The sequence below is a fragment of the Bradyrhizobium sp. 154 genome (assembly GCF_023073875.1).
In the GTDB taxonomy this organism is placed as follows: domain Bacteria; phylum Pseudomonadota; class Alphaproteobacteria; order Rhizobiales; family Xanthobacteraceae; genus Bradyrhizobium.
The window spans coordinates 1-111,286 of record NZ_JADPKG010000027.1; the positions used below are offsets into that span (position 1 = coordinate 1).

Below are 111,286 nucleotides of genomic sequence, written 5' to 3' on the forward strand. Positions count from 1 at the left end.
CGATTGAAAGTGGCCGGCCAGAATGTCGGCCTCACTGACCCGGTCGTTGGAGAAAAAACGATACGCAGCCTTGGTATTGGCCCAGTCCTGGCACACCAGTGGAATGCTTTCTCCCATGGCGCTCCCGATCTGCGCTAGCAGTTTGCGGAGCCGCTTATTCAGGCGCTCGTCGGCAAGGTTGCAGCCAGCGAGCTCGCGATCAAACCATGCGTCGGCTTCTTCGTCCATTGGCACCGCCCCCTGCGAATCGGTGCCAGACAAGGAATCACGGTCGATTCCCGCGATGCAATAGTTGGTGCGCTCCCTCAGCCCTCTCGGCTAAATGTGGGTAATTGAAAGTCGGACAACCTCAACGCTTACGAGCTGCTCATGAAGGCGATCGACTTCATGTACCGCATGAACTTCTTCGACTTCAGCCGGGCGGGCGAGCTGCTACAGGCCGCAATCGCTGCGGACCCAAACTACGCCACTCCCTACGCTTATGCAGCGCTATGGCACATTCACAATGTCGCACAAGGCTGGGGAGCCGAGCGCGGGCCCGATGCGGCGGAAGCGGCGCGCCTTGCCGCCGCTGCGGTAGACCGTGCGCCGGCCGACGGCTTCGCGTTAGCGGTTCTTGGACATGCCAAGGCGCTCTTATTCAAGGACTACGATGCAGCGCTCGACCTCTTCGATAGAGCGTTGAGCGCATCGCCTGGAAATGCCATGGCCTGGACCTTAAGCAGCGGCGTGTACGGCTACCTTGGCGACGGGCAGTCGGCGATCACGCGCGCTGAACAAGGATTGCGTCTATCACCTGCCGACACGCAGGCCTATTTCTACCTGATGTTCCTCGGTCAGGCGCATTACATCAACGGCAATTACGACGAGGCGGTCGTTTGGGCACGCAAGACCGCGGGACTGAACGGACGCCTATCCGCCAACCTGCGTATCCTGGCAGCTGCCTACATTGCAAAGGGCCAAGTCGAAGAGGCCCGCTCCGTCGCCAAAATGCTCTTGGACATACAGTCTCAATTCCAGCTTTCGGTCTACCGTGAGCGTTGTCCCTTCAAATCAGATTTGCGGGACCGCTTCATCGAACATTTGCGACAGGCAGGTCTGCCTGATTGAAGCCATGCTGCATTTGCAGCGAACCATAGGAGGATGCCGAAATGGGCGGTAATTGGTTCGGCGGCAACTGGTTTGGTGGCAACTGGTTTGGTGGCAACTGGGCGGGCGGTTCAAACGGGGCTAATGCAACGCGCGTGTTCGCCATGCGCGCAGATCGGCCACTTGCCGAGATCACCATCGCGCGGGCCTACAATGAGAAGTTCCGGGAAGCGGAATGGGATGCCGATTTGCGCGCCATGGCGATCATGTCGGAGTTCCCGATGCAGCAGCAAGGAGGCATGTACTGGCAGGCAGCCGTCGCGCTGCCGCCACCGACCTACCCGGTCACGGCGAAGATGATCGACGAGGTTTTGGTGCTCGCGGTTGCAGAACGGCCGGAGGCGCTCGGCGAAATCGTGGAGGAGGATCAGAATTTTCAGCTGCGGTGGTTGCAGCTTCTCAACATTACCGCGACGAGCCACCCGCAAACATTCCTGCTCATGAAAATCATAGCTCGGGTCGGCGAGTTCGCGATGGTCCAACTCAAGCTCCAATATGCGAACACGGCTAGCGCCGGCATGCCGCCTTGGTACCAGCCACGGCCGAGCCAGGTCTGCCCGACAATATACCCGCCCGTCCCGATTCCGGGGCATCCGGCCTATCCGGCAGGACACGCACTCATTGGCACGCTCACCTCCGAGTGCCTGGCCGACCTGCTGCCTCAATACGCCGACGCTTTGCGGGCTCTCGCCGCCCGGGTCGGGATGAACCGGATGATCGCCGGATTGCATTATCACGAGGACATCGACGCGGGCGCCAAGGCCGCTCTCGCCATCAAGCCCTACCTCTCGGCGTGCCAGTTCTACGCGGCGACGTTCGCACTCGCGCAGAAGGAATGGAAGTGAGGGAGCAAGGCTGGCCCAAGACCGGAGGCGACCATGAGACCTTGGGAACTGCAGTCCCGCTACATACGGGTGCTGGCGCAGCGCGATCAACACGACGTACTTGTCCAGGCTGCTGAAGACCTGATCGACGGCATTAGCCCCGTCGGCACGATGCGCCGTTACGTTCACGAGAACGCAGCGCCCGACTTTCTTATTGATGAGGCATTCGGCGCCGTGCCGATCTGGGACGGCGCCGATCACGTGCCGGTGGTCTCGGTCAAGGACAGGGGCGAGGCAGCGCGCTCCCGCCTTGCGCTCGAGAAATCGAAGAAATTCCTGATCCGTGCCTACGTGGATCCTGCGAGCCTTTCCAAGCCGAATTTCAATAATGGCGAGCCGGTCTGGTCGGATCCGGATTTGGGCGGCGCGAGTACGTTCCCCGCCGCCAACCAGGCCACGGGCGACGTGGACGCGGTCCGGCAGGACCTCGACACGGCGACGCTGCAGCACAACGGCCTTTCTGGCGCAGGCGTTGCGGTCGCAATTGTCGACACGGGGATCTACAGGCCACACCTTGCCAGGCGGCTTGGCTTCAACCCAGCCCTCGATATCGGCAATTCGTGGACGCCACCGACCGTGGCGACCAAGCCCGGTCTCAACCGCGTTGGGCACGGCACGATGTGCGCATACGGCGTGCTCGCGGTGGCCCCCAACGTGACGCTGCTCGATTACCCGTTGCTGCTGGGGCGACCGGCCGGAGAGCACACCGTCCGCGCAACGATCAGCGAGATGGTGCTCGGCTATTTTGTCCTGATCTGGCGCTGGGCGCTCCTCCGCACCATTCCCCAGGCTGCGCTCGTCGTCAACAACAGCTGGGGCATTTTTCATCCGAGTCTCGACGAGTTTTCGCCCGGCGATCCGCGGCGTTACATCGACAACCCCATGCATCCTTTCAGGCTATATGTCTCGCTGCTCACATCATTTGGGGCCGACGTGGTTTTCGCCGCGGGCAATTGCGGGAAGGGTTGCCCCAATGCCGTGTGCCTGCAGCGGACGGCGGGAATGATCATGGGCGCCAACACATATCATGAGGTGCTGACGCTCGGCGCATGCGATGTTCACGACGTACGACTCTGTTATTCGTCGCAAGGACCATCTATCGCGGGAATGTTTCCGCAGAAGCCGGATGTGACCGCCTACACGCAGTATCTCGGCTCGAAAGTTCAGCGCGGCCCGCGTGGCTTCGAGCCCGACACTGGGACATCAGCGGCATGCGCGGTCGCATCCGGCTGCGTCGCCGCGCTGCGAAGCCGTCGGCCACCGACGGCGACGGATCCGGCAACGATGATTGCGGTATTGCAAGCCACGGCGCAGCCGGTCGGCGGCGCAGTGCCAAACTATGATTACGGCTTTGGCATCCTCAGACCGGTAGCGGCCGGACACAGCCTCGGCATCATTCCGTGAACGCGCAAATCGCCAGCCCAGCCTGTAACGAACTGCCCTAACTCCGCAATCCCGGCGCCTCCTGCCCGGTGCGTGCGACGTATTCCGTGTAGCCACCGCCATATTGGTGGATGCCCTCCGGCGTCAGCTCCAGCACGCGGTTGGATAGCGTCGCCAGGAAATGCCGGTCATGCGAGACGAACAGCATGGTGCCCTCGAAATCCGACAGCGCATTGATCAGCATCTCCTTGGTCGCGAGGTCGAGATGGTTGGTCGGCTCGTCCAGCACCAAAAAGTTCGGCGGATCGAACAGCATCTTGGCCATCACCAGGCGCGCCTTCTCGCCGCCTGACAACACCCGGCAGCGCTTCTCGACATCATCGCCGGAGAAGCCGAAGCAGCCGGCGAGCGCGCGCAAGGAGCCCTGCCCCGCGGTTGGAAACGCGTCCTCCAGCGACTGGAACACGGTGCGCTCCCCGTCGAGCAAATCCATCGCATGCTGGGCGAAATAGCCCATCTTGACGCTGCCCCCGAGCGCCACCGTGCCTTCGTCCGGCTCGCTCGCGCCGGCAACCAGCTTGAGCAGCGTCGACTTGCCGGCGCCGTTGACGCCCATCACGCACCAGCGCTCGCGGCGGCGGATCATGAAGTCGAGACCATCATAGATGCACTTGTTGCCATAGCCCTTGTGCACGTTCTTGAGCGCCACGACATCCTCGCCCGAGCGCGGCGCCGGCGGGAAGTCGAACGCAACGCTCTGGCGGCGGCGCGGCGGCTCGACGCGTTCGATCTTGTCGAGCTTCTTGACCCGGCTCTGCACCTGGGCGGCATGCGAGGCACGCGCCTTGAAGCGCTCGATGAACTTGATCTCCTTGGCGAGCATGGCCTGCTGGCGCTCGAACTGCGCCTGCTGCCGCTTCTCGTTCTGCGCCCGCTGTTGCTCGTAGAATTCGTAATCGCCGGCGTAGGTGGTGAGCGAGCCGGAATCGATCTCGATCACCTTGGAGATCACGCGGTTGATGAACTCGCGGTCATGCGAGGTCATCAGCAGCGTGCCTTCGTAATCGTGCAGGAATTTTTCCAGCCAGATCAGGCTTTCCAGATCGAGATGGTTGCTCGGCTCGTCGAGCAGCATCACGTCGGGACGCATCAAAAGGATGCGCGCCAGCGCCACGCGCATCTTCCAACCACCGGAGAGCTTGCCGACGTCACCATCCATCATCTCCTGGCTAAAGCCGAGGCCGGAGAGCGCCTCGCGGGCGCGGCCGTCGAGCGCATAGCCGTCGAGCTCCTCGAACCGGTGCTGCACCTCGCCATAGCGGGCGATGATCTCGTCCATCGCGTCGGCCTTGTCAGGATCGGCCATCGCGGCCTCGAGCTCGCGCAGCTCGGCCGCGACCTCGCTGACGGGACCTGCGCCATTCATGACTTCGGCCACGGCACTGCGGCCGCTCATCTCGCCGACATCCTGGCTGAAATAGCCGATGCTGATGCCGCGATCGGTCGAGACCTGGCCCTCGTCGGGCAGTTCCTCTCCGGCAATCATGCGGAACAAGGTGGTCTTGCCGGCGCCGTTCGGACCAACGAGGCCGATCTTCTCGCCTTTGTTGAGAGCGGCGGAGGCTTCGATGAAGAGGATCTGGTGGCCGGCTTGCTTGCTGACGTTGTCGAGGCGGATCATGCTTGTCTTTGGGGGAATTTTTGCGTTGCAGCGTCATAGGCCATGCCGGCCATCAGGGGAAGCCCGGCGGGACCCGAATCCTGGCGCGTCGGCTAGGGCGCCTCCATCTCATTCGCCGCCGCTACAAATCGCTTGGCAATTCTGTCCACCTTGAAGACACCTCGGCACCTGAAATAATCGTCCTCGCAGCTGGTCGCATGAGCGTCAGAGCCCGGCCACACGTCGCGTCCGGCGCTGCTTCGACAGATCAGAGATTTTTCCTGTACTCTTATTCGCTTCCCCAACAACAGGAACATCGCTGGGTGAGCGCGTATTGAAGGACCATCAGAATAGGCTCGACGGAGGCCCTCATGATTGGGACAAAGCTGAACGAAACAAGGCTGACCAATTTGGCGACAGCGTGCGCGGCCCTGGCCCTCGTGCTCGCCACGGTTCCGGCAGCGGCGCAGGAGGCCGGACGACCGAGAGTCGGCACACTCACGTGCAACATATCGCCCGGGGTCGGCATGATTGTTGCTGGACAACGGCAGTTGAGCTGCATCTATGCATCGGCGAGAGGCAGGGCGCGCGAGGCTTATGAAGGCACCGTCAGCACGCTTGGTCTCGATATAGGGGCCACGTCCGGCGGTCAGCTCGTTTGGGCCGTTTATGCCCCGACCGCGGTTCGCCACGCCGCGTTGGCTGGAACCTATGCAGGCGCGACCGCCGGCGGCACTGTTGGCGCCGGAGTTGGTGCCAACCTTCTTGTGGGCGGGTCGGATCGCACGATCGCCTTGCAACCGGTATCCGTTCAGGCGCAAACGGGTGTGAACATCGCGGCAGGCATATCGAGAATGGAATTGCGGCCGGCTGCTGCGCCAGTGCGTCGCAGGGCGCAGTGACGGCCGTCACCGGCCAATTAAAGTAGAAATGGCGCTTGTTAGTGAGGCCGGGTCCGCCGTGGCCATCGGTGCTCTCAGCACGTCACTGCTGGTTCATCGCAAAGATGCCCGAAGGTTCGCTTTGCGCAAGCCGAGTGCTCTTCTTCCGGCGAGGTCCAAGCGATAGACAAGCCACCGGCCTCAGGAATTTGCTATTGAATTAACGGCTTGTACAATGGCGGCGGGATCTGCGTACGTGACCATATGCCCGGCATTCGGAACGAGATGAAGATCGGACCGGGGCAGTGCCTGATGTAAATCTCGCGCTTGGTTGTGTTCGACCACCTGGTCCTCTGTTCCGTGGAATATTTGCACTTGATGGGCCATGGTCGAATAATAGGATTGGAATTGTGCCGCAGTTGGAATGAGGAGTGCACTTTCCTCCGCAGCCGCCCTCAACTGTGTGGGTCTGAGAACGAGAGACGCTGGAAATTCATTCTTGAACGTCTGCGGGACAGAACGGGGCGCGAAGATCTTACGGAGAGCTCCCGGCAAGACGGCCCACGAAATGATCGGCGCGACAGTGTAACTGACCAAGTCGCCTAGCACCGGTATGGCTGGACCGGCCATCAGCCACACGTCCAATCGGACGGTCGGGAAGTAATACCCGGACGCAAGCACAAGACCCCGGATCGGATAATCCTTCCGCACGCCGAGAGCGATAGCGACAAAGGCGCCCCAAGAATGGCCCAGCACCACAGGATCGCGGATCCCGAGTTGATTGAGCGCCTTCACCAATAGAGCTGCTTGAGCTGCTGCGGTCCATATTCGGCGCCGCGGCCGCTGACTATAGCCAAAGCCCGGGCGGTCGAAGCACACCACGCGATTGCTACGAGCAAGAAGATCGACCAGGCCACTGATCGTGAAGTCCTGGATCATGGATCCGTTGCCATGGAGCAGCACAACACAAGGAGCCGCGGGATCGCCCCGATCGATATAGTGGAGTACCACGCCGTCGCACTCGAGGAACTTGCCGATTGGTGGATTCCTCCACGCGGCCAGTTTGGAGAAGCCGACGTTGCCGATGATGAGAAGTGCTAATAACAAGGCGGCGATGAGCAATACGGTTTCGGCGGCGGTCATGATCGAGCCTTGATGATCGAGGGGTCAGAACACGAGACCCGCGGTGCCGAGCAGATCAGCCAATCCATCGAATAATTGGAAGTTGAAGCGCTCGTTCCTGCGCGCAATGGCGGAGGATTGATTAAAAAATCGCTCGCCCCGGAACGGTCCAGAAATGCCCACGTTTGCTCGCGTAGGATCGCACCTGTGACGGAGAGCATAGGATCCGACCTCACCAACAACAACGATGGAGCAACAAATGGCCAATCCACGCCAGGAGGAAAAGTCTACGCAGAGCCCTGAGGACACAATCCGCCGCGCCGCCGAGAGGACCGCGGAGCAGACCAGACGGATCGGCTTAGCTACCGCTGAGGCCGGCGAGGAGGTGGCCCAAGCCAGCAGCCACCTGCTGCGACAAAATGCCGAGATGCTGCAAAACACTTGGCGCTTCGGCGTCGACATGGCCACCGCGATGATGGGCCGCTCGACTGATCAGCTTGGTCGCACGTTCGGTTTGACGGGCAATGAAGCGCAGCGGGCAACGGAACGCTCGGTCCGCAACGCCGAAGCAATCATGTACTCTACGACCGCAGTGGCCAAAGGAATGAATGGCATGTCACGCGAGTACTTTGATTTCGTTCGACAGCAGATCGAGAGGACCATGGACCGCATGAATGAACTCTGGCGCTGCCGAACTCCTCACGATTTGGCGGCCTTGCAGACTGATCTGATGCGCGACACGGTCAGTAGCGCCTTGGATACCAGCCGCCGGATGGCGGACATGTCTCTGAAGGTGGCTGACGACGCCGGAAACCATATAACCCAGAGTATCGAACGCATGCGGCAGGCTGCCTAGCACGCCGGCATAATCATGGGGTACGTGCGCGGCTGAACCTCAGCCGCTCATGTGCCTTGCTGGAGCTGCGGCCTCGCCGCTCCAGATTCCTCAGCGCACTGCATCAGCGCGGAGTAGACGACCACGTCAGCGGCTAAATCGCCGCTAGTCGCCTTTGAACCCGCTGCTCAGTCAAAGTGCCCTCCGAACGGCCAGACGAACCACGTTGCTGCGACAAGAAGGAGCCTAGCACTTAGCCGCGGACTTGTGAGCCGTAGTCTAGGAGGATGTCCGACTTGGGGTCACGTGCCGCTGTCCAGGCACCGCAGCCCGCATCCCGACCTCGGCGGCCTGCATCATTGGCGCCAAGTGCCGCGCCTTTTTATAATTATGCGCTGACTATTCCGCGGTGTACCTGGCCGTCAGGGAATGACCATGCAAGCTCGCGGAAAACACCACGATGGCCTTTGGTGACAGCTCGGCCTGCAGCTTTCCCGTCATCATGTTGGGATTGGCCGGCGCAAGCGGAACGGTGACGGTCTTGCCGCCGTCTTGAATCGTTGCGCGCCCCCGCATGTCCTTGGTCGACAGCGGAGAACCATCGTCGTCGCCCACATAAAAGACGATTTCCGTGCCCTTGCGGACAAACTCGATCGGATGTCCCTGCGATCTGACGACGGGACCGCCGTTGCTGCCCTTCGTCTGTGCCATGGCAAGGTCCGGCATTGTGGCGATCACAGCCATCACGGCCGGGAAGATGTATTTTCTCATTGGTGGCTCCTCGGTAGGTTGTGCGAAGTCAGTGAGCTTCCGCGGGGGTAAACCTTGCAGCATGCCCGGCCATCAGCCGCTCCAACGGCTGCTTGCCAAACGTCAGAAACAGAATTGGGGTCACGACGGTATCGAGGATCGTGGCGCTGAGCAGGCCGCCAAAGATCGTCACGGCCACGGGGTGCAGGATCTCCCGGCCCGGCTCGTCCGCGCCGATCAAGAGCGGCGTAAGCGCCAATCCGGCACAAAGCGCCGTCATCAGAACGGGGCTGAGACGCTCCATGCTACCGCGAACGACCAGCCCGATTCCGAAACGCTCGCCCTCGTGAATGGCGAGATTGATGTAATGGGAGATCTTCAGGATCCCGTTGCGCGCTGAGATGCCGGCAAGCGTGATGAAGCCGATCATCGACGCCACCGACAGCGGCTGGCCGGAGATCTTCAGCGCGCCGACGCTGCCGATCAGGGCGAGCGGTATGCCGCCCATGATGATCAGCGATAGCGCGGTTGATCGGTAACGGCCGTAGAGGACGATGAAGATCAGCGTCAGGGACGCCAGCGACAGAATGCCGATGCGCCACGACGCCTCCTGCTGGGCCTGAAAGGCGCCCTCAAGGTTGGTCGTGTAGCCTTGCGGAAATTCAAGTTCCCGAATCGCCTTCTGAATGTCGGCAGCGATATCGGCGATGTCGCGGCGTCCGTCCCCATTGCCATAGACAACGATCCTGCGCTGGGTCCCCTCGCGCTGAATCTGGTTCGGCCCGTCTGTCTCGACGACTTCAGCCAAAGCGCTGAGCGGAACGAATTCCAAGCCGGTCGGAATAAGCAGGTTTTGCAGGCCTGTTGTCGACCGGTCTTGCTCAGAAAGGCGCATGATGACGTCGAAGCGGCGATTGCCGTCGACGATCTGAGAGACCTTCCGGCCGTTGGACAGCGCGTCGAGTGCCTGGGTGATCGCGGCCGGCGTCAGGCCATGAAGTGCGGCGCGGGCATGGTCGACCTGAACCCGCACCTGCGGAATAAGCACCTGCTTTTCGACCTGGAGATCGACCAGACCGGGAATCGTCGATAGACGTTGGCGCACCGTTTCGGACAGGCGGCGCAACATCTCGATGTCGTGCCCAAAGATCTTGAGCACGATCTGGGCACGAATACCCGACTGGAGATGATCCAGGCGATGGCTGATCGGCTGTCCGATGGCAACTGACGCCGGCAGTGCGGATAGAGCTTCCCTGATGCTCGTATAGATGTCCGCCTTTTGGCGCTTGGACGGAACGAGATCGACATCGATCTCGCTGAAGTGCACGCCTTCGGCGTGCTCATCGAGCTCGGCGCGGCCGGTGCGGCGTCCGACCGATTTCACCTCGGGCACCTTTGCGAGCAACTGTTCCGCCAGCAGTCCAAGACGGTTCGATTCCGCGAGCGAAATGCCTGGATTGTACTGCAGCGACAGCACCAGCGTCCCTTCGTTGAAGGGTGGAAGAAAACTGCGAGGCATCTGGCTCGCGGCGTAGCCTGCCACCATGACCGCCGCCGCGACGGAGCTCAGCACGAGACCCCGCCGCTCGAAAGCCCAACCCAGCACCCGCCGATTGGCCTGCTTCAGCTTGGTGACGATCAGGCTCTCGCGGTCACCCGAACGCGCTCGTTTCGAAAGCAGATAGTAGGACAGAACAGGCGTCACCGTGATCGACGTCAGCAGCGAAGCGAGGATCGAGACCACATAGGCCACGCCAAGCGGCGTGAACAGCCGCCCTTCGATGCCCGGAAGGGCGAATAGCGGCACAAAGACGAGAACGATGATCATCGTTGCATAGACGATGCCGGAACGAACCTCCTGGCTCGCCCCGGAGATCACGTCCAGAACAGGACGCGGCGTGCTCGACGCGGCGTTCTCCCGCAAGCGCCGCAAAATGTTTTCGACGTCCACCACGGCATCGTCGACCAGTTCGCCGATCGCGATGGCGAGGCCGCCAAGGGTCATCGTGTTGATCGTGAGGCCGAAGGCGCGGAACACCAGGACTGTCACAAGGATCGATATCGGAATGGCCGTCAGCGAAACCAACGCGGCCCGTCCGTTCATCAGGAACACGAACAGGACCACGGCGACGACGATGGCGGCTTCGGCCAGAACGTGCTCGACATTGCTTATCGATGTCTCGATGAACGTGGCCTGACGGAATTGCATGTTAGTCACGTTAATTCCCGAACGTATGGTGCGCTGCAGCTCCTTCAGCCCGGCTTCGATATTGCGCGTCAATGCCACGGTATCAGCAGCCGGCTGCTTCATGACGCTGATGATGACGGCGGGCTTGCCATTGTACCCGGCGTCGCCCCGCTTGGTGCGCGCCGCGAAATCGACGGCGGCGACCTGCTTCAGCAGGATCGGCTGCTGGTCGCGGCTCGCAACGACGGTGTTGCCGAGGTCCTCGAGACGCCTGGTGAGCCCGACATTGCGGATCAGATATTCGCGGCCATGCTGGTCAACGAAGCCGCCGCCGCTGTTGGTGCCGAACTTGGCGACCGCCTGCTCGATCTGGTCGTGGGTGATGCTGAGTGCCTGCATGGTGGCAACGTTCGGCGTCACGCGGTATTGCCGGACCTCGCCGCCGATGGGTATCACCTGGGCGACGCCGGGAATGGCGAGGAGTTGCGGCCTGACGACGAAGTCGGCGATCTCGCGCACTTCCATGGGCGAACCTGTGCCATCGCTCGTCAACGCGAATAGCATGATCTCGCCCATGATCGATGTCACCGGCCCCATCTGGGGATTGACCGAAGAGGGCAATTGTTCGCGGATCAGCGCCAGCCGCTCCGAGACGAATTGCCGGGCGCGGTAGACGTCGATGCCCCAATCGAATTCGACGTAAACGACCGACAGACCGACGCCCGAGACCGAGCGTACCCGGATCACGCCGGGCATGCCGTTCATTGACGTCTCGATCGGAAACGTCACCAGTTGCTCGACCTCCTGGGGCGCCAGTCCCTCCGCCTCGGTCAGGATGTTGACGGTCGGGCGGTTGATATCCGGCAAGACGTCGACGGAGACGCTCGGCAGGACGACCAGCCCGTAGCCAACCAGCACGGCGGCTACTGCCAGAACGAACAGGCGATTGCGCAAACTTGTTTGCACGATGAGCTTGAACATGAGCGGTCTACCGGATCTGATTGATGAGGTCGGTGCCGCGAATGACAATGCGCTCGCCCTCCTTGACGCCGGCCGCCACTATCACGCGGGCCGCGTCGACCGGCAGCACGCGAACGGGTTTCGGCTCGAAGCGCTCGGGCCCGGCATGCAGCCAGACGATGTTCTCACCATTGCCGCTGCGAACGACCGCATTGCGCGGAAAGATCAGGCCGGCGACAGGGGCGCCGCTCTGGATCATCACGTTCAGCGGCTGGCCGATGTTGAGGCCCGTTGGCGGATCCGGCATCGCAAACTGAACCACGGTGGCATGCTGGCGCAGTGCCCGGCTCGTTCCGACGAAGGTCAGCGCAATCTGCTGCCCGTTCGGGGCCATCGCCGTTGCAGCTTCAGGCTGCTTCAATCCTATGTCATCATAGGCCAATGCTTCGACCCAGAGGCTGCTTGGGTCCGCGATCTGGAACAGGACGTCCTGCGGTTGAATGACTTGGCCGGGCACGACCTTGGCGGACGTGATGACGCCGTCGGTCGATGCCCGCAGCTCCTCGAACCCGGTGCGGGAATTTCGGACGGTTTCGCGGCGCGCCCGCAGGCCCTCCAATTCACTTTCCAGGTCGTTGACCTGCCCATGCGGCACCGCGCCGCGTTCGGCCAGCGGCCGCAGACGCCGCAGCTTGTTTTCCGTGACTGCCATCAACTGTTCGATCTCGCCCACCTTTTCGAGGATCGTCGTGCGGTCTGCGACCGGCAGATGCGGCTCGATCTGGATGAGCAGATCGCCCTTGCGAACGGTTTGGCCAATGCGAGGTATGCCGCCATCGATCGGAACGACGCGGCCCCCGTAGACGCTCTGCACGATGCTGCTGCGGTTGGGGTCGGCCATGACGCGGCCGATCAGCGTAACCGCGGGATGAATTGTCTGCAGCTCGGCTGCAGCGGTCCGGACATCAAGCAACCGCTGCGTCGGCTTGGCCGCGAAGACGGTGCCGTCTTGCAGGCGCCGCGGGGCATCGCTCAGTGCGGGAGCATCCGGCGGATTTGGTTGCGTTGCGTTCGTCCGCCCCTCGCCGAACATGATGGCGGCGAGAACGGCGAACACCGCTGCCATCACGGCGGAAATGGAGGCGGCCATGCTGCGGCCGCGTCGCCTCCAATAGGCGAAGAGAAGGCCGAGGCCCAAGGCAACTAGCGCGGAGGCAGCGATGGCGGTTCGGCTTGAGAAAAGCCAGCCATGCTCGTGCTTCTGTTCTGGTAGCCGGGCATCGCCGGCACGCGTCGGTATGAACGAGTCGACCAGCAGATCATTCCCCTTGCCGGCGCTGATTGAGAAGATGACTTCAACCGATCCAGCCGGCGTGCCGTTCGGGATCGCGGCGGTGTAGACTCCGTCCTCCTGGCTTGAAGCCTCGATCGGGGCGGAATCCCCGATCGTGACTTGCAGGGCAGCGTCCGAAACCGGGTCGTTCGAAACTGCATCATCAAGGAAGACCGAAAGCTTGCCGTCTTTTAGGATGCCGACGATCTCATAAAGCTCGGAGCGCGCGGCAACCCTTGGATAGGCTGAGGACACAAACGTCGGCTTGTCGGCATCGCTGTGATCGTGGCCTTCATGGGCAACGGTTCCGGACAGACCAAAGATCAGGCTCGCCAGCCAGATAAATCCGGCCAGCCCAAAGATTGCGAGCCGCCCTTTCGGGCAGCGCTGATTCATAAACATGGAAAATTCCCTCAGACATGCGAAAAGGCGGCGGCCGTAGGGCCGCCTGGGCTACGCGATGCTGAAGGTACTTGGTGGCCGGATGAGTGCCTCGGGGCTTACCCCGACGATGGCTCGCGCAAGCGGCAATTCGATAGCGCCGAGCACTTCGAAAGAGCCGAGCACGTGAATGAACTGCGGTGAAGCGATCGAGGTACCAAACATGTCCCAAGCCACGCTTGGAGCGCCATCGTCGTCGTGATCCGGTCCATCATGTACGTGGCCTTCGGCGTCGTCGCCAGCGTGGGAATGCACGTGCCCTGCCAACTGATCGTGAAAATGCAAGGAACCGCTGAGCGTGACGGCAGGCATCGGCATAGCGCCAACAGCCGCCTTCACCTGCGAGACCGAAATCAGGGACACCTGAAGCACAAAGGCCCATATCGCCACGAACATGGCCGTTCTGGCGAGTGGACGAAGATGTTGGACAAGACCGTGCTGCACGGCAAAGAACTAGGTCATCCCAGCGGCGATTTCAACGACGTTCGCAGCAGCATCGAACGGGAACTTGACTGAAGGTCGCCCACAATAGCGTGTCCGTTCTCAGCTGCGGGTCGACGGCTATGTTGCCACGGGGACGGCTCAGGACTGCTTCAGGAAACAGGTATCCAACACCTATATGTCCGCGCCCTACGCTCGCCGCATCAGCTTGAGCGAGGCGGCAAGGCGCAGGCTGCGCTTGCCGGCGAGCGCGATGCCTTCGAGCTCGCCGCTGTCTTCCGTGCAGGTCCCGGAGAAGCCGATCCCCACCTCCAGGCCGCCAAACACGGGATTGTCGTCTTTCGCCGGCGTATGCTCCTGGTTCAGCATCTCGCCCTTCCAGCGGCCATGCGCCGAGGAGTAGGAGCCGAGATAGTAGAAGAACGCATCGCCTCCGAGGATACGCCCGTCCATCAGCAGCATCACGCCGGAGAGGCCAGCCTCGACGCCGTCGAGCGCGCGAAGGTGAATGGAGTACAGCCCGTTGATGATACCGCCGGGACCGACGGTGCCGCGGGGCGGCAGCGCCTCATCATCGAGCGGCGCGAGGTTGGCCCAGAACACGCTGCCCGGCATCGGATCGGCCTTGCCCTCGAACAGGATCGTCGATCCCTCCGTCCTGCCGTGGACCTTGATCGTGGCGACATCAGCGCCCATCAGCGGCTTGTAGTTGGGATCGTCGTTGTGGCGCTCGGTGATGACATTGGCTTCGATCGCGCCATCCCTGACGTCATAGGTCCCAAGATGCGCAAAGGCGGAATTGCCGCCCAGCAGCTTGCCGTCATGCATGCACATGATGCTGCGGCCGAAGGCACCGTTGATGCCGTATTCAACCTTGTAGAGCCCGTTGAGCAACGTCTTGAACCTAAAATCCGGAAAAGATTTGCGGGCTAGCTAGCATCGTCGCCGCATCGAAGTCATCGGCTTTTCCGCGCAGCCCCGTCCGCGACCGACCGCCGTTATGATGCCATTATGCACCTGTTTTGCTCGACGGGTCAAACCAATTTCGCTTAATCCGTAATACGTGCGATTTCAATCCCTTGGCTACTGTGCATGGGGTTGTTTTCGCATGTTTTGTCTTGCCGGCTCCTGGACGGCATTCGCCGGCCTTCAATGCCGCTTGAAGTACTGCACCTCGCGCTCGTGCTTCTCGGCCGCCGCGCGGCTCTTGAACGTGCCGAGATTACGCCGCTTGCCGGTCTTCGGGTTCACCTTGCGCGAATAGAGGCGATATTCACCGGATGCCAGTTTGCGGATCACGGTTGCATCTCCCAGTCTGCCCATGGCAACGACCGGCGCATGGTCAAGTTCCCGGGCGCCCGGCTGTCTCGAGACCACCTATCACGACGCCCGCAACGATCTCGCCGACAACTTGAAGCGAGCCGAGCCCCCTAGTCACATCGCTGTCACCAGAGCGCTAGAACCACCTCTCGCGAAGAGAGAGGCGAATTAGAAGCACAGTGTGGTGACGAGCTTGCCCTGCTTGTCCTTGATCGCATAGGGACAGCGCAGCCGTTCCAGCGCCTTCTTGGCGTCATCGTCGCCGAGGGCTGCGGCGCGTTCGTAATAGGCCTTTGCGGCGTCCTTGTCCTTCGGCCCGCCGCGGCCTTCCTGGGCGAAGGCGCCCATTCGCTCCAGCGCGCCGGGATGATTTTGCGCGGCTGCCTTCTCGAACAGTGCGCGCGCAGCGACGTCGTCCCTCTCCCCGCCATTGCCGCTCGCCAGCATCAGACCGAGCTGGTACTGCGCCTCCGCATTGGTTTCGGCGGCCTTGCCCAGCAGCGCGCGCGCCTGCGCGGGATCGGCGGGCGCGCCGCCACTTGCGCTACCGAGCGCGGCGAGATTGCTGACGCCGCGGGGATTGCCGGCCTGCGCCGCCTTCTCGAACAGTTTTCGCGCTTGTGCTTCGTCCTTCGCGATCCCAGAGCCTGTCCCCTAGGCGACGCCGAGTTCGACCATCGCCGCGCTCGATCCCTTGTCGGCGGCCTTGCGCCAGGCAATGATCGCCTCGCTCGTCTGCCCGTTGGCCGCATAGGCGCGGCCGAGCGCGAACATGGCGCGGCGCGAGGAGGATGCGGCCTGCTTGCAGAACTTGATGGCCGTCCTGACGTCGGAGGAAGCGATCTCCGTCACGCCCTTCACGTCGGCCGGCTTGTCGGGATCACTGGGATCGGCCGCCACCCGGTCGCACAGCACGAGATCGGCCGACTGCGCCTGTGCCGCCAGCGGCACGGCGAGCGTCAGGAGAGTTGCGAGGAGATAAGCGCGCATGACCATTACGTTGCGTCCCCGCCCTGGCACATTCAAGGCTCGAGTCCCGATTGGCGGAGGACAGGAACGGCCTCCGGCGATGCCAGATAGCGCAGCAGCCTATCGGCAGCTTCGGCATGTGTCGCATTCGCCATGCGGCCGGCGGAGAACACCGCCGGCGTCTGCAAATCATGCGGGATCGGACCGACCACCTCGATGCCGCCGACCTGCTTCAGTTCGCTGATCTGCTGCACGGCGAGATCGGCCTCGCCATTGACGAGCCGCTCCGCCGTAAAGCCCTGCTGCACGATAATGGCTTTGGCGTTGATCTCCGGCGCGATGCCCAGCTGCTGGATCAACTGCGCAAAGTAGATTCCGCTGGCGCCAAGCCGCGAATAGGCGACGCACTGCGCGGCAAGCAGCGTCTTGCGCAGCGCGGCTTCGGTCGCGATATCGGGATGCCTCTGTCCTGCCCGGACGGCGATGCCGACATAGGAACGCGCGAGGTCAGCCGCGCTATCGGCGACCACGCGGCCCTCAGCGATCACTGCGTCGAGCCCCTCGCGGGTGAGGATGACGAGATCGGCGGCCTCGCCGTCGCGGAGCCGCTTCAGCAGCGCCTGGGTCGGCGCGAAATCGGCGTCGATGCGGACGCCCGTCGCAGTCTCATACGCAGACGACAGGCTGCGCATCGCGCCCATCAGGCCGAGCGTCGAGAGCATGCGAACGAAATTGTCCATGTGCTTATCCCGTGGCGCTCAGGCGCGGTGCATCAGCTTGAGCGCGGCGGTCAGGCGCAGGCTGCGCTTGCCGGCGAGTGCCGTGGCCTCCAGCACCGCCTCTTCCGCATGGTAGCGGCCGGAGAAACCGATGCCGACTTCGTGGCCGCCGAAGATCGGATCGTCCTTGGCCTGCGTGTGCTCCTGATTGAGGATCTGGCCCTTCCAGCGGCCGTTCGCGGCGGTGTAGCTGCCGAGATAATAGAACGCCGCATCGCCACCGAGGATGCGGCCCTGGTTGAGTAGCATCACGCCGGTGAGGCCGCCATCGAGACCGTCGAGCATGCGCAGATGAATCGAATAGAGACCATCAGTGATGCCGGCTTCGCCGACACCGCCAGCGACCGGCACCTCGTCTGCGGTGATCGGCGTCATGACCGACTGGAAGGGTACGCCTGGGAGCTCTTTCAGCTCGCCCTTGAAGCGATAGAGATTGCCGTCGGCCCAGCCCTTCGCGATCAGGGTCGCATCGTCGGTGCCGGCCATGGCGCGATAGTTCGGATCGGGGTTGTGGCGGACGGTCTTGATGACGACGTCGACGCCGCCATCAGTCTTGTCGTAGGTGCCGATATGGGCGAAGGCCGAATTGCCGCCCAGCATCTTGCCATTGCCGGCATGCATCACGCTCCGGCCGACCGCGTCGCCGAGCTGAAATCTCACCTTGTAGAAGCCTTCAAACACCAGCCGTGTCCCCGGCCCTGCGCATCCGGGCGCACTCTCCCGCATTCCAACGCAATCGACAAGCTTGACGCAGGAAGCGGCGGGCAGGCCACAGGAACAGCTGTCATCAGAATGCAGAAATCCGCCGGAGCCCTGCAGCTCCGGCGGATTTGAGACCAACCCGGGTCAGCCCCCAGCCCTGGGGCGGAACGATCTTACGCCGCGGCCTTCTTGCCGGTCGGCACGGATGAGATCGTCTTCAGGATCTGCGAAGCGATCTGGTAGGGGTCGCCTTGCGAATTCGGACGACGGTCTTCCAGATAGCCCTTGTAGCCGTTGTTGACGAAGGAGTGCGGAACGCGGATCGAGGCGCCGCGGTCGGCCACGCCGTAGCTGAACTTGTTCCAGGGCGCGGTCTCGTGCTTGCCGGTGAGACGCTTGTCGTTGTCCGGGCCGTAGACGGCGATGTGGTCCATCAGGTTCTTCTCGAACGCCGCCATCAGCGCTTCGAAATACTCCTTGCCGCCGACTTCGCGCATATAGGCGGTCGAGAAGTTGGCGTGCATGCCCGAGCCATTCCAGTCGGTGTCGCCGAGCGGCTTGCAGTGGAACTCGATGTCGATGCCGTACTTCTCGGTCAGACGCAGCATCAGGTAGCGGGCCATCCACATCTGGTCGGCAGCGGTCTTGGAGCCCTTGCCGAAGATCTGGAATTCCCACTGCCCCTTGGCGACTTCCGCGTTGATGCCTTCATGGTTGATTCCGGCAGCGAGGCAGAGGTCGAGATGCTCTTCGACGATCTTGCGGGCGACGTCGCCCACGTTCGAGTAGCCGACGCCGGTGTAATACGGACCCTGCGGGGCCGGATAGCCCGAGGACGGGAAGCCGAGCGGACGACCGTCCTTGTAGAAGAAGTACTCCTGCTCGAAGCCGAACCAGGCGCCGGGATCGTCGAGGATGGTGGCGCGCTTGTTCGACGGATGGGGGGTCTTGCCATCGGGCATCATGACTTCGCACATCACGAGCACGCCGTTGGTGCGCGCGGCGTCCGGGAAGACGGCGACCGGCTTCAGCACGCAATCGGAGCTATGACCTTCGGCCTGCTGGGTCGAGGAGCCATCGAAGCCCCAGAGCGGAAGCTGCTCGAGCGTCGGGAACGACGCGAATTCCTTGATCTGAGTTTTGCCGCGCAAATTCGGAGTCGGCGTATATCCGTCGAGCCAGATGTACTCGAGCTTGTACTTGGTCATTGAGCCTCTCTGTAGATGATGCGAAAGGTTGGGGGCCCTGGGGTCCCCGCACGTTTGTACCCGGCCACCATCGGCCGGCCCCCTACAAGCATTTTACGTGCCAAAAGGCTGCACTGCGGGAGGTTTTCCAGCGCGGTCGGCATCGGCCCGGAGCTGACCGGACAGCCCCAACAATATGCGTCATAGCCGCGCACCTTAGCGTGAAGCTGCACCGCAAAAATCCCGCCAAAAGCGCCCGATTCTGAAGCAGGCGCGACAATGCTGAACGCCGCCGATGAAACGCGCATCAATGCCCAGCAACTTTCGTAAAGTCCTAGAGCACTGCCTAGCAACCTTTGGAATAGCCCAGCCGTTGGTCAGCGAGCCCGTGCCTTAGGAGATGCAACAGAGCATCTGCCTACAAATTGGGCGGCAACTGATTTCCTTTTCAGCACTTTCCAATTCGGAGCGCGCCGCCGATATGGAGATTTCAGTAACCACAATCGAACGAGTCGGGCGCACCATGGAGGCCAAGGCGCTTTGACCAAGGAGAAATCGCAATGATGAACAATGGTCTAAGTCACGGAACTGCGAAGATCTACCAATTCCCTGCCGGGGGCCGCGCAGCTCTTGGGGGACGCCGCTATGGCGAGACCCGTCTTCCCGCCGATCATGCTTCGCCCCCCTCCAACGTCTCGATCTGCAGCGAGAGCTGGTATCACCAGGACGCGGTGGACGAAGCCAAGCCGAAATGGGATCGCTGATGATACCGTCGCGCTCCCGCAAACGCCGGCGGCAGTTCAAAAATGGGTCGAAGCCACGGTGTTTCGGCCCTTTTTGATTCCTGCAGATACAATGCCGTTCAGATCACCGCGCAGGCGTGAGCGGCCGCTTCAGATGTTGATCGTGGTGGCCCGGTCCTGCCGATCGCCAGCGTGATCCCAGCTTCGAATAGCGGGCGCCCGAGACCGTCATAGAGTCAGATGATGAACTGCGTACCATCGGTACAGCGATAGGTCTGCGCATCGGCCGGCCGGGTGTCGAAACTTCCGGCCGACAGCATGGTGATGGCCAAAACAATGGCCTTGTGCCGACCCATGATCGCCCTCTGTAATGGACGTTAAGGACGCCGCAGCGCGCCCGGTGGAACCATAACCCAAGCTGATCTCATGTCCGACTCCCCTGCCCGCCACCTCGCCCTGCAAGGCGCCAGCAATTTTCGCGATCTCGGCGGCTATCCGACCACCGACGGCCGCATCACGCGCTGGCGGCAGATCTTCCGCTCCAACCATCTCGGCCACCTCACCGCAGCCGACATCGAGATCGTCCGAGCGCTGGGGGTGCAAAGCGCCTTCGATTTCCGTGGGCTGGAGGAGCGCGCCGGCGGCGTCTGCATCGTGAACGAAATCACCGTGCACTCACTGCCGATCGAGCCGACCGTCGTCGCTGCGCTGCGCGCCGAGCTCGCTCGGGGCACGCTGACGGCACCGGTCGCGCTGGAGATCATGCGCGAATCCTATCGCAACTACGTTCGCCACAACACGCACAGCTTTCGCAACTTGTTCGGCCATCTCCTGGAAGATCGCGCGCCGCTCGTGATCCACTGCACGGCGGGCAAGGACCGCACCGGGTTTGCGAGCGCGCTGATCCTGCATGCCCTCGGTGTACCCGATGACGTCATTGCCGAGGACTACCTGCTCACCAATCAGCACTACAAGCGCGATGCGACAGCTGCGATCGATCTGCCAGAGGACGTACGCAATGCCATCGGCAGCGTCGAAGCCTCTTACCTTGCTGCGGCGTTCGAAGCCGTCGGACAGGAATATGGCGATATCGAAACCTATTTACGCGACGGGCTCAAGCTCGGCGCGGCCGAACGGACTGCACTGAAGGCGCGTTATCTGCAATCGTAGGCGGCGTGCCGGGAGATCGATGATGCAAGGCAAGGTTCTGATCGTGACCGGCGCGCGCGGCGTGCTCGGCAAGGTCGTTGCGGAGATTGCGCAGTCGCGCGGCGCGCGCACAGCCCGCATCGATCACGCGGCTTCACAAGGCTCCGCAACGCCTGAAAGCATCGAGATCGGCGGCGTCGACCTGTCCGACGCGACGCAGGCGAAGACGGCGATCGAGGCGGCGGCAAAGCACTTCGGCAAGCTCGATGCGCTGATCAACATCGCCGGCGGCTTCGCCTTCGAAACCGTCGGCGACGGCGATGTTGCGACCTGGCAACGCATGCATGCGCTGAATGTCCTGACCGCGCTCAACACCTCGCGCGCGGCGCTGCCGCATCTCGCCGCCTCCAAGGCCGGCCGCATCGTCAACATCGGCGCGATGGGCGCGCTCCAGGCAGGCTCCGGCATGGGCCCCTATGCGGCCTCGAAAGCAGGCGTGCATCGCCTCACCGAGGCACTCGCCAACGAGTTGAAAGGCAAGGTCACCGTGAATGCGGTGCTGCCGTCGATCATCGACACCAAGTCCAACCGTGCCGACATGCCGAAAGCCGACTTCTCCAAATGGGTGACGCCGCAGGAGCTCGCCGAAGTTATCCTGTTTCTCGCCAGCGATGCCGCGAGCGGCGTCACCGGCGCGCTGATTCCGGTGGGTGGGCGGGTGTAGGCGGATCGCGTTCCGAGTCTCTGCCAGACGGCAATGATTCAATCGGAGCCGAGAAGGCTCTAAACTGCCTGCACTGATTCTCCGATCGGACGTCACACACGGAACTTGTCTTTGGAAACCGCGCTCTATCTGCCCGTCAAACGCTTCCTCGAAGAGCTCGGCTTCACCGTGAAGGGGGAGATCGGCGGCTGCGATCTCGTGGGCCTCAGCGCCGGCGATCCACCTGTCGTGGTCATCGGCGAGCTCAAGCTCGCCTTCAATCTCGAGCTGATCCTTCAAGCGGTCGACCGCGCGCCGGCCGGCGACGAGATCTGGATCGCCGCCAGAATGTCGGCCCGCGGCAAAGGGCGTGAGAGCGATGCGCGCTATCGCAATCTGTGCCGCCGGCTCGGCTTCGGCATGCTCGGGGTCACCGATCGCGGCCAGGTCGAGGTGCTGGTGAAGCCGCCGACGGCGGCGCCGCGCCGCGAGCCGAAGATTCGCTCGCGGCTCGTCGCAGAACATCAGCGCCGGCAGGGCGATCCCGTGCTCGGCGGCAGCACTCGTGCCCCGATCATGACGGCCTACCGGCAGCAGGCGCTGGCCTGCGCCTCCGCCCTCGCCGAAGGCCCCCGGCGAGTGAGCGAGTTGCGCGAACGCTGTCCCGATGCCGGCAAGATCTTGCTTAACAATGTGTATGGCTGGTTCGCACGTGCTGAACGGGGAATCTACGGGCTCACCGAAGCGGGGCACGCGGCACTGAAACGCTGGCCACAGCAAGGGATTGAACTCGGTGCAGGTGTCGCGTCACCGCCCTGACACCCGACCGGTGCATAGCTGAGATGCCACACCGATTCCATATTGCAATGCAACATTAGCGGCACTAGGTATCCCGGCATCAAACGAGGCCGTTATGAGCGCAGACTGGAATACCAAATATGGCACGCGGCGCGTGCGTCACGATCCGCCCACCCTGGACGAGGCGATCTTCGCCGCCGTCGGCATCACCGACGACCAGGAGCAGCAGGCCGAGATCGCAGCAGCGCTGATGGGCATGCCGCTCGATGTCGTGCAGGCCGAGGTCAAGAAGCAGGCCCGCACCAACAGCCGCATCACCGCAACCCGCGTGATCGCCGGCGAACAGGGCGCGCAACGCTCCGTGGTGGTCGAGCGCCGCGTCGTCCGCCGTTTCGGCAACGACAAGCGCACCGGCACCTGAGCGCTCATTTCGTTGCCCAGACTACGAAAGCGGACCGGCCCTGCCGGTCCGCTTTCTGTCTTATGCGGCGCGACTGCCGTAGATGCTGGAGATGATCTTCCAGCAGGTCGAGTTGAAGCTGAGCAAGGCCCGGCCGGCTGTGAAGGGCGAAGCCGCGAGATCGGCAAGCTCGGCCTCGGTTGTCTTGGTGAGGTCGATCGTCCCGGTCGATTCGCCGTGGCGGAAAGCCAGATGCGCACCGAACTTCCTGGCGAGCGCCCGCATGGCGTGGTTCTCGGCGCCGGTGGTGATGCGCAGGCGCTTATAGCCCTTCCAGCGCGCTTCCGCGATCAGACGGCGGAACAGTACGGTGCCGACGCCCTGGCGGCGAGCGGAAGCCTCCACGCTGAAGGCGACCTCAGGCAGCGAATCATCCTCCGGCGGATGCAGCTCGGCCGCACCGCGGACCATGCCATCGACAATGTAGGCGACGATCACAGTGCCGTCATCGGCGCAGCGGGCGGCATAACGCTCGATGAAGCTGTCGTCGAGAAAACCGTTGAAACGGTCGTGCCGGCTTGCGGGATCCAGTCTCAGCAGATGGTCGCGCAGGAGCGGCAATTCTTCCTGCTGGATCAAGGTCCGTACATAGCCCGGAGCGGTGCGGACGGTCTCTTCAAGTACCACGTCAAAACTCCTCTTGGTGTCCCTCGAGGAGGCGTTCGAATCCCTAGGCCGCCTATATTGTGCATCGCAACAAGCTTTTCAAGATGCGAGCGTGCCCAAGTAAGTGGCACCGGACGCGACCATTTCGTTAACAAAATCAAGGACCCTCATTCATACGAGGATGAGCTGCGTCTGGGTCACAATGGCCACAAGCTTGCCGTCCTCGGTTTCCAGCCGGGTGGTCCAGACCTGGGTCCGCCGGCCTCGGTGGACCGGGGTGGCGGTCGCGATCACCGTGGTTCCCTCTTTGGCCCCACCGATGAAGTTGGTCTTGCTTTCCAGCGTCGTGGTGCCTTTGGCGTCGTCCGGCAGGTTGATCACGGTCGCAGCCGCACCGACGGAATCCGCCAGCGCCATCACCGCGCCGCCATGGATGGTGTGATGAAGCGTGCAGAGGTCGGGCCTGACCGTCATCCGCGCCACCACGCGGTCCTTCTCGGCCTCGACGAACTCGACGCCTTTGAGCTCGGCGAACGGCATCTTCATGACTTTAAGTTTCTCGAGCGGCGTCATCGGATCTCCTTCCAATTCCTTGTTGTCTCAACGTGAATTGCTTCGTGCGGCAAAGCAATGACATCCAAGGTAATGGGCGGGCTGACATCGGCGCCGACATTGTGCATAGGCTGCTCGCATGCGCCACTTCCCCCCGCACCGCATCGTCTGCCTGACCGAGGAGACGGTCGAAACACTCTACCTGCTCGGCGAGCAGGACCGCATCGTCGGCGTCTCCGGATATGCCGTGCGCCCGCCCCAGGTGCGACGGGAGAAGCCACGGGTGTCGGCGTTCGTCTCGGCCGAATCCCAAAGATCCTGGCGCTGGAGCCAGAGCTGGTGCTGGCCTTCTCCGATCTGCAGGCCGGCATCGTCGCAGATCTCGTCCGGGCCGGTGTCAACGTCCACGTCTTCAACCAGCGTGACGTCGCCGGAATCTTGGCGATGGTCCGCACGCTTGGTGCGCTTGTCGGTGCGGCCGAGCGCGCGGAGAACCTCGCGCAAGGTTTTGAGCGACGCCTCGCCGCGATCGCGGCAACGCCCCGGCCCTCGGTCCGGCCAAGAGTCTATTTCGAGGAGTGGGACGATCCGCTGATCTCGGGCATCGGTTGGGTCTCCGAGTTGATCGAAATCGCCGGCGGCGGGGATGTGTTCCCGGAGTTGCGATCGCGGCAGGCGGCGAAGGACCGCATCGTGTCGGCGGAGATGGTGCGCGAGGCAGCGCCCGATGTGATCCTCGCGTCGTGGTGCGGCAAGAAGGTTGTCCCTGCCCGTATCCGCACGCGCGAAGGCTGGGGTGAGATTCCGGCGGTGCGCAACAGCCGCATCGTGGAAATCAAGTCGCCGATCATCTTGCAGCCGGGACCGGCAGCGCTGACGGATGGGCTCGATGCGGTCGTGATGGCATTGTGGGGGACGTGATCCCTCCGCCGTCATTGCGAGCGAAGCGAAGCAATCCAGGCTGCCTCTGTGGAGGGATTCTGGATTGCTTCGTCGCACGGGCTTCTCGCAATGACGCCTGTGGAGGCGTCTTTCCTCACGTCACCGCATTGACGACCTGATACTCCGGCCGGCGCCACACCTCGCCTACGATCACCTCCTCGATGATCTCGGCGCCTCCGACGATCTCATCCTCACCGATATAAAGCGGCGTGATCCCGAACCTCATGATCTCAGGCGCGCGGAAATCACCGATGACGCCGCGGGCAATCAGCGCCTGCATGGCGGCGTAGCCGCCGTCGAAGGCAAAGGAGACTTGCGAGCCGCGGCGCTCATGCGCGCGCGGGGTCACCAGCTTCAGAGACGGGCAGCGACGCTCGACTTCGGCGATCAGGAGATCACCGAGCGCCAACGAACGCGCACGGACCTCACGGATGTCGATCCGATCCCAGATGTCGAGTGAGGCCTCCAGCGCCGCCATCGCCAGCACTGGCGGCGTTCCGACACGCATGCGCTCGACGCCGCCGGCCGCCGCATAGGCAAGCTCGAACGCAAACGGTTTGGCATGGCCCATCCATCCCGACAGAGCGGCGCGGGCATTGTCGGCGTGGCGCGGCGCAACGTAGAGAAAGGCCGGCGCACCGGGGCCGGCGTTGAGATATTTGTAAGTGCAGCCCGCAGCAAAATCGGCGCCGCAGCCGGAGAGATCGACGGGCAGCGCGCCGGCGGAATGGGCGAGATCCCAGACGGTGACGATGCCGAGCGCACGCGCTTTCGCGGTGAGCTTCGCCATGTCATGGCGGCGGCCGGTGCGGTAGTCGACCTCGGTGACATAGAGGACCACGACCTCCTCGGACAGCGCGGCCTCGATCTCTTCCGGCGCCACCAGACGCAATCGATGGCCGCGCCCAAGCGTTTCGATCAGGCCCTCGGCCATGTAGAGGTCGGTCGGGAAATTGCCGGTGTCCGACAGGATTACCTTGCGCGACGCGTTCATATCGAGCGCAGCCGCGAGTGCCTGGTAGACCTTGAGCGAGAGCGTGTCTCCGACCATCACGGAGCCGGCTTCGGCGCCGATCAGTCGCGCAATGCGATCGCCGACATGACGCGGTTGGGCATACCAGCCTGCGGTGTTCCAGGCACGGATCAGCTCATTGCCCCATTCGGCCGTGATGACGCGATTGACGCGCTCGGCAACGCCGAGCGGCAGCGCGCCGAGCGAATTGCCGTCGAGATAGATCACACCGTCGGGCAGATGGAACAAAGCCTTGGTGTCGTCGTAGACGCGTAGCTTGGTCATGGCCATTTCTACAAAATCGTACGCACGCGCCAGAGCTCGGGGAATAGCTCGATCTCCAGCATCCGTTTGAGATAGCTGACGCCGCCGGTACCACCTGTGCCGCGCTTGAAGCCGATCACGCGCTCGACCGTTGTCACGTGGTTGAAGCGCCAGCGGCGGAAATAGTCCTCGAAATCGACCAGCTTCTCGGCGAGCTCATAGAGCGTCCAGTGCGTCTCCGGCGCTTCGTAGACGATACGCCAGGCCTGGAGCACGCCTTCGTTGAAACTGTGGGTTTCGCGGACGTCGCGGGCCAGCACGGCCGCAGGCATCTTGAGCCCGTTGCGGTCAACAAGCCGCAGCACCTGGTCATATAGGCTTGGGGTCGCGAGCTCGGCTTCGAGCAGCTTCGTCGTCTCCGCATCGTGCGCGTGCGGCTTGAGCATGGCGTGGTTGCGGTTGCCGAGCAAGAATTCGATCAGCCTGTATTGTCGCGACTGGAAGCCCGAGGACTGCCCGAGCTGCGAGCGGAAGCGCGTATACTCGCTCGGCGTCATCGTCCGCAACACGTCCCAGGCGCCATTGAGCTGCTCGAAGATGCGCGACACCCGCGCCAGCATCTTCATCGCGGGCTGCACCTCGTCCCTGGCGATGGCGCGGCGGGCGGCGCTGAGCTCGTGGATGGCAAGGCGCATCCACAGCTCCGTGGTCTGATGCTGGATGATGAACAGCATCTCGTCATGCGCTTCCGAGAGCGGATGCTGCGCGCCGAGAATCGCGTCCAGCGCCAGGTAGTCGCCGTAGGACATGCGCCGGGCGAAATCCGTCTCGGCGCCTTCGCTTGCAGGATCGTAATCGCTGGACGTCATGATAGGTCCTCTCGATCCATCTTCCCTCGCCTCGTCAGTCGAGGCCGATCAGACGCGCGGTGATCGGCGACGACGGATCCTTAAGCCCGTCGATCACGGTAAAATGGTTGAGCCCGGGATCGATGACGAGGTGCGTCGGCACGTCGAAACCGGTCCAGACGTTGGCCATCAGGTCGGATTGGCGGATGAATTCAGGGCGCTCGTTGCCGCCGACCCAGGCCGTCACAGGCGACTGCCCCCGCGGCAGATGCAGCGCCGCGCTCTCGAGCGTCGCCTCCTGCATGGTCATGCGCAGGGTCTCGTTCATCCTTGTCTTCAAGAGCGGCCGCAGATCGTGCAGGCCGCTGATCGAGAGCGTGCCGGCAATACGGTCGTAGACGGCGGGCTCGAGCCGGCTGTCGTCGCACAGCATGCGCGTGACCAGATGGCCGCCGGCGGAATGGCCGGCGAGCCGGATCGGCCCTGCCACCAGCGAGGCCGCCTTAGCGACCGCGGCGGTGATCTCGGCAGTGATGTCGGAGATGCGCGCGGCCGGTGTCAGCGTGTAGCTCGGCAGCGCCACGGCCCAGCCATGATGCCTTGCGCCTTCGGCAAGATCGGTCCAGGCTGACTTGTCGAAGCGCATCCAGTAGCCGCCATGCACGAACACGACGAGGCCCTTGCTGTCGCCCTCGGGCAGGATCAGGTCGAGGCGCTGCCGCTCACCGGCGCCGTAGGCGACGTCGGGACGAAAATCCCTCAACCCCGCACGGTAAGCCGCCGCCCGCTCCGCCCACAGTGCCGGCATTTTGTCCGCGCCGGGGATACGGGCCGAATTGGCATAAGCATCATCCCAATCGCGCATCGTGATTTCCTCGGCGGACTTAAGGCCTCTGCGACGGAGGCCAGTCTGCCACTGGCAGGGCCGCCATCCTAGTCTTTGTTTTAAGCTTAAAGGATTGATCCGCGCCTGTGCCTCGGACAGCGGATCGCACCGGCAAGGTATGTCCTTTGCCCTGAGGAGCCGCCGTCACATTCCAGGACTGCGAGCGCCGTGAAGCGAATCCAGAATCTCTCGCGGCGGCAGTCTGGATTGCTTCGTCGCTTCGCTCCTCGCTGACGGCAGAGAGGGCAAGCGCGGTTGCTTACGCCTTCTCCACTCCGCACCACTCCGCGATGAACAGCGCCATTGCCTTGGTGGTCTTCTTCAGCGACTCCAGCTCGACAAACTCGTTGAAGCCGTGCATTTCGCCGCCGCTCGCGCCGAAGCACAGGCTCGGGATGCCATGATTGAGGCCGTAGAAGCGGGTATCGGTGAGTGCGGTGAAGACGAGGTCCTCGACTGCGCCACCGTAGACCTTATTGAAGGCCTTGCCGAACGCGGCCTCGGGTGCGGCGGCGTCAGTCAGTTCATACCCCTCCGACAGGAAGCCCGACCATTCGATCTCCGGCGGGTTGTTGGCGAGGAAGCGGTGGTTGCGCGCAGCGGCCGCGACGCATGCCAAAATCTCCTTCTGGTGCTCGGCGATCGACCAGCCCGGCAACACGGCAATCCGGCAGTCGACGTCGCACCAGGCCGGCACGCTGGAGGCCCAATCGCCGCCCTTGATGATGCCGGGATTGAAATTGATGGGATGGTTGAGCGTCCTGAAGTGACGATCGGCTTTGGCGCGCTCGTTCCATTCGATCTCGAGTTTTTGCAGGGCCTGGATCAAATGATAGGCCGCCATGATTGCGTTCGCGCCGGAACCGGCGAAGGCAACGTGGGTCGGATGGCCCTTCACGCGCAGGCGAAACCAGATCACGCCAACCTGAGAGCGCACCATCTTGCCGCCGGTCGGCTCCGGAATGAAACAGGCATCGGCGCGGTAGCCGCGCTGAAGCGTCGAGAGCGCGCCGACGCCCGTGCTCTCCTCCTCGATCACGGACTGGAAGTGGATCCGGGCCGTAGGCTTCAAGCCCGCGGCTTTGATCGCATCCAGCGCGTAGAGCGCACCGATCGTGCCCGACTTCATGTCGCAGGCACCCCGGCCAAACATCTTGCCGTCCTTGATGACGGGCGAGAACGGCGGCGTATCCCACAATTCCAGCGGACCTGCCGGCACCACGTCGCAATGCCCCTGGAGGATCAGCGATTTTCCAACGTTCGTTTGCGGACGGTAGGTGCCAACCACCGAACGCGCTTTCGAAAAATCATGCTCGATCGGGCCAAAACCGCGCAGATCCTTGAGGTCGTCGATATTGATGTGCCAGTCGTCGATCTCATAGCCGCGTTCGCGCAGGAGGTCGCCGATCATGTCCTGGCACGGTCCCTCCGCCCCGCGGGTCGAGGGGATCGCGACGAAATCGCGGGTGGTCGCAAGCTGGGCTTCGAAGCCGGCGTCGACGGCGTCAAGAATCCTCTGCTGCGTCTCGGCATTCATCAGGCAACTCCAATCGGGCGTTCAGATCATCGATGGAGCGCAAGCTAGCCGATTTCAGCCGTTCGGGTACTCTACAAAATAAGCATCCCGCAATGCATCTTCGAGCAGCCGGCCTTCGAAGTAGCCATTCAATGTCGCAGGCCGGGTGACGCCATCGAGCAGACGCGGACACGGCTCGGGCGCGCCGAGCACCGTGCGCACCGGGATGCGCTCGGCATAGATCGGGAGTTCGTAGTCCTCATCGTCATCGGCCACGCCCTTGGCACGGATCTTGGCCGAGGCCTCCTCGATCTCCATCGCGATGAAGGAGGTCGCCTTGGTCTCCTGCGCGGTGCTCTGACGCAGGCCCGCGGTGCGGCCCGGGAAGAAGCGGTCGACCATCGCGATCACCGCGCGCTCTTTCTCCTCGTGGTCGGTGACGAGGTAGGCGGTGCCGAACGCCATCACCGCCCGGTAATCGGCGGAGTGATTGAAGCCGCAGCGCGCCAGCACGAGACTGTCGAGATGAGCGACCGTCAGGCAGACGCGCTCGCCCCTGGTCTGGTTGCGCAGCATGCGGCTGGCGCTGCTCCCATGCCAGTACAGCTTCGTTCCTTCGCGCCAGAAGAAGGTCGGCGTGCAATAGGGCTGACCGTCGATCACATAGGACACGTGGCATAGCATCGAGGAGTCCAGGATGCGGTGAACGGTCGCGTGATCGTAGAAGCCGCGGTCGTGACGGCGCTTCACCTGGTTGCGCGCTGACGTCGGATAGGAGTCTGAGTTTTCAACCCGGCTCACGGCCGCACCTCCGAGATTGGAACAATTCGGAAGAGTTGTAGCCGTGGATTTGGTCTGCGATAGTGCCAATTCCATGCGAAAAATTCCGACCAATTCTCCCTCGCCGGCCAAGGCCGAGTTGCCGCTCGACCTCACCGGTCCGCACGTCACGGCCGGCGCCTCCGCGGCGCACCGGCTCTACCAGGCGCTGTGCGAGATGATCGTCTCCGGTCTCGTCAGGCCCGGCGAGCCATTGCCGCCCTCACGGACACTGGCGCAGCAGACCGGCTTCCGCCGCAACGCCGTCGTCACTGCCTATGAGCGGCTGATCGCCGACGGTTTTGCCGAGGCAGCCGTCGGCTCCGGCACCTTCGTCGCCGCGCGCATCCCTGCACGAGCAGCCGAGGCGAACAAACCCAAGGCGGTTGTCGAAGCGCCGCAGCATGGCGCGTTCGCGCTCGGCTGCACCCATATCGACGAGCGCGCCGTGCAGCGCTTCCGCGCCTTCGTGGGCCGTCGCATGCGCGCATTCGGATCCGAGCATCTGCATTATGGCGATCCCCGCGGCAGTCGCGAGCTGCGTGCGGCAATCGCCGATCACCTGCTCTCGGCGCGAGGGCTGCGCTGCGACCCCGATCAGATCATGCTCACGTCCGGCACGCTGCATGCGCTGCGCATCGTGCTGAGCGCGATCCTCAAGCCGGGCGACCAGGTCTGGTGCGAGGACCCCGGCTATCCGATCGCGCGCCAGACGATCGGACATTGCGGATATCGCACCGTACCCATTCCGGTCGACGCGTACGGGCTGCACGTGGCCAAAGGTCGTTCGGCGGCACCGTCTGCGCGCGCGGCCTATGTCACGCCGTCGCACCAGTTTCCGCTGGGCGTCCAGATGTCGATGCCACGGCGGCTCGAACTGCTGGACTGGGCAAAGCAGGCCGGTGCCTTCGTGTTGGAGGACGATTACGACAGCGAGTTCCGCTATGACGGCGCGCCGCTGATGTCGCTCGCCGGCATCGATCACCTCCAGCGCGTGATCTACCTGGGCACCTTCGCCAAGACCTTGTTTCCGGGCCTGCGCATCGGCTATTGCGCGCTGCCCGAGCGCCTGATCGCGGACGTGACGGCTGCACGGGCTGCGCTCGACCGCTTTCCCGGCACGCTGATGGAAGGCGCGGTGGCCGACATGCTCAATTCCGGCGCCTTCGCCGCGAACCTGAAGCGGGTGCGCAAGCTCTATCGCGAGGCGCGTGATGCGCTGGCGGAGACATTGGAAGCGAAATCGGACGGGGCGCTATCCGTGCCGGTGCCGTCGCAAGGGTTGCATCTTGTCGCACGGTTCAATCCCCCGGTCGATCCGTCGCGCGCGGCCGAGGCCAAGCGGGCGGCCGGCGCGGAAGGTTGGCTCCTGGCCGACACCTATTCACTCGCGCGTCCCCTGCCCGGTTTCGTGCTTGGATTTTCAGGGCATACGGTTCCGCAACTGATGGCCTCTGCCGAACGGCTGGCGCGCGAGTCGCGCGCTATCTTGTGCGCGAGGAGCTCAGCCCGGCAGGCGTAACGAAGCTTCACCTATCAGAATCGCCTCCGGCTCCCTAGATTGCGGCATCGACGCCGGACTTCAAATCATGCTGCTACACCGCGCGACCTGCCTTTCGCTCCTGATGTCCCTCGCGCTCGCCTCCACGGCGCGCGCAACAATGGTCGGCCGCGAACAGGACATCGTGGATCTCAAGCTCGGCCAGCGCGTGCAAGTGGATGACGGAACTTGCCCCGCCGGACAGGTCAAGGAAGTGCGCGGCGCGCGGATGACCGACAAAGGCGTTTCACGGACCAGCACCTGCGTGCCACGATACGGTCCGAAAACCAAATAATCTGAACGTCACTTCGCCGGATCGAACATGCACTGCAAGGTCGGCTTGGCGATTTTGGTGAAGGTCGGGCCGATTTCGCCTTGCTTGGACGTCGGCACCCAGTCGGTCTCGATCGTCGGCACGCCGGTCTCGCTGATGCCGCGCAGCAGCGCCTCACGCAAGTCGCGGTCCTCGACGACGGCAGCGGCATGGTCGTGCAGGCAACCGCAGACCTCCTCCGGGTGCTCCCAGCGCCCGAGCATGCGCGGCGCACACTGACGCACGAATTCGGCACGGGAATCCGGCAGCCTGGAGGGAGCACGCACCTGCGCCGCAGCGGCGCTGAGCGTCAGAACGGACATGAACGCTGCGGCGCAGAAACGAGCAATCATGATGGCCTTTTGCCGGCAATTTTTCTTGTTGGCGATCAGAAGCGCGTGGCGACCACGATCGGCTGCGGTGCCGTGATCGTCAGTGGCGAACCGGTGTACTGGAAGGTGCCGACACCGGGAAGACTGCCATCGGGCGAGCCCGCGAACGAGGAACCGGCAAGCACGAAGCCGAAGGCAAGGATGAAGCTGAGCGCGCGCATGGTCTTGTCTCCGAATCGGTGGCCGGCGGTGCCGTCGTTGTGAAGCTGATAACCATGGGTGGTTTCGTGCGTGATGCGCCAAAAGCGGAAAATGGTTTCATCTTTCGTGAGAATTGTTTCGTCGTGTCCGGCACGACGAAACATTCGCCGGAAAATGCCAATCTTTTCAGGGGGGCGCGCCACGGCCCAAAGTAGCCTGACAAATTCCCGCTCGAGCTCGGAACGCGCCTCCACGCGGTCGGGGACGCTTCAGCTGCGACCTCCATCGAAATCGCGACTCCGGGATCACCGGGCGCGTTCACGTGAGGGACGCCATCATGATGGCGGCAGATCGCGCTCGACGCGCGAGACGGACCAGCGGATGGGCCGCGGAGACAACGACCCGTTCGCAACAGCGCGACGTCAGCTGGCGAAATGGCGCTGCAAGCCAAGCGCGACCTTGAAGCCGCGCCGCAGACATTCGCGCCGCTGACTGGCTCGCATCTTGCAGGACCTCGCAGTCGTCAGTGAGTGAAGAACTCACCGCACTTCTGGACGCTTGCGTCCGCTGGTCCCCACGGCATGATCGGCACGGTCGACGTCGAGTTCTTTGGTGAGCCCTCGATCAGCTTGTCCGAATAGACCATGTAGACCAGCACGTTGCGCTTGGCGTCACAGCCGCGCACGATCTGCATCTTCTTGAAGAACAGTGAGCGGCGCTGGCGGAACATGTCGTCACCTTGCTCCATCTTGTTCTTGAACTTGATCGGGCCGACCTGGCGACAGGCCAGCGAGATGTCCGAGACCTCCTCGGCAAGGCCGAGCCAGCCCTTGAAGCCGCCCTTCTCCGGCACCGTGAAGTGACAGGCGACGCCCTCGACCTCGGGGTCGTCGAGGCCGTAAGTCGCGAGCTTGTCGTTCGGGCTCATCCATTTGAATACAGTCGAGCGGCGGAAGATCAGATCGGGCTCGTCGGCAGCAAGGGCGGGCGCCGCCCAAATCGTCAGAGCCAGGAGGAATAAAGCGAGGCCCTTCAAACGGATGCCGAAAAGACCGTGGAAACGAGATGACATGAAGTTCTCCGGTAACAAGTCCCCGCAATGTAGGCATCAGGCGGCCGGTCAGGAAGACGAGCGGCCAGTCGGCACGGCCGCCGTTTACCGCTCTGTGAGGCTTTTTTGCTACGCGTTGAACAAAAGTAACTGACGGCAGAACCACCTTGAGGGTGAACGCGTATCCCCTTTGCGAGACTAACGTCTGATTTGGATTATGGATTCGAGGATGAACAGCGTGAACGGGTCCGGTTTTGCTGCCAAGCCAACGCGAATTTGGCAAATCGCCATTTTGACGGCGGCGGGTGCGATCGGGACGGCAAGCCAGGCTGACGCAGCGTTTTATTATTGGACGGATTATTCCGACGGGTCCTATTACGCCCGGCAGGATCGGCCTCCCGAAATACCGCGCCAGAAGCCGCCGAAGCGCGGCACGGCGGGCAAGAAGGAGATCGTCGCCGAGAAAGAAGCCGGCACCAAGCCACAAGGACCGCTCGTCATCGTCGTCTCGATCGACCGGCAGAAGGTGACGGTCTACGACAGCAAGGGCGTGTTCGCGGAATCCCCGGTGTCGACAGGCATGAAGGGCCATTCGACGCCGATGGGTGTGTTCAGCGTCATCCAGAAGCACAAATTCCACCATTCCAACATCTACAGCGGCGCCCCGATGCCGTACATGCAGCGGATCACCTGGTCTGGCGTCGCCATGCATGCCGGCGTGCTGCCGGGCTATCCGGCCTCGCATGGCTGCATCCGCATGCCGATGGCGTTCGCGGTGAAGATGTGGAACTGGACCAGGATGGGCGCGCGCGTGATCGTCGCGCCCGGCCAGATGTCGCCGCAAAGCTTTTCGCATCCGCTGCTCGCCTCGGTGCGCGTAGCGCCGCAGCCCGCCGCCAGCCTCGCGCCGCAGATCAACACCAGCGACAATGCCGATAAGGGCGGGGCGCAAACCAAAGTCAACGAAGCCAGGCCGGCCGAGACGAAGACCGCGAGCGCAGACAGCGTGCTCGAGCTGCGCGCCTCCGTCGGCCACACCGTGATGTCGGATGTGACCACCGGCAATGCGCCCGCCCGCGAGGAAGCGGCTGCGCTCGCCGACAAGATCACGACCGAGATCGCCGAGGCATCTGACGCGGCCAAGCCGCAGTCCGAAAAAACCGCCAAGCCCGCGAACATGGACGCGAAGCCGATTGAGGCCGCGGAAGCGCCCAAGGCTTCGACAGTGACCGACGACAAGAGCGCTGCCAAGACCGAAGCTGCCGATTCCCGGAAGAAGCCTGATGCTCCGGCACTCGCCACCTCGGCCGACGTGGAGAAGGACGAGACCCGCGTTGCCGATCCGGCACCTGCGGCGAAGCCGGACGCGCCGCGGCGGGCCGGCCAGATCGCCGTCTTCATCAGCCGCAAGGATTCCAAGCTCTACGTGCGACAGAACTTTGCGCCGTTGTTCGAGGTGCCCGTCGCGATCGCCCCGAGCGACCGGCCCCTCGGTACACACGTCTTCACAGCCGAAGTCGATAAGACCGATTCCAACGCGCTGCGTTGGTCGGTGGTGTCGCTGCCGATCTCGGTCCGCGCCGCTGCGCGCGATGACGACGGACGCGTGTCACGCCGCCAGCGTGGCGCTGCCGTGGTTCCCGTTGCCGCAAAGCCGGTCGTCACACCGGACAGCCCGACTGAAGCCCTCGACCGCATCTCAATTCCGGCCGACACCATGGCGAAGATCAACGAGATGCTGACATCAGGTGGCTCGATCATCGTGTCCGACCAGGGCATCAACCAGGGGGAGACCGGCGAAGGCACGGACTTCATCGTCCGCCTTTACTAGCGCCTTCACTAGAGAGCGTTTTGAGCGAAGTGGATACCGCTTCGCGCAAAGCAAACGCGCCAAACGTCTAGCGCCTCGCCGCGACCGATAACGCGGTGTTGACGAGTGAGGTTGCAGCGGCGAAGTAACATGCACCCCGGATCATTTCGGGGACGGCGTCATGATGAACCGCAGGACCATGCTCGCCGCGCTTGCAGGCGCACTCGTGCCAATGAAGCGCGCGTTTGCCGACGGCGGCATGAGCCGGATCTCGGCCTATGCCTTCTCCTTCCCCGCGTTGTCCGGCGAGGACATCCGCCTTGCCGCGTACACCGGCAAGCCGCTGCTGGTGGTGAACACCGCTTCGCTCTGCGGCTACACCCCGCAATATGCAGGCCTCCAGGAGCTCTGGGACGAGTTTCGCGAGCGCGGGCTCACCGTGATCGGCGTGCCTTCCAACGATTTCGGTGGCCAGGAGCCCGGCGGCGCCAGCGAAATCTCCGAGACGGCGCACCACCAATACGGCGTTTCCTTCCCGATCACAGCCAAGTCCGTTGTGATCGGATCGAAAGCGCACCCCTTCTACAAATGGGCCGCCGACGCACGGCCGCGAGAGGTTCCGAAGTGGAACTTCCACAAATATCTGATCGGCCGTGACGGCTATATCGCCGAGGTCTTTGCGTCCGCCGTCGCGCCGACCGATACGCGGGTCAAAACGGCCATTGCCAAGGCGCTGGCCGACAGTTGACGCGAGTTGCGCCCCATCCGGTTGGGCACAATTGTGGCGGGGCATCAAACAGCCGTTGCAATGGCGAGGGCCCACCCTCTAGGCTAGGATGGTTTGGGGCAGGACGGTTTGCCGCAGAAAAAGCCGCGGCGGAACAACGGGATCAATCTCGAGGACAACACCATGCGTGTGGCGGCAGGACTGATTTTGGCAAGCGCGATGTCTCTGGGCATGACCGGCGCGGCATGGTCGCAGACCGCCGCAAAACCCGCGGCCACCACCCAAGGAGCACCGGCGATACCGGCAGCTTCCGCGCCGGCGGCTGCGCCGGCACCCGCTCCCGCAGTAGCTGCCGCGCCAGCGGGCTTCGTTAACCCGCCGCCACCGAAACAGGCGCCGCAGCCGGCGCGTGCAGCCTGCAGCACGCCGGGCGCGCTCGGTGTCGCCCGCACCGTCGAGATCGACACCACCGGCGGCCCCGGCTTCGGCTTCGAGCATTTCAAGGAGCTCGACTTCCTGCGCGACCACGAGGTGGTGCTGACCTTCGACGACGGCCCCTGGCCCAAGAACACGCCCGCCGTGCTGAAGGCACTCGCCGACGAGTGCACCACCGGCATCTTCTTCTCCATCGGCAAGCACGCGACCTACGAGCCGGAGATCCTGAAGCAGGTCTATGCGGCCGGCCATACCGTGGGCAGCCACACCTGGTCGCATGCCAACCTCAACAACAAGAAGCTCAACGAAGCGCAGCGCAAGGAAGAGATCGAGAAGGGCCTATCCGCGGTGAAATGGGCGCTCGGCGGCATCTCGCCTTCGCCTTTCTTCCGCTTCCCGGCGCTCCAGCATCCGCCGGAGATGGTCACCTATCTCGGCAACCGCAACATCGGAATTTTCTCCTGCGACATCGATTCGTTCGACTTCAAAGCCTCCAAGCCTGAGAAGGTGGTCGAGACCGTGATGAAGAAGCTCGACACCAAGGGCAAGGGCATCATCCTGATGCACGACTTCCAGAAGCACACGGCGGAGGCCCTGCCCGAGCTGCTCAAGCGCCTGAAGGCGGGCGGCTACAAGGTGGTAGCGATGCGCGCCAAATTCCCGGCATCGACGCTGCCCGAATACGACCAGGAGCTGCTCAAGGACGTCAAGCTGCCGACGGTGAGCCAGCGCCCGGTCAATTCCGTGGTGACGACCGTTTCCGAATAGACGGCCATTGTCTTTTCGCATCGAAGGCTACGTCATCGTCTCGGCGGACGGCATGCTCGCTGACGCCGCGCATGTGATGCCGGACAGTCTGAAGTTCGAAGGCGACAAGCTGTTCTTCGAGCAGGCGCTCGATCGCGCCGCGCTGATCGTGCACGGCCGCAACTCGCACGAGCAGCAGCCGAACTCGCCGAAGCGCAAGCGACTGATCCTGACCCGCAAGATCAGGGCGCTGACCGTCGACCCTGAAATGCCGAACGCGACATTGTGGAATCCGGGTCACGCCAGCTTCGCGGAAGCTTGCGCCTTCGCCAACGTCGCATCCGGCACGGTCGCGATCATCGGCGGCCCGATGGTGTTCGACATGTTCATGGACCGCTACGACACGTTCTGGCTGTCCGAGGCGCCGCATGTGCGACTGCCCGGCGGCGAAGGCTGTTTTGGCGGCGTGCCCCAGCGGACGCCGCACGAGGTGCTCGCCTCGCACGGAATGAAGCCCAGCGCGCCGTATCTGCTCGACGCGGCACATGATGTCGCCGTCACGCCGTGGCGGCGGGGATAGCGCAAGATCAAGGTGCGCATCGCCGCCAGTCCGCTGTGAGCCGCCGAAGCCAGCCGCCCGTCCTCAGGCAACGTCAATCGCCGCGGCCCGTGCCCCGTCGTCGCGCACGCTCCCGCGTCCCCGGCAGGTCCGGCGATGGCTCAATGTGCCGAGAGTTTCAACAATCCCGAAATCGGCCTGCGCGGCAGATTCTCGTGCGCCAGTTGGAGTCAGAGAGAGCAGTGCCGAAGGGCGACGGTGCGGCGGAGTTACGACGTTCCTCATCCCGAGCCTGTTTAATGCGGCGTGAACCGGCGAGGCCAAAACTCCTTCCCACACGAGCGAAAAATTAGAGCTTCTCTGTTATGCAGATCGCATGTGGCGACTTCATTCCGCTTTCTGGCATACGCCCGGCCCCTCATTAAGGACAAAGAGACCATGAGTTCGATTTTTGCCTCCCTCTCCTGCCGCAAGTTTCTCGGCGCTATCGCGGTCCTGGTCTCGCTGACCTTTCTGTCAGTGATGTCGCCGTCATCGGCCTACGCGATCGACCTGCCGACCGACGACGAGCAGGACGTGCTGGTCCGCACGACGCTGATGACCTTCAACGACGCCAACATCACCGGGAACTACTCGGTCCTGCTTGCCAAGGGCTCGAGGCAGTTCCAGGAACAAATGACGCCCGAGAAGCTGGCGGCCGCGTTCGAATCCTTCCGCAGCAAGAAGCTGTTCTTCGAAGGGATCGTCACCGACGATTACGAAGCACAGCAGAAACCCAAGCTCGATTCGGAAGGTGCGCTCGTTCTCGCCGGCGAGTTCAAGAACGACGAGGTCCGGGTCAAGTACAGGCTGCGTTTTGCCCAGAACGACAATGCCTGGAAGATCATCGGCATCGACGTCGATGCCAAGAAACCCTGACAAGAAACCCCGACAAGAAGCCGAGACGGGGAATCCTGAGCCAGCGAGCCGGCGCGGCTGCCAAGAGGAGGCTGCTTCCATGTCGACAAGCGATACTCCATCGACACCCAAACCCTTTTGGCGCCGTGGCCTCGCCGGCTTTCTCGACTTCCTGACGGTGTTCTTCGTCGGCGGCTATTCCATCGGCGCCGCCACCGGCGAGACGACGAAGGACGGTTTCAGCCTGCACGGCGCATCTGCTCTTGTGCTGTTTGCCCTGATCACCCTGTACTTCTATCTTGGCTGGAAGGTGCTGGGTGGCACGTTCTGGCAGCGCATCCTTGGGGCGCGTTAGAGCATGATCCGGAAAAGTGCGAAGCGGTTTTCCGAAAAAAATAATGCTTAAACGACAACCTAAGCGCGGCGATGACTCATCCCAATCTCATCACGCTTTTAGGTGCGGGTTGGCGTCAGCGTAATCCACCCTACAGCACCGCGCGGAGCGGCGGTCATACCCTGCCTACACGTCCCCGTAGGCCGCTTCGGCCGGACGTGTGGTTCGGCCGTAGCCGATGATCATGCACAGTGCGCCGATGATCGACAGGTTCTTCAGCGCGTCGATCACCACCTTGGCGTTGTCGGGCGGCGCCTGGTTCCAGAAGTCATCGAACAGCACGGTCGCGACCGCAATGTAGATGATCAGCAGCATCGCGAAGAATCGCGCGCCGAAATTCAACGCAATCATCAGCCCGGCGATGACCTCAAGTCCTCCGACCGCGATCGCCAGCAATTGCGGCGTCGTCATGGCGGTAGCGGTCTCGACCTGCTTGGCGTAAGGCGCAATCATATCGGGCACCATGATCTTGGTGGCGATGAAGTCCGCCGTCGCCTGAATGGCGAACAGCTTGGACGCGCCCGTGTAGATGAACAGTACGGCGAACAGGATCCGCCCGAAAGTCACGAACGCTGGCATGATCGGCCTCTTGGCAAGAGCGCTAAGCACGGGATGCGCGAGGATTATGCAGAGTCCGCTTGCGGTTTTCAAACAGGGAAATGGAGAGCTGCGAGGAATTCAAAATAAGCCGCGCGACCGGTGCCCCTTCTCCCCTTGTCGGAGAAAGATGTGCATCTTTCGCGCAGATCGACCCTTACGTAAACAACGTCGGCTGCTGCCTCGCGGCGCGCTCCTGCGCTTCGACCACCGCGACCGCCGTCATGTTAAGGATGCCACGTGCGGTCACCGAGGGCGTGAGGATATGCGCCGGCCGTGCCGGGCCGATCAGGATCGGGCCGACCGGGAGCGCGTCCGCCAGCGACTTGATCATCTGGTAGGCGACGTTGGCGGTATCCAGGCTTGGCATGATCAGGATGTTGGCCTCGCCCTCGAGCTTGGAGTGCGGCAGCACCATTTTCCGCGCAGCAGCTGAAAGCGCGGTGTCGCCCTGCATCTCGCCGTCGGCCTCGATCTCGGGATGCTTCTCCTTCAGAAGCTGGGTCGCCCGGCGCATCTTGCGCGAGGAGTCGGTATCGTAACTGCCGAAATCCGAATGCGAGACGAAGGCGATCTTCGGCTTGATGTTGAAACGCTGTACGTGGACCGCCGCGAGCGAAGCGATCTCGGCAAGCTCTTCCGCGCTCGGATTTGGGCGTACCTGCGTATCCGCGATAAAAAATGCGCCCTTGCTGGTGATCAGCAGTGCCAGCGCGGCGTAGTCGCTGACGCCGGCTGAGAAGCCGATGATCTCGCGGACATGGCGCAGATGACTCATATAGCGACCCTCGACGCCGCAGAGCATGGCGTCGGCCTCCCCGCGCACCACCGCAAGTGCCGCGATCACCGTGTTATTGGTGCGCACCACCGTGCGCGCTGCGTCGGGCGTCACACCGCGGCGGCCGGCGACCTCGACATAGGACTGCACATAGGAACGGTAGCGTGGATCGTCCTCAGGATTGATGAGGTCGAAATCCTTGCCGGCCTTGATCGACAGGCCGAACCGCTTGATGCGTGCCTCCACCACCGAGGGGCGGCCGACCAGGATCGGCCGCGCCAGCTTCTCCTCCAGCACCACCTGGGTGGCGCGCAGCACACGCTCGTCCTCGCCCTCGGCGTAGATCACGCGCACCGGCTGAGTCTTGGCCTTGGCGAACATCGGCTTCATGACGAGGCCGGAGCGGAAGGCGAAGCGCTCGAGCAACGCGGTGTATTCATCGAAATTGATGATGGGCCGCGTTGCGACGCCGGATTGCATCGCCGCCTTCGCCACCGCCGGCGCGATCCGCAAGATTAACCGCGGATCGAACGGGCTCGGGATCAGGGAGCCCGGGCCAAAACCCTGCGTCTCGCCGGTGTCAAAACCCTGCGCGACTGCATCCGACGGCGCCTCGCGCGCGAGCTGCGCGATCGCCTCGACTGCGGCGTGCTTCATCTCCTCGTTGATGGCGCTGGCGCCGACGTCGAGCGCGCCGCGGAAGATGAAGGGAAAGCACAGGACGTTGTTGACCTGGTTCGGATAGTCGGAGCGGCCGGTGCAGATCATGGCGTCGGGGCGCACCTTGCGCGCCTCCTCCGGCATGATCTCCGGCACGGGATTGGCGAGCGCCATGATCAACGGCTTGTCGGCCATCGCCTCGGCCATCTCCGGCTTGAGCACGCCGGGCGCGGACAGGCCGATGAAGATGTCCGCGCCGCCGATGACGTCGGCGAGCGTGCGCTTGTCGGTCTTCTGCGCATAGACCGCCTTCCAGCGGTCCATCGAGGTGTTGCGGCCCTCGTGCACGAGGCCGTCGATGTCGCAGACCCAGATGTTCTTGCGCTGCGCTCCCATCGACACCAGGAGATTCAGCGTCGCGATTGCCGCGGCCCCTGCTCCCGAGGCCACGATCTTGACGTCGGACAGTTTCTTGCCGTTCAACCTGAGGCCGTTGGTGATGGCGGCAGCGACGATGATGGCGGTGCCGTGCTGGTCGTCATGGAAGACCGGGATCTTCATGCGCTCCTTCAAGCGCGCTTCGATCTCGAAGCATTCCGGCCCGCGGATGTCTTCCAGATTGATGCCGCCGAAGGTTGGCTCGAGCGCCGCCACGGTCTCGACCACGCGGTCGATGGTGTCGGCGGCGATCTCGATGTCGAACACGTCGATGCCGGCGAATTTCTTGAACAGGACCGCCTTGCCCTCCATCACCGGCTTGGAGGCCAGCGGGCCGATATTGCCGAGGCCGAGCACGGCGGTGCCGTTCGAGACAACGGCGACCAGATTGGCGCGGGTGGTGAGCGAGGCGGCCTCGGCGGGATTCTTGGCGATCTCGGTGCAGGCGGCGGCGACGCCCGGAGAATAGGCCAGCGCGAGATCGCGCTGGTTGGCAAGCGGCTTGCTCGCCTGGATCTCAAGCTTTCCGGGCCGCGGCAGACGGTGATAGGCGAGCGCCGCCTGGTGGAGATCATCAGAATAGGACGACATGCGGTGTCTCGCCTCGCGTTACCGGCCTCAAAATGCATCACCGGGAGCGGCCGCCCAATGCGGACGTTATTTCCGGGTCATGGAAACGGGATGAAGCACGGCAGCCGCCCCGGTGGCAACATCCGATTGCGACCCCATCAACAGGACGCGTGGTCAAATGCTTGAAAACCATAGCTTTCCCTGGACCGCGCGGCGTTTCGCGAATATGGCAGGTTGCGCGGTGCAAAACCAGCAACTGGAGCAAGGAAATGAAGGGAATCCTGATCGGCCTGATCGCACTCGCCGTGCTCGGCGCGGGCGGATCGTTCGGCTTCAACCTCTATGCAAAATATCGCGCTACCACCGAGGTCGAGGCCGCCTTCGAGCAGATCCGCAAGCAAGGCGGCAAGGCGAGCTACGGCAAGATCGAATTCGACGTGATGAGCCGGACACTGAGGGTCGATGATATAGCGGTGACTCCCGGCAACGAGTCCCAGGCGCAGATCAAGATCGCCGGCATCAAGGGCACCGGCGTCCGCCTGCTCGACCAGAGCAGCTTTTCGGCCGACAACATCGACGTCACGGGTTTCGAAGTCGCGCTCAACCAGGTCGGCCCCGCGAAGCTGAACGCATCCTATAAGATCCCGCAACTCACCCTGCGTGACTATGCCGGCCCCCTTCACGCCGGGAATGTGCCGACGGGTGGCTCCGTGAGCGATATCTACCGCTATGTGCTCGGTCAATACGCACGCGTGACAGCATCGTCAGTCACGGCTCCGGCGCTGACGATGAGCTTCGATGCGAGCGGCAGCGCCGCCGGCAGCGGCGAGGTCGCCTATTCCGGCCTGGCCATCCAGAATCTCAAGCACGGCAAGTTCGATGCGATGAAGGCGGACCGCGCTGTTTTCACCATCGACGTGCCGCAGCCGGGCAAGCAGGACAAGCTGACCGGCGACCTCTCCAACATCATCGTCAACGAATTCGATGCGACCGCGATCGCCGCGGTACTCGACCCAGACAAGACCGGCGACGACGGCTACTACCGCGTCTACCGGCAAATCTCCGCCGGCCCTTATGTGCTCAAATCGACCCAGGGCATGCGGATGGACATCGACGGGATCACCTTCGAGGACGTCGCGGCGCAGCCGTCAAAATTCCGGCCGGCCGAGATCGTTGCGCTCATGCCGACAGACCGGTCGGTCCTCCCGACATCCGCGCAATCGCGCGAGATGATGGAGAAGCTCGCCGGGTTCTATGATGGCCTCCGTATCGGCAAAATCCAGGTCGGCAAGACGTCGATCAGCATGCCGCAAGGCACCGCGAGGATCAACGCCGTCAGATATCGGGGTGGCGAATTCGCGATCGAAGGCGTCGATACGCCGACCCCGCAGGGGCAGTTCAAGATGGAGCGCTTCGCGCTGAAATCCTTCAGCGCGGCAAACCTGATGCGCTGGGCGGCAGGCTTCAGCAATCACGGGCAGGCACCCTCGCCCGATCAGGTGCTGGGCCTGTTCCGCGTGCTGGAAGGCGCCGAGATCAAGGGCGTGGTGGCGCCCGACAAGAACACCAAAAGGCTGATCACGATCGATACGATGACACTGGAGTGGGGACAGCTGATTGGCTCGATCCCGAGCAAGGCGCACCTGATTGCGAAATTCGTCACGCCCACCGATCCATCCGACCCAAAACAACTTCCATTGGTTCTCAGCGGGATCGACAAGCTCGCGATCGATCTCGATCTCGGCGCCGCGTGGACAGAGTCGTCCAACAGCTTCAATTTGACGCCCGCGACGCTCGACATCGGAGGGATCGCCAGCGCGCAATTGCGCATCACGCTTAGCAATGTGCCACGCGAGCTGTTTTCGGCTGACCCCGCTCAGTTCATGGGTCGGGCCGCCCAGGTCGAGGCTGTCGCGCTCGAGTTCTCGGTCCGCGACAATGGTTTCGTCGATTCCGCGGTGACGCAGAATGCACGGGGACGAAATGTCAGCCGCGACGAGGCGCGCCGGACATTCGTCGACAGCGTCAGGGCGTACCGAGCGGATGTCGCCGCCGCCAATCCGGAGGCGGGCACGGCGGTGGACGCGATCGCGAGCTTTGTCGAGACGCCAGGCCAGACGCTCGTCATCAAGGTCACGCCGCGCACGAAGGTGCCGCTGATGCAATTGATGCAGCTCTTCAATGCCGACCCGGAGGGCACGCTGGCGCAGTTCAAGATCGAAGCGTCGACGGGGCTGTAGGGAGAGCTGGTTGGTCTCGTGTCCCGGACGCGCTGCGGCACGCAATGACGCTGTGCAGAGCCGGACCCAGAAAGCTATGTCTGCCGAGAGATGGGCCCCCAGCTCAGCCGCGCACCACTGCGTGCTGCGCTGCGTCCGGGCAAGAGACCAGCTCATTTCTGCGGCAGGTTCACCCGGATATGCAACTCGCGCAGCTGCTTGGTGGTGGCCTCCGACGGCGCGCCCATCAGGAGGTCCATGGCCTGCTGGTTCATCGGGAACAGCGAGATCTCGCGCAAGTTCGTGGTGCCACAGAGCAGCATCACGATGCGGTCGACGCCCGCGGCCATGCCGCCATGCGGCGGGGCGCCGTATTGGAAGGCGCGGTACATGCCGCCGAACCGTTCGACCACTTCCTGCTCGCCGTAACCGGCAATCTCGAACGCCTTCACCATTGCTTCCGGCACGTGGTTGCGGATGCCGCCCGAGGCGATCTCGTAGCCATTGCAGGTGATGTCGTACTGGAACGCCTTGATGGTCAGCGGGTCCTGGCCCTTCAGCGCGTCGAGGCCGCCCTGCGGCATCGAGAACGGGTTGTGCGAGAAGTCGACCTTCTTGTCGTCCTCGTTGTACTCGTACATCGGGAAGTCGACGATCCAGGCGAGCTCGAACCGCTCCTTGTCCGTGAGGTTCAGCTCCTCGCCAACCTTGTTGCGGGCAAGACCCGAAAACTTCCAGAACTTGTCGGGATCACCGGCGACGAAAAAGGCGGCATCGCCTTCCTTCACGCCGAGCTGCGCTCGGATCGCGGCGGTGCGTTCGGGACCGATGTTGTTCGCGAGAGGACCGGCGCCCTCGCCGCCCTCGCGCCACATGATGTAGCCGAGGCCGGGCTGGCCTTCGCCTTGCGCCCAGGAATTCATGCGATCGCAAAACGCACGGCTGCCGCCGCCCGGTGCCGGAATTGCCCAGACCTGGTTCTTGGGATCTTCGAGCATGCGCGCAAAGACTTTGAAGCCGGAGCCGCGGAAATGTCCGGAGACGTCCTGCATCTCGATGGGGTTGCGCAGGTCCGGCTTGTCGCTGCCGTATTTGCGCAAGGCTTCGGCGAACGGAATCCGGCGCCAGCCCTTTGTCACCGGCTTGCCCTTGGCAAATTCCTCGAAAACGCCGGTGATGACCGGCTCCATCGCGGCGAACACGTCGTCCTGCGTGACGAAGCTCATCTCGACGTCGAGCTGGTAGAACTCGCCGGGCAGACGGTCGGCACGCGGGTCCTCATCGCGGAAGCAGGGCGCAATCTGGAAGTAACGGTCGAAGCCGCTCATCATCAGCAGCTGCTTGTATTGCTGCGGCGCCTGCGGCAGCGCGTAGAATTTTCCCGGATGAATGCGCGAGGGCACCAGGAAGTCGCGCGCGCCCTCCGGTGAGGACGCGGTCAGGATCGGGGTGTTGAATTCGAAGAAACCCTGCTCCTTCATGCGACATCGCATGGAGTCAATGATCGACACGCGCGTCATGATGTTCTGGTGTAGCTTCTCGCGGCGCAGATCGAGGAAGCGGTACTTCAGGCGTATGTCTTCAGGATATTCCTGGTCGCCGAACACCGGCAGCGGCAGGTCGCCGGCCGGACCCAGCACCTCGATCTCGCTGACGTAAACTTCGATCTTGCCAGTCGGCAGATCGTCATTGTCGGTACCTTCGGGGCGGCGGCGGGCCTTGCCGTCCATCCGCACCACGAATTCCGAACGCAGCTTCTCGGCCAGCGAGAATGCCGGCGAATCCGGGTCGACCACACACTGGGTCAGACCGTAATGGTCGCGCAGATCGATGAACAGCACGCCGCCATGGTCGCGAACGCGATGGACCCAGCCCGAGAGGCGAACCGTTTCGCCGATGTTGCTCTCGCGGAGCGCGCCGCATGTATGTGACCGGTAGCGATGCATGGTCGTCCCAAATTCAATCTCGGAGGAAGCGAATCGAACGGCCTGTAACGGCCGGTCCGAAGTTGCGGCAGGGTTTACCCGACGAGGCCCAAAGCGGCAACCAAGGGAACGGCCTGATTCGGACCAGATGCGCCCATTTTTGGCTTATCTGGGGTCCAACCTTTGCCATCAGGCGTTCCAACCCTATCTTGAGCTCATGACGGTTCATTTCCCCTTCCAGAACTCCTATGCAGCGCTGCCGGACAGCTTCTTCGCCCGCGTCGCGCCGACCCCCGTGGCGGCGCCCCGGCTGATCAAGCTGAACCGGCCGCTGGCGGTCCAGCTCGGGCTCGACCCTGATATGCTGGAGACCCCGGAAGGCGCCGAAATCCTGGCCGGCAAGACGGTTCCCGTGGGCGCCGATCCCATCGCTATGGCCTATGCCGGCCACCAGTTCGGGCATTTCGTGCCCCAGCTCGGCGACGGCCGCGCTATCCTGCTCGGCGAGGTCATCGACAAAGACGGCATCCGCCGCGACATCCAGCTCAAGGGAAGCGGCCCAACCCCGTTCTCCCGCCGCGGCGACGGCCGTGCCGCGCTCGGGCCGGTCTTGCGCGAATACATCGTCAGCGAGGCGATGTTCGCGCTCGGCATTCCGACCACGCGCTCGCTCGCCGCGGTCGTCACCGGCGAGCATGTAATCCGCGAGACCGCCCTGCCCGGCGCGGTGCTGACGCGCGTCGCCTCCAGCCATATCCGCGTCGGCACCTTCCAGTTCTTTGCCGTCCGCCGCGACACCGAGGCCATCCGCCGGCTCGCCGACCACGTCATCACCCGTCATTACCCGGATTTGCTTCAAGCGGAGCGGCCCCATCACGCGCTGCTCGCAGCCGTCGTTGCGCGGCAGGCTGAGCTCATCGCGCGCTGGCTCCTGGTCGGCTTCATCCATGGCGTGATGAACACCGACAACACGTCCATTTCCGGCGAGACCATCGACTACGGCCCCTGCGCCTTCATGGATGCCTACAATCCCGCGCAGGTGTTTTCCTCGATCGACGAGATGGGCCGCTACGCCTACGCCAACCAGCCGCGCATTGGCTTGTGGAATCTGACCCGGCTCGCCGAATGCCTGCTGCCGCTGTTCTCAGACGAGCAGGAAAAGGCGGTCGCCGAAGCCCAGGACATTCTCGGCGCCTTCGCCGAGACGTTCAGTGCGGCCTATCAGGCCGGCCTGCGCAGGAAGATCGGCCTGTTCACGGAGTGCGACGGCGACGAGGCGCTGATCCAGGACCTGCTCGATGCCATGGCGAAGAACCAGGCGGACTTCACCCTCACCTTCCGCAAGCTCTGCGATGCCGCAGGCGACGGAGGCGCAGACGTGCGCGCGCAGTTCATGGAGCCCGCGGCGTTTGACGAATGGGCCGGACGCTGGCGCGAGCGCATCGCGCTCGAGCCGCAGAGCGCGGCCGAGCGGCAAGCCGCCATGCACGCCGTGAACCCGATGTTCATCCCGCGCAACCACCGCGTCGAAGCCGTGATCCAGGCCGCCGTCAACAACGACGATTACGCCCCGTTCGAAGAATTGGTGAAGGTGCTGGCCAAGCCCTACGAGGACCAGCCGGAGTATGCGGCTTATGCCGATCCGCCGCTGCCGGACCAGCGGGTGCTGCAGACTTTTTGTGGCACCTAACTCCCCCTGATCATCCGGACAAAGATTGTTCGTGGAGCTGAACTCGCCTGACGTAGCTGGGTAGGGTGGATTAGCCGGAGGCGTAATCCACCTCTTCTCTCAACCAGCGGAAAGTAGATTGGTGGATTACGCTTCGCTAATCCATCCTACCGGCTGCCGCTGCCGCGAGCATCACGCCCGCTCGCCGAACTCGCCCGCGATCTTGACGTCGCCGCCCCAATCCTCTGGAAACAAACCGGCGCGGACATCACGGTGAAGCGACGAGTACGGCCAGTCGCACACCTTCGAGACATGACCGTGCTTGATGGGATTGTAATAGCAATACTCGACATGACGCGCGTAGTCGGTCTCGTCACGGATGAGATGCTCCGGTACCGGCGTTGCCAGATGCCGCGCTCGTTCCGAGCGGCACGAAAAGCGCTCAGCGGCTCATTCGCAGGGAGTGCCTTGGCAAAACGTGTCTTGATCAACCGCCAGCGCGCCGAGAAATTGGCGTCGCCCCCGGCGGAAGCTTCCAGATCGCGTGCAGATGATCCGGCGGACCACAAACGCGTCGATCTCGAATGGATGGCTTTGGCGCGTTGCTGCCACGGCGCCGCGTAAGATGTTGATCTTGTCTATCAGAGTAAGATGTTGATCTTGTCTATCAGAAGAGCCTTCCGCCGATCGAGCAGGTTCACCGCGAAGAACCAGCATCCTCCCGAGACGAATGCGGCGATAGTTGGACATGGATCATCGATAGCACAACTTGAAGTTGGCTCACAGTGGTGGATTACACCTTCGGCTAATCCACCCTACCACGTCGCCACTTGTGGACGCGGGAACCGCTGTCATCAAACTGAAACACTGGCGCTCTAACCGCCTGTCAGGGCCGTCTTGCCGGAGGCGTCCATCCTCCAACAGTCCCGACACAGCGCGCCATGTCCTTCAAATTCATCCATCTCACTGACACGCATCTCGCGAATCCGGGGCAAAAGCTCTATGGCCTCGACCCGCGCGCCCGGCTGGATGCCGCGATTGTCGACATCAACAAGCATCAGTCGGACGCTGCGTTTGCTGTGGTGACCGGCGACCTCACCCATTGGGGCGAGCCGGAGTCCTACGCCAATTTCGCCGACGCCATGGCTGCGCTGAAAATCCCGTACGTTGCCATGGTCGGCAATCACGACCGCCGCGACGCTTGCCTCGACCGCCTTCGGTCCGCGCCGCGCGATCAGAACGGCTTCGTGCAGGGCACGCGGACGACCGAGCACGGCCTGTTCGTCTTCCTGGACACGCTGGACGAGACCAGCCATGCCGGCGAGATGTGCGGCAAGCGCCTCGGCTGGCTCGCAAGCACGCTGGCCGCCGCGCCGGCCGACATGCCGTTCGTGGTGTTCATGCATCATCCGCCCTTCCCGGTCGGCGTACTCGCAATGGACGAGATCGCGCTGAAGCAGAGCGCCGAATTCGCCGAGGTGATCGCGCCTTACCGTTCGCGCATCCGCCACCTCTTCTTCGGCCATGTGCACCGGCCGATCTTCGGCAGCTACGGCAAGACTCCCTTCTCCACGCTGCGCGGCACCAACCACCAGGTCTGGTTCGAGCTGAATGCCAACGCGCCGCATTTGGCGAGCCACGAGCCGCCGGCCTACGGCGTGGTGCTGATCGACGATGAGAACCTGGTCGTGCACAGCCACGACTTCCTCGACCAAAGCCCACGCTTCCCTTTCGCCGCGCCAGCGGGAATCGGTGACCGCGACTATGCGCTCAACTTCCTGGCCCGGTGAGATGAGCCTCGCTGAACCCGCGGCTCTCCCGCGCGCGACCTCGGCGGCACCGCGTCTGCATGTCCTGAAACGCTTCACCGCCGGCTTCACGGCGTCGCTGCCGGCCTATCTGCTGCTGCTCCCCTCGCTGGTCTTCCTGGCGCTGTTCACCTATGGCGCGATGGGCCGCGTGCTTATCGATGCGCTCTATCAGCGCACGACGCCGAAAGCGCCCGTGCGCTTCATCGGCCTCGACAATGTCAGCGCGGTGCTTGCCGACCCCGCCTTCACCGGCGCGGTCGTCAACAATCTCATTTACGCAGTCGGCACAGCGATCCCGAGCATCGGCCTCGCGCTCTTGTTTGCACTCGCGCTCTCGCGCACCAGCGCAGTGACCAGCGCGCTCCGCGCCGCGCTATTCCTGCCGGTGCTGATCCCGATGGTCGCAGCCTCCGCGCTGTTCCTGTTCATCTTCCTGCCCAATGTCGGCCTGCTCGATTCTTACATCGGCCGGCTACTTCCGGTGCTGCCGAACTGGCTGGGCGATCCCGACATCGCGCTATCAGCGATCATGGTGATCACGATCTGGAAGAACGCCGGCTATCACATGCTGTTCTTCCTCGCGGGCCTGCAGGCGGTGCCGGAGGACGTCATGGAGGCCGCCCATCTCGACGGCGCCGGTCCGTTCCAGCGCCTGCGCTACATCATCCTGCCGGAGCTCAAGCCCACCTTCCTGTTCGTCACCGTGATCGCGACGCTGAATGCGGTGACGCAAGTCGACCACGTCTTCGTCCTGACCCAGGGTGGCCCGTCCAACTCGACCAATCTCGTGCTGTTCTACATCTATCAGCAGGCCGTCGAGCATTATGACGTCGGCAAGGCGTCGGCGGCGACGCTGCTGACGCTGGCAGCGTTGATGGGCCTCACCGCGCTTTCGTTCCGGACGCTGGCGGACCGCGAGAGCGGCCCATGAATTTGATCGGCCGTCTGTTCAGGGATGCTCCGCTCGCCACCCGTCGCGAGATCACGCCAAAGCTCGGTTTCGTACTGACCGTGCTGCTCGCACTGGTCTGGCTGATCCCGTTCGTCTGGATGGGCGTGGCGACCCTGCGCCCGGCCTCCGATGGCATCAACCTCATGGCCGAGCTGATGCCGAGCCTGAAGCCGACGCTCGACAACGTCAGGGATGCCTGGGAGATCGGCGACTTCCCGCGCTACACCCTCAACACCACAATCATCTGCACCGGGATCCTGCTGGTGCAGTTCGTCACGATCACGCTGGCGGGCTTTGCTTTTGCCCGCCTCGCCTTCGCCGGCAAGACGCTGATCTTCTACCTGTTCCTGATGCAGCTGATGCTGGTGCCGGTGCTGCTGATCGTGCCCAATTTAAGCCTGATCGCGCAGCTCGGCCTCTACGACACGCTCACTGGCGTGATGATGCCTTTCTTTGCCTCTGCCTTCGGCACCTTCCTGATGCGGCAAGCCTTCGAGGCCATTCCAAGCGAGCTGGAGGATGCCGCCCTGATCGACGGCGCCGGCCTATTCCAGCGCATCCGCCACATCTACGTGCCGCTGTCGCTGCCGAGCTTCTCAGCCTTCGCCATCATCTCCGTGACCAGCCACTGGAACGACTTCCTGTGGCCGCTGATGGTGATCAACTCGCCGGACAAGCGGCCGCTCACGGTCGGGCTCTCCGTCTTCACCAAGACGGCCGAGGGCACGCAGGCCTGGGGCACCATCGCCGCGGGAACGCTGATGGTGATCGCACCGCTGTTCGTGACCTTCCTGATCTTCCAGAAGCGCTTCATCAGCTCTTTCGTCACCTCAGGCATCAAATAGGAGATTTTCCGATGCTGTTCCCCCGCAGGCTCATGCTCGGCCTTGCCATTGCAGGCACATTGGCTGGCGCCCTCGCCTTTCCAGCCCTTGCCGGCGAAGGCCCGACCGAGATCGATTTGTTCTTCCCCGTCCCGGTCGACGGCAAGCTCGCCCGCGACATGGGGACCTTGATGAAGGAGTTCAATGAGACCCACCCCGAGGTCAAGGCGACCGCGGTCTACACCGGTTCCTACGACGACACGCTGATCAAGACGCGCGCGGCGATCAAGGCCGGCAAGCCGCCGTCAGCCGTGATCATGTCGGCCAACTTCCTGCTCGACATGCAGATCGAGAACGAGCTTACCAATCTCGACCCCCTGATCGCCGCCGACGGCACCACCAAGGAAAAGTTCTTGGGCCAGTTCTTCCCGGCGCTGCAGGGCAACGCGGTGATCAACCGCTCGGTCTACGGCGTGCCCTTCCACAACTCGACGCCGCTGCTCTACATCAATGCCGATCAGGCCAAGGAGGCCGGCCTCGATCCGAACAAGCCGCCGCAGACCTGGGCCGAGCTTACCGAATGGGCCAAGACGCTCACCAAGCGCGAGGGTGACAAGGTCATGCGCTGGGGCATCGCCATTCCATGCGCCTATGATTATTGCGGCTGGATGATGGAAACGCTCACGATGTCCAACGGCGGGCGCTACTACAACGAGGAGTTTGGCGGCGAAGTCTATTACGACACGCCTTCGATGCTCGGTGCGCTCACCTGGTGGAACGACCTCATCTTTAAGCACAAGGTGCATGCGCCCGGCGCGACGCCCGGCCCGGCCGTCAGCACCTCCTTCATTTCCGGCAATGCCGCGATGATGATGCTCTCGACGGGGTCGCTGACCTATGTGCGCGACAACGCCAAGTTCAGCTACAAGGTCGCCTTCATTCCTCGCAACGTCCGCAATGCCGTGCCGATCGGCGGCGCATCGCTGATCATTCCGCCAGGGCTCGAAGCCGACAAGCAGAAGGCCGCCTGGACGCTGATCAAGTGGATGACCTCGCCCGAGAAGAGCGGTTGGTGGAGCCGCGCCACCGGCTATTTCGCGCCCAATATGGCTGCCTACAAGACGCCCGACATGGTCGACTTCCTGAACAAGAACCCGGACGCCAAGACCGCCGTCGAACAGCTCGACGTCGCAAAGCCGTGGTTTGCCACCTACAAGACCGTGCCGGTGCGCAAGAACCTCGAGGACGAGGTGATGCTGGTCCTCAACGGCAAGAAGCAGCCGAAGGACGCCCTCACCGCCGCTCAGAAAGCCGCCGACGAGACGCTCAAGCCGTACAACGCTGAGACGTCGCTGAAACTGCCGTAAGGCCGGCAACTCATCGCGCGAACAAGCTTCGGCGCGCCGTCATGCGGGGGCGCCGAATGCGTTTCGACGGGCCCCGCCCGTTAACGCCTTGTCCACCATCCGGCCCGCCCCGCGGCCGGTAACCACGAGAATTAACAGACCCTCAATTCGTCCCGGACAAGTTTAGCAATGTTTCTGAGGGGTTTTCACCGTGGACCTGTTGGTATTCGAGTTCCTGCGACTGGCTCTGGTCGGCATGTGCGTGCTTGTGGTGGCACTGCCATGCGTCCGGAAATCCTCGCAACGGGTCCGCTACGAATAGGATTTTTGTCGGAAAAGGCGATTCCGGCCCAAATGCAAGGCTCGAATTCGCATCGAGCCCCTTGACATCACTGCACTTTCGGCAGAACGGCTGATGGTCTCGTCATGGGCCGTTCATGGATTTGATTACCACCACCGCTGACCTTGCGGCTGCCTGCAGCCGGCTGGCCAAGCACCCCGTCATCACCGTCGATACCGAGTTCCTGCGCGAAACCACCTATTACCCGCTGTTGTGCGTGGTGCAGATGGCGAGCGCCGAGGAAGCTGTCGTCATCGACGCCCTGGCCGAGGGCATCGACCTCAAGCCGTTCTTCGAGCTGATGGGCAACGAGGCCGTGCTGAAGGTCTTCCACGCCGCTCGCCAGGACATCGAGATCATCTGGCACCAGGCCGGCATCATTCCCCACCCGGTGTTCGACACCCAGGTCGCGGCCATGGTGCTCGGCTATGGCGACAGCATTGCGTACGACCAACTGGTCGAGAAGGTTACCGGGCACCGCCCGGACAAGACCCATCGCTTCACCGACTGGTCACGCCGGCCGCTCTCCAAGGAGCAGATGCATTACGCGGTCTCCGACGTCACCCACTTGCGCGACGTGTTCGCGGCGCTCGATGCCGACCTGAAGAAGCGCCGCCGCAGCGAATGGGTCTCCATCGAGATGGAGGTTTTGACCTCGCCCAGAACCTACGACTTCCACCCCGAGCGCGCCTGGGAGCGGCTGAAGACCCGGGTGCGCAAGCCGAAGGACCTCGCGGTGCTGATGGAGGTGGCGGCCTGGCGCGAGCAGGAGGCGCAGAGCCGCGACGTGCCGCGCGGCCGCGTGCTGCGCGATGAAGCGGTCAGCGACATCGCAACGCATGCGCCGACTACGCTTGAGAAGCTCGCCCATCTGCGCTCGGTGCCGAAGGGGTTTGAGAAATCCAAATGGGGCGCGGACATCGTCGCGGCCGTCGAGCGCGGACTGGCGCGGGATTTCTCGACGCTGCCGAAGCTGGAGAAGCCGCGCAACAATTCCAATGGAGCGGCCATCGTCGAATTGTTGAAGGTGCTGCTGCGCATGACCGCCGAGCGCCATGCCGTCGCCAGCAAGGTGATCGCCACCGTCGACGATCTCGAAGAGATCGCAGCCAGTGACGAGGCCGACGTGCCGGCTTTGCGTGGCTGGCGCCGCGAGCTGTTCGGCGATGCCGCGCTGAAACTGAAGCGGGGCGAGCTGGCGCTCGCAATCGAAAAAGGCCGCGTGATCGGGGTGCAGCGGGCGTAGGCCCGCGAAGGCCTGTGGCTGGCGCTCTGCCAGCCGCGTCGTCAGTGCGAGCCAACGGGTCCGCGCGAAGCGCGGCCCGATGACAGGCTCCGCGAAGCAATCCAGAATCTTTCGTTGGAGGCAGGCTAGATTGCTTCGTCGCTTCGCTCCTCGCAATAATGAGGAGAGATTTTACGCCGGTGTCAGCTTCGCAACTTCCCCCTTCATGTCCTCCAGCACACCCGAGATCGCCGCGATCAGTTCGTCGATCTGCGCCCTGGTGGCGATCAGCGGCGGGCAGATGGCGATAGCATCGAGCATGTTGCGGGAGATAACGCCGCGCTCCTGCAGCATGCGGCTGGCGATGCCGCCGACGGCGCCCGGCGTAGCGGCTGCGGTCTTGCGCCCCTTGTCGAGCACGAGCTCGAGGGCAGCAATCATGCCGACGCCGCGGACCTCGCCGACCAGCGGACCACTGGCGAGCTCGCGCAGCTTGCCCTGCATGTAGCCGCCGAGTTCGGCAGCATGCGCGACCAGGCCGCGCTCCTCGATGATCTTCAAATTCTCAAGCGCAATCGCCGAGCCGACGGGATGACCGCCGGCGGTGAAGCCGTGGCCGAGCACGCCGATCTTGTTGCTCTCGTCGGCGATTGGCTCGAACATGCGGTCGTTCAGCAGGATCGCCGACAGCGGGAAATAGCTCGAAGTGATCTGCTTGGACACCACGATCGCATCCGGCTTGATGCCGTAGGTCTCGCAGCCGAACATCTTGCCGGTGCGGCCAAATCCGCAGATCACCTCGTCGGCGACCAGCAGGATGTCGTACTTCTTCAAGACCTTCTGGATCTTGTCCCAATAGGTCGCCGGCGGAACGATGACGCCGCCCGCACCCATCACCGGCTCGCCGAAGAAAGCCGCGATCGTATCCGGGCCCTCCTTCTGGATCAGCGCGTCCAGTTCCTCGGCCCGGCGCGTCGCGAACGCCTCCTCGCTCTCGCCGGGTGCGCCGTCCTTGTAGAAATGTGGCGAGCCCGTGTGCAGGATGTTCGGCAGCGGCAGGTCGAACGAGCGGTGATTGTTGGGCAGGCCCGTGAGGCTGGCCGAGGCGATAGTGACGCCGTGATAGGCGCGCAGGCGGCTGATCACCTTCTTCCGCTGCGGCTGGCCCAGCGCGTTGGAGCGGTAGGCAATCAGCTTCAGCACCGTGTCATTGGCTTCCGAGCCGGAATTGGTGAAGAACACCTTGCTCATCGGCACCGGCGCGAGCGCGACCAGCTTCTCGGCGAGATCGATCGAGGGCCCGTGCGATTTGGCCGAGAAGGTGTGATAGAACGGCAGCGCCTGCATCTGCTTGTGCGCGGCGTCGACCAGACGCTTCTCATTGAAGCCCAGCCCGACGCTCCACAGGCCGGCCATCGCCTCGAAATAGCGCTTGCCCGCGGCATCGAACACGTAGGGACCCTCGCCGCGCTCGATCACGAGAGGACCGGCCTGCTGATGGGTGCGCGCGTTGGTGTAGGGATGGAGCTGGTAGGCCACATCCCGGGCCTCTTGCGAATTCGGCAGCATGGACATTTGCAGGGATCCCTAAAGTCGTGACACCGCCGGCACAGCCAGCGTCATCACTTGATGATCAAGTTACTTGGCTATTTCGATGAGACAAAGCTTGCAACGCCAATTCGTCGGCAGCAAGCGCTCAGCAGCGTTGCACAAAGCCGCATATCGGGATTGGACGGCTTTTTAGGCCGCGTCGTCGTCATCCCCGTCTTCAGCGGCGGCGGCCTCCCTCACCTCGACGAGCGCCATCGAGAGCAGATAGACCGTCGTGGGCAAGCCGACGCGGCGCGCCGTTTCGACGGCACGCGACAAATCGCTTGCCAGCTCCTTGAGGTGTTCTCCCCGGGACAATGTCTCAACCCCACCCCGCCGATCGCGGCCGCCTACACCGCAACGGCGCCGCTGGTTCTGATCAGTTCGGCGCTGGAATGGATCGTAGCAAAATTCCCGATGACATTCACTACTGCACGCTTGTAGGCGGCGGCATCGCCCGTGCCCGGCTGCCGGCAGGCCACGGCGTCAGTGATCACCTCGTAACGATGGCTGCGGTGAAACCCGTCCACGGCGGTGGCCAGGATGGTCTCGTCCAGGGAAAAGCCGGCCAACACGCAGCGCACATTGTGGATATTGGACATATAGTCCACAAACCGCGACGAGCTGTAGGCCGAGGGCAGCGGATGCTCGAACGTCATTTCTCCCGGACGCGGCTTCGCCTCCGCGATCCAATCGGTCAGCCTGGATGCCGGATTGAACCAGGCCGCCTGCGCGATGCGCTTCAAATGCATCACCGGCCAGAGATTGCTGCGCCACAGCGTCAGCAGTTCCAGGCAGCGTGCGGTGGCGGCATCGCCGCCGAGGATGACGTGGCGGCGCCCAGGGGTCAGATATTCGACCTGCAGGTCCGCGCAGACCAGGATCGGAGGATCATCGTGGATGGAAACCGGCATTGTCTTGCGCGCAGTTGCACCTAGCTCAGTGATCGGCGGCCGCGAGGTGCCGCAGTGGCGAGGTCACCGCCCGCCCCGCCGAGGCGTCGAGCACGCCCGGCCGGTCCCAATCGCCTTCGGGCCGGATGATCACATAGGGATCGCTGTCCAGCGTGATGGCGTCCGGGCCGGGCTCGATCTCAAGCAGCATCTCGGTGTAGGAGAAATCGGAGAAAGTGATCTTGCGATTGTGGCCGAGCGGCTTGGCGCCGAAATGGGCCCAGAAATCCACCAGGCGGTCCTGCGCCTGGCCGTAAATCTTGCGGAAGCCCTTGCGCTTCACATAGTCGACACTCGCCTGCACCAGCTTGAACGAGACGCGCGAGCGCCGGTACTGGTGACGCACCGCAAGGCGCTCCACCTTGGCGAAGTCGCCGAAGAAGCGCACGCGCAGGCAGCCCGCGGGCTCGTTACCGACGAAGCCGATGAAATGCGCGGCGACCATGTCGTTGCCGTCGAACTCCTCCTCGAACGGACAATTCTGCTCGGCGAGATAGACCGCGGAACGGATCGCGGTGACCAGCATGAGATCGCTGGGATCGCGCGCAAGGCGAATGGTAACGGCGCGGGAGTCGGGCTTGGCGAAAGGAATTCTAGTACCGTGCATCTGCAAAACTCCTTGCTTGGATGATTGCACCCGGCATCGGCCGGCGATGCCAGGGGCGCTCGTAGCACCAGAGGTCGGGTTGGAAGCTCGGAACGGGCGCAAAGCCGGTCGCCCTCATGATATCGCGTCCGGCCACGGTTGACGGCTGCGCATAGCAATCGGCGCCGCGAAACCTTAGCTGTCGCAGATGAGCCGCGGCCTTGCCGAGACCGGCGATGCCGCGCCCCGTCGCCGCGATCGCCCAGATGTAGATGGCCGCAACGTCGTCCTTCGCTGAAGCGAGATGGCGCGTCTCCGGCGCAGTCAGGCAGATCTCGTCGAGCAGCAGCGCATCGTGCCCGCGATCATTGAGGAACAGGAAGGCCATGCCGCCGAGCAGAAGTCCCTTCCGGCTGAAAGTCAGGATGCTCTGAGGATCGAACGTGAGATATTTCGAAAGCTCCGCCGCCTCGATCCGCACACCCGGCACCAGCCGATGCGCCATCTCCGAAAGCGCCGCGATTTCGGAAGATTGCGCACAACGGACATCGACGTCCGGGCTCAGCGGCAGCGCATCGAAATCATGCCGTGCGTCAAACGAGCCCCTTTCCATACCGATATCGCCTCTCTATCGTTTGCCGCTTTCGTACCCCGCTATGAGGACGAGCTTAGCGGTTGGGGACCAACAGTATGCAGCAGTTATTGCACCGGGGTGCTGCGATGATGCAGCACCGTGAAGAAGCCCTGGGTGCGTCCTGGGACGATTTGAAGCTGTTTTTAGCGTGCGCAAAATATAAAAGTTTTCGCAATGCAGCCGAAGAGCTCGGGCTCACCTCCACCACCTTGATGCGCAGGATCGACCGGCTCGAAGAGAGCATCGGCTGCAAGCTGTTCCTGCGCGACCAGAGCGGGCTCACGCTCAGCGATGAAGGCACCGCGATGATCGCCGATGTCGCGCATATGGAGCGTCACGCCTTCAACGTCTTCCGTCGCGCCTCGCGTTCGTCGAACGACACTGCCGGCACCGTGCGCGTCGCGGTGACGGAGGGGCCCGGCAATTTCTGGATTTTGCCGCGGCTGATCGATTTCCAGAAGACTTATCGCAAGATCACCGTCGATCTGCGCTGTGCGATGGAGCAGGCCGACGTCGCTCGCTTGGAATCCGACATCGCGATCCAGCTCGAGCCACCCACCAATCCGGATCTGATCGTGGCCAAGCTGGGCCGGCTGCACATCTATCCGTTCGTCTCCAAGGAGTACGAGAGCCTTTACGGCGTCCCGGCAACGCTCGCCGAACTCAACAACCACCGCATCATCAAGCAGAGCGCGCCGCAAGTCGACGACGGCGCTTATGCCCGCGTGCTCGGGCTGACGTCGCTGGAGGGCATCGTCGGCATCAAGATCAACTCCTCGGTCGGCGCGCTCTATGCCGTCGAACGCGGCGCCGGCATCGGCTTCCTGCCGACGGTTTCGATCGCGCTTGGTGCGCCGCTCGTTGCCGTCGATCTCGGCGTCAGCCACCACGCCGATCTCTGGCTCACCTATCACAAGGAGTTCCGCACCTCCGAGCGGCACAAGATTGTGGTCGACTGGCTGAAGAAGATCTTCGATCCCAGGACCTATCCCTGCTTCCGCGACGAGTTCATCCATCCGAACGCGCTGGTGCCGATGATGACGGCCGCGCGCGACGGATTTGGGCTGACCGGCTACGTTGCGGCAACACCCGCATAGACTTCAGCTCACCATTTGTATTCGAAGCCGACCGTGCCCTGGTGCGACGTGAGCTCGTTGCGGAGCTTGCCGTCGTAATTGACGTAGAGCCGCGCGACGCTGGTCAGGCTGAGCGAGGCCGAGGCGCCGGCATCCATGCCGTAGCGACTCTCGCCGATGCCGGGGACGACGATGCTCTGGGTGCCCAGGCTGACCTGGATCGATCCGAGGTCCTGGTGGAAATTGTCGACGAACTTGCCGTAGGCGGACAGGTCTAGGATCTTCTGGTCGATGACGAAATAGCGGCCGATCTCGGCCCCGATCATGATGCGCGCACGCGACAGCGCTGTTGCGCCGACGTTGAGCGGATCAAGGCCGCCGACCTCCTGGAACGCCGCGCTGGTACCGCGCACGTATTCGACCGCGCCCTTCGGCACGATGCGCATCTGGTCCTTGGTCCAGTAATAGCTGATCTCGGTCAGCGCGCCGTCGACCGCGGCGCTGTAGCCGCCCGCGCAAGCCCAAGGCCGGTATTACGGCTGGAACGGACCTTGCCAAAGCCGTGCACCACCGCAAAGGCCCAGGTCCATGGCCCCTTGTCGACGGAGCCATTGAAGCCGATTTGGGTGAGGTCGAGTGTCGCGGACTGGAGCGCCAAGGGCACGTCGATGTCGGTGTGACTCTGGTCGACCGAAAAGCCGATACTGACACCCGGCGCGAGCCGTGCGCCGATGCCGGCGACGCCGCCAAAAGTCTTGCGCTTGTCGCCGACGAAGTCGCCTTGCGCATCGGTGCGGACCGAGATGCCATAGCCCTCGAACCAGGTGCGGTAGCGCGGATCTTCGGTGCTCGCCGATGCGCCGCCACCGCCGGGATTGGTCCGCAACGCCCGGTTAAAGCCGCTCGATGCCTGGTTGCCGAGGCGCTCCAGGAAACCTGAGCCGAGATTGAGCGTGCTGTTGCCGGCCGACTGGTCATAATTGGCCGAGGTCGGCATCGGGACCGGGGTCGGCGACGGCGTGGGTGTCGGGGTCGGGGTCGGCGTCGGCGTGGGACTTTGCGCGAGGACGGCCGTAGCCGCCGACATCGTCACGATGAGCGCAAACGCCATAAGGGTGAAGGTCGTGGCGATCGCTGCCGCGACCCGGCGGACGCGGTTCAGCCCGATCGTCTGCCGTGTCCCTGGTGGCTGCGCAGTGCAGCGCATGACGACAAAACCCGAAGCAAATGGCGGCGCGCAAAAATGCAACATGAGCGCCCATGAGCTGATTTGCGCCGAACTGTTACGGAGGGTCAACCACGGGACGCCTCCAGATAAGGGGGATTGCTCCTGATTGTGGTTCCCCGGCCACAGGTCGAAATTGGGCCCGGGCACATCCGGGGCGATTTTGAAATTCGTGCTCTGCTTGCTAACGCACGGTTTTCATGTTGCAATATTGGCCACAACGGAATTGGCCGCTGGCTGTGCGTTTCGCGACATTGAGACTCAAGACTCGACAGACTTTCGGAAGGCCGTTTGTGGCGTGGCACGCGAAAAACCGGCCGCGTCTTTTTGCTATCTAGTGGAGGAGACTAGCGATGCCACAAAAGGGCACCGTCAAATGGTTCAACCCGACCAAGGGCTATGGGTTCATCAAGCCGAACGGCGGCGACAAGGACGTGTTCGTCCACATCTCCGCCGTCGAGCGCGCCGGACTCTCGACCCTCAACGAGAACCAGGTGGTTGAATACGACCTCGTGGAGAACCGCGGCAAATCATCCGCGGAGAACCTCAAGGTCTCCTGATGCCTCTCACGACACGCGAGAGATCATGACGTTGCCCCCGGCTCTGCCGGGGGATTTTGTTTGGCAGCCATATGGCTCAGCAGTCCGACTATTATTCGGCCGCGAATGATACAAAATGGCGCGAGTTGCGGGAGGCGATGCTCGCCCTTGCCCCCTCCGATCAACCTCGATTTCGCTGCAAGAACCTGGAAACGGGAAATCTGAGCCAGTGGGATGGCGAATGGTTCTATCACTGGATGAGCGTTGGATGGGATTGGATGGAATGGGCTGAACTATCCACCGAGACCGCGCACCAACGTGAACTTGTCCGCGCAATCCTGCGCCGCATGCGGTTTGCCGGAGAGCAGACGACGGCCGGTCAGGATCTACGGATATGTTCGTAACGGCGAGGCAGCAGGCTACATCGAGTGAGCCCGAGGTGCCCGGCTCAGCCCACCACGGGCGCAATCAGAAAATTCTCCGACGCCGCGCTGCCCACCGTCCTGCACACATCACCCTCGATCCGGACCTTGCCGGTCGCGAGCAGCCGCAGCGCCTCGGGATAAATGCGGTGCTCGACTTCGAGGATACGCTCGGACAGCGTATCCACCGTGTCGTGATCGCTGACGGGGACGGCGCCCTGCATCACGATCGGGCCTGCGTCGGTCTCTGGAATGACAAAGTGCACCGTCGCACCGGATAGCTTGACGCCGGCACGCAGGGCCTGGCCGTGCGGATCGAGACCGGGGAAGGACGGCAGCAGCGACGGATGGATGTTGAGCATCCGCCCGTACCAGGCCTTGGTGAAATCCGCCGTGAACAGGCGCATGAAGCCGCCCAGGCAAATCAGCTCGATGCCGTGCCGGTCGAGCGCGGCTTGCAATACTTTCTCGAAGCCGGCGCGATCCTTGCCGAACGGCTTGCTCTCGATCACCTCGGTCGTCACGCCGCTCGCCCTGGCCCGTTCCAGCCCCGGCGCACCGGTCTTGTTCGAGATCACCAGCGAAATCTCCGCCGGAAAATCCGCCGAGCTTGCTGCCTTGATCAGCGCGGCCATGTTGGAGCCCCGGCCGGAGATCAGGATGGCGACGCGGCGCTTCATCACAGCGCCAGGTCGAGATGGCCGTTATAGACGACGCGGTGCTCGCCCTCGGCGGGAATCACGGTGCCGAGCTGCGCCACGGTCTCGCCGCCATCGGTGAAGACCTCAACCACCTGCTCGACCTTGTCAGGCTCGACGATCGCAATCATGCCGATACCGCAATTGAAGGTGCGCAGCATTTCGAGTTCGGCGATGCCAGCCTGCGCGGCCAGCCATTTGAACACCGGCAGCACCGGCAGGCGTGCGAGGTCAATGCCGACGCCGAGGTTCTTCGGCAGCACGCGCGGAATGTTGTCGGTGAAACCGCCGCCGGTGATGTGGGCCAGCCCCTTCACCGCGCCGGTCTCGCGGATCGCACGCAAGCAGGATTTGACGTAGAGCCGCGTTGGCGTCAGCAGCGCGCCGCCGAGCGTCATGACCGGCGCGAACGGCGCCTGCGCCTGAAAGCCGAGACCGGATTGTTCCACGATCTTGCGCACCAGCGAGAAGCCGTTGGAATGCACACCCGACGACGCGAGCCCGATCACGGCGTCGCCCGCCGCGATGTCCGGGCGCGGCAGCAGCGTACCGCGTTCGGCGGCGCCGACTGCAAATCCGCCGAGGTCGTAATCGCCGTCTTTGTAGAGGCCGGGCATCTCGGCCGTTTCGCCGCCGATCAAGGCGCAGCCGGATTCCCGGCAGCCCTCCGCAACACCCGCGACGATCGCGGCGGTGGCCTCCGGATCGAGCTTGCCGCAGGCGAAATAGTCCAGGAAGAACAGCGGCTCGGCGCCCTGGACCACGAGGTCGTTGACGCTCATCGCGACAAGATCGATCCCGATGCCGCCATGCAGGCCGGTCTCGATCGCGATCTTGACCTTGGTGCCGACGCCATCGGTGGCGGCGACCAGGACGGGGTCCTTGAAACCGGCCGCCTTGAGGTCGAACAGGCCGCCGAAACCGCCGATCTCGGCGTCGGCGCCGGGCCGCGCGGTGGCGCGCACCATCGGCTTGATCAGGTCGACGAGGCGGTTGCCCGCGTCGATATCGACGCCTGAATCGGCGTAAGTGAGGCCGTTTTTGCGGTCGGTCATGCCCGATTTCCAGTGGGTTTGCGGCTGGTTACGTCGAATTCCGGGGACACGCAATGGCAAGCGTGGCGCCCCGCCTTATAGTATGTAGATATCAACCGGTTCAGCCTCCCTAGGGGCCGGATCCGAAGTCAGGCCGGGTGCCGGGAAGCGCCGCGTGAGTATTCCGAATATCATTACCCTGGGCCGCATCATGCTGGTCCCGATCATCGTCTGGGCCATCGTGTCGAGCCAAATGGAGGTGGCGTTCGCGGTCTTCCTGATCGCCGGTATCAGCGACGCCGTGGACGGCTTCCTGGCTAAGCGGTTCAACATGGCGAGTGAGCTCGGCGCCCTGCTCGATCCGCTCGCGGACAAGGCGCTGCTGGTCTCGATCTACATGGCGCTCGGCATCTGGGGGGCGATTCCGCGCTGGATCGTCATCCTGGTGGTCTCGCGCGACATCATGATCGTCGCCGCCGTGATCGTATCCTGGCTGTTCGACCGGCCGGTCGAGATGAAGCCATCAAAGGTGTCCAAGCTCAATACTGTGGCACAAGTGGCATTCGCGGCGCTGGTGCTGGCGGCGCTTGCCTTCGGCTTCAAGCCGGCACCCTATGATACGATCCTGATGGGCCTCGTCACGGTGTTCACGCTCTCCTCGGTGTCGCTCTATCTCGTCGAGTGGCTGCGGCACATGAGCACGATCGAGGCCAAATGAGTGGATGTGGCCCCGCAAAAGGCCAACTCCCGCTCGAAAGTCGAATCCAAACGAGGCCGGGACGCCGGCATGGAGCAAGGCAAGCGTGGCAGGCCGCGTTCATCCCCGACAATTGGCGTTTTCGCTTCCGCATGCGGAAAGCCTCAGCCGGGACAATTTCCTCGAGGGCCCCGCCAACGCGGCCGGTCTCGGCCTGATCGACGCCTGGCCGGAATGGCCGAACCGGATCATGTGGCTGACCGGCCCCGAAGGCAGTGGCAAGAGCCATCTCGCCGCGATCTGGGCCGAGGTATCAGGCGCCCGCTCGACCACGGCCAATGCGCTGGCCGCCGCCGCGGTCCCGGGCGCGCTCGCGACCGGAGCGCTGGTCGTCGAAGATCTCAAGGCGAAAGAGTTTGACGAGCGCGCCCTCTTCCACCTGATGAACCTCGCCCGCGAGGATGGCGCCTACGTCCTCTTCACCGGGCGCGAGCTACCCGCATCGCTCGAGATCGAGCTTCGCGACCTGCGCTCGCGTCTGCGCGCCGTGCCGGTGGTCGCGTTGCTGTCGCCGGACGACCAGCTTTTCCGCGGCCTCATCGTCAAATTCTGCGCTGACCGCCAGCTCACGGTGGATGAGAACATCGTCAGCTACCTCGCTACCCGGCTGGAGCGATCCTCGGCCGCCGCCCGGCAGGCGGTAGAATTGCTCGACAGCGAGGCCCTGCGGCTTGGCCGCCCCGTCACCCGGGCGCTGGCGGCCGAGCTGCTTCGGGACGTCTGACCAGTTCGCTGGCACCAGCCGCTTGACGCGGCGGAGCGGCGGAACATCAATGTCATCGAAACGTCATCGCTCTAACACATGCTCCCACCGATTTTGCGCGTAAGTCGCAATTGGGGTGAACTGGATGGATCGACTTCTCATGGACTCTGCGCAAGCTGTTGAAATCAAAGAAAAAGCCCCGGAAACGGAGAGCCTGCCGGCGATCGCTTCGAGCCCCGAACGGTTCATCAACCGCGAGCTGTCCTGGCTGCATTTCAACCGCCGTGTCCTGGAAGAATCGGTCAATCCCAGCCATCCCATGCTGGAGCGGGTGCGATTCCTGTCGATCTCGGCAAACAATCTCGACGAGTTCTTCATGGTCCGCGTCGCCGGCATCAAGGCCCAGGTGCGCGAGGGCATTGCCGAGCGCAGCCCGGACGGCCTGACCCCGTCGGAGCAGCTTGCCTTGATCAATCGTACCGTCTCCCAACTTGCCTCCGACCAGCAGGCGATCTGGCGCGACCTGCGCGGCACGCTCGCCGAGGTCGGCATCGTCCTGGTCGACGGCAAGGACGTCACCAAGCCGGAACGGACCTGGATCGAGGACTACTTCCTCAATAACGTGTTCCCGCTGCTGACTCCCCTCGCAATTGATCCGGCCCACCCCTTCCCGTTCATTCCTAGCCTCGGCTTCACCATCGCGCTCCAGCTCACGCGCGCTGCCGACGGCAAGCAGATGAACGCCCTGATCCGCATGCCCGGCAAGATCGACCGCTTCATCCGCCTGCCGGCCGAAGGCAAGGCCGTCCGGCTGATTTCGCTGGAGCAGGCAACCGCCCTGTTCATCAACCGTCTCTTCCCCGGCTATAATCTGCATGGCCAGGGCGCTTTCCGCATCATCCGCGACTCCGAGCTCGAAATCGAGGAAGAGGCCGAAGACCTCGTTCGCCTGTTCGAGACCGCGCTGAAGCGGCGCCGCCGCGGGTCGGTGATCCGGCTCGAGATCGACGCCAAGATGCCGGAGCAGCTGCGCAGCTTCGTGCAGCATGCGCTGTCGACGGCTGACGACGAGGTGTTTCTCGTCGACGGCGTGCTCGCCATGAACGAGCTTTCGCAGCTCACTCGTCTCGACCGTCCCGACCTCGAATTCACCCCTTACGTGCCTCGCCATCCCGAGCGCGTGCGCGAGCATGCCGGCGACGTCTTCGCTGCGATCCGGCAGAAGGATCTCATCGTCCATCACCCCTACGAATCCTTCGACGTGGTGGTGCAGTTTCTGCAGCAGGCCGCGCGCGACCCAGATGTAGTCGCGATCAAGCAGACGCTCTACCGCACCTCCAACAACTCGCCGATCGTGCGTGCGCTCGCCGAAGCCGCCGAGGCCGGCAAGTCGGTCACGGCGCTGATCGAGCTGAAGGCGCGCTTCGACGAAGAGGCCAACATCCGCTGGGCGCGCGACCTCGAGCGCGCCGGCGTGCAGGTCGTCTACGGCTTTCTCGAACTGAAGACGCACGCAAAGCTCTCGATGGTGGTGCGCCGCGAGGGCGGCAGCCTCACGACTTACGTGCATACCGGCACCGGCAATTATCACTCGGTGACCGCGCGCATCTACACCGACCTCTCCTACTTCACGTCGGACCCGACCATCGGCCGCGACGCGGCTCGCGTGTTCAATTTCATCACCGGCTATGCCGCGCCGAGCGATCTGGAGAAGATGGCGGTGTCGCCATTGACCTTGCGCAAGCGCATCATCGAGCACATCCAGGGCGAGACCGCGCATGCACGGCACGGCCGGCACGGCGCGGTCTGGATGAAGATGAACGCGCTGGTCGACCCCGACATCATCGACGCGCTCTATGAGGCCTCGCAGGCCGGCGTCCAGGTCGAGCTCGTGGTGCGCGGCATCTGCTGTCTCAGGCCCGGGATCCCCGGTCTGTCGGAGAACATCCGTGTCAAGTCGATCATCGGACGTTTCCTGGAACACGGCCGAATCTACTGCTTCGGCATGGGCCAAGGCCTGCCGAGCGCAAAAGCGGCTGTGTATATCTCCTCGGCCGATATGATGCCGCGCAACCTCGACCGCCGCGTCGAGGTGCTGTGTCCGCTGCAAAATCCCACGGTGCATCAGCAGGTTCTCGAACAGATCATGGTCGCGAACCTGAAGGACAATGAGCAGAGCTGGCAATTGTTGCCGGACGGGTCCTCAACGCGTATGAAAGCCGCGAAGGGCGAGGAGCCTTTCAACGTCCACAACTACTTCATGACGAATCCGAGTCTGTCTGGCCGTGGAAAGTCGCTCAAGGAATCCTCGCCGCGCCGTCTCACGCGGCGTAATGAACGTCATCAATCCTGATCCCGGATTCTCAACGTGAAGCAGCCGCGCAAGCGCGGCTCGAGCGTCGCGGTCATCGACATCGGTTCGAACTCGGTCCGCCTCGTCGTCTACGAGGCGCTGGCGCGCAGCCTCATTCCGATCTTCAACGAGAAGACGCTGTGCGGCCTCGGGCGCGAAGTGCAGAGCACGGGCCTGCTCGCGCCCGACGCCGTCGACAAGGCGCTGACCTCGCTGAAGCGGTTCCGCGCCCTGTGCCGCGTGATGCAGGTCGGACGCGTGTTCGCAATTGCGACTGCCGCCTGCCGCGACGCCTCCAATGGTCCCGACTTCATCGCGAAGGCCGAGCGCATCTGCGCCGTGAAGATCGAGATCCTGTCGGGCCCGCGCGAAGCGCGGCTGTCGGCCCTCGGCGTGATCTCCGGCATCCATCATCCCGACGGCATCGTCGGCGATCTCGGCGGCGGCTCGCTCGAGCTGATCGACGTGCGCAGGAACAGCGTGCGCAGCGGCGTGACGCTGCCGCTCGGTGGCCTCGCGCTCCAGGACCTCGCACACAAATCGCTCAAGCGCGCCGACCGTATCGTGCGCGAGGCGCTCGACGAGGTGCCGCAGCTCGCCGCGGGCCGCGGCCGCACTTTTTACGCGGTCGGCGGCACCTGGCGTGCGCTCGCGCGTATCCACATCATCCAGAGCGGCTATCCGCTCCAGGTGATGCACGGCTATTCGATTTCGGCGGCCGAGGCGCTCGACTTCTCGCGGCGTTTGCGCCGGCTTGCGGCCGCCGACATGCTGGCCGATATCGAGATCGTCGCTGATGCACGCCGCCCGCTCCTCACCTATGCCGCCCTGGTGCTCGAGCACATCATCCGCGTGGCGAAGCCGAAAACCATCGTGTTCTCGACCTTCGGTGTGCGCGAGGGTTTGTTGCACGAGAAGCTCTCGGACTCCGAACGCAACAAGGACGGGCTGATCTGCGCAGCAGAGGAGCTCAACCAGCTGCTGTCGCGCTCGGCGAAGCATGCCCGCGAGCTGATCGCCTGGACCGACCGCCTTGCGCGCGTCGTGAAGCTGCGCGAGACCGAAGAGGACCGCCGCCTGCGCCACACCGCGTGCCTGCTCTCCGACATCGGCTGGCGCGTGCACCCCGATCATCGCGGCGAGCAGACGCTAAGCCTCGTCGTCAATGGCAATTTCGGCGCGATCACCCATACCGAGCGCGCCTTCGTCGGCTTGTCGGTGTTCTATCGCTATGCGGGCCTGAGCGAGGAAAACCAGCCGCCGGCTAACATGCAGGGCCTGCTGACGCCGGCGCAGCTCGAGCGCGCCCGCCTCCTGGGAGCAGCGTTCCGCGTCGCGCACTTGATTTCGGCGGCGCGGCCGGGCGTGCTACCCGCCACGCATTTCCGCAGCCAGAGCCGCAAGCTGATGCTGGTGTTCGAACACCGCCTCGGCGATCTCGTCGCCGACCGCGTCGGCAGCCGCTTCCGCCAGCTCGCCCGCCTGATTGGCCGCGCCGGCTCGATCGTCCGCCGTTAAAAACTATTCGACCGAGGCCTTGGCGTGGCGCTCCGAGGATTCGAGCGCGGCCGCGCCCAGGCTACGCCGACGCCAGATGGTGCCGACGACCAGCACGACGACGACGCCGAGAAGCGCGCAAAGATATTCGCCGCCTCCGCCGCCATGGGTGAATTGCGGCGGGATGCGAAGTGCGCCGAGCATGCTGTCCAGCGAGGCGCCGAGCGGGCCGTCGAACAGCGTGTGCAGCTTCGGCGCGACGCCGGGATCGGTCGCGATCACTTCTCCCGAGATCCAGCCGAGCAGCGCAGCACCAGCCCAGACCAGAACCGGCAGCTTTGCGAGCAGCGCCATGATCAGCGCGGCACCTGCGACGATCAGCGGCACGCTGATGGCGAGGCCGAGGATCAGCAGCGGCACGCTGCCGTTGGCTGCGGCAGCGACCGCAATGACGTTGTCCAGGCTCATGACGATGTCGGCGACCACGACGATCTGAATGGCCTGCAACAGATGCGAGGCCGACTCGACGTCATCCTCGTCCTCGTTTTCCGGCACCAAGAGCTTTGCCGCGATTACGATCAGCGCAAGGCCGCCGACGAGCTTGAGATACGGCAGCTCCATCAGCGTCGCGACGATGCCGGTGAAGATGATCCGCAGTATCACCGCCGCGCCGGCACCGAAGATCATCCCCCACAGCCGATGCCGCGGGCTGAGGCCGCGGCAAGCGAGCGCGATCACCAGCGCGTTGTCGCCGGAGAGCAGGATATTGATCCAGATGATCTTGCCAACCGCGATCCAGAAGGTCGGCGCAGCCATTTCGTTGCGGAACTGGGTGAAGAATGCCCCGATCGTAGCGGGATCGAAGATCTGCCAGAGCCAGTCCACAATGAGTCCTTTCGCCCGTCGTACCTAACCTATCGGCTGATAGATCAGCCGACGATCTCGTTGCCAGAGAAGAACTGCGCGATCTCGATCGCGGCCGTCTCCGGCGCATCCGAGCCGTGCACCGAATTCTCGCCAATCGACTTGGCGTAGAGCTTGCGGACGGTGCCCTCGGCAGCCTTGGCCGGATCGGTCGCGCCCATCACCTCGCGGTATTTGGCGATCGCGCCCTCGCCTTCCAGCACCTGCACCACGACCGGCCCCGAAGTCATGAAGTCAACGAGTTCGCCGAAGAACGGCCGCGCCTTGTGCACGGCATAGAAGGTTTCGGCCTGCTCCTTGGTCATGCGGATACGCTTCTGTGCGACGATGCGCAGGCCCGCCTTCTCGATCACGGCGTTGACTGCGCCGGTCAGGTTACGCTCGGTCGCGTCGGGCTTGATGATCGAGAAAGTGCGTTCGATGGCCATAAATCTTGTCCTCGGGGAGAATGCGGGGGTTCGCAGTTGCGGGGCTTATATCGGCGCCATTGCCGGACGGCAAGCGACCGCCGAAACAGCCGCATAGGCGCTTCGCCGCAGGCCTCGCAGCCCGCGATTCAACATGGATTACACCGATTTCACTCAGATGAACCGAATCTGAAACCCGCATCAGGGTTCGGTTCAGCTTCGCGGGCGTAAGGTCGGGGCTATCGAACCGAAGCCTGACCATGAGGCAGAGCGTTTCGGCGGCCTTTCCATCGGCGCGATAGCCCCGCGCCGGCAATTGTTGAGGAGATCACCATGTTGAGGAAACTTTCGCTTGCCGCCGTTGCCGCGGTCGCGCTTGGTGCCGCGCTGGCGCCGACCTCCGCTTCCGCCCACTGGCATGGCGGCTGGCATGGCGGCTGGCACGGCGGAGGCTGGCACGGCGGCGGCTGGCACCGCGGCTGGGGCGGACCGCGTTTCTATGTCGGCGGTCCCGTCTCCTACGGTTATGGCGGCTGCTACGTGCGCCGGCTGGTCCCGACCCCCTGGGGACCCCGCTGGCGGCTGATCAACCGCTGCTACTGAGCCCGACAGCACCTTCCGCAAGCACCTTCCTGAACAAAGGGGTTACCTATGCCCCCAAGGTAACCCTTCAGGAGAGGCCCCGGCGTCCGCGCCGGGGCCTTTTATTTGGGCGGACATGGCTGGCATAATACAATTTTTACGAGAATCCCGGGGATTCCCCGCAAGCAGCGAAACCATTTTGGGCGCAATGACTTGGTACCGTGTCCTTACCTCTGAGAACACGGAACCGCGCGATGGCTGGCCTTTTTGCCAATGACAGCGAACAGATCGACCGGCGCACCAGCCGCTCGATTCGCGATGCCGTGGGCGAACGGCTTCAGCAGAGTCTGCGCCCCGATCCCCGCCTCCCGACGCACCTCGAGAAGTTGCTCAACGAATTGAGGCAGCGCGAGCGCGAATCGCACTGATGGGAGCATGATCGGGAAAGGTGTGAAGCGGTTTTCCGAAGGGGCACGCTGAACGACAAGCTTGGAAAAACGGGTTGCGTTCGACGCGCCCTGCGGTGACAAGGCCGGATGCTGTCCATCACCGATCTCTCCGTCCGCCTCGCCGGACGCCTTCTGATTGACCAGAGTTCCGTGCAGATCACGCCCGGGTCCCGCGTCGGCCTGGTCGGGCGCAACGGCACCGGCAAGTCGACCCTGTTCAAGGTGATCCGCGGCGAAGTCGCGGCCGAGCACGGCTCGGTGACGCTGCCGCCGCGCTGGCGCGTCGGCAGCCTGGCGCAGGAGGCGCCGAACGGCCCCGAGAGCCTGATCTCTGTCGTGCTCAGGGCCGATCTCGAACGCGACGCGCTGCTCGCCGAGGCCGAGCGCGCGACCGATCCGCACCGGATCGCCGAGATCCAGACCCGCCTCGTCGACATCGACGCGCATTCGGCGCCGAGCCGTGCGGCCGCGATCCTCTCCGGCCTCGGCTTCTCCGCCGCCGATCAGCTCCGCCCCTGCGCCGAGTTCTCCGGCGGCTGGCGCATGCGCGTCGCGCTCGCCGCGACGCTGTTCGCGGCGCCCGACCTGTTGCTGCTCGACGAGCCCACCAACTATCTCGATCTCGAAGGCACGCTGTGGCTGGAGGATCACCTCGCGCATTATCCGCGCACGGTGATCGTGATCAGCCACGACCGCGACCTCCTGGACAGCTCGGTCGACCAGATCCTGCATCTGGAGCGCGGCAAGCTCACGCTCTACAAGGGCACCTATTCCTCCTTCGAGGAGCAGCGCGCCGCGCGCGAATTGCTCGATGCCAAGCAGGTCAAGCGCCAGGAAGCCGAACGCGCACGGTTGCAAGCCTTCGTCGACCGCTTCAAGGCCAAGGCCTCCAAGGCGCGGCAGGCGCAGTCCCGCGTCAAGATGCTGGAGCGGCTGAAGCCGATCACGGCGCTGGTCACCGAGGACGTGCGCGAGATCAGCTTTCCGGCGCCGGAGAAGATCCTGTCCCCGCCGATCATCGCCGTCGACAACGTCTCGGTCGGCTACGATCCGGAAACGCCTGTGCTGAGCCGCGTCACCTTACGCATCGACAATGACGACCGCATCGCGCTGCTCGGAGCCAACGGCAATGGCAAGTCGACGCTGGTCAAGCTGCTCGCCGGACGGCTCGCTCCGTTCTCTGGCAGAGTGACCCGCGCGGACAAGCTGTCGATCGCCTATTTCGCCCAGCACCAGCTCGATGAGCTGAACGAGGACGCCTCCGCCTACGACCATGTGCGCAAGCTGATGGGCGATGCGCCGGAAGCGAAGGTGCGCGCCCGCGCCGGTGCGATCGGCTTTTCCGGCAAGGCCGCCGACACCATAGTCGGAAAACTGTCGGGCGGCGAGAAGGCACGGCTGCTGCTGGGGCTAGCGACCTTCTTCGGCCCCAACATGATCATTTTGGACGAGCCGACCAATCATCTCGACATCGACAGCCGCGCCGCGCTCGCGGAGGCGATCAACGAGTTTCCCGGCGCAGTGATCATGGTTTCGCACGACCGCTACCTGATCGAGGCCTGCGCCGAGCGGCTCTGGATCGTCGCCAACCGCACCGTGACCAATTACGACGGCGACCTCGACGAGTACCGCCGCCTGGTGCTGTCCGCGCGCAACGCCGAAGCGCCGCGCGAGCGCAGCGTCGCGAGCGAGAAGCCGCAGCGCGTGAGGTCGGACAATCGCGGCTCGCTGAAGAAGCGCATCGCGGAAGCCGAAGCCGAGATCGCCCGCGTGAGCGAGATCATCAGCAAGATCGACACGGCGCTGGCGCTGCCCGACATCTTCACCCGCGACCCCAAGCAGGCTGCGCAACTGTCGAAGGCCCGCGCGAACGCGGCCGACGCATTGGCGCGCGCGGAGGAGCAATGGCTCGAGGCGAGCACGCAATACGATGAGGCGGCGGGATAACGTCCCGCCTCATCAAAATCGTGAAAACAACCCCATGCACAGTACCGGTATGTTAATACCCGGAAATGAGCCATTGCACTGAATGTTCTTTTACGGCGCGGTCGGCGCCGCCCGGCGGCGATGTCGGCACCATTATACTGGGATGACTCAGTCGGCGTATTGGCCGGCTGCCTTGATGATCGGCGCCCAGCGGTCGATCTCGCTCGTCAGCATCGCACCCAACGCCTCGGGCGTCGCCTTGTCCTGCGGGACAGGCTCGGTGTTGATGTCGTTGAACCGGGCTATCAGCGTCGGATCCTTGAGCGCCGTCTGGAGCGCAGCCGTCAGCTTTTGAACGATCGCCGGCGGCGTGCCCTTGGGGGCATAGATGCCGTGCCAGACGCCGAGCTCGAAACCTTTGAGGCCGGCCTCGTCGGCCGTCGGCAGATCGGGCAGGCTCCTCAGCCGCTCCTTGGTGGTGATCGCATAGGCCTTGACCTGCTTGGCCGTGATCGGTCCGGTGGTGTTCGTCGCCTGGTCGCAGGTGAGATCGATCTGCCTGCCGAGCAGGTCGTTCATGATGGGGCCGTTGCCCTTGTAGGGCACCGTGGTGAGCTGCTTCTGGATCGCCGTCATGAACAGCATGCCGCAGAGATGCGACGCCGCGCCGAGCCCGGCATTGGCGTAGGTCAATTTGTCGCCCTGCTGCTGGGCATAGGCGACCAGGTCCTTGAGCGTGTCGGCCGGGAAATCCGGACGCGCAATGATGGTCATCGGCGCGTTGGTCACAAGTCCGATCGGCGCAAAAGCCGTCTTCGTGTCGTAGCTCAAATTGCGGTAGAGCGTCGCGGCGGTCGAGATGCCGACGTGATGGATCAAGAGCGTATACCCGTCCGGCTGCGCGCGCGCGGCGCGGGTCGTGCCGATGGTGCCGCCGGCGCCGGTCGCGTTCTCGACGATGACCTGCTGTCCCAGGGATTTCGCCATGCCTGCCGCGGTCAGGCGCGCGATGGTGTCGGTCGGTCCGCCGGCGGCGAAGGGCACCAGGATGGTGATGGGCCTCGCCGGATAGTCCTGGGCGACCGCCGCGCCGAGCGGCAGAAGCAGAGCCGATATGAAGGCGATGAACCGCATAGTCTCCTCCAAATTCTTGTAGCTCCATATGAGCGTATTCGTGGCGGCAAGACCATCAGGAAAGCAGGTTCAACAGCCATGTCGCGATCACGATGATGACGCACCGCGGACGCGCGTGCCCCGCTCGCCGAGCGTTACGTCTGCTCCTCGGTCTCGCTCTCGAGCTTCTTGCGTAGTGCCGCGACGATGCGATGGACGGTTTGCAGGTCCTTCACCGCAAGCCCTTCCGAAAGGCTGTTGACCCACGGCGCCTGCAAAGCCATCGCGGCATCGAAAGCGCGCCGTCCCTTGTCAGTGAGGACAACAAGCTGCGCTCGGCGGTGATGCGGGTTGGCCTCGAAGGCGACAAGGCCGTCCGCGTGCAGGTCGTTGACGATCCGCTGCACATTTTGGCGGTTGGCGCCCAGATCGCGGGCGAGCCAAGCCACCGGTTGGGGACGCTCCGCCTGCACAATGGCGCCCAGTATCTGCCAACGGGCGCTCGTAAGTCCGAGCCGGGCCACCAGACGGTCACCCGCGGTCAAGAGCAGGCTGTTCAGCCGGAACAAGTCAAGCATGAGCTTGGTCAGGGCATCGCCGGCCGACGTTCGCTGCGACTTCAACATATCGTCACCATAGACCGTATTGACATCATAATGTCGATTTGACATCGTATCCATAGTACCACACTGACATCATATAACCAAGTTACCGGAGGCCTTCATGTCGCTGCTACGCCCGCTGGACCCTTCCTTTCCGATCGACCGTCAACTCGGCATTGACGCCGGCCCCGTCGTCCTGGTGAATGTCTTCACCCTCGACAAGGCCGATGAGCAAACCTTCCTCGAGGTCTGGCAGGACGATGCGGTCTTCATGAAGCGGCAGCCCGGCTTCATTGCCACTCAGCTTCATCGCGCGATCGGCGAGAGTCCGACCTATCTGAACTATGCTGTCTGGGAATCGACTGCCCACTTCAGGGCTGCGTTCACGCACACCGAATTCAGATCAAAGATCGCGGCCTATCCCGCGTCCGCAGTCGCTTCTCCGCATCTGTTCCAGAAGGTCGCGGTGGCAGGCGTCTGCACGGCGTAATCCGCCCCGCGAGCATTCACGGAGGGAGCCAGCAATCAGAACCGAAAAGGCGACCAACTTCTTCGGCGCATGTGTTCAGCCGAGACGGATGGCAAAGAGCCAGCAATGGGACTCCGAATTCAACGGCTTCCTGCCGCGTTCATCGGAGCGTTGAGATTGAACCGCTTAGACACAGAGAACAATGGCGACCGCAAGCGTCGGCTCTCTGGGAAACAAGTCATGTCACGCGGCCGCGCTTATGCCGACTTCTTCTTCGGCTTCGGCTTGGTCGCCTTCGGCGCCGGCTGCGGCTCGGGATTGCCCTCGATCGAGGACAAGCGTCCGGCGGTGAACGTATAGATCCCCGCTCGCGGACCGGTCGTCCAAGTCACCACGGCAACGCGGCGGCCGATGGCGTCATTGGAGAGGTTGACCGACGAAGGCGCCCCGATGCCGCGCACCACGTCGCATTCGGTATGGCCAAGCGCGACCGTGCCGCCCAGCGGCGCGGGCGCCGTGCTCGATGCATTGGCGTCTGCCGGCCCGGGAGGCGGCGCCATGCCGGGACAGCCACCGTCGGCACTGACGAGATCCTCGGCTCCCACCGGTTTATCAGGCGTGAGTGGCGGCGATTCGATCGAGATGTTCTTGATGAAGAGACGGCCGGGCTTCTGGAACCATTCTGCGTCCTTCGACAACAGATCAGTCCCGCCAGAGCAGCCCGCGACCAGCGGTGCTACGGCAGCTAACGCAATCATGAGCGAGCCGGGAAGCTTTTGATGTCGCACGATAAACTAATTCCCCGCGTGAAGGACCAGCCCTAAACGATTGTCCCAACATCCCTTTGCGGCACGAAGGTGACCGAAGCCAGCATCGTTCGTAAAGTGCAAATTATCATTAATTGCGAGCAGTCTCTAATTCCGCTTCTGCCACCGGCCCCGCTCGTCGGCCTGCCAATAGGTGACATCAAATCCACGCGCCTTGCAATCGGCCCAGGCACTGCGGGCGAGCGCAAGCGCGTCCGGATCGTCCCCGTTGAACAACAACACCATGCGCTCGTAGCCCTCCGCGTCCTGCGGCAGCGCGGCGTTGTCGACCAGGAAGCGGACATTGGCGCCGTTCGGATTGTCCGCCTCGATCGCCAGCACGATCGGCTGGTCGACGGCATCGTTCACGCGCCATGTCGCGTGCGGCAGGAAGGAATCGTCGCGATAGGTCCACAAATGCGCGTCCAGCGCATCGGCGCGCTCCTCCGACGTCGACTGCACCACGACGCGCCAGCCGCGCTCGAGGGATTTCTCCAGAAGCGGCGGCAACACGTTCTCCACCGTCATGTTTTGCAGATGATAGAACAGCACTTCGGTCATTTGCGCTCGTAATGATCTGCGACCAGACGATCCAGCAGACGGACGCCATAGCCGCTTCCCCAGCTCTGGTTGATGTCGGTCTTCGGCGCGCCCATGGCGGTGCCGGCAATGTCGAGATGCGCCCAGGGCACATCGTCGACGAAGCGCTGCAGGAACTGCGCCGCGGTGATCGAGCCGCCGTGACGGCCGCCGGTGTTCTTCATGTCGGCGAACTGGGAATCGATCAGCTTGTCGTATTCGGGACCGAGCGGCATGCGCCAGACCTTTTCCCCGCTCTCGAGGCCGGCCGCGATCAGCCGGTCGGCGAGCTCGTCATTGTTGGAGAACATGCCGGCATGCTCGGTGCCGAGCGCGACCATGATGGCACCGGTCAGCGTCGCCAGGTCCACCATTAATTTGGGCTTCACCTTCTTCGCAACGTACCAGAGCACGTCGGCGAGCACGAGGCGGCCTTCGGCATCGGTGTTGATGATCTCGATGGTCTGGCCCGACATCGAGGTGACGATGTCGCCCGGCCGCTGCGCATTGCCGTCGGGCATGTTCTCGACGAGACCGATGGCGCCGACCACGTTGACCTGGGCCTTACGCGCCGCGAGCGCATGCATCAGGCCGACGACACAGGCAGCTCCCCCCATGTCGCCCTTCATGTCCTCCATGCTGCCGGCCGGCTTGATCGAGATGCCGCCGGTGTCGAAGCAGACGCCCTTGCCGACGAACGCGACGGGCGCCTCGCCCTTCTTGGCCCCGTCCCAGCGCATGATCACGGTGCGGCTGGGCCGCGTCGAGCCCTGGCCGACGCCGAGCAGCGCGCCCATCCCGAGCTTCTGCATCGCCTTGACGTCGAGCACCTCGACCTTGACGCCAAGCTTGCGGAGCTGGCCGGCGCGGCGCGCGAATTCCTCGGGGAAAAGCACGTTCGGCGGCTCGTTGACGAGATCGCGCGCGATGATCACGCCATCGACGACGTGGCCAGCCGCGGCGAACGCCTTCTTCGCAGCAGTGGCATCGCCGACCGCAAGCGAGATGTCGGCGCGCGAGCCGCCCTCCTCGCCGTCCTTCTTCTTGGTCTTGTAGCGGTCGAACTTGTAGGCGCGTAAGCGAAGGCCCGAGGCGACCGCGACCGCCTGGTCGCTGGTCATGGCGCCATCGGGCAGCTCCGCCAGGATCGTCATGGCCGCGGTCCCGGCCGGAAGCTTGCTTGCCGCCACGCCGCCGAATTTGAGGAAATCGTTCGCCTTCAGGCTGGCCGCCTTGCCCGCGCCGATCACGATCAGGCGGGTGGCCTTCACCCCCTCAGGTGCCAGGATGTCCAGCGCGGCCCCGCTCTTCCCCTTGAAGGCGGCCGCGGAGGCCGCCCGCTTCACGAGGTCAGCGGCGCTGCCGAGCGCCTTTGCCGTCGCGGGGCCGAGCTTCAGGCCATCGTCGCAGAACACAACCAGGATGCCACGGGGGGCGGCAGACAGCGGGACAAAGCCGACCTTGATGGCATCGGACATGGTAACTCCTCCAAAATGTGGGGCTTTTCGCCGTCCCGCGATCCCGGCCAGGGGCCGGAGCTGAACGGCGATTCACTGAGATTTTCGTACTATGGGCCAGCAGCCCGCCAGATGCCAAGCGCCGCCGTGGCCCTCAGGCCACAACGAGCGAAATATTAACCATATATTGAGGGTGCCACGGGGCAGCCATTTTGTTGACGGATCAAAGGGATGCTAGTGAGAGAGTAAGCTGGCGGAACCGATGGCTGGCCGTCCCTTGGGGATCCCGTTTCGGGATTGGGTCGGGCAGCCGGATTCCAGCCAGCATTGGGGCCTTGGTGGGATTCGTGCGGTAGCGCATGGGGTCGATTGATAAGTATATCTTCCGCACGACGCTCGCGTCGTTTGCGCTGGTCCTGGTCAGCCTCACCGGCGTGATCTGGATTACGCAGGCGTTGCGCGGCATTGACCTGATGACGAGCCAGGGTCAGACCATCCTCACCTTCCTCGGCATCACCAGCCTCGTCATCCCGGCCCTGGTCCTGATCATCTCGCCGATCGCGTTGATGATCGCGATCTCGCACACGCTGAACAAGCTGGCGACCGATTCCGAGATCATCGTGATGAATGCGGCGGGCTTCTCGCCGTTCCGCCTGTTCTATCCGTTCTTCTACGCCACCTGTGTGGTGGCGCTGCTGGTCGCCTTCATCGCGGCCTATCTCGCTCCCGACGGAATGCGGCGGATCAAGCAATGGGACGCCGAGATCACCGCCGACGTGCTCACCAACATTCTCCAACCCGGCCGCTTCGCCCAGCTCGACAAGAATCTGACGATCCGGATCCGCGAGCGCCAGCCCGGCGGCATCCTCGCCGGCATCTTCATCGACGATCGCCGCGATCCGAACGAGCGCGTCTCGATCGTCGCCGAGCACGGCGAGGTGGTGAAGAACGAGACCGGATCGTTCCTGGTGCTAGAGACGGGCAATCTCCAGCGCTTCGAAGCCGGCAAGCGCGACCCGGCGCTGGTGGCGTTCGGCCGCTATGGCTTCGACATGTCCAAATTCTCGGGCCAGGGCCGCGACGTCACCCTCGGCATCCGCGAACGCTATCTCTGGGAGCTGTTCTCGCCGTCCGAGGACGATCCGGTCTACAAGCAGATTCCCGGCCAGTTCCGTTCGGCCCTGCACGACAGCATCCTGGCGCCGATCTATCCCTTCGCCTTTGCTGTGCTGACCTTTGCATTCCTGGGTGCGCCTCGCACCACCCGCCAAAGCCGCAATTTCTCGATCGGCTCCTCGATCCTCGCGGTGTTCGGCCTGCGCATGGCCGGCTTCGCCTGCTCGGTGATGGCGGTGAAATCGCCGGGGGCGGTGCTGGTGCAATACGCGATGGTCATGGGCGCCATCGGCGTCGGGCTCTGGATGATCATCGGCGGCGTGGTGGTCGAGCCGCCTCCGCGCCTCATGGAGGCCATCAACAGATCGAACGCACGGATCGCGCGGCTGTTCAGACGGCCGGCCATCGCATGAGCATGCTCACCAACACGCTCGGGCGCTATTTCGCCGGCCGCTTCGTGGTCGCCGCGCTCGGCGTGTTCGCCAGCATCTTCCTGCTGCTGGTGCTGGTCGACTACATCGAGATGGTGCGCAAGACCTCCGGCCTTGCATCCGCCTCGGCGATCATGGTGGCCGAGACCTCGCTGTTCCGGGTGCCGCAGCTCCTGGAGAAGCTGACGCCGTTCTGCATGCTGATCGGCGCGATGACCTGCTATCTCGCGCTCTCCCGCCGGCTCGAGCTCGTGGTCGCGCGCGCTGCCGGCATTTCCGCCTGGCAGTTCATCTCGCCGGCGCTCGGCAGCGCGCTCCTGATCGGGGTGATCGCCACCGTCGCCTACAATCCGATGTCGGCCAACTTGCGCGAACTCTCCAAGCGCATGGAGGCGGAGCTGTTCGGCTCGGCGCCCGGCGGCGGCATCCAGGATGCGTCCGGCTTCTGGCTCAATCAGGTGACCAGCGACGGCCAGACCATTATCAATGCGGCGCGCAGCGAGCAGCAGGGCGTCCGGCTCACCGGCCTCACGCTGTTCCGGTTTGATACGGAGCAGCACTTCAAGGAACGGATCGAAGCGCGCGAGGCGACGCTGGAGGCTGGCCGTTGGCTGTTCAAGGGCGTCCGCCGCTTCTCGCTGGACTCCCCGCCAGTCGACCAGGCCCGCCTCGAGATCCCGACGACATTGACCGAGGCGCAGGTCCGCAACAGCTTTTCCACACCAGAGACTGTGTCCTTTTGGCAACTACCGAGCTACATCCGCTCCTCCGAAAGCTCGGGCTTCGCGACAGCAGGATACCGACTCCAGTATCAGAAGCTTCTGGCACAGCCGTTTTTGCTGGCGGCCATGGTGATGCTGGCGGCCTCCGTGTCGTTGCGCTTCTTCCGGATGGGCGGCGTGCAGAAGATGGTTTTGAGTGGCGTGGGCGCAGGCTTTCTGCTCTACGTCCTGTCGAAAGTAACTGAGGATTTGAGCAAGGCTGAGTTGATGCATCCGATCGCTGCGGCGTGGTTGCCCGTTGTGGTGGGCGGCCTCACCGGCTTTTTGGCCTTGCTCTATCAGGAGGACGGATAGTGACTGCCGTCCACCGAGGGCTCGTGTCTCGTTCGACGCGGCGCACATTGGTGCGCGCGAACGGGCGCGGCTGGTCCGTTCGCAGGCTTCTGCTCGCAGTCGCCGCTGCCGCTTCGCTCGGCGCGGTGATCGACCTTGCTGCAGTGATGCCCGCCTCCGCCCAGTACACCTATAATCCGTTGCCACCGCGTCCGAAGCCGCAGAGGGGCCCCAACGACAACCAGATGCTGGTGCAGGCGACCGAGGTCGACTACGACTACAACAATTCGCGCGTCTCCGCGGTCGGTAACGTCCAGCTGTTCTACAACGGCACCAGCGTCGAGGCCGATAGGGTCATTTACGACCAGAAGACCAAGCGGCTCCATGCCGAAGGCAACATCCGCATGACGGATGCCGACGGCAAGATCACCTATGCCGAGATCATGGATCTCTCCGACGATTACCGCGACGGTTTCGTCGATTCGCTGCGCGTGGATACCGCCGACCAGACCCGCATGGCCGCGAGCCGCGCTGACCGCTCCAGCGGCAATTACACGGTGTTCGAGAACGGCGTCTACACCGCCTGCGCACCGTGTAAGGACGATCCGAAGAAGCCGCCGCTGTGGCAGGTGAAGGGCGCGCGCATCATCCACGACCAGCAGGAGAAGATGCTGTATTTCGAGACGGCACAGCTCGAATTCTTCGGCGTGCCGCTCGCCTACATGCCCTATTTCTCGACGCCCGACCCGACGGTGAAGCGCAAGTCCGGTTTCCTGATGCCGGGCTATTTCCCGGGCACGACGAACACCGGCTTCGGCGCCGAAATTCCCTATTATTGGGCGATCGCGCCCGACATGGACGCAACTATCACCCCCCGCTTCATGACGCGGCAGGGCGTGATGCTGCAGGGCGAATTCCGGCAGCGCCTGATCGACGGCGCCTACCAGATCCGCGCTTATGGCATCGACCAGCTCGATCCCGGAGCGTTCGCCGGGCAGCCCGGCGACCGTCAGTTCCGCGGCGCGGTCGACACCAAGGGCCAGTTCGCGCTGAACGACAAATGGGTCTGGGGTTGGGACGGCGTCCTGATGTCCGACTATTATTTCTTCTCGGACTACCGGCTCTATCAATACCGCGACCCGCTCGGCTCGTTCCTGCTGCTGCCGACGGAAGCGCTGTCGCAGCTCTATCTGACCGGCGTCGGCAATCGCAGCTTCTTCGATGCGCGCACGATGTACTGGCTGAGCTATTCGGGTAACCAGAGCCAGGTGCCGATCGTCTATCCGGTGATCGACTATTCGAACGTGCTCAACTATCCCGTTTTCGGCGGCGAGTTCAGCTACAAGACCAATTTCGTGAACCTGTCGCGTGACGGAGCGGTGTTCGATCCGATCACGACGGTCGCCAATACCAGCAGCCTGTGCACGACGGCATCGGCCGATCCGCTGGCCCGTACGCCCTCGCAGTGCCTCCTGCGCGGCTTCCCCGGCACCTACACCCGCCTCACCGCTGAAGCGCAGTGGCGCAAGTCCTTCACCGATCCGTTCGGCCAGATCTGGACGCCGTTCGCCAGCCTGCGCGCAGATGCGATCAATTCCTCGGTCTCCAACCAGCCGGGCGTGTCGAACTACCTGCCCGTCGGCGACACCCAGGCGTTCCGCCTGATGCCGACCGTGGGCCTGGAATACCGCTACCCCTTCATCAACATTCAGCCCTGGGGCTCGACCACTATCGAGCCGATCGCACAGATCATCATCCGGCCGAACGAGACCTATGCCGGCAAGCTCCCGAACGAGGACGCCCAGAGCATGGTGTTCGACGCCTCGAACCTGTTCAGCGTCGACAAGTTCTCCGGCTACGATCGCGTCGAGGGCGGTGGCCGCGCCAATGTCGGCGTGCAATCCACCACGCAGTTCGACAAGGGCGGTGCCGTCAAGGTGCTGTTCGGCCAGTCCTACCACCTGTTCGGCCTGAACTCCTTTACGGTCCAGGACACCCTCAATACCGGTCTCAATTCCGGCCTCGACAAGCCGCGCTCCGATTACGTCACGAGCGCCAGCTACTCACCCAACAGCACGTATACGTTCAGCGTCCGCTCCCGCATGGACGAGCAGACCTGGAACGTCCAGCGTTTCGAGGCGGAAGGCCGCGCCAATTTCAATCGCTGGTCAGTCAGCATGCTGTACGGCAATTACGCAGCGCAGCCGGAACTCGGCTACCTGACCCGCCGTGAGGGCATCCTGACGACAGGCTCGCTGAAGGTCGCCGCCAACTGGGTGGTGTCGGGCTCGGCCCGCTGGGATCTCGAGGCCAACAAGATCAATCAGTATGTGCTCGGGGCCGGCTATGTCGACGATTGCTTCGTGCTGGCGGCGAACTATGTAACTTCCTATAGCTATTCCGCGGGATCCGCACCGCCCGTTCTGAGCCACGCGTTCATGTTCCAGATCGGCCTGCGCACGCTGGCGACCTCTTCGACGACCAGCGGTTCCTCGGGCCTCCAGTGAGCGGTTTGAAGTGCCGGCCGCGCTTGCCCCACCACAGGCTCGGCGCGGCTGACATGCGAGCGATAACCATGACGATTCCGTTGCCGATCTTCCGCCTCCTTCTCGTCCTCGCCGCCCTGTTCCTGGCCGGTGCGCCGGCGCGGGGGCAGAACATCGTCGTCATGGTCAATGGCGATCCCATCACCGATTTCGACATCGAGCAGCGCTCCAAGCTCGACCAGCTCACGACGCAGAAGACCCCGAGCCGCGAGCAGGTCATCAACGAGCTGATCGACGACAAGGTGAAGATGAAGGAAGGCAAGAAGTACGGGGTCGATCCCGGCGTCTCCGACATCAACCAGTCCTATGAGGGGATGGCGCAGCGCATGCGCATCACGCCGGACCAGCTTACCAAGTCGCTCGAATCCAAGGGCGTCCGCCCCGAGACGCTGAAGGGCCGCATGAAGGCCGAGATGGTCTGGACCAGCCTCGTCCGCGGCCGCTACAAGGAGCGCCTCCAGGTCGGCGAGCGCGACGTCGCGCAGGCCGTGCAGGCCCAGACCGGCGACAAGCTTCAGGTCGAGGGCACCGAATACAAGATGCAGCCGATCGTGTTGATCGTGCCGCGCGGCTCGTCGCCGGCGTTCGTGGAAACACGGAAGAAGGAAGCGGACACCTACCGCGCGCGCGTCGGAAGCTGCGAGGAAGCCAACTCGCTGTTCCGCTCGACACCGAACGCCACCATCCGCGACACCGTCACCAAGACCACCGCAGAACTGCCCGAGGCGCTGCGCAAGGTGCTCGACGACACGCCGATCGGCCACCTCACCGCGCCCGAAGTGACCAAGGCTGGCATCGAGATGGTGGTGCTGTGCGCGCGCAAGCCGACCATGATCGACACGCCGAAGAAGCGCGAGGTCCGCGAGAAGATGTATCAGGAGAAGTACGAGAAGACCCAAAAGGCCTATCTCGAAGAGCTCCGCAAAGCGGCGATGATCGAATATCGCAACCGCTGATGGCCGAGCCCTCCTCAGCGCGCCCAGCAAAACCCCTCGCCCTGACCCTGGGGGAGCCCGCCGGCATCGGCCCCGACATCACCATCGCGGCCTGGCTCAGGCGCCGTGAGCTGAACCTGCCCGCCTTCTACCTGCTCGGCGACGAGGCGCTGATCGCCCGGCGCGCCAAGGCGCTCGGCGCCGACATCAGCATTGCCGCGGTGAACCCCAGTGAGGCCAACGCCGCCTTCGCGGACGCCCTGCCAGTGGTTGCCACCGGCGAGCACGCCACGGCCGAGCCCGGCAAGCCCGACGCATCGAGCGCGCCGGCCGCGCTCGCCTCGATCCGCCAGGCGGTCACCGACGTCCGCGAGGGCCGCGCCGGCGCCGTCGTTACCAATCCGATCGCCAAAAGCGTGCTCTACCGCGCAGGATTCCGTCATCCCGGCCACACCGAATACCTCGCCGAGCTCGCCGCGACGGACGGCCACGTCCCGCAGCCCGTGATGATGCTGTGGTCGCCGCAGCTCGCCGTGGTGCCCGTGACCATCCACGTTTCGCTGCGCGAGGCGCTGGCCCAACTCACGAGCGAATTGATCGCCTCGACCGTTCGAATCGTTGCGACCGAGCTCAAATCCCGCTTCGGCATCACGAGGCCGCGCATCGCAGTCTCCGGCCTCAATCCGCACGCCGGCGAGGACGGCTCGCTCGGCCACGAGGAGCAGACCATCATCGCGCCGGCGCTGAAGGCGCTGCGCAACGAGAGCATCGAAGCCAGGGGTCCATTGCCTGCCGACACCATGTTCCACGAGGCCGCGCGACAGACCTATGACTGCGCCGTCTGCATGTATCACGACCAGGCGCTGATCCCGATCAAGACGGTCGCTTTCGACGACGCCGTCAACGTCACGCTCGGCCTGCCCTTTATCCGCACCTCGCCCGATCACGGCACCGCCTTCGACATCGCCGGCACCGGCAGGGCCAATCCGGCAAGCCTGATCGCCGCGCTTCGGCTCGCCAGCCGCATGGCGGCTGCGAACCTCTGATGAACGCGATCGACGACCTCCCGCCGCTGCGCGAGGTCATCCGCCAGCATGCGCTGTCGGCCCGCAAATCGCTCGGCCAGAACTTTCTGCTCGACCTCAACCTCACCGCGCGCATCGCGCGCGCCGCCGCGCCGCTCGAGGACTCCACCATCGTCGAGATCGGCCCCGGCCCGGGCGGGCTGACGCGCGCTTTGCTCGCGCTCGGCGCGAGGCGCGTCATCGCCATCGAGCATGACGAGCGCGCGATCCCGGCGCTTGGGGATATCGCCGCGCGCTATCCCGGCCGGCTCGAGATCGTGCATGGCGATGCCATGACCTTCGACCCGCGTCCGCTGCTCGATGGCGAAAGAGCAAAAATCGTCGCCAACCTGCCCTACAACATCGCAACCCAGCTGCTGATCAACTGGCTCACCACCGAGCCCTGGCCACCCTGGTACGAGACGATGGTGCTGATGTTCCAGCGCGAGGTCGGCGAGCGCATCGTTGCGTGCGAGGACGAGGAGGCCTATGGCCGGCTCGGCGTGCTCGCCAACTGGCGCTGCGAGACCAAAATCCTGTTCGACATTTCGCCGTCAGCCTTCGTGCCGCCGCCGAAGGTCACCTCCTCCGTGGTGCGCCTTAAGCCGCGTGCACACCCACTTGCCTGTGATCGCCGGCTGCTCGAACAGGTCGCAGCCGCAGCTTTCGGCCAGCGCCGCAAGATGCTGCGGCAAAGCCTGAAATCGCTTGGCGTCGATCCCGCGCGGCTCGCGCAAGCTGCCGGCGTCGATGCGACGCGGCGTGCGGAGACCATTCCGATTGCCGGCTTTGTTGCCATGGCCCGTGAATTGGCCAATATACGAAGCGAAGCAGCGTGATCCCAACGCGAAGGGCCGCGTTAGCGCAAGGTGTGAAGCGGTTTTCCCAAACAGATCATGCTCAAGCAATCGGCTAAAGCGCCAAACGTTTTAGCGGTAATTTCGGAGGAAAGAATATGGCGCTGATGCGCAGGCAGTCCCTGGTCAAGTTCGACGCGCCCTTGTGTGAGACCATCGTCGAAACGCCCAAGCCGCAAGGTCGCGAGGTCCTGGTGCGCATCGAGCGCTGCGGCCTCTGCCACTCCGACCTGCATATCCAGGATGGCTATGCCGATCTCGGCGGCGGCAAGAAGCTCGACACCACGCGCGGCATGACGCTGCCCTTCACGCTCGGCCATGAGATCGCCGGCGTCGTCGACGAAGTCGGCGCCGACGTTCCTGCCGGACTCGTCGGCGCGAAGAAGGCGGTATTCCCGTGGATCGGCTGCGGCCAGTGCCGCGACTGCCAGAACGGCGACGAGAATCTCTGCGTCAAGCAGCGCTTCCTCGGCGTCTCCATCGACGGCGGCTTTGCCACCCATGTGCTGGTGCCCGACGCCAAGTATCTGCTCGATTACGATCCCCTGCCCGTCAACCAGGCCGCGACGTTGATGTGCTCCGGCGTGACCGCCTACGGCGCGCTCAAGCGCCTGGTCGACCGTCCGCGCCAGCGTAACCTCCTGCTGATCGGGCTCGGCGGCGTCGGCATGATGGGCCTGTCGTTCGCGCAGGCGATGTTCAAGCAGCCGATTACGGTCGCCGACCTCTCACCGGCCGCTCGCGACACCGCGCTGAAGAACGGCGCCGCTAACGCCTACGATCCGGCGGAGCCCGACGTGATCAAGCGCATCCTCAAGGAGAGCGAGGGCGGTTTCGACGAGATCGTCGATTTCGCCGGCAACGAGAAATCGATGGCGTTTGCCGTCGCGGTTGCCGCGCGCGGCGGCAAGATCGTCGTCTCCGGCCTCATGGGCGGCCAGTTCACGCTGCCGATGGTGCAATGGGTCTACAAGCGCATGACCATCGAGGGCTTCATGGTCGGCACCCTCGCGGAAGCCCACGAGTTGATGGCGCTGGCACGCGCCGGCAAGATCAAACCGACGCCGATGCGCGAGGAGCCGATGGGCGAGGTCCAGAAATGGATCGACGAGCTCCGCGCCGGCAAGGTGGTCGGCCGCATCGTGCTCAAGAACTGACCGAAGCGCGACGGGCCTGACGCAAGTCTCGCCCGTACGGAACACCTGCGGCCGCGCCGCGTTGGCAGCGCATGTCGATCCGTTGCACCGTCGAAAGCGCATTTTTCATCGCCTGGAGCTGCCTGGAGAAGAGCGGCGAGCTCGGTCCTCCGGACGAGAGCGCCAACGTCATTCTCGACGCCATTGAAGCGCAGCTTCGAACCGGGGAGCGCCGGCAGTTGATGCTCGCCAACCGGGCGATCGATGCTTACCGCGTGCATTCGGCGAGGAGCAACGCCGCCGCGAAACGTGAAGCGCGCCTTGGATGATGGTGTTCGGCGGCTACCCGGCGCATCCGAGACGCCGGTTGCCAGGCGTTCACTCCTGTATGTTCACTCCTGAACACGCGGGCACGCGCAACCGGCGCCGGTGCCCGTGTTCTCCGGCGGAGAACAGAGTTCAATGGCAACAGAGTTCAATGGCATCTGGAACGTAACGGCACCATTTGGAACGCCGCGAACGTTCATTGCATTGATCCCGCATCAGCAACGGTGGAGTTGATGCGCAGGACAAAGCCGTGGGCGAAACGGTGCGATCGGTTCCCAAGCAGAACCGGAGTCCCACGGCGGCCGGTCGCGCGCCGTCAGTTCCCGCGATGACGAGAAGCAAGACATTCGCGAGCAGGATGCGCATGGCAAGCTCACCCAGAACACCAGCAACAGGCACATGGGATAGACGATGAGGGGAATGTTGGATGTGACGAGTCTCGGCCGATGGTACGATCCCATCTCGGAGCGCTGGATTGAGCCGCGCGATACGCCGACCGCGACATCGCCTCGGGCGGAGGACGACGCCGTCTTCGAACGTCAACGGAAATTGCAGGCCGAACGTATCTGGCGCGCGCTGGTCGATTGCTGCGCGCGCGAGTGAGACAATTGCAGATCATACACAAGTATGTCTGCAAAGCCGGCGCCGTGGATGGCGCCGGCCCTTATTTTTTCTTGCGGTCGGTCCCGTTCTCTTGTTTGGACGCATCGGTCATGCCGGGCCGATTTGCCCGATTTGCATTCATGCCGGTGGTATCCATCGTCCCCTTTTCCGTGGCGCCGTTGGTGTTCTCCGGCCTTTCCATGCCGCTCTGTGGAGCGGGCCCGGTATTCTGAGCGATGACGGGCCCGGCCATGGCTGCAAATGTAATTGCTACGATGAGTGCTTTCATGGGCATCTCCCTCGTCCCATGGATGACGTGCCCGCGACAGAGTTGTTCCCCGCTCTCGAGCCGGACCTCGCGCCGACGTGCGCTGCCGCTTGCGGCGGCGACTGGCGCTTCTGGTGCAGATAGGCCGGGTTGAAATCCCCGAGCCGCTGCAACTCGCGCCATTTCAGCACGATCAGCTCGCCATCGCGAAGATCCATGGCCCCGCTCCGCCTGAGATCGGCGAGCGTCCGGTTCACGGTCGCAATCGCCATGCCCAGTGTCTCGCCGAGCTGCGCCAGGCTGATCGGCATGCGGCATCGATTGCCGCGGACCAGCTGCGCGGCGCGGGCGCGATAGAACAGCTCGCAGAACAGGTGCGCCATGCGCGCCTGCATGGGACGGGCGCTGTTGTTGGTGATGGCTTCGCGAAAGATCGCCGCGTCGAGCAGCGTCTCGCGCCAGACGGCCATTCCGAAAAGCGATCGCCGCCTGAACGCGGCGAACAATTCGCGATGCGGGATGAAGGCGACCGAAGCAGGCCCCAACGCACTCAGCCCATGATCCATTTGGTCGATGAACAGGCCTTGCGCGTCCGGCAGGTCGCCGGTGAGATGGAACGCGAGATATTGCCGCCGCCCGCTACCAAGCAGATGGTAGCGCGCGACCATGCCCGACACGACCAATACCGAATGTTCAGGTTCGTCGCCCTGACAGATGAAATCCTCGTTCGGTGCATAGTCGCGCACCGTGAAGGTGAGTGCGCGGACTTCGGCAATATCCTCCTCTTCGAGCGCGGTGTGCTCGCACAGGTTCCGGATCAGCACCTCGTGGGCTTTTTCCATACGGCCGCCAAAAATCGCATTGGTTCTATCAAATGATACATCTGACGTGTATCCAGCGGATAGAACGCGAGCCGGAAGCACAGGTTGCTAACCGGTTTGCGATGGCACCGGTTCGCTTCCACTCCACCCGCGAACCGAGCCGGCCTTGTCATGAGCCCTACCACGATCCTGGAGCGCATCTGCCGTCTGTTCGCATCGGAGCGAAGCGAGCACCTGGGAAGCGAGCACTTGGGAAGCGAGCACTTGGACAGCATCAACGATGCTTTCCTGAAGGGAACGCTGAACGAGCCGGTCCGGCCGATGTCGGATCAGGAACTCGCCCACGTTATCCGCGAGTTCCGCGCTATGCCCGTCTCCGACTGGACCGTCGCAAAGCTCTCGCGGCGCTTCGTCGACGTGCCCCGTGACGACTGAAGTCTCATGCCGCATCCGAATTTCATCGCGCGCCTCGATGCCATAGAAGGCCTTTCCGAGGACGAACGCCGGCAAATCGCCGGCTTGCCGTCTACGCTGCGCCAGGTCGCGGACGGCGAGATCGTGTTGCGCCAGGGCGAGGCCGCCACGCGCTGTGTCTTTGTTGTGAGCGGCTTCTTCTATCAGGCCCGCATCGTCGGTGATCGCAGCCAGATCCTTGCATTCCACGTGCCCGGCGACATGCCGTGCCTGCACACGCTGCTGGTATCACCCATGGATGCGGACCTCGTCGGCCTCGGGCCAAGCATCGTCGGCACCGTCGCGCACAGTCAGCTCAGGCAGCTTCTCGATGGCTCCGTCCACCTGACCCGCGCGTTCTGGCGCGAGACGCTGATTGACGCGGCGATCTCGCGGCAATGGATCGCCCGCCTCGGCGCTCAGGCAGCGCTGCCGAAGGTAGCGCATCTCATTTGCGAGCTCGCCGCGAGGCTGGAGATCGTCGGGCTCGTCACCGACGGCTGCTTTCAGATGCCGATGACACAGCGGCACGTGGCGGACGCCTGCGGACTGTCCATCGTCCATGTCAATCGCACCATTCAGGAGCTGAGACATCGCGGATTGATCGCGTGGGAAGGCAGCGAGATCGAGCTGTTGCAGCCCGAAGAACTGCGAAGGCTTGCGGATTTTGCGCCTGACTATCTGAGCTGAACGCAGCGAGTGAACGCATGCTCGAGCTGGGGCTGGACGCATTACCCTCTCGCTCGCGGCTTCGTCCGCCATGATTTGAGCAGCGGGCCGTTACGTCCCAGCACCGGATCTGTTTTCGGCCTGCGCACCTTGGTGATGCGTTTGATGGCGTCTGGACGCTCCCTTGTGTCGGTGCACTCGTCATACGTTCCGTCCCGCGGATACGCTCCGACGACCAGAAAGTCCCGGCTGGCCTCGATGAGCCGGTGTCCGATGCCTGCGGGAAGCACCAGAACGTCGCCGGCCTTCACGCGCAGAACCCGCCCCTTGATCCCGCCGCACTCGATCTTGGCCGTGCCGCGCGCCACACCCATCACTTCATGGACTTGCGAATGATAGTGCACAAAGTCGTACACGGTATCGCGCCATGACCGGCCCCAGCCGTTCGCATCGAACAGCGTGTCGATGATGACCTCTGGCGCAAAACGCCGAGGCTTGAGGTTCACCGCCCCGCGATAGTGCAAGAGCGGAAAATGCGGGTTGTTCGGCACGACGCCGTCGTCCCTGAAATGGATGGCCACCGGCTTCCGAGCCCGCACCAGCGCCCGCAGTGTCGCCGCGTCGGGATGCTCCTCCACCAGCTTCTTGGCGAGATTCTTGATCTGGTCCTTAACCGGCATAGCGTCGCCTCAGCCGCGATTCAACGGCTGCGGAGATGATAAGTTTCCAACGGAGAACCTGCGCAGCCTGCCATTTGATTTCTACTCCGGTACGTTGCGCAGCCGCCGCAACAAGCCGCCGAAAATCGGTAGACCTTCGATGCAATTGGTGAGGCCGTGCGCGGCGCTGCATGAAGGGCGATAGTCCGGAGTTGTCTGACGTGAGGGCGTTGGCCGCAACCTTTCCAGTCACGACGAAATACGTTCGGATTATTTCCATCACGACTAATAGAAGGAGCGCCCAGAAACGAAGGCTGCCAGTGCGTAGCCGCTTCGGCTCCGCTTGCTTGCAAATGACGTAGAATCCGAGACGACGGGCGGCGGGGTTGATGTTGCCCCCGGGGCCGCCGAGCAAAACACCTCGTCAAGCCCTCGCCGCGAAAAGATTTTTCTTTTCCGAATTTCGGATTGTGGCATACACCGCGACAACCCGGCCCTCCCAAAGGGGCGTTCGCGACCGTCACGAGACGCGGGCCGGGTGGCGGTGGACGCGGCAGCGTCGGCGCGAACCGTGGGTTGACAGGGCGGCCAACCGTGAGTCCTCACACGGCGCGGTGCGACACGATGCTGTAACAGCGGTCTCGTTGATGCCGGGGGCGGGCACACGCAAGCCTCCAGCCATTCAGGCGGGACCGTCCGCGGACGGAGAAGTCGTGTGGTCCTGACGCTCGGGGTCTGTGCGTCAAGTCCTGCGGTGATGTGGCGGCCCGACCGGGCACGTGCATCAATCATCGGCAGTGGCGACGGGGGCAATAAAAACGCGCCGCGGGGAGCGCGCCGGCGGCCGCAGCGGTTGCAGCTGCGGCGGACCTGGAGTTCGGCGGGACCAGCAGCGACGCGAAAAGGCCCGATTTCGCGGCGGAACCAACGCGCCGCGAGCCCGATTCAAGCCACATCCTCTCCGGATTTGCGGCTCATTGCCACCCAAGTCTTTGATGACAAAGGGGCGAGTAAGAGTTGCGTCATGCGTAACCGGGAGACCAGGATGGGCAACCGCACCGCAAAATTCATATCCGCGCTAGTCGGCAGCATCATTGCCGGCGCGCCACTGGCCGCCGTGTCGCAGAACGCGCAGAACGCGCCGAGCACGGCCAACGCGGCCGCCGACTGCCTCGTCTCGCCCAAGGGCGCCGCGCCGCAGGGGCAGCACTGGTACTATCGCATCGAGCGCGGGACCAAGCGGCAGTGCTGGTATCTGCGCGCCGCCGACGACAAGGACGGCGCGAAATCCGTGCAGAGCGCGCAGGCTACGAGCGATACGCCGACCGGAGTCGCGCCGGCGCAGCAGCAGCAGCAGCAACAGCAGCAGCACCCGGCGCAGGATGCGCGCGCCGAATATCTGACAGCACGGAGCGGTGTCGCCGCCAAAGCACCAAACGCAACTGCGCAAGCCGCAGGCGCGACACCGGCGCAACCATCTGCAGATCAGACCGCTGACGGCAACGCGCAACAATCCGCCACGCCGTGGCCCGACGTCTCCGCAACCTCCGCCCCGCCCGCGCCGCAGCCGGCGCCTGCCGTTGTCGCGACAGCCGCCCAGCCGAGCGCAAAGCCATCAAAATCCCCTTCCTCCCCGGCACCCGCCGCGGCAGACAGCACGACCGACAAGCCGACCGGCTCGGTCCAGATGCTGCTGCTCGTGATTGGCGGTGCGCTGGCGCTCGCCGGAATCCTCGCCAGCCTCATCTACCGCTTCGCCGGCGCGCGCGTCCGGGTCCAGTCCGCCGACCGCCGCATACATTGGGACGATTGGGAGCCGCAGAAACAGGACGCAAGCCGCGCGCCCTGGCTCGATGCGACGTCGGCCAACGCCCAGCCGTCGCGCCCCATCGACTTCGATGCGCCGCGTCCGCAAGCGACGAAACAAGCGACAAAACTTGCCGCGATCGGTCGCGAGATCGATCTGATCGACGCGCGCAAGTCGCGTGCCGCGATCCCTGCCGCAGAACCCGACGAGGTCAGGCCCGCCGAGGCCAAGATCAAGATGTTCGACCGGGATTTCGAAATCGAGGCCGCTGCGCCCCGGCTCGCCGCCAACGAGATCGGCAAGGATCGCGATGAGGCGCCTGCAGGCCGCGACGAGGATGCGGTCGACGTCGACGTCATCACGACGATGCTGGAACAGCTGGTGAAGGAAGGGCCGCGCCTGTCGCGGCCTAACCTTGAAGCTGACCTTGCAAACTTCGCACGAAGCCTACAAGGCCAATCCGCCGCTCGCGCTTGAGGCGCTCGGCCTTCAGGATCGACTGTACCTCGGCGAAGGCCTGGTCGACGTCGTGGTTGATGACGATATAGTCGTACTCGGCCCAGTGGCTCATTTCGTGGCTGGCGCGGCTCATCCGCTTGCGGATCACCTCGTCGGAATCCTGTGCGCGCGAATGCAGGCGCTTTTCGAGATCGGCCGCGGAGGGCGGCAGGATGAAGACGCGAACGACGTCGACGCTCGCTTTCTGGTGCAGTTGCTGCGTGCCCTGCCAGTCGATGTCGAACAGCACATCCTGCCCGGCCGACAGTGCTGCCTCCACCGGAGCACGCGGCGTCCCATAGAGATTGTCAAACACGGTGGCCCATTCGAGCAGTTCGCCCTGCTCCACCATCGTCTCGAACTTGCGCTTGCCGACGAAGAAATAGTCGCGCCCCTCGACCTCTCCCGGCCGCTTCTCGCGCGTGGTCGCCGACACTGACATCTTCAGGCCGGGCTCCCGCTCGAGCAACATCCGCGACAGCGTCGTCTTACCCGCGCCCGAGGGCGAGGACAGCACGAACATCAATCCGCGGCGCTCGACACCGTCAGTTCCGTGACTGCCCGTCGTCATCGATCACTCCAGATTCTGGACCTGCTCGCGGAACTGCTCGACCACATTCTTCATGGCGAGTCCCGTATTGGTGAGCTCGATGTCATTCGACTTCGAGCAGCAGGTATTGACCTCGCGGTGAAACTCCTGCGCCAGGAAATCGAGCTTGCGGCCGATCGGACCGCCCTTGCCGATCAGCTCGCGCGCCTGCGCAATGTGGGAGGCGATGCGATCAAGCTCCTCGCGGATGTCGGCCCTGGTCGCGATCAGGATCGCTTCCTGCATCAGGCGATCGGCATCGAAACGATCGGAGGTGTCGAGCAGGGCCGCGATCTGCTCAGTGAGCTTCGCCTTGATCGCCTCCGGCTTGCGGCCGGGCGCAGCCTCCGCTTTCTTCGCCAATTGCTCGATCTCGTCGACGCGCTGGGTCAGGATCTGCCCCAGCGAGATGCCCTCGCGCTTGCGCATCCCTACGAGATCGGCAAGCGCTTTGTCGAAGGCCTCCGCCACGGCGGCGCGTGCGGCCTTGTCCTCCTCCTCGTCGCCGTCGGGCTCGGCGACCTCGACGACGCCCTTGATGGCGAGCAGGCCGTCGACGCTCGGCGCCACCGCATCGACCTTGCCGGCGATCAGCGCCGCCGCCTTCAGCACGGCGTTGAGCACGTCCTCGTTGATGCGGACCGTGGCGGCGGCGTTGGTGCGCTTGACGTTGAGATTGGCGTAGACCGTGCCGCGCGACAACAGCTCGCCGGCGCGCTTCTTGGCGTGGGCTTCGAGCTCGTCGAACCCCTGCGGCAGCCGCACCCTGAGGTCAAAACCCTTGGCGTTGACCGACTTCAATTCCCATTCGAACGTGTACGGCCCGCTTGCGCCGTTGCTTCGGGCAAACCCGGTCATGGACGACAGCGCCATCGGTTGAGATTCTCCAGAAACTCGGGATTCGCGAGGACATCAAGCCACGCGAATCTTAAGACTATTTTGCCGGAAAGTGTAATCCGCAAAGTGTGATGGACGGCGCTGCGCGCAGCCCCGGCCTAGCGCTGGACCACCGGCGGCGAGGGTTGCACCGCGCCCTGCCGGGCCGGCGCGGGATTGGCTGGATTGGCCGGCCGGGCCGCGGGTGGCTTTTTCTGCTGGTTGGACCGCGCCGGCGTGGTCGCGGTCGGTGTATCGGCGGCGCCGGGCGCAGCAGCGGCCGGCGGCTGCGCGTCCTCGGCCGGCTCGACCGTGTCGTTCTGGATCTGCTTCTCGATCGCACGAAGCTTCGCGACGTTCTTCTGATGCGCGTCGTAGGTCTCGGTGAAGGCGTGCCCGCCGCTGCCGTCCGCGACGAAATAGAGATCGCGGGTGCGGGCCGGGTTGGCGGCGGCCTCGAGCGAGGCTCGGCCCGGATTGGAGATCGGCCCCGGCGGCAGGCCCTCAATCACATAGGTGTTGTAGGGAGAGGGCTGCGTGATCTCGCTGCGCTTGATCGGACGGCCCAGCGTGCCCTTGCCGCCGACGAGGCCGTATATGATCGTGGGATCGGACTGCAGCTTGATCCTCTGCTTTAGGCGGTTCACGAACACCGCCGCGACGCGGCTGCGCTCGTCCGGCTTGCCGGTCTCCTTCTCGACGATGGACGCCAGCGTCACCAGTTGCTCCGGCGTCTTGACGGGAATGTCCTGGTTGCGGCGCTCCCAGATCTCGGCCAGCACCCGCTTGTGCGCCTGCTGCATGCGCTGGATCACCTGCTCGCGCGTGGTGCCGCGCGGGAACTTGTAGGTCTCCGGCAGCAACGTGCCCTCGCGCGGCAGCTCGCGCACGGTGCCGGTGAAAATGTCGTTGTCGGACAGCCGCGCCACGATCTGCTCGGAGGTCAGGCCTTCCGGGATCGTCACGGCATGCTGCACCACCTTACCCTCGACGATGGTGGCGATGACGTCGCGCAAGGATGCGTTCTTCTGGAACGAATACTCACCGGGCTTGAGGTCCGAGCTCGCCTTCAACGCGGCGACGCTGGCGATGAACACCCACGGATTGACGTCGGTCACGCCTTCCCGGTTCAGCGTCTCGGCGATGTCGCGCTTGCCCGCGCGCTGCGGGATGTTGACGATCTTGTCTTCCTTCAGCGGTCCTGGCGCCTCGAGTACCTGCCGGCCGTAATAATAGACGCCGCCGGCACCGAGCATGGCGAGCAACAGCAGCGTGATGATCGCGTTGCCAACCACCACGAAGGGATTGCGCGCACGGTCCGATCGCTTGGGCGGCGGCGGGACCTGCTCGGGCTCGAGTGCAGCCCGCGGACTCCGGGGCGAAATGGGCGGCCTTTCACTCATCGAAGCAACCTGAATCCTGCCGGTTCAATCGCGGCCTGACAATGACTTGCCGAGCCAAATGCACGCGCCCACTTCTATGACTATCGCCGAATACGGCAAAACGGTGGATTCGTCTCAAACACAAACTAATTGGCCAAACGCCGGACGATCACCGACGCATTGGTGCCACCAAAACCAAAAGAGTTCGACAATGCGACATTGACCTCACGCTTCTTCGCCGTGTGCGGCACGAGATCAATCGCGGTCTCGACCGACGGATTGTCGAGATTGATGGTCGGCGGCACGACATTATCGCGAATCGCAAGAATGGCGAAGATCGCCTCGATCGCACCGGCCGCGCCGAGGAGATGACCCGTCGACGATTTGGTCGAGGACATCGCAACCTTGGAGGCAGCGTTACCGAGCAGGCGCTCCACCGCACCGAGTTCGATCTCGTCGCCGAGCGGTGTCGAGGTGCCGTGCGCATTGATGTAGTCGAGATCGGATGCGGTGAGACCAGCACGCTTGAGCGCGGCCGACATGCTGCGGAAGCCGCCATCGCCATCGGGCGACGGCGAGGTAATGTGATACGCATCGCCGGAAAGGCCGTAGCCGATCACCTCGGCATAGATCCTTGCGCCGCGTCGCCTGGCGTGCTCGAGCTCCTCGAGCACCAGGACGCCGGCGCCCTCACCCATCACGAAGCCGTCACGGTCCTTGTCATAGGGACGCGAGGCCTTTTCGGGCGTCTCGTTGAAACCGGTGGACAGCGCGCGCGCGGCATTGAATCCGGCAATGCCGATACGGCTGATCGGCGATTCCGCACCGCCGGCAACCATGACGTCGGCATCGCCGAGCGCAATCAGGCGAGCGGCATCGCCGACCGCGTGCGCGCCGGTCGAGCAGGCTGTGACCACCGAATGGTTCGGTCCCTTCAGCCCGTGCGCGATCGACACGTAGCCAGAGGCGAGGTTGATCAGACGACCGGGAATGAAGAACGGCGACACTCGGCGCGGCCCACGCTCCTTGAGCAGGATCGCGGTGTCGGCAATGCCGTTGAGGCCGCCTATGCCGGACCCGATCATGGTGCCGGTCGCGCACTTGTCCTCTTCGGTCTCGGGATGCCAGTTGGCATCGTCGAGCGCCTGGCCGGCTGCGGCCATGCCGAAGATGATGAAGTCGTCGACCTTGCGCTGGTCCTTCGGCTCCATCCACTTGTCAGGATTGAACGTGTCGTTCGACCCGTCGCCGCGCACGACCGTGCAGGCGATCTTGGTCTGAAGATCGGAGACGTCGAAGCTCTCGATTCTGCGCGCACCGCTCTCGCCGTTGAGGATGCGCTTCCAGGTCGGCTCGACGCCACAGCCGAGTGGCGACACCATGCCGAGACCCGTGACGACGACCCGCCTCATATCCGAAAACTCCGTATCGAAAGATTCACGGCCAATAACAAGAAACCGGCTGACCGCTGCGAAGCGGCCCGTCCGGTTTCAATGTTGTCCCCGCGAAATTGAAGAGCCTTAGCTCTTCGCGTTCTTCTCGAGAAACTTCGTAGCGTCGCCGACGGTGAGAATCGTTTCCGCAGCGTCGTCCGGAATCTCGCAACCGAATTCCTCTTCGAACGCCATCACCAGTTCGACGGTGTCCAGACTGTCGGCGCCGAGGTCGTCGATGAAGCTCGCGTTGTCGACAACCTTCTCGGGTTCAACACCAAGGTGTTCGACCACGATCTTCTTAACCCGCTCGCCAATGTCACTCATTGCTTAACCTCGTGTTGTTCCCTGTAGACCCGACCCCCCGGGACGATACGAGCCGTCGTGGTCGTTTGACTGCCTTCGCTTACGAACTTTGATTTGGCCCATCCTAACCGATGCAGGCCCCGGCGAACGACGGCCAAAGGCTCCGCATCGCCAATATACAGGGTTTCAAAAACCTGCAATGGCGTTCTTTGCCCATCCGTTGTAGGTCCGGTTATCATACTTCAATTGCCTTGACTACAAGCCTCATTTCGCTCCGGAAACGGCCGTTTGCCGCATCCGGCACCGGTCTGACCGGCGGTGCGGCACGAGGCGTCAGATCATGGCCATGCCGCCGTTGACGTGGATGGTTTGCCCGGTGACGTAAGCCGCTTCGTTCGAGCTCAGGTAGACGGCGGCTGCCGCGATGTCTTCGGGCGTCCCCAGGCGGGCAGCCGGAACCTTGGTCAGAATCGTTTCGCGCTGCTTGTCATTGAGCGCATCCGTCATCGGCGTCTTGATGAAGCCGGGCGCGATGCAATTGGCGGTCACGCCGCGCTTGGCGTATTCGGCGCCGAGCGTCTTGATCATGCCGATCAGGCCCGCTTTCGATGCTGTATAATTGCCCTGTCCCGGATTGCCGGTGACGCCGACCACCGAAGTGATGGCGATGATGCGGCCGAAGCGCTTGCGCATCATCAATTTGGTCGCCGCGCGCGCCAGGCGGAAGGTCGCGGTCAGATTGACATTGATGACCTCCTCCCAATCCTCATCGCGAAGCTGCACGAAGAGATTGTCGCGGGTGATGCCGGCATTGGCGATGAGGATGTCGACTTGTCCCATCGCGGCTTCCGCGGCGGGCACCAGCGCTTCGACCTCATCGGCCTTGGAGAGGTTGCAGGGCAGCACAAAGGCGCGCTCGCCGAGCCTGCCGGCAAGCTCGTCCAGCACGTCCTTGCGTGTTCCGGAAATCGCAACGGCAGCGCCCTGCGCATGCAGCGCCTGCGCGATCGCGCCGCCGATGCCGCCGGTCGCGCCGGTGACGAGCGCCTTTCTGCCAGTCAGATCGAACATGAAGTACTCCTCTAAGCCTGCTTGGCAGCGGCCAGTGCATCCTTGGCGGCAGCGATATCGCTCGGACCGCCAACCGCAACGCCGACGGCACCGTCCGCAATGCGCTTGACGAGTCCCGTAAGCACCTTGCCCGCGCCGATCTCGAAGAAACGGGTGACGCCCTGCCCTGCCATATAGGCGACCGATTCACGCCAGCGCACCGTGCCCGTGACCTGCTCGACCAGGCGGCGACGGATCTCGTCGGGATCGGTGATGGCGCTCGCCAGCACGTTCGACACCAACGGCGCGGCCGGCGCCTTGATCGTGACCGTCGAGAGCGCCTCCGCCATGGCGTCGGCGGCCGGTTGCATCAGCTTGCAATGAAACGGCGCCGACACCGGCAGCAGCATCGCGCGCTTGGCGCCCTTGCCCTTGGCGATCTCGACGGCGCGATCGACCGCCGCCTTGTCGCCGGAGACCACCACCTGCCCGCCGCCATTGTCGTTGGCGGCCTGGCAGACCTGCCCCTGCGCCGCCTCATCGGCGACCTCGATGGCGGCCTCGTAGTCGAGGCCAAGCAGCGCGGCCATTGCGCCGGCACCGACTGGCACGGCTTTTTGCATTGCGAGACCGCGGGTGCGAAGCAGCCGAGCGGTATCGGAGATGCTCAGGCCGCCGGCCGCAGCCAGCGCCGAATATTCACCAAGCGAGTGGCCAGCGACGAAGGCTGCGTCCCGCCCGACGGAAAAACCGGCTTCACTCTCCAGCACGCGCAAGGTTGCGAGGGAGACCGCCATCAGCGCTGGCTGGGCGTTTTCGGTAAGCTGAAGGGTCTCGGCCGGACCATCCCAAATGGTCGCCGTCAATTTCTCCCCAAGCGCAGCATCGACCTCGTCGAACAGGGCGCGCGCTGCCGGAAAGGCGTCGGCGAGGGCCTTGCCCATGCCAACCGCCTGGGACCCCTGCCCCGGAAATGTAAATGCTGCCGTCATCGGCGCTCCCTGCATGTCGGGCGTGATCCTCACGAGAACCGGCAGCCGACTACGCGCGGCCTCAGCCCAAGGTTCCGGATCACGCTCCAAAGGGGGCCGTAGACACTGTCCGGGGTCGGAATGTCAAGCCAAGATGGGAACCCCGGCCGGATTCAACCGGTGATACGGTTTCCTAGAATCCGCCGGCCGTCTGGTTGACGTCGACCTCTGCCCCCGCCCGCGCGCGGCGCGCGCTGTTGACCAGTTGCCCCGGCCGATCGTCCTGATTTGGCTTCGCGGTGGCAAGCCGCAGCACCGCGGCGTAGCCCGGCTGCACCTCCATGCGGTCGGCATGCCGGCTGGCGCTCAGCAGGCGATGCACCTTCGGCAAATTGTAGCAGGGCACATAGAACAAGAGGTGATGCTCGAGATGATAATTCACGTAGTACGGGGCGATGAACAGGCGCTCGAGAAAATTGGCATGCGTGGTCCGAGTGTTGCGCAAGGGATCATTGCTGTCAGGGACGACGGCGTGCTCGGCGATGTTGCGGATGCGGGTGATGACCATCATCCAGGTCAGCAGCGGCACCAGCCATAGCAATGGATAGGCCCACCACACGCCGGCCGCCGCGAGCGCAGCGAACATTGCGGCATTGACGACGCATTGTGGGCCGAGCTTCTCCCAGAAATGCGCCGCACGCTGCCGCCATGCCCAGTCCTTTGGCCCGAGCGCGTTGAGCAATTGCGCCTTGCGCTGCTGGTAGCCGGTCTGTCCGGTGATGTCGCGAATGAACTTGCGGCGATAGCTCAGCTTGGTGATCGGAAACGGCGCCGACAGCACCAGATCGGGATCGTCGTCCTGCTGGGTGCGCGCGTGATGCTGCAAGTGATAGCGCCGGTAGCTCCGCGTCTCCGCAAACAGCGGATAGGCACAGAACCATTGGCTCAGCGCCAGATTGGTTTTCTCATCGGCGGACAAGCAGCCATGCGCGCCGTCATGCATGAGGATGGCAAGTCCAAGCTGGCGCGAGCCGATGATGGCGACGGCGAGAATGTACGTCAGCGGATTGGGCCACCACGCGACCAGAGCGATCGCACCGATGATGAGCGCCCAGGCGTGCGCGATCAGCGCAACGCCCTTCCACGTCACGCGCTGGCGCACGTCGGCCAATTGATCGTCGGTCAGGAAATCGCGGGCACGCATGCGAAGCGCGGTCATGGCCTAACTCTCCTCGTTCGAATTGCTCGGCGCGTCGCGCTGCTCGACAAGACGCAGGCGCGCAGCCTCGCCCGTGGATTTCGCCTGCTCACCGAGCACGCGCAGCATCTCGCTGCAGAGCTCCTCCGGCGATCGGCCCATGGCGTAGCCTTCGAGGATGACGCCGATGGCAACGGCCCAGAACCGCCGCGAGCTTTCATCGGGCGCGCGCAGCGTGCGCCAGCCGTGTCGTGCGACCTGGCTTGCATAGGCCCGCGCGCCTTCGCTGTGCAGGCGCTCGATGGTGCGCTCGACCAGGGGTGCGAGATCCTGGCGACGCCGCGTCAGCGTCAGCGCCTCGGCGAAGAAGGCGACCGAATCGCTCGCCGTGACCGTCTCCGCCAGCGCGTGCGTGTATTCCTGCGGCGTGCGCGTCCTCAGCGCCGCCTGTTCCGTTGCGCGCGCCAGATACAGCAGCTCGCGGCAGGCACATTCGACGAACAGCGCCTCCTTGGTGCGGAAGTAGTAGGTGATCTGGCTCGGGAACGCGTCCGCCGCGGCCGCGATGTCGGTGATCGACGTGCCCGACAGCCCCCGCTCCCGGAACAGCGGGCTTGCCGCATCCAACAGCAGCGACCGCATCTTGCGGCCGGCCGTGCGTGTGGCGCGCGCGGCGTGCTTGGGGTCGCTGGCGCCCGGTTCAAACGGAGCATGGGCAGAATTGTCTGCCATTGGATCCTCCCGCTGACTTCTTTGTATGCCATACAAACAAACAGGTCAAGCTGATTCGATTTGCGGGCCGACCACCACCCGCCTTCGGTTGTGCGAGCCGAGACTTGGCCCCCAACCTTGCAAAGCCGGCCAAAATCCGTATAAGGCGCACATCCGCAGACCCCGGCCGGGAGCTGAACGGACGGTCTCAGCAAATCATTCGTGATTTTGGTGTGGCAGGGCCAGTCGGCCCGTCGTCCCGTGTTTCCGCCTTCTGAGCTTAATCCCAGAGTCCTTTCCGAAGGTCTCTTAAGGGCTTGACGCCGGGCGATGCGCCAACATGAGGAAAGGACTTCCATGCCTCTTTACGAGCATGTTTTTCTCGCGCGTCAGGACGCGAGCCCGCAGCAGGTCGAAGAGCTGACTGCACAGATGACCGGTATCGTCGAGGGTCTCGGCGGCAAGGTCACCAAGACCGAGAATTGGGGCGTTCGCTCCCTCACCTATCGCATGAACAAGAACCGCAAGGCTCATTTCGTGCTGCTCAACATCGATGCGCCGTCCGCGGCGATCGCCGAAATCGAGCGCCAGGAGCGCATCAGCGAAGACGTGATCCGCTATCTCAGCGTCCGCGTCGAGGAGCTTGAGGAAGGCCCGTCCGCGATGATGCGCAAGGCCGATCGTGATCGCGAGCGTGACGACCGCGGCGGTGGCTTCCGCGGCGAGCGTGAAGGCGGCTTCCGCGGCGACCGTGAGGGCGGCTTCCGCGGTGACCGCGGTCCGCGCCGTCCGCGCGAAGAAGCTGAAACCACTGCGGATGCGGAGTAAGATCAATGGCTGAAGCTGGTGCACGCCGTCCGTTTTTCCGTCGTCGCAAGAGCTGCCCGTTCACGGGCACCAATGCTCCCAAGATCGACTACAAGGACTCCAAGCTGCTGATGCGTTACGTCTCTGAGCGCGGCAAGATCGTGCCGAGCCGCATCACCGCGGTGTCCGCGAAGAAGCAGCGTGAGCTCGCCCGCGCCATCAAGCGCGCGCGGTTCCTGGGCCTCTTGCCCTACGTCATTCGCTGACACGACCAATTCGACCGGCGGCCGCTGAGCCGCCGGTCGTCATATTCTGAAATCATAAGGCCTCCGGGTCGTCCGGTCGCCGATGGTTGGGGCAAACGACGCCTCTAACCGCTCGAAGGGAGCGGGACAGCTGATGATGGCCTTTGGATTGATAGCCCTGATCGCCGGCGCCGCGTCGGCGCTGATGTTCGCCTCGATCATCTCGGGCGCGCTGATCTCGCTCGTCCTGTTCTATCTCGCACCGCTGCCGCTGATGGTCGCCGCGATCGGCTGGGGGCCGCTTTGCGCGTGCCTCGGCGGCATTGCCGCCGCAATCGGCCTCGGCGCGCTGTTCGGCCTGCCCTACTGCATCGCCTTCGCCGTCACCGTCGCATTGCCGGCCTGGTGGCTCGGCCATCTCGTCCTGCTTGGCCGGCCAGTGGGAAGCGTCGCACCAGATATCTCTGCCGTCGAGCCGCCGGCCGAGCCCGAGATCGAGTGGTATCCGGTCGGCCGCATCCTGCTCTGGATCGCAGGCTTCGCCGCGCTGACCACCATTGCCGCCCTGCTCACGCTCGGCACCGACGCCGACACCATCAGCGGCACGCTGCGGGGGGGCTTGATGCGCCTCCTCCCCGCCGCCGATCCGCAAACTTCGGGTGAAGCCAGCCAGTTCGTTGACGCACTCGTGCGCATTGCACCGGCCGCCGCCACCATCGTCGCGATGATGACGCTGACTCTCAGCCTCTGGCTCAGCGCCAAGGTGACCGCGACGTCGGGCCGGCTGCGTCGTCCCTGGCCGGACCTGAAGGCGGCCGAGCTGCCGCCGATGACGCTCGTGGCGCTCTGCATCGCGCTCGCCTTCTGCTTCACCGGCGGGCTGCTCGCGATCGTCGCGCAGATCACCACGGCCGCGCTGATGATGGGCTATGCGCTGACCGGTTTTGCCGTGCTGCATACGCTGACACTGGCGCTGAAGAGCCGCACCTTCTGGCTCGGCTCGACCTACGCCGTCGTCGTCGTGTTCGGATGGCCTGTCATCGCGATGGTGATCCTCGGTCTTGCGGATGCCGTGTTCGGCTTCCGCGAGCGCTTCCTGCGCAGCCGGCGGCCGCCGCCGCTGCCAACCTCTTAAGTTCAACCCCGGAAACTGAAACTCAGATCCCTTCAAAGGAGAACGAATATGGAAGTCATTTTGCTGGAACGCGTCACCAAGCTCGGCCAGATGGGCGAAGTCGTGAAGGTTCGCGACGGCTATGCCCGCAATTTCCTGCTCAAGCGCGGCAAGGCGCTGCGCGCCACTGCCGACAACCGTGCCAAGTATGACGGCATGAAGGCTGAGCTCGAGGCTCGCAACCTCCAGGCCAAGGGCGAAGCGTCCAAGGTCGCCGAAAAGATCCAGGGCAAGAACATCATCGTGATCCGCCAGGCCTCCGAAGCCGGCCAGCTATTCGGCTCGGTCACCGTGCGCGACATCGTCATGGCGTTCGAAACCGACGGCGTCCATCTTGACCGCCCGCAGGTGCAGCTCGACGCACCGATCAAGACAATCGGCAAGCACACGGTCACCGTCGCCGTTCACCCGGAGGTCGAGGTCGACATCACCGTGACGGTCGCGCGCAGCCAGGACGAGGCCGAGCGCATCAACCGCGGCGAGGACATCTCGACCCGCAACGAGGACCGCGACGCGGCTGCCGAGGCAATCGCCGCGGCCGGCGAGTTCTTCGATCCGGAAGCCCAGCACGACGAGGTCGAGCCGGCGCCGGCTACGGAAGAGAAGTAACTCCAATGTCGTCATTCCGGGATGGTCCGAAGGACCAGACCCGGAATCTCGAGATTCCGGGTTCTCGCTTCGCGAGCCCCGGAATGACGAGCTCAAAATCAGCCCGGCTGCCTCAGGCGGCCGGGCTTTTCGTTTTCGCGGCGTCCTCGCTCAGCATCGCAATCGAGGCCAGCGCCGTTGCCGTGTGCTTCTCGACGCCGTCGCTGACGCAGAATACGTCGGCCGCAACCACCGAGACCTGACGGCCCGGCTTGATCACCCGGGCACGGCAGATCAGCTTCTCGCCGACTGCAGGCGACAATAAATTGAGCTTGTACTCCGCCGTCAGCGCCGGCTGGCCACGCGAGGTCGCGGCTGCGATCGTTGTGGCGTTGTCGATCAGGAAGGCGGTGACGCCGCCGTGGAAGAAGCCGTGCTGCTGCAGCAGCTCCGGCCGGCGATCCACGGCGATCGTGCAGCTGCCGCGCGACAAGTCCGAAAGCTCGGCGCCGACCAGGGTCATGAAGCCCTGCCGGCCGACATTGGCGTGGATGCGGTCGGCAATCGGTGCGAACTCCGGATCAGCTGCGGCTGACATGCACTCTGTCCTGTTGCTGGTTGATGCGGTCGAACGGCCTTAGCGCCCGAATGGCGCAGGCGATCAGTATGTCGGCCTCCCCGCGAGGGTCGGTGTGGTCGCGTCCCGACAGGAAGGCGCGGCAGAAGATCTGCGCCGGCCCGATCAGCTGGCTGATGAACATTGCCGGCGTCATCGGCAAGAGCTCACCGCGTGCAACCAGCGGCGCGCGCCAGCGCTCGATGCCGTCGGCGAGGCGCGCGTTCTGCGCGCGCTGGGCATCGCGAACCTCCTCGCCCCACTCGCTGCGGGAAATCTCGAAGAGGTAGCGCGCCTCGCGCCGGCTGCTCACGACCCACTCAAGATGCGCCCGGATCAGCCGATCGATGCCCTGCTCCGCACCGGGCACGGGATTGAGCGCGGTCAGCATTGCGGCGTGATAGTGCCGCAGGACCTGCAGGAACAGCGCACCGGCGAGCTCCTTCTTTGAGCCGAAGGCGTGAAAGAAGCTGCCATTGGAGGCGCGCGCCCGGGTGCGGATCGCAGCCACCGTCGCGGCTTCGAAGCCGACGCGGTCGAACACGATCAGCCCGGCCGCCAACAGGTCGTCTCGCACGTTCGACGTCATTGCCGCCTCCTAGAGCATTAATCTAGAGTATCACTCTAGGCCTCGTCAATACGGTGCGGAGGCCGCGATCAACGCGGTCGGCGCATGTCCATCAAAACCAAGCTGGTTTAGCGCGAGATCGGCGGCGTCGGCGGGCCGGACGACTCGGCCGGCGGCGCAGGCGGGGCTGCAGCGGTCGCGGGAGGTGCCGGCGCCTTGGCCGGTTCGGAGCTGGCAGCAGGCGCAGTCGGAGCCGCCTCTTCCGTCGCTCTGGGCGCGGCCGGCTCGGTCGGCTTCACGGCGGCTGGTGCAGACGGCGTCACCTGCGGCACCGGATCCGGGCGCAGCGACGGAGCTTCACTGCCGCGCGGCTCTACCTTCGCGCTATCAGGCATGGCGTCGGCGGGCTTCTCCGATGCCGTGCCACTGTCGGGCTCGGTCTCGTCACGATTCGGCTCGACCTTGGCCCTGTCGGGCTTGACCGTCTCAGGCTTCGACTCGGCCTTCGGCTCGCTCTTCTTGTCTTCAGTGGCCGGCGCGGCGGCGTCGAACTTCGGTGCTTCCTCAGTGCCGGGCTTCCCGCGGCGCTTGGCCTTGCGTCCCTCGGGTGCTGCCTGGCCTTCGGATTTCATGCCTTCGTCGGCCGGCCGCGCAGCACGCTTTTGGCGCGGGCCCTCGACCGCAGGAGCGGACCCCTCGCCCTCCGGCTTGGCGGCCTCCTGCGAGCGCTGGCGGCGGCCCTGATGTTCGGACTGGCCCGGAGCTGTATTGGCTTCTCGCTCCCTGGTGCCGTCCTTCTTGTCCCTGCCGTCCTTGGCCTGATACCGGGTGTCGGTGGCACCATTGGAGACGAGGTAGGAGGCGAGAATGCCCGCCATGTCCGAGCTCGTGGTGTAGTGCTGGCGCAGGAATCCCGGCAGCGAACTCGGCGCCACGGACTTCAGAAGTCCACGCGGGCTCTTGTGGCAGGCATTGCAGGTCTGCGCGAAGAGCTGGGACGGAGTCTTGCCGGCCTCGAGGTTCGTTGCCTGCGCAAGAACGGTATCGGTCGCGCCGAAGCCGATCAGAAGCAGTACCGTCGCGAGACTGAACGCTCGGCTCGACATTTCCCATCATCTCCACTGAAATACGAGAGGTGCACCGGCATCCCGCGCGGCGGCGGTCACCTTTTATCCGATTGCGCCGCGAATGGAAGCAGGCCCGCGCGCAAGGATGTGATTAAGCGCTTTTCGAATATCGGCTTTGAGCACAGCGCAATGGCGGAGCCGGAACTGGCTCGCTAGATTTTAGATGCAAACGCATAGGAACCGCTGCGGCGCCTGGGCGTCAGATATGAAGGCCGGGTTAGTCGCATCTTTCGGGTCCGCTCGAGAGGAAATGCCGATGGACCGCTTGTTGCATAAGTTTCTGTCTCAATTCATCCGGCGCGGGTCGATGACGGTGACCAGCGCAAGCGGGACGACGTTCACCGTCGGTGACGGCTCCGGCGCCCCGGTCGCAGTCCGCTTCGTCACGAAAGACGCAGAACGAAAAATCCTCATCAATCCCGAACTCGGGCTTGGCGAAGCCTACATGGATGGCGAGTTCGTGGTCGAACACGGCACCATAGCTGATGCCCTCGCGATCCTGCTGGATCAACCCGACCTATTGCCGCAGTGGGCCAAACCGTGGTGGCACCTGCGCTATCTGACGCGCCACCTCAAGCAGTTCAATCCGCGCTCGCGCTCGCGCAGTAACGTGGCGCACCACTACGATCTCGACGCCCGGCTCTATTCGCTCTTTCTTGATGCCGACAAGCAATATAGCTGCGCCTATTTCGAGACGCCGGAGACGACGCTCGATGACGCGCAGCTCGCCAAGAAGCGGCACATCGCCGCGAAGCTGCTCGTCGGGGTCCGCCAGCGTGTGCTCGACATCGGCTCGGGCTGGGGCGGGCTCGGGCTCTATCTTGCCGAGATCGCGGGCGCCGACGTCACCGGCATCACTCTGTCAACCGAGCAATTGCGGATCGCCAATGCACGCGCCGCCGAAAAGGGGCTGACGGGCTCGGCCAAATTCCTGCTGCAGGACTACCGCGACATCGAAGGCCCATTCGACCGCATCGTCTCAGTCGGCATGTTCGAGCATGTCGGCGCCCGCTTCTACGACACCTACTTCCAGCGCTGCGCCGAGCTCCTGAGCGAGGACGGGGTCATGCTGCTGCATTCGATCGGCCGTTCGCAGGGACCGGACTCGACCAATCCCTGGATCGCCAAATACATCTTCCCCGGCGGCTACATCCCCGCGCTGTCCGAGGTGCTGCCGTCGATCGAGCGGGCGGGCCTATTGGTCTGCGACATCGAGATCCTGCGCCTGCACTACGCCGAGACGCTCAAAGCCTGGCGAGAGCGCTTCATGGCGCGGCGCGAGGAGGCCGTGCAGCTCTACGATGAGCGCTTCGCGCTGATGTGGGAGTTCTACCTGGCGGCCTGCGAAATGACCTTCCGCAAGCAGGCGATGATGAACTTCCAGATCCAGCTCACCCGGCGCCAGGGCATCGTGCCGATGACGCGCGACTACATCGCGCGCGAAGAGGCCCGGCTGCGGGCCATCGAGGGCGGCGCCAAGCCCAGGCTCAAGCTGGCAGGTGAATAGGCCCTAATGATGCAGGCCGGAAATCTGGGAAAGCCGCAAGGAGGCGCTTAGCGCCAGTTGCGTCCGCAATTCCAAAAGCACTTCAGGTGCAACCGGCTGACGCCGCACTTCAGGCCGCTCGGCGTGCTCCATGGCCGCGATCAGTCCAGCTAGCCAAAGCCGGCTGCCTGCCTCGCTTCGCCACATCTGCTGCTGCCGTTCTGGCCGCATCGCTTGCGTCTCCCTGCTGGTGGGTCGGGGACAACCCCCTGCCCGCCGGCCTGTTCCGGCTCTACCCGAAAGAATCCGGGAAGATGTGATCTGCTTCACACAAAGCTGGTCGGACTTGGCTTAGATCGTCGCCATGCGCAAAGAGACCCAAACCGCATTCGACGTGCAGAACGACCTCCGCACCGATTACGCCCTGATCGTCACTGGCGTCGGGGCGGCCTTGGCTGCGCTGGTCTACCTCCTGCTGGTCTGAATCCCAGCCGAAAGCTCCCAGCGTGCGTCAATTCGCGCGCTCTTCGATGGGTCTGCGCGCCAATCCATAAGGTTCACGGCTTCAGGCTTTTTCCACCGCGCGGGTGCGTCCGCTCCCAAGCCGCACCCGGTTCCGCGAAAATCCGTCAAGCGTGGGGCGTGCTGCGGCGGCCAATCATCCACCATTTTCACTGAACGGTTGATAGCGGTCAGCTTTTGCTTCCGCTTTCGCCTGCAGCGGCGCTTTATCCCCGCCCCGCATCCGCCCAAGAAAATTGCTAAGCACGTCCGACCATGGCCCTGACTGATTCGAACGTTCTCAAACTCGCGCCCGACGCCGGAACGCCCGCCTATCGGAGCGCGCCGCACAATATCGAGGCGGAACAGAGCCTCCTGGGCGCGATCCTAGTCAACAACGACGCCTTCTATCGCGTCTCCGACTTCCTGGAGGCGAAGCATTTCTTCGAGCCGCTACACCAGACCATTTTCGAGACCGCCGGCAGCCTGATCCGGATGGGCAAGATCGCGACGCCCGTCACGCTGAAGACGTTCCTTCCCGCCGATACCGATGTCGGCGGCATGACCATCGGGCAATATCTGGCGCGGCTCGCGGCCGAAGCGACCACCATCATCAACGCCCAGGATTACGGCCGCACCGTCTACGACCTGTCGCTCAGGCGCGACCTGATCGGCATCGGCGAGGACATGGTCAATGTCGCATACGACGCGCCCGTCGATTTCCAGCCGCGGGCGCAGATTGAGGACGCCGAACGCAAGCTCTACGAACTTGCCGAGTCTGGCCGTTATGACGGCGGTTTCCAGAAATTCTCGCAGGCGCTGACGGTCGCCGTCGATCTTGCGGCGAAGGCGTTCCAGCGCGACGGAAAGCTGTCAGGCATCTCGACGGGCCTGCGCGATCTCGACACCAAGATGGGCGGCTTGCAGCATTCCGACCTCATCATCGTGGCGGGACGTCCCGGTATGGGCAAGACCTCGCTGGCGACCAACATCGCCTACAACGTCGCGCAAGCCTATGTTCCGGAACTCCAGGCCGACGGCACCATGAAGGCCGCCAATGGCGGCGTGATCGGCTTTTTCTCCTGCGAAATGTCGGCCGACCAGCTCGCCACGCGTATCGTGGCCGAGCGCACCGGCATCCCCTCCTCGCACATCCGTCGCGGCGGCATCACGGAAGCCGATTTCGAGAAGATCCGCCAGGTCTCGATCGAGCTGCAATCGCTGCCGTTCTATGTCGACGCCACCGGCGGCCTGTCGATCGCGCAGCTAATGGCGCGCGCCCGCCGACTCAAGCGCCAGAAGGGCCTCGATCTCCTGGTGATCGACTACATCCAGCTGTTGTCCGGCTCAGGCAAGCGCGCCAGCGACAGCCGCGTGCAGGAAATCACGGAGATCACGACCAGCCTGAAGGCGCTGGCGAAGGAGCTCAACGTCCCCGTGATCGCGCTGTCTCAGCTTTCGCGTCAGGTGGAGTCGCGTGACGACAAGCGGCCGCAGCTCTCGGACCTGCGCGAATCCGGCTCGATCGAGCAGGACGCCGACGTCGTGCTGTTCGTGTTCCGCGAGGAATATTACCTCGCCATGAAGGAGCCGCGTCCCGGCACTGAGGAGCACGCCAAATGGCAGGCCGACATGGAACGCACGGTCGGCCGGGCCGAAGTCATCATCGGCAAGCAGCGCCATGGCCCGACCGGCACGGTCGAGCTGCACTTCGACGCCTCCGTCACCCGCTTCGGCGACCTCGCCCATGACGGCCAATTGCCGGATCGCAGCGACTATTAGAAACTGTTCCCCGGGTTGAACCCTTGGGGCCTCTTGCGTAAAACGGCGCCATGACAATGGCGTCCGACCCGAAAACGATCCCGCAATCCGGTCTTCTCTCCGCGGAGGCCAGTCAGGCTGCCGCGCTCGCCGCCTATGGCGGCGTGCTCACCGTCGATCTCGACGCCATCATCGCCAATTGGCGCAAACTCGAGAAGACGGCGGTGCCGGCCGAGTGCTCGGCGGTTATCAAGGCCGACGCCTATGGCTGCGGCGCCGCCGAAGTCGCGCGTGCCCTGAGCAAGGCCGGCTGCAAGACCTTCTTCGTCGCCACCATAGAGGAAGCGCGCAAGGTGCGCGCGGCCGTGCCGGAGCCCACGATCTACGTGCTCAGCGGCTATTTCCAGAACACCGGCGAGCACTATGCGAAGATCAACTGCCGGCCGGTGATCGGCGACCTCAACGAGCTCGCCGAATGGGACGTGTTCTGCCGCCGCACCGGCTGGACCGGAGGCGCCGCTGTTCACATCGACACCGGCATGAACCGGCTCGGCCTGACGCTTGCGGAAGCGCAGGCCATCATCCCCCGCATCAATGCCGGCGATCACGGCATCACGCTGGTGATGAGC

At 63.8% G+C, this 111,286-nt stretch carries 111 protein-coding genes and 3 pseudogenes (1 of these 114 cut by a window edge); 56 read left to right on the forward strand and 58 right to left on the reverse strand.

What is annotated here, in order from left to right:
* The coding region (locus IVA92_RS04695) for a transposase DNA-binding-containing protein (protein ID WP_276577425.1) at positions 1-228 on the reverse strand (228 nt) is incomplete at its 3' end.
* Positions 229-369: 141 nt separating this feature from the next.
* Here IVA92_RS04695 and IVA92_RS04700 point away from each other — a divergent pair.
* The 3 genes from IVA92_RS04700 to IVA92_RS04710 are packed head-to-tail and all read left to right on the forward strand — an operon-like array spanning position 370 to position 3,437.
* Positions 370-1,110 carry a CDC27 family protein gene (locus IVA92_RS04700; RefSeq protein ID WP_247281534.1) on the forward strand — a complete coding sequence of 247 codons (741 nt, stop codon included), beginning with the start codon at positions 370-372 and terminating at the stop codon, positions 1,108-1,110.
* Positions 1,111-1,151: 41 nt separating this feature from the next.
* Complete coding sequence (locus IVA92_RS04705) at positions 1,152-1,994, forward strand: PA-phosphatase (RefSeq protein ID WP_247281535.1); 843 nt, start codon at positions 1,152-1,154, stop codon at positions 1,992-1,994.
* 33 nt (positions 1,995-2,027) lie between these two features.
* Positions 2,028-3,437 (forward strand): S8 family serine peptidase, encoded by a 1,410-nt coding sequence (locus IVA92_RS04710; RefSeq protein ID WP_247281536.1) that lies wholly within the window; start codon positions 2,028-2,030, stop codon positions 3,435-3,437.
* 37 nt (positions 3,438-3,474) lie between these two features.
* Here IVA92_RS04710 and IVA92_RS04715 read toward each other — a convergent pair whose 3' ends face one another.
* Positions 3,475-5,097 (reverse strand): ABC-F family ATP-binding cassette domain-containing protein, encoded by a 1,623-nt coding sequence (locus tag IVA92_RS04715; protein ID WP_247281537.1) that lies wholly within the window; start codon positions 5,095-5,097, stop codon positions 3,475-3,477.
* A gap of 350 nt (positions 5,098-5,447) precedes the next feature.
* Here IVA92_RS04715 and IVA92_RS04720 point away from each other — a divergent pair, with 350 nt between their 5' ends.
* A complete protein-coding gene (locus IVA92_RS04720; RefSeq protein ID WP_247281538.1) occupies positions 5,448-5,978 on the forward strand; it encodes a DUF992 domain-containing protein in 531 nt (176 codons plus the stop codon).
* 180 nt (positions 5,979-6,158) lie between these two features.
* Here IVA92_RS04720 and IVA92_RS04725 read toward each other — a convergent pair whose 3' ends face one another.
* Positions 6,159-7,100: an alpha/beta hydrolase gene (locus IVA92_RS04725; protein ID WP_247281539.1), complete on the reverse strand. Its 942-nt coding sequence runs from the start codon at positions 7,098-7,100 to the stop codon at positions 6,159-6,161.
* Positions 7,101-7,338: 238 nt separating this feature from the next.
* Between IVA92_RS04725 and IVA92_RS04730 the strand changes: the two genes are divergently transcribed.
* Positions 7,339-7,935, forward strand: coding sequence for a phasin family protein (locus IVA92_RS04730; protein ID WP_247281540.1), 597 nt, complete (start codon positions 7,339-7,341; stop codon positions 7,933-7,935).
* Between the two features lie 378 nt (positions 7,936-8,313).
* On the opposite strand, the gene IVA92_RS04735 is transcribed toward IVA92_RS04730, so the two are convergent.
* The 10 genes and pseudogenes from IVA92_RS04735 to IVA92_RS04780 form a co-directional block, all read right to left on the reverse strand.
* Entirely contained in the window at positions 8,314-8,685 is a 372-nt protein-coding gene (locus IVA92_RS04735) for a hypothetical protein (RefSeq protein WP_247281541.1), read from the reverse strand.
* A gap of 28 nt (positions 8,686-8,713) precedes the next feature.
* Positions 8,714-11,833 carry an efflux RND transporter permease subunit gene (locus tag IVA92_RS04740; RefSeq protein WP_247281542.1) on the reverse strand — a complete coding sequence of 1,040 codons (3,120 nt, stop codon included), beginning with the start codon at positions 11,831-11,833 and terminating at the stop codon, positions 8,714-8,716.
* A 7-nt stretch (positions 11,834-11,840) separates the two neighbouring features.
* Positions 11,841-13,547 carry an efflux RND transporter periplasmic adaptor subunit gene (locus IVA92_RS04745; RefSeq protein ID WP_247281543.1) on the reverse strand — a complete coding sequence of 569 codons (1,707 nt, stop codon included), beginning with the start codon at positions 13,545-13,547 and terminating at the stop codon, positions 11,841-11,843.
* Positions 13,548-13,598: 51 nt separating this feature from the next.
* Positions 13,599-13,982, reverse strand: coding sequence for a hypothetical protein (locus IVA92_RS04750; protein ID WP_247281544.1), 384 nt, complete (start codon positions 13,980-13,982; stop codon positions 13,599-13,601).
* Between the two features lie 234 nt (positions 13,983-14,216).
* Positions 14,217-14,921: a GrlR family regulatory protein gene (locus IVA92_RS04755; protein WP_247281545.1), complete on the reverse strand. Its 705-nt coding sequence runs from the start codon at positions 14,919-14,921 to the stop codon at positions 14,217-14,219.
* A gap of 255 nt (positions 14,922-15,176) precedes the next feature.
* Positions 15,177-15,326 carry a hypothetical protein gene (locus IVA92_RS04760; RefSeq protein WP_007609497.1) on the reverse strand — a complete coding sequence of 50 codons (150 nt, stop codon included), beginning with the start codon at positions 15,324-15,326 and terminating at the stop codon, positions 15,177-15,179.
* A gap of 189 nt (positions 15,327-15,515) precedes the next feature.
* Positions 15,516-16,337 (reverse strand): annotated as a pseudogene (locus tag IVA92_RS04765) (tetratricopeptide repeat protein).
* Positions 16,338-16,369: 32 nt separating this feature from the next.
* Positions 16,370-17,056, reverse strand: a complete 687-nt coding sequence (locus IVA92_RS04770) for a substrate-binding domain-containing protein (RefSeq protein ID WP_247281546.1) — start codon at positions 17,054-17,056, stop codon at positions 16,370-16,372.
* 18 nt (positions 17,057-17,074) lie between these two features.
* Positions 17,075-17,776: a GrlR family regulatory protein gene (locus IVA92_RS04775; protein WP_247281547.1), complete on the reverse strand. Its 702-nt coding sequence runs from the start codon at positions 17,774-17,776 to the stop codon at positions 17,075-17,077.
* A gap of 194 nt (positions 17,777-17,970) precedes the next feature.
* Positions 17,971-19,005, reverse strand: coding sequence for a glutamine synthetase beta-grasp domain-containing protein (locus tag IVA92_RS04780; RefSeq protein WP_247281548.1), 1,035 nt, complete (start codon positions 19,003-19,005; stop codon positions 17,971-17,973).
* A gap of 539 nt (positions 19,006-19,544) precedes the next feature.
* Here IVA92_RS04780 and IVA92_RS04785 point away from each other — a divergent pair.
* The 5 genes from IVA92_RS04785 to IVA92_RS04805 all read left to right on the forward strand — a co-directional run bounded on the left by IVA92_RS04785 (position 19,545) and on the right by IVA92_RS04805 (position 22,798).
* A complete protein-coding gene (locus tag IVA92_RS04785; RefSeq protein ID WP_247281549.1) occupies positions 19,545-19,748 on the forward strand; it encodes a DUF2735 domain-containing protein in 204 nt (67 codons plus the stop codon).
* A gap of 405 nt (positions 19,749-20,153) precedes the next feature.
* The gene (locus IVA92_RS04790) at positions 20,154-20,897 is read left to right on the forward strand and encodes a tyrosine-protein phosphatase (RefSeq protein ID WP_247281550.1); all 744 of its coding nucleotides are present in this window, start codon (positions 20,154-20,156) and stop codon (positions 20,895-20,897) included.
* A gap of 22 nt (positions 20,898-20,919) precedes the next feature.
* A complete protein-coding gene (locus IVA92_RS04795; RefSeq protein WP_247281684.1) occupies positions 20,920-21,600 on the forward strand; it encodes an SDR family oxidoreductase in 681 nt (226 codons plus the stop codon).
* Between the two features lie 111 nt (positions 21,601-21,711).
* A complete protein-coding gene (locus IVA92_RS04800; RefSeq protein WP_247281551.1) occupies positions 21,712-22,398 on the forward strand; it encodes a DUF2161 family putative PD-(D/E)XK-type phosphodiesterase in 687 nt (228 codons plus the stop codon).
* 94 nt (positions 22,399-22,492) lie between these two features.
* Positions 22,493-22,798: a hypothetical protein gene (locus IVA92_RS04805; protein ID WP_015686575.1), complete on the forward strand. Its 306-nt coding sequence runs from the start codon at positions 22,493-22,495 to the stop codon at positions 22,796-22,798.
* Positions 22,799-22,858: 60 nt separating this feature from the next.
* Here IVA92_RS04805 and IVA92_RS04810 read toward each other — a convergent pair whose 3' ends face one another.
* Positions 22,859-23,464, reverse strand: a complete 606-nt coding sequence (locus IVA92_RS04810; RefSeq protein WP_247281552.1) for a GNAT family N-acetyltransferase — start codon at positions 23,462-23,464, stop codon at positions 22,859-22,861.
* 150 nt (positions 23,465-23,614) lie between these two features.
* On the reverse strand, positions 23,615-24,016 hold the full coding sequence (locus IVA92_RS04815) for a PaaI family thioesterase (protein WP_247281553.1): 402 nt from the start codon (positions 24,014-24,016) through the stop codon (positions 23,615-23,617).
* A 118-nt stretch (positions 24,017-24,134) separates the two neighbouring features.
* Here IVA92_RS04815 and IVA92_RS04820 point away from each other — a divergent pair.
* Positions 24,135-24,916: pseudogene (locus IVA92_RS04820) on the forward strand (cobalamin-binding protein).
* A 115-nt stretch (positions 24,917-25,031) separates the two neighbouring features.
* Here IVA92_RS04820 and kynU read toward each other — a convergent pair.
* From kynU to IVA92_RS04845, 5 genes are all read right to left on the reverse strand, one after another.
* Complete coding sequence (gene kynU, locus IVA92_RS04825) at positions 25,032-26,234, reverse strand: kynureninase (protein ID WP_247281554.1); 1,203 nt, start codon at positions 26,232-26,234, stop codon at positions 25,032-25,034.
* An 8-nt stretch (positions 26,235-26,242) separates the two neighbouring features.
* Complete coding sequence (gene kynA, locus IVA92_RS04830; protein ID WP_247281555.1) at positions 26,243-27,082, reverse strand: tryptophan 2,3-dioxygenase; 840 nt, start codon at positions 27,080-27,082, stop codon at positions 26,243-26,245.
* A 34-nt stretch (positions 27,083-27,116) separates the two neighbouring features.
* On the reverse strand, positions 27,117-27,926 hold the full coding sequence (locus tag IVA92_RS04835) for an alpha/beta hydrolase (RefSeq protein ID WP_247281556.1): 810 nt from the start codon (positions 27,924-27,926) through the stop codon (positions 27,117-27,119).
* Between the two features lie 280 nt (positions 27,927-28,206).
* Positions 28,207-29,484 (reverse strand): ArgE/DapE family deacylase, encoded by a 1,278-nt coding sequence (locus IVA92_RS04840; protein ID WP_247281557.1) that lies wholly within the window; start codon positions 29,482-29,484, stop codon positions 28,207-28,209.
* A gap of 54 nt (positions 29,485-29,538) precedes the next feature.
* The gene (locus IVA92_RS04845) at positions 29,539-30,264 is read right to left on the reverse strand and encodes a pyridoxamine 5'-phosphate oxidase family protein (protein ID WP_247281558.1); all 726 of its coding nucleotides are present in this window, start codon (positions 30,262-30,264) and stop codon (positions 29,539-29,541) included.
* A 73-nt stretch (positions 30,265-30,337) separates the two neighbouring features.
* On the opposite strand from IVA92_RS04845, the gene IVA92_RS04850 reads away from it, so the two are divergent.
* On the forward strand, positions 30,338-31,804 hold the full coding sequence (locus tag IVA92_RS04850; protein WP_247281559.1) for a PLP-dependent aminotransferase family protein: 1,467 nt from the start codon (positions 30,338-30,340) through the stop codon (positions 31,802-31,804).
* Positions 31,805-31,871: 67 nt separating this feature from the next.
* Positions 31,872-32,117 carry a DUF6719 family protein gene (locus IVA92_RS04855; protein ID WP_247281560.1) on the forward strand — a complete coding sequence of 82 codons (246 nt, stop codon included), beginning with the start codon at positions 31,872-31,874 and terminating at the stop codon, positions 32,115-32,117.
* Between the two features lie 8 nt (positions 32,118-32,125).
* On the opposite strand, the gene IVA92_RS04860 is transcribed toward IVA92_RS04855, so the two are convergent.
* From IVA92_RS04860 to IVA92_RS04870, 3 genes are all read right to left on the reverse strand, one after another.
* Positions 32,126-32,488, reverse strand: coding sequence for a hypothetical protein (locus tag IVA92_RS04860; protein WP_247281561.1), 363 nt, complete (start codon positions 32,486-32,488; stop codon positions 32,126-32,128).
* Positions 32,489-32,523: 35 nt separating this feature from the next.
* Positions 32,524-32,922, reverse strand: a complete 399-nt coding sequence (locus IVA92_RS04865) for a hypothetical protein (RefSeq protein ID WP_247281562.1) — start codon at positions 32,920-32,922, stop codon at positions 32,524-32,526.
* Between the two features lie 269 nt (positions 32,923-33,191).
* Entirely contained in the window at positions 33,192-33,740 is a 549-nt protein-coding gene (locus IVA92_RS04870) for a CreA family protein (protein WP_247281563.1), read from the reverse strand.
* Between the two features lie 208 nt (positions 33,741-33,948).
* Here IVA92_RS04870 and IVA92_RS04875 point away from each other — a divergent pair, with 208 nt between their 5' ends.
* The 6 genes from IVA92_RS04875 (at position 33,949) to IVA92_RS04900 (ending at position 39,249) form a co-directional block, all read left to right on the forward strand.
* Positions 33,949-35,550 carry a L,D-transpeptidase gene (locus IVA92_RS04875; protein ID WP_247281564.1) on the forward strand — a complete coding sequence of 534 codons (1,602 nt, stop codon included), beginning with the start codon at positions 33,949-33,951 and terminating at the stop codon, positions 35,548-35,550.
* Positions 35,551-35,710: 160 nt separating this feature from the next.
* Complete coding sequence (locus IVA92_RS04880) at positions 35,711-36,277, forward strand: glutathione peroxidase (protein WP_247281565.1); 567 nt, start codon at positions 35,711-35,713, stop codon at positions 36,275-36,277.
* Between the two features lie 162 nt (positions 36,278-36,439).
* Positions 36,440-37,459, forward strand: coding sequence for a polysaccharide deacetylase family protein (locus IVA92_RS04885; protein WP_247281566.1), 1,020 nt, complete (start codon positions 36,440-36,442; stop codon positions 37,457-37,459).
* Positions 37,460-37,466: 7 nt separating this feature from the next.
* Complete coding sequence (locus IVA92_RS04890; RefSeq protein ID WP_247281567.1) at positions 37,467-38,018, forward strand: dihydrofolate reductase; 552 nt, start codon at positions 37,467-37,469, stop codon at positions 38,016-38,018.
* A 417-nt stretch (positions 38,019-38,435) separates the two neighbouring features.
* Positions 38,436-38,915 (forward strand): hypothetical protein, encoded by a 480-nt coding sequence (locus tag IVA92_RS04895; RefSeq protein WP_247281568.1) that lies wholly within the window; start codon positions 38,436-38,438, stop codon positions 38,913-38,915.
* Between the two features lie 79 nt (positions 38,916-38,994).
* Positions 38,995-39,249 carry a hypothetical protein gene (locus IVA92_RS04900; protein ID WP_247281569.1) on the forward strand — a complete coding sequence of 85 codons (255 nt, stop codon included), beginning with the start codon at positions 38,995-38,997 and terminating at the stop codon, positions 39,247-39,249.
* Between the two features lie 165 nt (positions 39,250-39,414).
* Here IVA92_RS04900 and IVA92_RS04905 read toward each other — a convergent pair whose 3' ends face one another.
* Together IVA92_RS04905 and IVA92_RS04910 are read right to left on the reverse strand one after the other, a co-directional pair.
* Entirely contained in the window at positions 39,415-39,867 is a 453-nt protein-coding gene (locus IVA92_RS04905; protein WP_247281570.1) for a DoxX family membrane protein, read from the reverse strand.
* Positions 39,868-40,042: 175 nt separating this feature from the next.
* Entirely contained in the window at positions 40,043-42,352 is a 2,310-nt protein-coding gene (locus IVA92_RS04910; protein ID WP_247281571.1) for an NADP-dependent malic enzyme, read from the reverse strand.
* 248 nt (positions 42,353-42,600) lie between these two features.
* Between IVA92_RS04910 and IVA92_RS04915 the strand changes: the two genes are divergently transcribed.
* The gene (locus tag IVA92_RS04915) at positions 42,601-44,571 is read left to right on the forward strand and encodes a hypothetical protein (RefSeq protein ID WP_247281572.1); all 1,971 of its coding nucleotides are present in this window, start codon (positions 42,601-42,603) and stop codon (positions 44,569-44,571) included.
* Positions 44,572-44,723: 152 nt separating this feature from the next.
* Here IVA92_RS04915 and aspS read toward each other — a convergent pair whose 3' ends face one another.
* Positions 44,724-46,496 (reverse strand): aspartate--tRNA ligase, encoded by a 1,773-nt coding sequence (gene aspS / locus IVA92_RS04920; protein WP_247281573.1) that lies wholly within the window; start codon positions 46,494-46,496, stop codon positions 44,724-44,726.
* 196 nt (positions 46,497-46,692) lie between these two features.
* Between aspS and IVA92_RS04925 the strand changes: the two genes are divergently transcribed.
* Complete coding sequence (locus tag IVA92_RS04925; RefSeq protein WP_247281574.1) at positions 46,693-48,165, forward strand: protein adenylyltransferase SelO; 1,473 nt, start codon at positions 46,693-46,695, stop codon at positions 48,163-48,165.
* Between the two features lie 429 nt (positions 48,166-48,594).
* On the opposite strand, the gene IVA92_RS35940 is transcribed toward IVA92_RS04925, so the two are convergent.
* Positions 48,595-48,894 (reverse strand): hypothetical protein, encoded by a 300-nt coding sequence (locus IVA92_RS35940; RefSeq protein WP_346015594.1) that lies wholly within the window; start codon positions 48,892-48,894, stop codon positions 48,595-48,597.
* 191 nt (positions 48,895-49,085) lie between these two features.
* Here IVA92_RS35940 and IVA92_RS04935 point away from each other — a divergent pair, with 191 nt between their 5' ends.
* From IVA92_RS04935 to rnd, 5 genes are all read left to right on the forward strand, one after another.
* The gene (locus tag IVA92_RS04935) at positions 49,086-49,934 is read left to right on the forward strand and encodes a phosphodiesterase (RefSeq protein ID WP_247281575.1); all 849 of its coding nucleotides are present in this window, start codon (positions 49,086-49,088) and stop codon (positions 49,932-49,934) included.
* A gap of 1 nt (position 49,935) precedes the next feature.
* Positions 49,936-50,886 carry a sugar ABC transporter permease gene (locus IVA92_RS04940; RefSeq protein WP_247281576.1) on the forward strand — a complete coding sequence of 317 codons (951 nt, stop codon included), beginning with the start codon at positions 49,936-49,938 and terminating at the stop codon, positions 50,884-50,886.
* Positions 50,883-51,752, forward strand: coding sequence for a carbohydrate ABC transporter permease (locus IVA92_RS04945; protein ID WP_247281577.1), 870 nt, complete (start codon positions 50,883-50,885; stop codon positions 51,750-51,752). The genes IVA92_RS04940 and IVA92_RS04945 overlap by 4 nt, the downstream gene beginning before the upstream one ends.
* Positions 51,753-51,763: 11 nt before the next feature.
* A complete protein-coding gene (locus IVA92_RS04950; protein WP_247281578.1) occupies positions 51,764-53,098 on the forward strand; it encodes an ABC transporter substrate-binding protein in 1,335 nt (444 codons plus the stop codon).
* Between the two features lie 416 nt (positions 53,099-53,514).
* Positions 53,515-54,663, forward strand: a complete 1,149-nt coding sequence (rnd, locus tag IVA92_RS04955) for a ribonuclease D (RefSeq protein ID WP_247281579.1) — start codon at positions 53,515-53,517, stop codon at positions 54,661-54,663.
* Between the two features lie 171 nt (positions 54,664-54,834).
* On the opposite strand, the gene IVA92_RS04960 is transcribed toward rnd, so the two are convergent.
* The 5 genes from IVA92_RS04960 to IVA92_RS04980 form a co-directional block, all read right to left on the reverse strand.
* Entirely contained in the window at positions 54,835-56,217 is a 1,383-nt protein-coding gene (locus IVA92_RS04960) for an aspartate aminotransferase family protein (RefSeq protein WP_247281580.1), read from the reverse strand.
* Positions 56,218-56,382: 165 nt separating this feature from the next.
* On the reverse strand, positions 56,383-56,550 hold the full coding sequence (locus tag IVA92_RS04965) for a hypothetical protein (protein ID WP_247419960.1): 168 nt from the start codon (positions 56,548-56,550) through the stop codon (positions 56,383-56,385).
* Between the two features lie 32 nt (positions 56,551-56,582).
* Positions 56,583-57,146 carry an isochorismatase family protein gene (locus IVA92_RS04970; protein ID WP_247281581.1) on the reverse strand — a complete coding sequence of 188 codons (564 nt, stop codon included), beginning with the start codon at positions 57,144-57,146 and terminating at the stop codon, positions 56,583-56,585.
* Between the two features lie 25 nt (positions 57,147-57,171).
* Positions 57,172-57,792, reverse strand: coding sequence for a GNAT family N-acetyltransferase (locus IVA92_RS04975; RefSeq protein ID WP_247281582.1), 621 nt, complete (start codon positions 57,790-57,792; stop codon positions 57,172-57,174).
* The gene (locus tag IVA92_RS04980; protein ID WP_247281583.1) at positions 57,779-58,384 is read right to left on the reverse strand and encodes a hypothetical protein; all 606 of its coding nucleotides are present in this window, start codon (positions 58,382-58,384) and stop codon (positions 57,779-57,781) included. Before IVA92_RS04980 ends, IVA92_RS04975 begins: the two co-directional genes overlap by 14 nt.
* A gap of 77 nt (positions 58,385-58,461) precedes the next feature.
* Here IVA92_RS04980 and IVA92_RS04985 point away from each other — a divergent pair, with 77 nt between their 5' ends.
* Positions 58,462-59,502 carry a LysR family transcriptional regulator gene (locus IVA92_RS04985; protein ID WP_247281584.1) on the forward strand — a complete coding sequence of 347 codons (1,041 nt, stop codon included), beginning with the start codon at positions 58,462-58,464 and terminating at the stop codon, positions 59,500-59,502.
* Between the two features lie 8 nt (positions 59,503-59,510).
* Here IVA92_RS04985 and IVA92_RS04990 read toward each other — a convergent pair.
* A pseudogene (locus tag IVA92_RS04990) lies at positions 59,511-60,688 on the reverse strand (autotransporter outer membrane beta-barrel domain-containing protein).
* A gap of 371 nt (positions 60,689-61,059) precedes the next feature.
* Between IVA92_RS04990 and IVA92_RS04995 the strand changes: the two are divergent.
* Together IVA92_RS04995 and IVA92_RS05000 are read left to right on the forward strand one after the other, a co-directional pair.
* Positions 61,060-61,266 (forward strand): cold-shock protein, encoded by a 207-nt coding sequence (locus IVA92_RS04995; protein ID WP_008551638.1) that lies wholly within the window; start codon positions 61,060-61,062, stop codon positions 61,264-61,266.
* Between the two features lie 71 nt (positions 61,267-61,337).
* The gene (locus IVA92_RS05000) at positions 61,338-61,649 is read left to right on the forward strand and encodes a DUF6678 family protein (RefSeq protein ID WP_247281585.1); all 312 of its coding nucleotides are present in this window, start codon (positions 61,338-61,340) and stop codon (positions 61,647-61,649) included.
* 44 nt (positions 61,650-61,693) lie between these two features.
* On the opposite strand, the gene purN is transcribed toward IVA92_RS05000, so the two are convergent.
* Together purN and purM are read right to left on the reverse strand one after the other, a co-directional pair.
* Positions 61,694-62,347, reverse strand: a complete 654-nt coding sequence (gene purN, locus IVA92_RS05005) for a phosphoribosylglycinamide formyltransferase (RefSeq protein WP_247281586.1) — start codon at positions 62,345-62,347, stop codon at positions 61,694-61,696.
* Positions 62,347-63,420 carry a phosphoribosylformylglycinamidine cyclo-ligase gene (gene purM / locus IVA92_RS05010; RefSeq protein WP_247281587.1) on the reverse strand — a complete coding sequence of 358 codons (1,074 nt, stop codon included), beginning with the start codon at positions 63,418-63,420 and terminating at the stop codon, positions 62,347-62,349. The genes purN and purM overlap by 1 nt, the downstream gene beginning before the upstream one ends.
* Positions 63,421-63,574: 154 nt before the next feature.
* On the opposite strand from purM, the gene IVA92_RS05015 reads away from it, so the two are divergent.
* The 4 genes from IVA92_RS05015 to ppx all read left to right on the forward strand — a co-directional run bounded on the left by IVA92_RS05015 (position 63,575) and on the right by ppx (position 68,730).
* Positions 63,575-64,117: a CDP-alcohol phosphatidyltransferase family protein gene (locus IVA92_RS05015; protein ID WP_247281588.1), complete on the forward strand. Its 543-nt coding sequence runs from the start codon at positions 63,575-63,577 to the stop codon at positions 64,115-64,117.
* An 85-nt stretch (positions 64,118-64,202) separates the two neighbouring features.
* The gene (locus IVA92_RS05020) at positions 64,203-64,880 is read left to right on the forward strand and encodes a DnaA/Hda family protein (protein WP_247281589.1); all 678 of its coding nucleotides are present in this window, start codon (positions 64,203-64,205) and stop codon (positions 64,878-64,880) included.
* 139 nt (positions 64,881-65,019) lie between these two features.
* Entirely contained in the window at positions 65,020-67,212 is a 2,193-nt protein-coding gene (locus tag IVA92_RS05025) for an RNA degradosome polyphosphate kinase (protein WP_247281685.1), read from the forward strand.
* Positions 67,213-67,227: 15 nt separating this feature from the next.
* On the forward strand, positions 67,228-68,730 hold the full coding sequence (gene ppx / locus IVA92_RS05030) for an exopolyphosphatase (RefSeq protein ID WP_247281590.1): 1,503 nt from the start codon (positions 67,228-67,230) through the stop codon (positions 68,728-68,730).
* 3 nt (positions 68,731-68,733) lie between these two features.
* Here the strand turns inward: ppx and IVA92_RS05035 are convergent, their stop codons facing one another.
* Together IVA92_RS05035 and ndk are read right to left on the reverse strand one after the other, a co-directional pair.
* Positions 68,734-69,594: a TerC family protein gene (locus IVA92_RS05035; protein ID WP_247281591.1), complete on the reverse strand. Its 861-nt coding sequence runs from the start codon at positions 69,592-69,594 to the stop codon at positions 68,734-68,736.
* A 44-nt stretch (positions 69,595-69,638) separates the two neighbouring features.
* Positions 69,639-70,061 (reverse strand): nucleoside-diphosphate kinase, encoded by a 423-nt coding sequence (ndk, locus tag IVA92_RS05040; protein WP_035715388.1) that lies wholly within the window; start codon positions 70,059-70,061, stop codon positions 69,639-69,641.
* 312 nt (positions 70,062-70,373) lie between these two features.
* On the opposite strand from ndk, the gene IVA92_RS05045 reads away from it, so the two are divergent.
* From IVA92_RS05045 to IVA92_RS05055, 3 genes are all read left to right on the forward strand, one after another.
* Positions 70,374-70,643, forward strand: a complete 270-nt coding sequence (locus IVA92_RS05045) for a sulfur globule protein precursor (protein ID WP_247281592.1) — start codon at positions 70,374-70,376, stop codon at positions 70,641-70,643.
* A gap of 233 nt (positions 70,644-70,876) precedes the next feature.
* Positions 70,877-71,050 (forward strand): hypothetical protein, encoded by a 174-nt coding sequence (locus tag IVA92_RS05050; protein WP_247281593.1) that lies wholly within the window; start codon positions 70,877-70,879, stop codon positions 71,048-71,050.
* Positions 71,051-71,158: 108 nt separating this feature from the next.
* On the forward strand, positions 71,159-73,018 hold the full coding sequence (locus IVA92_RS05055) for an ABC-F family ATP-binding cassette domain-containing protein (protein WP_247281594.1): 1,860 nt from the start codon (positions 71,159-71,161) through the stop codon (positions 73,016-73,018).
* A gap of 147 nt (positions 73,019-73,165) precedes the next feature.
* Here IVA92_RS05055 and IVA92_RS05060 read toward each other — a convergent pair whose 3' ends face one another.
* On the reverse strand, positions 73,166-74,131 hold the full coding sequence (locus IVA92_RS05060) for a tripartite tricarboxylate transporter substrate-binding protein (RefSeq protein WP_247281595.1): 966 nt from the start codon (positions 74,129-74,131) through the stop codon (positions 73,166-73,168).
* 134 nt (positions 74,132-74,265) lie between these two features.
* On the reverse strand, positions 74,266-74,736 hold the full coding sequence (locus tag IVA92_RS05065) for a MarR family winged helix-turn-helix transcriptional regulator (protein ID WP_247281686.1): 471 nt from the start codon (positions 74,734-74,736) through the stop codon (positions 74,266-74,268).
* A gap of 97 nt (positions 74,737-74,833) precedes the next feature.
* Between IVA92_RS05065 and IVA92_RS05070 the strand changes: the two genes are divergently transcribed.
* A complete protein-coding gene (locus IVA92_RS05070) occupies positions 74,834-75,202 on the forward strand; it encodes an antibiotic biosynthesis monooxygenase family protein (RefSeq protein WP_247281596.1) in 369 nt (122 codons plus the stop codon).
* A 236-nt stretch (positions 75,203-75,438) separates the two neighbouring features.
* Here the strand turns inward: IVA92_RS05070 and IVA92_RS05075 are convergent, their stop codons facing one another.
* From IVA92_RS05075 to IVA92_RS05085, 3 genes are all read right to left on the reverse strand, one after another.
* Positions 75,439-75,939, reverse strand: coding sequence for a hypothetical protein (locus tag IVA92_RS05075; protein WP_247281687.1), 501 nt, complete (start codon positions 75,937-75,939; stop codon positions 75,439-75,441).
* Between the two features lie 156 nt (positions 75,940-76,095).
* Positions 76,096-76,548 carry a DNA polymerase III subunit chi gene (locus IVA92_RS05080; protein ID WP_247281597.1) on the reverse strand — a complete coding sequence of 151 codons (453 nt, stop codon included), beginning with the start codon at positions 76,546-76,548 and terminating at the stop codon, positions 76,096-76,098.
* On the reverse strand, positions 76,545-78,044 hold the full coding sequence (locus tag IVA92_RS05085) for a leucyl aminopeptidase (protein ID WP_247281598.1): 1,500 nt from the start codon (positions 78,042-78,044) through the stop codon (positions 76,545-76,547). The genes IVA92_RS05080 and IVA92_RS05085 overlap by 4 nt, the downstream gene beginning before the upstream one ends.
* A gap of 338 nt (positions 78,045-78,382) precedes the next feature.
* On the opposite strand from IVA92_RS05085, the gene lptF reads away from it, so the two are divergent.
* From lptF to IVA92_RS05130, 9 genes are all read left to right on the forward strand, one after another.
* The gene (gene lptF / locus IVA92_RS05090) at positions 78,383-79,552 is read left to right on the forward strand and encodes an LPS export ABC transporter permease LptF (protein WP_247281599.1); all 1,170 of its coding nucleotides are present in this window, start codon (positions 78,383-78,385) and stop codon (positions 79,550-79,552) included.
* Positions 79,549-80,646, forward strand: a complete 1,098-nt coding sequence (lptG, locus tag IVA92_RS05095; RefSeq protein ID WP_247281600.1) for an LPS export ABC transporter permease LptG — start codon at positions 79,549-79,551, stop codon at positions 80,644-80,646. Before lptF ends, lptG begins: the two co-directional genes overlap by 4 nt.
* The gene (locus tag IVA92_RS05100) at positions 80,646-83,132 is read left to right on the forward strand and encodes an LPS-assembly protein LptD (RefSeq protein ID WP_247281601.1); all 2,487 of its coding nucleotides are present in this window, start codon (positions 80,646-80,648) and stop codon (positions 83,130-83,132) included. Before lptG ends, IVA92_RS05100 begins: the two co-directional genes overlap by 1 nt.
* Positions 83,133-83,200: 68 nt before the next feature.
* Complete coding sequence (locus IVA92_RS05105; RefSeq protein WP_247281602.1) at positions 83,201-84,127, forward strand: SurA N-terminal domain-containing protein; 927 nt, start codon at positions 83,201-83,203, stop codon at positions 84,125-84,127.
* Positions 84,127-85,152: a 4-hydroxythreonine-4-phosphate dehydrogenase PdxA gene (pdxA, locus tag IVA92_RS05110; protein ID WP_247281603.1), complete on the forward strand. Its 1,026-nt coding sequence runs from the start codon at positions 84,127-84,129 to the stop codon at positions 85,150-85,152. Before IVA92_RS05105 ends, pdxA begins: the two co-directional genes overlap by 1 nt.
* Positions 85,152-86,009 (forward strand): 16S rRNA (adenine(1518)-N(6)/adenine(1519)-N(6))-dimethyltransferase RsmA, encoded by an 858-nt coding sequence (gene rsmA, locus IVA92_RS05115; RefSeq protein WP_247281604.1) that lies wholly within the window; start codon positions 85,152-85,154, stop codon positions 86,007-86,009. The genes pdxA and rsmA overlap by 1 nt, the downstream gene beginning before the upstream one ends.
* 116 nt (positions 86,010-86,125) lie before the next feature.
* Positions 86,126-87,184 (forward strand): alcohol dehydrogenase, encoded by a 1,059-nt coding sequence (locus tag IVA92_RS05120; RefSeq protein WP_247281605.1) that lies wholly within the window; start codon positions 86,126-86,128, stop codon positions 87,182-87,184.
* Positions 87,185-87,255: 71 nt separating this feature from the next.
* Positions 87,256-87,492, forward strand: a complete 237-nt coding sequence (locus IVA92_RS05125) for a hypothetical protein (protein ID WP_247281606.1) — start codon at positions 87,256-87,258, stop codon at positions 87,490-87,492.
* A gap of 418 nt (positions 87,493-87,910) precedes the next feature.
* Positions 87,911-88,093 (forward strand): hypothetical protein, encoded by a 183-nt coding sequence (locus tag IVA92_RS05130; protein ID WP_247281607.1) that lies wholly within the window; start codon positions 87,911-87,913, stop codon positions 88,091-88,093.
* A 61-nt stretch (positions 88,094-88,154) separates the two neighbouring features.
* Here the strand turns inward: IVA92_RS05130 and IVA92_RS05135 are convergent, their stop codons facing one another.
* Entirely contained in the window at positions 88,155-88,382 is a 228-nt protein-coding gene (locus tag IVA92_RS05135; RefSeq protein ID WP_247281608.1) for a hypothetical protein, read from the reverse strand.
* The gene (locus tag IVA92_RS05140; RefSeq protein ID WP_247281609.1) at positions 88,379-89,203 is read right to left on the reverse strand and encodes a Crp/Fnr family transcriptional regulator; all 825 of its coding nucleotides are present in this window, start codon (positions 89,201-89,203) and stop codon (positions 88,379-88,381) included. Before IVA92_RS05140 ends, IVA92_RS05135 begins: the two co-directional genes overlap by 4 nt.
* Positions 89,204-89,446: 243 nt before the next feature.
* Here IVA92_RS05140 and IVA92_RS05145 point away from each other — a divergent pair, with 243 nt between their 5' ends.
* On the forward strand, positions 89,447-89,617 hold the full coding sequence (locus IVA92_RS05145) for a hypothetical protein (RefSeq protein ID WP_247281610.1): 171 nt from the start codon (positions 89,447-89,449) through the stop codon (positions 89,615-89,617).
* A gap of 6 nt (positions 89,618-89,623) precedes the next feature.
* Positions 89,624-90,325: a Crp/Fnr family transcriptional regulator gene (locus IVA92_RS05150; protein ID WP_247281611.1), complete on the forward strand. Its 702-nt coding sequence runs from the start codon at positions 89,624-89,626 to the stop codon at positions 90,323-90,325.
* A 41-nt stretch (positions 90,326-90,366) separates the two neighbouring features.
* Here IVA92_RS05150 and IVA92_RS05155 read toward each other — a convergent pair whose 3' ends face one another.
* Positions 90,367-90,984, reverse strand: coding sequence for a cupin (locus IVA92_RS05155; RefSeq protein WP_247281612.1), 618 nt, complete (start codon positions 90,982-90,984; stop codon positions 90,367-90,369).
* A 1,024-nt stretch (positions 90,985-92,008) separates the two neighbouring features.
* On the opposite strand from IVA92_RS05155, the gene IVA92_RS05160 reads away from it, so the two are divergent.
* Positions 92,009-93,247 carry a hypothetical protein gene (locus IVA92_RS05160; protein WP_247281613.1) on the forward strand — a complete coding sequence of 413 codons (1,239 nt, stop codon included), beginning with the start codon at positions 92,009-92,011 and terminating at the stop codon, positions 93,245-93,247.
* On the opposite strand, the gene gmk is transcribed toward IVA92_RS05160, so the two are convergent.
* The 9 genes from gmk to IVA92_RS05205 all read right to left on the reverse strand — a co-directional run bounded on the left by gmk (position 93,180) and on the right by IVA92_RS05205 (position 101,805).
* Positions 93,180-93,839: a guanylate kinase gene (gmk, locus tag IVA92_RS05165; RefSeq protein WP_247281614.1), complete on the reverse strand. Its 660-nt coding sequence runs from the start codon at positions 93,837-93,839 to the stop codon at positions 93,180-93,182. The two genes, IVA92_RS05160 and gmk, sit on opposite strands and share 68 nt — an antisense overlap.
* A 3-nt stretch (positions 93,840-93,842) precedes the next feature.
* A complete protein-coding gene (locus IVA92_RS05170; RefSeq protein WP_247281615.1) occupies positions 93,843-94,730 on the reverse strand; it encodes a YicC/YloC family endoribonuclease in 888 nt (295 codons plus the stop codon).
* Between the two features lie 122 nt (positions 94,731-94,852).
* Complete coding sequence (mltG, locus tag IVA92_RS05175; protein WP_247281616.1) at positions 94,853-96,136, reverse strand: endolytic transglycosylase MltG; 1,284 nt, start codon at positions 96,134-96,136, stop codon at positions 94,853-94,855.
* 125 nt (positions 96,137-96,261) lie between these two features.
* Complete coding sequence (gene fabF / locus IVA92_RS05180; protein ID WP_247281617.1) at positions 96,262-97,527, reverse strand: beta-ketoacyl-ACP synthase II; 1,266 nt, start codon at positions 97,525-97,527, stop codon at positions 96,262-96,264.
* Positions 97,528-97,635: 108 nt separating this feature from the next.
* Positions 97,636-97,875 (reverse strand): acyl carrier protein, encoded by a 240-nt coding sequence (locus tag IVA92_RS05185; RefSeq protein ID WP_008551805.1) that lies wholly within the window; start codon positions 97,873-97,875, stop codon positions 97,636-97,638.
* Positions 97,876-98,187: 312 nt separating this feature from the next.
* Positions 98,188-98,925: a 3-oxoacyl-[acyl-carrier-protein] reductase gene (fabG, locus tag IVA92_RS05190; RefSeq protein WP_247281618.1), complete on the reverse strand. Its 738-nt coding sequence runs from the start codon at positions 98,923-98,925 to the stop codon at positions 98,188-98,190.
* A gap of 11 nt (positions 98,926-98,936) precedes the next feature.
* Entirely contained in the window at positions 98,937-99,896 is a 960-nt protein-coding gene (gene fabD, locus IVA92_RS05195) for an ACP S-malonyltransferase (RefSeq protein ID WP_247281619.1), read from the reverse strand.
* Positions 99,897-100,068: 172 nt separating this feature from the next.
* Entirely contained in the window at positions 100,069-101,094 is a 1,026-nt protein-coding gene (locus IVA92_RS05200; protein WP_247281620.1) for a fatty acid desaturase family protein, read from the reverse strand.
* 3 nt (positions 101,095-101,097) lie between these two features.
* On the reverse strand, positions 101,098-101,805 hold the full coding sequence (locus IVA92_RS05205) for a TetR/AcrR family transcriptional regulator C-terminal domain-containing protein (RefSeq protein WP_247281621.1): 708 nt from the start codon (positions 101,803-101,805) through the stop codon (positions 101,098-101,100).
* Positions 101,806-102,141: 336 nt separating this feature from the next.
* Here IVA92_RS05205 and rpsF point away from each other — a divergent pair, with 336 nt between their 5' ends.
* The 4 genes from rpsF (at position 102,142) to rplI (ending at position 104,619) form a co-directional block, all read left to right on the forward strand.
* Positions 102,142-102,612 (forward strand): 30S ribosomal protein S6, encoded by a 471-nt coding sequence (gene rpsF, locus IVA92_RS05210; RefSeq protein WP_247281622.1) that lies wholly within the window; start codon positions 102,142-102,144, stop codon positions 102,610-102,612.
* A gap of 5 nt (positions 102,613-102,617) precedes the next feature.
* Entirely contained in the window at positions 102,618-102,857 is a 240-nt protein-coding gene (gene rpsR / locus IVA92_RS05215; protein ID WP_212371059.1) for a 30S ribosomal protein S18, read from the forward strand.
* Positions 102,858-102,990: 133 nt separating this feature from the next.
* Positions 102,991-103,971 carry a DUF2232 domain-containing protein gene (locus IVA92_RS05220; protein WP_247281623.1) on the forward strand — a complete coding sequence of 327 codons (981 nt, stop codon included), beginning with the start codon at positions 102,991-102,993 and terminating at the stop codon, positions 103,969-103,971.
* A 48-nt stretch (positions 103,972-104,019) separates the two neighbouring features.
* Positions 104,020-104,619 carry a 50S ribosomal protein L9 gene (rplI, locus tag IVA92_RS05225; protein ID WP_247281624.1) on the forward strand — a complete coding sequence of 200 codons (600 nt, stop codon included), beginning with the start codon at positions 104,020-104,022 and terminating at the stop codon, positions 104,617-104,619.
* Between the two features lie 112 nt (positions 104,620-104,731).
* On the opposite strand, the gene IVA92_RS05230 is transcribed toward rplI, so the two are convergent.
* From IVA92_RS05230 to IVA92_RS05240, 3 genes are all read right to left on the reverse strand, one after another.
* Positions 104,732-105,196 (reverse strand): PaaI family thioesterase, encoded by a 465-nt coding sequence (locus tag IVA92_RS05230; protein WP_247281625.1) that lies wholly within the window; start codon positions 105,194-105,196, stop codon positions 104,732-104,734.
* Positions 105,180-105,803, reverse strand: a complete 624-nt coding sequence (locus IVA92_RS05235; RefSeq protein WP_247281626.1) for a TetR/AcrR family transcriptional regulator — start codon at positions 105,801-105,803, stop codon at positions 105,180-105,182. Before IVA92_RS05235 ends, IVA92_RS05230 begins: the two co-directional genes overlap by 17 nt.
* 107 nt (positions 105,804-105,910) lie before the next feature.
* On the reverse strand, positions 105,911-106,888 hold the full coding sequence (locus IVA92_RS05240) for a hypothetical protein (RefSeq protein WP_247281627.1): 978 nt from the start codon (positions 106,886-106,888) through the stop codon (positions 105,911-105,913).
* 277 nt (positions 106,889-107,165) lie between these two features.
* Here IVA92_RS05240 and IVA92_RS05245 point away from each other — a divergent pair, with 277 nt between their 5' ends.
* Positions 107,166-108,416, forward strand: a complete 1,251-nt coding sequence (locus tag IVA92_RS05245) for a cyclopropane-fatty-acyl-phospholipid synthase family protein (protein WP_247281628.1) — start codon at positions 107,166-107,168, stop codon at positions 108,414-108,416.
* A gap of 3 nt (positions 108,417-108,419) precedes the next feature.
* Here the strand turns inward: IVA92_RS05245 and IVA92_RS05250 are convergent, their stop codons facing one another.
* Complete coding sequence (locus IVA92_RS05250; protein ID WP_247281629.1) at positions 108,420-108,626, reverse strand: transcriptional regulator; 207 nt, start codon at positions 108,624-108,626, stop codon at positions 108,420-108,422.
* A gap of 546 nt (positions 108,627-109,172) precedes the next feature.
* On the opposite strand from IVA92_RS05250, the gene IVA92_RS05255 reads away from it, so the two are divergent.
* Both IVA92_RS05255 and alr read left to right on the forward strand, forming a co-directional pair.
* Positions 109,173-110,678 (forward strand): replicative DNA helicase, encoded by a 1,506-nt coding sequence (locus IVA92_RS05255; RefSeq protein ID WP_247281630.1) that lies wholly within the window; start codon positions 109,173-109,175, stop codon positions 110,676-110,678.
* Between the two features lie 56 nt (positions 110,679-110,734).
* Positions 110,735-111,286, forward strand: the beginning of a protein-coding gene (alr, locus tag IVA92_RS05260) for an alanine racemase (protein ID WP_247281688.1). The gene runs 726 nt beyond the window's last position; the window shows 552 of its 1,278 coding nt (coding positions 1-552); its start codon is at positions 110,735-110,737; the stop codon falls past the right edge of the window.

What these genes read in the sequence shown, in the direction of transcription:
- IVA92_RS04885 (WP_247281566.1), top strand. Translation starts at nt 36,440, where the DNA reads ATGCGTGTGGCGGCAGGACTGATTTTGGCAAGCGCGATGTCTCTGGGC.
- fabD (WP_247281619.1), bottom strand. Translation starts at nt 99,896, where the DNA reads ATGACGGCAGCATTTACATTTCCGGGGCAGGGGTCCCAGGCGGTTGGC.
- IVA92_RS05125 (WP_247281606.1), top strand. Translation starts at nt 87,256, where the DNA reads ATGTCGATCCGTTGCACCGTCGAAAGCGCATTTTTCATCGCCTGGAGC.
- IVA92_RS05230 (WP_247281625.1), bottom strand. Translation starts at nt 105,196, where the DNA reads ATGTCAGCCGCAGCTGATCCGGAGTTCGCACCGATTGCCGACCGCATC.
- IVA92_RS05255 (WP_247281630.1), top strand. Translation starts at nt 109,173, where the DNA reads ATGGCCCTGACTGATTCGAACGTTCTCAAACTCGCGCCCGACGCCGGA.
- IVA92_RS04740 (WP_247281542.1), bottom strand. Translation starts at nt 11,833, where the DNA reads ATGTTCAAGCTCATCGTGCAAACAAGTTTGCGCAATCGCCTGTTCGTT.
- IVA92_RS04975 (WP_247281582.1), bottom strand. Translation starts at nt 57,792, where the DNA reads ATGCACGGTACTAGAATTCCTTTCGCCAAGCCCGACTCCCGCGCCGTT.
- IVA92_RS05065 (WP_247281686.1), bottom strand. Translation starts at nt 74,736, where the DNA reads ATGTTGAAGTCGCAGCGAACGTCGGCCGGCGATGCCCTGACCAAGCTC.
- IVA92_RS04785 (WP_247281549.1), top strand. Translation starts at nt 19,545, where the DNA reads ATGATGAACAATGGTCTAAGTCACGGAACTGCGAAGATCTACCAATTC.
- IVA92_RS04725 (WP_247281539.1), bottom strand. Translation starts at nt 7,100, where the DNA reads ATGACCGCCGCCGAAACCGTATTGCTCATCGCCGCCTTGTTATTAGCA.
- IVA92_RS04915 (WP_247281572.1), top strand. Translation starts at nt 42,601, where the DNA reads ATGAAGGGAATCCTGATCGGCCTGATCGCACTCGCCGTGCTCGGCGCG.
- ndk (WP_035715388.1), bottom strand. Translation starts at nt 70,061, where the DNA reads ATGGCCATCGAACGCACTTTCTCGATCATCAAGCCCGACGCGACCGAG.
- IVA92_RS04870 (WP_247281563.1), bottom strand. Translation starts at nt 33,740, where the DNA reads ATGTCATCTCGTTTCCACGGTCTTTTCGGCATCCGTTTGAAGGGCCTC.
- IVA92_RS04880 (WP_247281565.1), top strand. Translation starts at nt 35,711, where the DNA reads ATGATGAACCGCAGGACCATGCTCGCCGCGCTTGCAGGCGCACTCGTG.
- IVA92_RS05045 (WP_247281592.1), top strand. Translation starts at nt 70,374, where the DNA reads ATGTTGAGGAAACTTTCGCTTGCCGCCGTTGCCGCGGTCGCGCTTGGT.
- IVA92_RS05070 (WP_247281596.1), top strand. Translation starts at nt 74,834, where the DNA reads ATGTCGCTGCTACGCCCGCTGGACCCTTCCTTTCCGATCGACCGTCAA.
- IVA92_RS05245 (WP_247281628.1), top strand. Translation starts at nt 107,166, where the DNA reads ATGGACCGCTTGTTGCATAAGTTTCTGTCTCAATTCATCCGGCGCGGG.
- IVA92_RS05240 (WP_247281627.1), bottom strand. Translation starts at nt 106,888, where the DNA reads ATGTCGAGCCGAGCGTTCAGTCTCGCGACGGTACTGCTTCTGATCGGC.
- IVA92_RS05080 (WP_247281597.1), bottom strand. Translation starts at nt 76,548, where the DNA reads ATGACCGAAGTGCTGTTCTATCATCTGCAAAACATGACGGTGGAGAAC.
- aspS (WP_247281573.1), bottom strand. Translation starts at nt 46,496, where the DNA reads ATGCATCGCTACCGGTCACATACATGCGGCGCGCTCCGCGAGAGCAAC.
- rpsF (WP_247281622.1), top strand. Translation starts at nt 102,142, where the DNA reads ATGCCTCTTTACGAGCATGTTTTTCTCGCGCGTCAGGACGCGAGCCCG.
- IVA92_RS04910 (WP_247281571.1), bottom strand. Translation starts at nt 42,352, where the DNA reads ATGTCGTCCTATTCTGATGATCTCCACCAGGCGGCGCTCGCCTATCAC.
- IVA92_RS04970 (WP_247281581.1), bottom strand. Translation starts at nt 57,146, where the DNA reads ATGCCGGTTTCCATCCACGATGATCCTCCGATCCTGGTCTGCGCGGAC.
- rnd (WP_247281579.1), top strand. Translation starts at nt 53,515, where the DNA reads ATGGATTTGATTACCACCACCGCTGACCTTGCGGCTGCCTGCAGCCGG.
- IVA92_RS04935 (WP_247281575.1), top strand. Translation starts at nt 49,086, where the DNA reads ATGTCCTTCAAATTCATCCATCTCACTGACACGCATCTCGCGAATCCG.
- IVA92_RS35940 (WP_346015594.1), bottom strand. Translation starts at nt 48,894, where the DNA reads ATGTCCAACTATCGCCGCATTCGTCTCGGGAGGATGCTGGTTCTTCGC.
- IVA92_RS04750 (WP_247281544.1), bottom strand. Translation starts at nt 13,982, where the DNA reads ATGTTCGTGGCGATATGGGCCTTTGTGCTTCAGGTGTCCCTGATTTCG.
- IVA92_RS04730 (WP_247281540.1), top strand. Translation starts at nt 7,339, where the DNA reads ATGGCCAATCCACGCCAGGAGGAAAAGTCTACGCAGAGCCCTGAGGAC.
- IVA92_RS04795 (WP_247281684.1), top strand. Translation starts at nt 20,920, where the DNA reads ATGCAAGGCAAGGTTCTGATCGTGACCGGCGCGCGCGGCGTGCTCGGC.
- IVA92_RS04875 (WP_247281564.1), top strand. Translation starts at nt 33,949, where the DNA reads ATGAACAGCGTGAACGGGTCCGGTTTTGCTGCCAAGCCAACGCGAATT.
- IVA92_RS05155 (WP_247281612.1), bottom strand. Translation starts at nt 90,984, where the DNA reads ATGCCGGTTAAGGACCAGATCAAGAATCTCGCCAAGAAGCTGGTGGAG.
- IVA92_RS04945 (WP_247281577.1), top strand. Translation starts at nt 50,883, where the DNA reads ATGAATTTGATCGGCCGTCTGTTCAGGGATGCTCCGCTCGCCACCCGT.
- IVA92_RS04900 (WP_247281569.1), top strand. Translation starts at nt 38,995, where the DNA reads ATGTCGACAAGCGATACTCCATCGACACCCAAACCCTTTTGGCGCCGT.
- IVA92_RS05025 (WP_247281685.1), top strand. Translation starts at nt 65,020, where the DNA reads ATGGACTCTGCGCAAGCTGTTGAAATCAAAGAAAAAGCCCCGGAAACG.
- IVA92_RS04950 (WP_247281578.1), top strand. Translation starts at nt 51,764, where the DNA reads ATGCTGTTCCCCCGCAGGCTCATGCTCGGCCTTGCCATTGCAGGCACA.
- purN (WP_247281586.1), bottom strand. Translation starts at nt 62,347, where the DNA reads ATGAAGCGCCGCGTCGCCATCCTGATCTCCGGCCGGGGCTCCAACATG.
- IVA92_RS05205 (WP_247281621.1), bottom strand. Translation starts at nt 101,805, where the DNA reads ATGGCAGACAATTCTGCCCATGCTCCGTTTGAACCGGGCGCCAGCGAC.
- IVA92_RS05085 (WP_247281598.1), bottom strand. Translation starts at nt 78,044, where the DNA reads ATGTCCGATGCCATCAAGGTCGGCTTTGTCCCGCTGTCTGCCGCCCCC.
- IVA92_RS05150 (WP_247281611.1), top strand. Translation starts at nt 89,624, where the DNA reads ATGCCGCATCCGAATTTCATCGCGCGCCTCGATGCCATAGAAGGCCTT.
- IVA92_RS04715 (WP_247281537.1), bottom strand. Translation starts at nt 5,097, where the DNA reads ATGATCCGCCTCGACAACGTCAGCAAGCAAGCCGGCCACCAGATCCTC.
- IVA92_RS04710 (WP_247281536.1), top strand. Translation starts at nt 2,028, where the DNA reads ATGAGACCTTGGGAACTGCAGTCCCGCTACATACGGGTGCTGGCGCAG.
- IVA92_RS04720 (WP_247281538.1), top strand. Translation starts at nt 5,448, where the DNA reads ATGATTGGGACAAAGCTGAACGAAACAAGGCTGACCAATTTGGCGACA.
- IVA92_RS05055 (WP_247281594.1), top strand. Translation starts at nt 71,159, where the DNA reads ATGCTGTCCATCACCGATCTCTCCGTCCGCCTCGCCGGACGCCTTCTG.
- IVA92_RS04940 (WP_247281576.1), top strand. Translation starts at nt 49,936, where the DNA reads ATGAGCCTCGCTGAACCCGCGGCTCTCCCGCGCGCGACCTCGGCGGCA.
- IVA92_RS04780 (WP_247281548.1), bottom strand. Translation starts at nt 19,005, where the DNA reads ATGACCAAGTACAAGCTCGAGTACATCTGGCTCGACGGATATACGCCG.
- lptG (WP_247281600.1), top strand. Translation starts at nt 79,549, where the DNA reads ATGAGCATGCTCACCAACACGCTCGGGCGCTATTTCGCCGGCCGCTTC.
- IVA92_RS04850 (WP_247281559.1), top strand. Translation starts at nt 30,338, where the DNA reads ATGCGAAAAATTCCGACCAATTCTCCCTCGCCGGCCAAGGCCGAGTTG.
- IVA92_RS04895 (WP_247281568.1), top strand. Translation starts at nt 38,436, where the DNA reads ATGAGTTCGATTTTTGCCTCCCTCTCCTGCCGCAAGTTTCTCGGCGCT.
- lptF (WP_247281599.1), top strand. Translation starts at nt 78,383, where the DNA reads ATGGGGTCGATTGATAAGTATATCTTCCGCACGACGCTCGCGTCGTTT.
- IVA92_RS04745 (WP_247281543.1), bottom strand. Translation starts at nt 13,547, where the DNA reads ATGTTTATGAATCAGCGCTGCCCGAAAGGGCGGCTCGCAATCTTTGGG.
- IVA92_RS05140 (WP_247281609.1), bottom strand. Translation starts at nt 89,203, where the DNA reads ATGGAAAAAGCCCACGAGGTGCTGATCCGGAACCTGTGCGAGCACACC.
- IVA92_RS04770 (WP_247281546.1), bottom strand. Translation starts at nt 17,056, where the DNA reads ATGGACAATTTCGTTCGCATGCTCTCGACGCTCGGCCTGATGGGCGCG.
- IVA92_RS04790 (WP_247281550.1), top strand. Translation starts at nt 20,154, where the DNA reads ATGTCCGACTCCCCTGCCCGCCACCTCGCCCTGCAAGGCGCCAGCAAT.
- IVA92_RS04805 (WP_015686575.1), top strand. Translation starts at nt 22,493, where the DNA reads ATGAGCGCAGACTGGAATACCAAATATGGCACGCGGCGCGTGCGTCAC.
- IVA92_RS04840 (WP_247281557.1), bottom strand. Translation starts at nt 29,484, where the DNA reads ATGAATGCCGAGACGCAGCAGAGGATTCTTGACGCCGTCGACGCCGGC.
- IVA92_RS05235 (WP_247281626.1), bottom strand. Translation starts at nt 105,803, where the DNA reads ATGACGTCGAACGTGCGAGACGACCTGTTGGCGGCCGGGCTGATCGTG.
- IVA92_RS05130 (WP_247281607.1), top strand. Translation starts at nt 87,911, where the DNA reads ATGTTGGATGTGACGAGTCTCGGCCGATGGTACGATCCCATCTCGGAG.
- kynA (WP_247281555.1), bottom strand. Translation starts at nt 27,082, where the DNA reads ATGACGTCCAGCGATTACGATCCTGCAAGCGAAGGCGCCGAGACGGAT.
- purM (WP_247281587.1), bottom strand. Translation starts at nt 63,420, where the DNA reads ATGACCGACCGCAAAAACGGCCTCACTTACGCCGATTCAGGCGTCGAT.
- rplI (WP_247281624.1), top strand. Translation starts at nt 104,020, where the DNA reads ATGGAAGTCATTTTGCTGGAACGCGTCACCAAGCTCGGCCAGATGGGC.
- IVA92_RS04925 (WP_247281574.1), top strand. Translation starts at nt 46,693, where the DNA reads ATGACGGTTCATTTCCCCTTCCAGAACTCCTATGCAGCGCTGCCGGAC.
- IVA92_RS04855 (WP_247281560.1), top strand. Translation starts at nt 31,872, where the DNA reads ATGCTGCTACACCGCGCGACCTGCCTTTCGCTCCTGATGTCCCTCGCG.
- fabF (WP_247281617.1), bottom strand. Translation starts at nt 97,527, where the DNA reads ATGAGGCGGGTCGTCGTCACGGGTCTCGGCATGGTGTCGCCACTCGGC.
- IVA92_RS04860 (WP_247281561.1), bottom strand. Translation starts at nt 32,488, where the DNA reads ATGATTGCTCGTTTCTGCGCCGCAGCGTTCATGTCCGTTCTGACGCTC.
- IVA92_RS04985 (WP_247281584.1), top strand. Translation starts at nt 58,462, where the DNA reads ATGCAGCAGTTATTGCACCGGGGTGCTGCGATGATGCAGCACCGTGAA.
- IVA92_RS04995 (WP_008551638.1), top strand. Translation starts at nt 61,060, where the DNA reads ATGCCACAAAAGGGCACCGTCAAATGGTTCAACCCGACCAAGGGCTAT.
- IVA92_RS04905 (WP_247281570.1), bottom strand. Translation starts at nt 39,867, where the DNA reads ATGCCAGCGTTCGTGACTTTCGGGCGGATCCTGTTCGCCGTACTGTTC.
- IVA92_RS04960 (WP_247281580.1), bottom strand. Translation starts at nt 56,217, where the DNA reads ATGTCCATGCTGCCGAATTCGCAAGAGGCCCGGGATGTGGCCTACCAG.
- rsmA (WP_247281604.1), top strand. Translation starts at nt 85,152, where the DNA reads ATGAACGCGATCGACGACCTCCCGCCGCTGCGCGAGGTCATCCGCCAG.
- IVA92_RS05060 (WP_247281595.1), bottom strand. Translation starts at nt 74,131, where the DNA reads ATGCGGTTCATCGCCTTCATATCGGCTCTGCTTCTGCCGCTCGGCGCG.
- gmk (WP_247281614.1), bottom strand. Translation starts at nt 93,839, where the DNA reads ATGACGACGGGCAGTCACGGAACTGACGGTGTCGAGCGCCGCGGATTG.
- kynU (WP_247281554.1), bottom strand. Translation starts at nt 26,234, where the DNA reads ATGACCAAGCTACGCGTCTACGACGACACCAAGGCTTTGTTCCATCTG.
- IVA92_RS05050 (WP_247281593.1), top strand. Translation starts at nt 70,877, where the DNA reads ATGGCTGGCCTTTTTGCCAATGACAGCGAACAGATCGACCGGCGCACC.
- IVA92_RS05135 (WP_247281608.1), bottom strand. Translation starts at nt 88,382, where the DNA reads ATGAAAGCACTCATCGTAGCAATTACATTTGCAGCCATGGCCGGGCCC.
- mltG (WP_247281616.1), bottom strand. Translation starts at nt 96,136, where the DNA reads ATGAGTGAAAGGCCGCCCATTTCGCCCCGGAGTCCGCGGGCTGCACTC.
- IVA92_RS05170 (WP_247281615.1), bottom strand. Translation starts at nt 94,730, where the DNA reads ATGGCGCTGTCGTCCATGACCGGGTTTGCCCGAAGCAACGGCGCAAGC.
- IVA92_RS05160 (WP_247281613.1), top strand. Translation starts at nt 92,009, where the DNA reads ATGGGCAACCGCACCGCAAAATTCATATCCGCGCTAGTCGGCAGCATC.
- pdxA (WP_247281603.1), top strand. Translation starts at nt 84,127, where the DNA reads ATGGCCGAGCCCTCCTCAGCGCGCCCAGCAAAACCCCTCGCCCTGACC.
- rpsR (WP_212371059.1), top strand. Translation starts at nt 102,618, where the DNA reads ATGGCTGAAGCTGGTGCACGCCGTCCGTTTTTCCGTCGTCGCAAGAGC.
- IVA92_RS05220 (WP_247281623.1), top strand. Translation starts at nt 102,991, where the DNA reads ATGATGGCCTTTGGATTGATAGCCCTGATCGCCGGCGCCGCGTCGGCG.
- IVA92_RS05075 (WP_247281687.1), bottom strand. Translation starts at nt 75,939, where the DNA reads ATGATTGCGTTAGCTGCCGTAGCACCGCTGGTCGCGGGCTGCTCTGGC.
- IVA92_RS04705 (WP_247281535.1), top strand. Translation starts at nt 1,152, where the DNA reads ATGGGCGGTAATTGGTTCGGCGGCAACTGGTTTGGTGGCAACTGGTTT.
- IVA92_RS05200 (WP_247281620.1), bottom strand. Translation starts at nt 101,094, where the DNA reads ATGACCGCGCTTCGCATGCGTGCCCGCGATTTCCTGACCGACGATCAA.
- IVA92_RS04980 (WP_247281583.1), bottom strand. Translation starts at nt 58,384, where the DNA reads ATGGAAAGGGGCTCGTTTGACGCACGGCATGATTTCGATGCGCTGCCG.
- IVA92_RS04835 (WP_247281556.1), bottom strand. Translation starts at nt 27,926, where the DNA reads ATGCGCGATTGGGATGATGCTTATGCCAATTCGGCCCGTATCCCCGGC.
- IVA92_RS05250 (WP_247281629.1), bottom strand. Translation starts at nt 108,626, where the DNA reads ATGCGGCCAGAACGGCAGCAGCAGATGTGGCGAAGCGAGGCAGGCAGC.
- IVA92_RS05000 (WP_247281585.1), top strand. Translation starts at nt 61,338, where the DNA reads ATGGCTCAGCAGTCCGACTATTATTCGGCCGCGAATGATACAAAATGG.
- IVA92_RS05120 (WP_247281605.1), top strand. Translation starts at nt 86,126, where the DNA reads ATGGCGCTGATGCGCAGGCAGTCCCTGGTCAAGTTCGACGCGCCCTTG.
- IVA92_RS05185 (WP_008551805.1), bottom strand. Translation starts at nt 97,875, where the DNA reads ATGAGTGACATTGGCGAGCGGGTTAAGAAGATCGTGGTCGAACACCTT.
- IVA92_RS04815 (WP_247281553.1), bottom strand. Translation starts at nt 24,016, where the DNA reads ATGACGCCGCTCGAGAAACTTAAAGTCATGAAGATGCCGTTCGCCGAG.
- fabG (WP_247281618.1), bottom strand. Translation starts at nt 98,925, where the DNA reads ATGTTCGATCTGACTGGCAGAAAGGCGCTCGTCACCGGCGCGACCGGC.
- IVA92_RS04700 (WP_247281534.1), top strand. Translation starts at nt 370, where the DNA reads ATGAAGGCGATCGACTTCATGTACCGCATGAACTTCTTCGACTTCAGC.
- IVA92_RS05105 (WP_247281602.1), top strand. Translation starts at nt 83,201, where the DNA reads ATGACGATTCCGTTGCCGATCTTCCGCCTCCTTCTCGTCCTCGCCGCC.
- IVA92_RS04735 (WP_247281541.1), bottom strand. Translation starts at nt 8,685, where the DNA reads ATGAGAAAATACATCTTCCCGGCCGTGATGGCTGTGATCGCCACAATG.